This window comes from Blautia sp. MB18-30 (assembly GCF_023669475.1).
Classification (GTDB): Bacteria; Bacillota; Clostridia; order Lachnospirales; family Lachnospiraceae; genus Blautia_A; species Blautia_A fusiformis.
Genome location: NZ_JAMOYY010000003.1, coordinates 1 through 115,343 on the forward strand (window position 1 = coordinate 1; position 115,343 = coordinate 115,343).

Consider the following 115,343-nt stretch of genomic DNA (forward strand, 5'->3'; position numbering starts at 1 on the left):
CTATCTCTCGTTTTTACTGCTTTTGGTTTGTTTAAACCGTTCTTTAAATGTAAAGAAATTTTCGAGAATCGTATGTGTTTCACTGTTTAGTTATCAAGGTTTGTTGTGTCTGTCTCTCAGACAGCTCGTTTATTTTATCTCATCTCTTTTTGTTTGTCAAGCACTTTTTTAAGTTTTTTTCAAACATTTTTGAGTTAAGATCTTGTTGTCGTTTCGTTGACGACTTGGATACTTTATCATATCTTCTGTCTTTTGTCAACTGTGAATTTCATTTTTCTGAAATTCTTTTTAATTGTTTGTTTTTTGAAAACAATTATTTGCGACAGCTCAGTTATAATACCACTGGGAGTTATGCTTGTCAACCATAAATTTCAATTTTTTTAGATTTTCCTGGAAGTTTATTTTTATAGGACAATTTCTTTTCTGCTATCATTCATCTATTATGCTATTATCTTCCTGTTTATTATTTTATATGTGTTGTTTTTTAATAAGACTCTTCGCTGTATGGCGCTACGCCGGTCGCATTTTCAATGCGGGAATATGCAGGGGGAAGGCCATGTACACGGCGGTCATCTGAACCGTGCCATCATCAGCGCTACTGCCGAGATCCAGATCCAGGTGATCGACGGAGAGATCGGCCGTGAGTTCAGTCAGGAGATCGGTCTGAATCTGTTTAAATTCTGATTTTGCCAGAGGGATTCCGGACACAGTCTACTGCTTTACAGTTTAAAAATTTCATCACACATAAAAAGGGTGAAACTACACAGCATAATGCTGTCAGCTCACCCTTTTCTTTAGCTTCAACATTGCCCTCTCCCACAATATCTGCAATGCTGTCACTGCTGTCTCCAAACCCTTCCGCACTCTCTGTCACGGTTCCGGCTTCCGCCAGCGGCATTTCCTCCTGTGCATAGGCCGTCACGGTTCCCGCTGACAGAGATGTGACTGTCACGGACGCCGCAAGCAACCAGGCCATGATGGTACTCGTCTTTTTTCTCATACCTGTTCCTCCCTTTTCCTCTAATTCACTTTACAGTTTTCTGTAAAGCTGATATCACTGTGAATTTGCCTGATATTTTCTGTTCTGTCAACAAAGTGGATTTTAACAAAATCTGGTCAAACAGCTATTCGCAATTGAAGCAGAGGACTTCCCTGATTCACCGACATTTACATTGACAAATTCCCCTGTTATGATATACTTTGATGATAAAACTATTTTATACTAAAATTATTTAACGAAAGCAAATGAATGTGAGGATCTGATCATTATGAAGAATTTTAAAATCGGTGATAAACTTACGAGATTTCCCCTGATCCAGGGTGGAATGGGCGTTGGTATCAGCCTTGGCCGTCTGGCAGGCACCGTTGCAAAGGAAGGCGGGATCGGAATCATTTCCACCGCTCAGATCGGCTACCGGGAAAAGGATTTCGACCGGAATACCGAAGAAGCCAACCAGCGGGCTATCCTGTCCGAGATGAAAAAAGCACGCAGGATTTCTCCTGACGGTATCATCGGCTACAACATCATGGTTGCACTGAAGGAGTACGCATCTCATGTAAAAGCCGCTGTCCATGCCGGCGCTGACCTGATCATCTCCGGTGCAGGACTTCCTACAGAGCTCCCTGCTCTTGTCAGCGGAAGCAAAACAAAGATTGCCCCCATCGTCTCAACGGACAAATCTGCAAAGGTTATCCTGAAATACTGGGAAAGAAAGTACAAGCGCACTGCAGACCTTGTGGTGATCGAAGGTCCCCAGGCAGGCGGTCATCTGGGCTTCCACAAGGAAGAGCTGGATTCCTATACACCGGAAGCCTACGACAATGAGATCCGAAAGATCGTCCAGACTGTAAAAAGCTATGCCGCAAAATTCGGCACGGAAATCCCTGTAGTAGCTGCCGGCGGCATCGCCACGCACGAGGATGTAAAGCATGTCCTTGATCTTGGTGTGGACGGCGTTCAGGTCGCCACCCGTTTTATCCCAACGGAAGAATGTGACGCAGACATCCGGCTGAAAGAATCCCTGATCCACGCCGCAAAGGACGACATTGCCATTGTAAAAAGTCCGGTAGGTATGCCGGGACGTGCCATTATGAATCCCTTCATGCAGCACGTCATGGCCGGAGAAAAGATCCCGCACAGTCCCTGCCACCGCTGCCTTGCCAAATGTTCCCCCGGCGAGATCCCTTACTGCATTACAGACAAGCTGATCGCCGCCGTAAAGGGCGACGTGGAAAACGGCCTGCTGTTCTGCGGAGCAAAGGCCTATATGGCAGATAAGATCGAAACCGTGCACGATGTGATCGCTGATCTGTTTGACACAGAATCGGAGTGCATCCGGCTGTCATAAAGATAAACCTGCGCCGCTAGGCGCACCTAAACAAAAAGCCCCTGCTTTCATTGCTTTTCGCAGTGAAAACAGGGACTTTTAGTTTTTCTACCGGTTATCGATCTTTTCCGGGTACATGTCATGCTCTGTCAGACGTTTCCAGGCAATCTCCTCCCATCTGGTTCCGGCTTTTCCGTAATTGCAGTATGGATCAATGGAAATGCCGCCTCTCGGCGTAAATTTTCCCCAGACCTCAATGTATTTCGGATCCATGAGACGGATCAGATCCTTCATAATGATGTTCACGCAATCCTCATGAAAATCTCCGTGATTGCGGAAGCTGAAAAGATACAGCTTCAGAGATTTGCTCTCCACCATTTTTTCACCGGGTACGTAGGATATCGTGATCGTCGCGAAATCCGGCTGTCCGGTAATGGGACAAAGGCTTGTAAATTCCGGGCAGTTAAATTTTACAAAGTAATCGTTGTCCGGGTGCTTGTTCAAAAATGTTTCCAGTACCTCCGGAGCATAATTGTCCGGATATTTTACTTTCTGATTTCCGAGAAGGGTGATCCCTTCTTTTTCCAGGTTTTCTCTGCTCATATTTTTTTCCTTTCTATGGTCAAACGGATATTTATGATCCGATCTATCTGTCAAGTGCCGGATCCTTCACTCCATTGAGCCGGAATGCCTCTGCTCTGTCAATACAGGTTCCACACACACCACAGGGCTTTTCGCCGCCTTCGTAACAGCTCCAGGTCAGTTCATAAGGAACATTCAGCTCCAGGCCGGTTTTTACGACCTCTGCCTTTGTGTAGCTGACAAAAGGCGCCTCAACCTTCAGCTGGCCGCCGCTTCCCTGATAGATCGCCTCGTTGATCGCATTGTGAAACGCACTGCTGCAGTCCGGATATGCATTTCCGGCTGCATCATCCGCATGTGCTCCGTAATAGATCACACTGCAGTTTTTTGACAGCGCAATACTTGCTGCCGAGGAAAGAAATAATCCGTTCCGGAACGGCACATAGGTTGAAACCGGTGAGCCATCGGTTTCCTTCAGCTGCTCTGCATAGCTTTCGTGCGGGATCTCTCTGTCTGAATGCTTCAGCAGCGAGCAGTCACTGTACCGGAAGATCGGCTCCAGATCCAGATAAAGATGCTCCACTCCGTAATATTCTGCTGTTTTTCTGGCAGCCTCAATTTCTTTTGTGTGCTTCTGTCCGTAAGCTACTGTTAATGCAATTACATTCTCTTTTCCATATTTGTTTACGGCAAGCCCCAGGCAGGTGGTGGAATCCACACCGCCGCTTGCAAGTACAAGTGCTTTCATAGCGTTCTCCTTTTCTGCGGTATTTCTTGTTATATTGTGATATGTTTTCCTGTCATACTCCCCGTTTCTGCGGGTCCCAGATCACCTTATGAAGCTGGATCTGAAGCTTTACATCGTTGAGCTTTTTTTCCATAAGGAAATCCACGATCTCCACCGGCTGGATCCTGCCGAATACAGGGCTGAAATAAACTGCCGTTTTTCCGATCAGCCTGTATTTTTCCAGGATTTCCAGGGCTTTTTCCATATCTCTGCGGCTGCTGACCACGAATTTCAGCGTATCCTCACTGCCCAGAAGCTCCAGATTGGAAAGGAGCGTCTCTTTTTCCATGCCGCTGTCCGGTGTTTTGTAATCCATGGTAAAGGACGGACGTTTTTTTAATATATGATAAGGCTTCAGATCCACACTTCCATTGGTCTCAATCTCCACCCGCTGCGATGGATCCTCCAGGATTGCCTCGATCAGCTCCTCCATTCCTTTCCGTAAAAGTGGTTCCCCACCTGTAAGTGTCACATTTTTTACACCTGTCTCACGGATCCAGGAAAGAATCTCTTCTTTTGTCAGCCTTTCACTCTCACATCCCGGCTCATTTGCCCAGCTGGTATCACAATAGCTGCACTGAAGATTGCAGCCCTTAAACCGGACAAAAGCGGCAAGCTCTCCTGCCCGTCTGCCCTCTCCGTTGATGCTGACAAATTTCTCTACAACCTGATAGGTACTCATAGCCATACCGCCTCCGTTTCTTCTTCCGTTTCCCGGTAAGCTGCACAGTTATTTGGTGTTTCGTAAACAACAGCTCTTTTTACAGGATAGCCCTTTTCTTCCATTTTCCTGAAAAAATACTCTGAAAAATTCTCTGCTGTAGGGCGAAAGGGAACCTTCACCAGATGAAAGCCTTCCTCATCCAGTGCTTCCAGCGTTTTCGGACGTAATGTATTTTCTTCATAGATCAGCGTGTGATCCATGGAATCTGCCAGCTCCCGAAGATCCTTTTTCAGATCTCCGAAGTCTACCAGCATCCCTCGCCCCTGACCGTTTTTCTCCAGCTTCCGGCTTTCGATCTCAATCTCCACATGCCAGCGATGACCATGGATGTTGGAACATTTGCCGGTGTAACCGGACAGAAAGTGTGCCGAATCGAAATCTGCTTCTGTTTTTAACTGATACATAAATTTTTCCTCCTTCTGGATCTGTCACACCACCCGAATATTTCCATAAATAAAAAAACCGGGATTCCCGGCCTTGATCCAGTTAAAGTAAAAAAAGGGCAGACCCGCCACGAGTCTGCCCTGATTCTCACATCTTCTTCAGCCCTGGTTTTATTTATAGACAGGATGGTACAAACGAACTGTCTTATATTAATTTGTATGGTATTTCCGGAGATACTGCATCAAACGATAAATCGGACCAGATCATCCGCGTTCGCTGCTCACTCATGAGCGCAGTCGCTCCGCAACGATCTATGGGAACTTTCAGCTCCGGAATTACGGTAAATTTTCTGCAGAATTATCTTCTTCCGCAGCACTTCTTATATTTCTTACCGCTTCCGCACGGACACGGATCGTTGGGATAGATTTTTCTTGCAGATGCCGGCTGCATCGGCATTGCTGTCGGCACAAAGCTGTTCGGCATTGCAGTGTGCGGCTTGCCTGTGGCAAACGGCCATACTGCTCCTGAGATCTCATTCGGTGTGTAACCGCGGAATTCCAGCATTCTTGTGTTATTGTTTGCCTCCATGATCAGCTTTGTAAATTTCTCAAGCTGCTCATCGTTAAACTGGATCCCCTTCTGGTTCAGGTTTTCCATGATTGCTGACATTCTGCCATCCATGGAGCATTCTTTGTAAATAAAGAACAGTACCTGATCCTTCACTGCATCGGAAACCTTTATCTCATCCAGCAGGAATCTGCCCAGTCTCTGGTAAGAAGCAGATTTTGTTGGATACCCGTTTTCGGAATAATCCAGGATCTCATCTACAGACGGAATATAGAATTTCCGTCCACCCTGACGTCTCTCGATATCCTTGTAGATGTTATTGACCAGTGCGGATTTCAGGATCAGCTGATCCTCCGCAAGCTCACAGATACAGGCCTTCTCCGGAATGGTATGATACAGCTCGATGAATCTGTCATATCCGATGTCAAAGCCTTTTCTCTGCTTAAACATCTCATATACGGTCTTTGCCGGTGCAGATACATACAGATAGCTTACCATAATGAGGCAATCCTTCAGCCAGTTTACCTGGCTGCGAAGTGTCTGGAACTCCGGTGTATTGATCTGATTATAAACAGCTGCAACCTCTGCCGGAACTTCTGCGTAATCATCACTGTAGGAAACAAGGTAGCCCATATCGTTCAGCCATTCTAATGTATTCCACTCATCCTCTGCAACATGGAAGCATTTTCTCTGAATAGCCGCCTCAAAAGCCAGTACCTCCTGATCGTCTGCTACGAGGAAGCTTGCTTTCATAACCTCCGGTTTAAGAACCTCTGCGGCAACCTTTGCGGCGATCTCTTCCTGATTCATTCCCTTGCAGTGAAGTCCAAGCTCACCTGCAATGCTGAGAAGGTCTTCTTTACGATAGGACATGAGGAAATCTTTTACTGTAGGATTTCTTCTGCTGCCTGTGGCTGCCTCATCTGCTTTTGCAGCTCTGGCTGCTGCCTCTACTGCCGCTACTGTTGCAGCAATGTCTTCCGATGCTTTGGCTGTTTCCGCCTCAGTTTCAACTGCTGCAGTGCATCCCAGCTCTGGTGCCTCTGTCCAGTACGGATCATCCTCACCCTTTACTTCTTTTACAATAGAAGGAGCTTCTGCTGTTCCCTCGTCTTTCTTCTCAATATCAACTCTGTATTCCGGAACTTCCTTATCCGCACCATACTGACGGAAGGTAAACCATTTCTCGGAATCCATAAGCTCTGCAGTCTCTGTCTCGCCTGCATTTAATAATGTGAAATTATTCTTCGCTTCTCCGTCACCATTCTCACGGATCTGTACTTTTTTCTGAAAAAATTCAATCTCATATAGGCTGCCTGCCGGATACTGAACCAGTTTTTCAAGCATGGCTGCCATCTTTGCAAATGTAACGTCAGCCGCAACAGTACAACGTCTCCATACCGGCGGTTTCGTTCCTTTTCTTGTGATTTTTAACTGATAAAACATTCCTGTGTTCCTCTCCTGTAAATATATGCCGGATCAGGAGATACGAATAACTCCTGATCCGGCGTAAGCAACTTCCCCTATGTTATACAAAAATAGAGAAATTGTCAATATTTGAGAGGCTTCTACAACACAATATCATATTTCTCAACCTGGATCACAGCATTTCCGTCACTGTGAAACAGGATCTCATCTGCTTCCACTGGTGTTGGGATCACGGTAGTCGCAGTTTTGCTTCCATCATTGATAAAAAGCTCTATGGAGCTTCGATCCAGGATAAAACGCAGCTTCAGATTTTGTCTGTCATCTGTGATCTGGAGCTTTCTTGTACATACAACATCACGCTGCACCCCGCTCCAGGTTCTGTCGATTTCCAGTATCTGTCTTTTTCGATCATAGGTAAAGACCGTTGTATATTCTTCATTGCGTGCAAGCTCGATCCGGAACTCATTGTACCCATCCAATGCTTCCTGATTTGGATTTCCGGAGTTCCTGCTTCCATCCATGATGCCATCTGCGTTCTGCAGTTCCACAGTCAGATCGATCATTCGGCCACGGACGCCTTCAAGGCTTAAGCTCTCACCCACTTTTACATTCTCATAACAGCAACGGTTTTTCCGATAATTCTCAATTTCTCGGACCGGCTTCTGCCAGATCTTTCCGTCACGATATTCCAGCTCTCTCGGAAGAGTCATCATTCCCTGCCATCTCTGCTTTTCCTTGATCACACAGCTATCCCAGGATTTCATCCAGGCGATCATCACTCTTCTTCCATCTGGAAGAAGGGTTGTCTGCGGCGCATAAAAATCAAGTCCGTAGTCCAGACTTACCGGTGCGTCTTTTTCAAATGTATGTTTTTCGCTGTCATAATCTCCCGTAAAATATAGGGAATTATGTCCATTATGAAACTCATACCCTTTTGCCCGCATATGCTGCGGAGAACAGATCAGCACATGTTTATCCCCGAGCGGAAAGAAATCGGGGCATTCCCACATAACACCGATTTCTCCTGTGGAGTTCTCCGCAAGAATTGTTTCAAATTTCCATTCTTTCAGATCTTTACTGGAAAACAGAACTACCTGTCCAGGAATTTCTTCGCTGCGGCATCCTACGAGCATATGGTATGTTCCGTTATCTTCCCATACCTTCGGATCACGGAAATCAACTCTGCTGCATTTCTCCGGAAGCATATCCCCGGTGACTACCGGATTTTTCTCTGCCTTTACATAATCTTTTCCGTCACCCCAGGCAATGCACTGATTCTGCCGGACTTCTTCTTTTCCATCAGGCAGCTTTTCTGTTGTAACTCCTGTGTAGATCAAAGCCTGTTTTCCATCCGCTTCAATAGCACTTCCGGAAAAGCATCCCTCTCGATCATATTCCTGATCCGGTGCAAGCGCTGCAGGAAGCTGCTCCCATCTGATCATATCCTCCGTCACACTGTGACCCCAGTGCATAGGGCCCCAGTCACGGCTGTAAGGATGATACTGGTAAAAAAGATGTACCTTTCCTTTAAAAACAGAAAATCCATTGGGATCATTGATCCAGCCAACCGGTGCAGATACATGAAAGGCCGGTTTCTCTTCCTGCGGGATATTTTTTGCTTCCTCTATTTCATAAAGACGTGCTTTTTCAAGTTTTTCACTCATACTCTGCTCTCTCTTTCTTTTTTATGTTTCTGACCGGTATCTTTTTCTGTTTTTATTTCTCTGTCTCACTAAGAGACTTCTGATACTGGTCAAAATATTTCTGTTTGATTGCCAGATAATCAGACAGTCCATACTGCTCCATCTTTTTCAGATAGGAATCCCATTCTTTATCGATGCCGCCATTCAGGATCCAGTCTGCTTTTTTCTGTTCCGCATACTTCTTGATATCTGTGTCGTACTGAGATACCTTATTGGTATCATCAATACTCATAAATACATTCGGATACACATATTTACTGTTCATATCCTTAAGATATGTTTCATGCATATTGTCGAGACGCCATTTTGCATCTGCCGGCTCTGTTACATATACATCGTAATACTCGTTAAGTATTGCCAACGGTCCGTTTACAGACTGTGCTTCACGAACCTCTACCGGAGATGCATCTCCCAGATCCATATGTTTCAGCATCTGACCACCTTCTGCATTCTCGGACATCTCAAAGATATTAAATGAATCTTTTTCCCCGTAAGTACCCCAGTTATTCTGCGGAGACTGGATCGGTGCATACATCTGATCGATCCATGCTGCTGCCAGTGCCGTATTTCGACAGCTTGTAGTCAGAACGCAGCGTCCTCTGTCAAAGCCGCTGGTTTCACTGTTATTCTGTCTTGTGATATTTACAAGACCATCCGGACCGGCCAGCGCCGGGAGCATTACATAATCTTCATTGTTATCAATATTTGCAATATCCCAGGTGAAACACAGACCATATCTGTGGTTCTTACCTTTTGCAACATAAGTTGACCATTCCTGGGTAAAAGCCTCCGGATCCACCAGCTTTTCTTCTACCAGCTGATGAAGCCACTGAATACCTTCTTTATAGCCTTCCTGTACAGTTGTATAAATAACGGTTCCATCATCTTTTACTGCAAAATGATCACCGGTGTCACCATATCCTTCTCCGAATCCGTTGATGAGAATTGCAGGATCCTGATCACCATTATTGATGATAAAGGACATCGGGATCACACCGCCCTCAATATCAAATTCTTGTTCCAGTTTATCTGCATTGTCGCGGAAAGCGATCAGAACCTGTTCCAGTTCCTCAGTTGTAGTCGGAACGTCCAGCTTCAGATAATCCAGCCATTTTTTATTAATGTAGGGAATATCTCCAATTGCCTGAATGGCTTCTTTCCCCGCACCAAGCTGCTCGATCCATGGGAAAGAATAAATATGTCCGTCCGGTGCTGTACACATTGTTCTGTATTCCGGGTATTTTTCAAATACAGCCTTAAGATTCGGCATGTATTTATCAATGAGATTTTCTACCGGAATAATGATTCCCTGTTTGGCATAACGAAGAAGATCATAATCACTCATCCCTGCGTTAAAAAGTCCATCCGGAAGATTTCCGAACTGTGCCAGCGCCAGATTTTTTTTGTCATTAAACTGATCCGATACAAAACAGGTCCAGTCAATGTGGACATTGGTCTGCTTTTCCAGTCTTTTAAAAATCGTTCTTTCATTAGGTTCCTGTGTAGATGTTGCAGGTGCACTGGTAATAAAAGACAGCTCTGCTTTTTCTTTCAGAGGAAAGGACACATCTTCCACCGGGATATCCGGATCTGTTTCTGCTTTCATGTGTTCTTTTCCGTTTCCACATCCGGCACTGCATACCATTATAATTGCAGAAAGCCCGATTGCCAATAATGCCTTCATTCTTTTTTTCATCATTATCAACCTCCTGTCATCAGCCTTTTACAGAACCAACCATAATGCCCTGGTCAAAATATTTCTGGAAGAATGGATACATGATCAGAAGCGGTAAACTTGATACAATGATCGTAGCATATTTCAGAAGTTCCGCTACCTTTGCCATCTGTGCAGTACTCTGGATATCTGCGATCATTCCGGGCTGCGGTGTATTCTGTACAAGGATGGAACGAAGTACCAGCTGCAATGGCTGCAGTTTCGCATCATTCAAATAAATCATAGCGTCAAAATAACTGTTCCACATTCCTACAAAGGACCACAGCGCAAGCACTGCGATGATCGGTTTGCATACCGGCATCATAATCTTGAAAAAATGCTCGATTTCCGTGGCACCGTCAATGGCAGATGCCTCTCTGAGTTCCTTGGGGATAGACTGATAATAGGTTCTGGCAAGGATCATGTTCCAGACATTAAACGCACCCGGAAGCAGGATTGCCCAGATTGTATTTACCAGATGCAGCTGATTGATCAGGATAAAAGTCGGGATCATTCCTCCACCGAAAAACATGGTAATGAGAAAAATAACATTGAAGAAATTTCTTCCCACAAATTCTTTCTTGGACATTGGATATGCTGCCAGCAGAGTTACCAGAACTGAAATAATGGTAAACACCAGGGAATAAAAAAATGAGTTTGCAAAGCCTCTCCAGATCATATTATTTTCAAGAACTCTGCGGTACGCATCGATCGTCCACTTCCGCACATCAAAGCTGATCCCCTGGCTGTTCAGCACATTCGGATCCATAAAGGATGCGATCACAACATATAAAAGCGGAACCAGAATGGAAAGTACAAATGCACCCAGAAGTACGTATCCGATTCCTAAAATGGCTTTGTCAGATGCCGAATATTTCTTTTTCTTTGCTTTTGCCATAACAGCACCTCCTATAATCCCTCTCCGTCATTCAGTTTCTTGACTACCCAGTTTACAAAGATCAAAAGAATTACATTGATCACTGAATTAAACAGCCCCACTGCTGTAGAATATCCATAGTCTCCATTCAGAAGACCGATTCTGTATACATAAGTAGAAAGAATCTCAGATGCAGGAAGGTTCATATCTGTCTGCAGTGCATATGCTTTTTCAAAACCAATGCTCATAATATTTCCGGCCTGAAGGATAAACTGGATCACAATGATGTTTTTAATAGCCGGAAGCTGTACATACCAGATCTGCTGCAGGATATTTGCACCATCCACCACTGCTGCCTCTTCCAGATCCTTACTTGCATTGGCAAGTGCTGCAGTATACATAATGGATGCCCATCCGGCTGTCTGCCAGATTCCGCTGGCTATGTAAATGGTACGAAATGCTGCCGGCATAGTCATCCAGTTGGCATCGGAACCGATCAGTTTATTCAGCGGACCTACCGGTGAAAGAAACATACGAACCATACCGCAGAGTACGATAACGGAAATAAAATTCGGCGCATAGATCAGAAGCTGAATTTTTTTCCTGATCCCGGCTCTCCGGATCTGATTCAGAAGAAGTGCCAGGATGATCGGAATCGGAAATCCCCACAGTAGTCCGTAAATACTCAGTTTCAGAGTGTTCACAAGATAATTCATAAAATCCGGTGATGCCAGAAATCTCCGGAAGTATTCCAGTCCTACCCATTTGCTTCCAAATATACCATCAATGACATTGTAGTCCTCAAAAGCGATCAGTACGCCACCCATGGGCACGTATTTGAAGATGATCGTCAGAAGAAGTGCAGGCAGCAGAAAAAACACATACAGCTGCCAGTTCTTTTTCACATACTGAAGCTTTTCTGCAGCAGTTCTTTTTCCTGCCGGAACAGCTTTCGCAGAACCTTTTTTCATTCTCTTTTCCTCCCTTTTTTGTTCTTTCGTTCTTGTTTAGTAACCGGTAAAGTAACCGGTTACTTTATAATTTGATACTACTATATGACATAGCTTCTGTCAACCTTTTTTGTTAATTTATTCAAGAAAAGTTACCGGTAACTTAACTGGTTATTTTTTTATTGCTATTTAACGTCTGTATTGTTATACTTAATTACATCAATCCAATTATCTTGTACGGTCTGCAGATTTCTCTTATATGATCACATCTGCATTCCGTATCATAACTTTCTGCTGTTAAAAGGAGACTATTTTTTTATGGCTAAAAAACAGGTAACATTTGCCGATATTGCAGAATACACTGGTTTTTCCAAGACTACGATCTCCAGATATTTCAATCATCCGGATTCTCTAACCCTGGAAAATCAGGAAAAGATCGCAAAAGCCCTTGATGAGCTCGGCTACAGAAAAAACAAGCTTGCCAGGGTCCTTGCCAATGGAAAAAGCGAATTTGTAGGGATCATTGTCCCGAACCTTTATCTTCATTATTATTCCGAAATGCTGACACAACTTCTTCGAAGTTACTCCGATTATCATTACAAATTTCTGGTTTTTGTCAGTGATGGCGGCCCGGAGAAAGAAATGCAGTATCTGGACGAGCTGATGGCTTATAAGATTGAAGGACTTATTGTTCTCAGCCATACTCTTTCCTCTGAAAAACTGGCTTCCTATAATATTCCTGTGATCGCCATTGAACGTGAAGCAGAACATATATGCAGCGTTACAACAGACAATTACATGGGCAGCATGCAGGCTACTTCTCTGCTGATACGTAATCAGTGTGATGTACTGATCCACATCAATGTCCATGTACCTGAGAATATTCCGGCTTACGACCGTATCCGTGCCTTTGAGGAAACATGCCGGGAATATCATGTTCCTTATGAACTGAACCTTAATGTTTCCGGTGATTCCTATCAGGAGCTTTTTGAACAGATGCGTGTGATCTTTCAGGATATTGACAGTAAATATTCCGGTCAGAAAAAAGGCATATTTTTATCCAATGATACTTACGCAAATATATTTCTCAATCTGATCTTCCAGAAATACAACTGTCTGCCGGATGAATATCAGATCATCGGATTCGATAATTCACCCATTGCTGCGGAGTCCATCATCCCGATCACTACTATTGGACAGCAGATTGATGTGATCGCACAGACTACCATGGAACTACTTGTGGAACAGATGAACGAAATGAAGAAAAGAAAACCGGCACCGCTTCAAAAACCGATCCACAAAAAGATCACTCCGGTTCTGATACGACGACAGACAACCGGAGACTGAAAATACTTACAACATTTTTCCATATTCCATAACAACCCGTATATTCATGTACCGGAGACTTCATGCTATAATTCTGTGGAAAAATGTCAGATAACCATTACCGCCGGGAAATATTTGACAGTTTTCCCGACATCTATAAATATCTATTCAGGGAGGAAATCATGAAAAAAGATCAGGAAATTTTTCAGGAACGTTTAAACCATCATCACGACGAGCTTCGATGGCTGTACACAGAGCTTTATCACAATGACGATATGTTTGCAGAGCTCTGCGACCAGATGTACCAGTATTTTACAGCACGCCGCCGCGCGCTCAAAAACCGCGACCTGGAAAGAGAAAAAAATCCGGACTGGTTCCGCCAGAAGGATATGCTTGGCATGATGCTCTATATTGACAATTTTGCCGGCAACATCAAGGGAGTTTCTGCCAAGCTTCCATATCTTAAGGAATGCAACGTGAACTGCCTGCATCTGATGCCGTTTCTGGACACTCCGAAGGGCCGTTCCGACGGTGGTTACGCAGTAGCCGACTTCCGCAAAGTCCGCCCGGACCTTGGTACTATGAAGGACCTGGCTGCCCTTGCAGATAAATGCCACAAAAACGGAATGAACCTGTGTATGGATTTTGTTATGAACCACACTTCCGAGGATCATGAGTGGGCCAAAAAAGCACGCCAGGGTGACGGCGAATATATGAGCCGTTACTTCTTCTACAACAACCGTGAGATCCCGGACGAGTACGAAAAGACCGTACCACAGGTATTCCCAACCACTGCTCCGGGGAACTTTACCTGGCTTCCGGATATCGGTCACTATGTCATGACTACCTTTTATCCGTACCAGTGGGATCTGAACTACGGCAATCCCCGTGTTTTCAATGAGATGATGTACAACTTCCTCTTCCTTGCAAACCAAGGAATGGACGTGATCCGTATCGATGCGGTTCCGTATATCTGGAAGGAACTGGGAACTCCCTGCCGTAACCTGAAGCAGGTGCATACGATCGTTCGTATGATGCGTATGATCGCCGAGATTGTCTGCCCAAGTGTCGTACTTCTGGGTGAGGTCGTTATGGAGCCGGAGAAGGTTGTTCCCTATTTCGGAACCGTAGAGAAGCCGGAATGCCATATGCTTTACAATGTAACAACCATGGCTACAACCTGGAACAGCATTGCCACTCGTGATATCCGCCTTCTGAAAAAACAGATGGATATTGTAAACAGTCTTCCGAAGCAGTACACCTTCCTGAATTATCTCCGCTGCCATGACGATATCGGCTGGGGACTTGATTTCGCCACCCTGAAGGAATGGGGCATGGATGAGCCATCCCATAAGCGTTACCTGAATGATTTCTTTACAGGAAAGCATCCGGGAAGCGACAGCCGCGGAGAGCTCTATAATGATGACCCGGTAACTCAGGATGCCCGCTTCTGCGGAACTACTGCTTCCATGTGCGGGATCGAGGCTGCTCTTTTTGAAAAAGATGACGAGAAGCTGAAAAGGGGTATCCGCGAGGATCTGATGCTTCACGCATATATGCTTACCCAGTCCGGAATCCCGATGCTTTACAGCTCCGATGAAATCGGACGTCTCAATGATTATTCCTATAAAGAGGATCCGGATAAGGCTGCAGATTCCCGCTATATCCACCGTGGTGCTTTCCAGTGGGAGCTTGCCGAAAAAAGAAACTCCAAATCCTCCGTTGAGGGACAGATCTTCCAGACTCTTAGCCGCATGGAGCAGATCCGCAGCCAGGAATCTGTTTTTGATAAGGACTGTGACGTGTATACATACGATGTTCATGATGACAGCATCCTCTGCATCCTCCGCCAGAAAGGAAACGAACGTTTCATCGGAATCTTCAATTTCAGTGACAGCGAAAAAACTGCCTGGATGCAGGAGGAAGGAACCTTCCGTGATCTGATCACTGACCAGACACTGGAGCTTAAGGACGTGGAGCTTCCGGCTTATGGATTTATGTGGTGTAAGAGGATATAATGATCCTGTGGCAGTTTCCAGGATCATGAGATCACTGACTTACCTTTAATTTGTTATTCATGTAAATAAAAAAGGCGTGGCCTTACGGATCGATATATTTCTTTCATTAACAACTCAGTAAATGAACGAGCATATCAATCCGGATCCACGTCTTTTTATTATGTTATATCTTTATTTTTTATAAGCTGTTCTGACATCCAGAAATTACTTGCAGAGCTCCTCTGCCATTGCATCAATCTCTGCCACATTCTCATCGCTGAGAGAAGACATGATCTTTACATTGTTCTCAAGCCATGTGATATTTTTGCTCTTCTCGAACATTCCTTTCATGACTTTGGCTGCAGTCGGTGCCCAGCTTCCGTTCTCAATAAGGCCGATGGTGCGGTTCTGATAATTACGCTCTGTCAGGTTCTCGATGAATGTACGCATAAACGGGAATGCTTCTCCATTGTATGTAATGCTGGCCAGTACCAGCTTGCCGTAGCGGAAAGCGTCCTCCACTGCCTCTGCCATGTCTTCTCTTGCAAGATCGCAGACAACAACCTTCGGGCAGCCTTTTTCCTCCAGCTTCTGTGCAAGAAGCTCTGCTGCTTTCTTTGTATGTCCGTATACAGATGTGTAGGCGATCATTACGCCTTCGCTCTCTACTTTATAAGAAGACCAGATATCATATTTCTCCAGATAATGTCCAAGATTTTCGGTAAGAATCGGTCCGTGGAGCGGGCAGATGGTCTGGATATCAAGAGTTGCTGCTGCCTTGAGAAGCTTCTGTACCTGCGGACCGTATTTTCCGACGATTCCGATATAGTAGCGACGTGCTTCGCAGTCCCAGTCCTCTTCTACATCAAGAGCTCCGAATTTGCCAAAGCCGTCTGCGGAAAACAGAACTTTGTCTGTGCTGTCATATGTAACCATAACCTCCGGCCAGTGAACCATCGGTGCAAATACAAAGGTAAGGACGTGTTTTCCAAGTGTCAGGGTGTCACCGTTGGCTACAATATGTTTCTTTCCTTCCAGATCCATTCCACGGAAGAAATTCTCCATCATGGTAAAGGTCTTTGTGTTGGCAACAACAGTTGTATCCGGGTATGCTTTCATGAAATTCTCAATATTTGCTGCATGGTCCGGCTCCATATGCTGGACTACAAGATAATCCGGTTTCGCACCATCCAGAACCTCTGCAACTTTTCCCAGCCACTCTTCTGTGAAGCCGGCATCTACAGTGTCCATAACTGCGATCTTCTCATCTTTGATCACATAGGAGTTGTAGGACATTCCGTTTGGCACTACATACTGTCCCTCAAACAGGTCTACCTGATGATCGTTTACTCCTACATAATAAATATCATTTCCGATTTTCATTGTATTGAGTTCCTCCTTAGTCTGCTGTATTTTATATTTCCAATATTTCTGAAAATACTTTCTTATTGCTCTCATTTATTATATCATTGTTCGTACTGAAATCAATGTAGAATCTATAAATAAAAACAAACCTCTGCGCCTGGTAAAAGAGCTATTTTCCCCTCTTTACAAACCTATTCCAACATAGTATTGTATACCTTGGATGAAGGAATTTTTTATAATTTTTATGAGGTAAACTATGTGTGAAAATGAAAAAAAGAAAACGTCTTCCATTGAGATGACCTCCGGCTCTCTCTGGAAAAATATCCTCCTCTTTAGCCTTCCCCTGATGGGGTCCCAGGTGTTGGAGGTTCTTTTTAATTTAAGTGATGTTGCGGTTGTGGGGCGATTTGCAGATTACATGGCACTTGGAGCTGTGGGTTCCACAACTCTGCTGGTCACTTTATTTACCGGAATCCTGATCGGCATGGGCGCCGGAGTCAATGTTCGTGTAGCACACGAGCTTGGTGCCGAAAACAGAAAAGGTACCGAAGAAACGATTCATACATCTCTTCTTCTCTGTGCCATCGCAGGACTTCTGGTCTGTGTCGTCTGTCTTCTGTTTTCCGGACAGATGCTGTCCATGATGAATACGAAACCGGAGCTGATGGACCAGGCTGTTTTATATATGAAGATTTATGCTCTGGGTATGCCGGCCATGGCTGTATACAATTTCGGTAACGGCGTATTAAGTGCCCGCGGCGATACGAAGCGACCGCTGATCTATCTTTCCATTGCCGGAGTGATCAACGTTCTTCTGAACCTGTTTTTCGTTATCGTCTGTCATATGGCCGCCGCAGGTGTGGCAACTGCCAGCGCGATCGCACTGTATATCTCCGCAGCGCTGGTAATGATCCACCTCCTTCGGAGAAAAGACGAATGCAGGGTATCCCTGCGTAAGCTCCGTCTTCACCCGAAGGCCTGTAAAGCAGTACTGCTTCTTGGTATTCCCACAGGTCTGCAGAACGGAATTTTTGCCATTGCAAATCTGTTCGTACAGACCGGTGTCAACTCCTTCGATGCAGTCACGGTTTCCGGAAATGCCGCTGCCGCAAATGCAGACTCTCTGATCTACAACGTCATGTTTGCTTTCTATACTGCATGCGCAAGCTTCATCGGTCAGAACTGGGGTGCCGGAAATAAAAAACGTATGCTGAAGACTTATGGGATCAGCCTTACCTATGCCTTCATCGCAGGTGCGATCCTTGGTGGACTGCTTCTTGTTTTCGGTCCGCAGTTTCTGTCACTGTTTGCCACAGAACCGGCAGTCATCGATGCCGGCATGGAGAGAATCCGGATCATGGGCTTCAGCTATGCCTTCAGCTGTTTTATGGATTGCAGTATCGCCGCTTCCCGTGGCATCGGAAAAAGTATCCCACCAACCATCATCATCATTCTGGGATCCTGTGTATTCCGTGTCATCTGGTTCTATACGGTGTTCGCACACTTCCAAACCATTTCCTCACTTTATCTCCTGTATATTTTCTCATGGGGAATTACAGGCTTTGCGGAGGTTCTGTTCTTTGCTGTAAGCTTCCGGAAAATTCGGACCTGATACTTCAAATATATAGCGCCAGACGAAGCATTGATCTGGCGCTTTTTATATCTTTCTCGCGTTTTATGTACATTTGTCTTTACAAGGCGGACATAATTGTATATAATTATCCTGTTGTGCTTTTACGCAATGCAGTAATACCGGCTTAGAACGATCCGCCCTTTACACTGGATCGTTGCTTTGCGGCTCAGCATTTTTTAGCACACTCACACAATAGGAAAGAGGAAACTAGTTATGAAAAAACTGATTCAAAAATGGAACAGCATCAACCTGATCAAGCGCATCATCTGTGGTCTGATCGTTGGTATCATTCTCGGACTTGCGATCCCTCAGGCATCTGTGATCTCCATTCTCGGTGATCTGTTCGTCGGTGCTCTTCGTGGAATTGCTCCGCTTCTGGTGTTCTTCCTGGTAATGAGCTCTCTGTGCCACATGGGAAAAGGCCAGAAAACAAACATGAAATTCGTTGTTGTACTTTATCTTCTGGGAAATATACTCTCAGCACTGGCAGCTGTGATCTCCAGCCGCCTGTTCCCGATCATGCTGACTTTTTCCGAAAGTACAAATACTTCCGACGTCACTCCGCCAAGCGGTGTTGCAGAGGTCCTCAAAAACCTTCTGATGAACATTGTTTCCAACCCGGTTGACGCACTTGTCAACGCCAACTATATCGGTATCCTTGCATGGGCCATCATCTTCGGTATCGCACTGAAGGCCGCAAGTGAAACTACCAAGACTGTCATCGAAAACATTTCCGATGCAACCTCCACAGCCGTAAAATGGATCATCAGCCTTGCTCCATTTGGTATCATGGGCCTGATCTTCACAACCATCTCCGAGCAGGGACTTAGTGTACTGTTAAGCTATGGCCGTCTGATCTGTGTACTGGTGGGAACCATGCTCTTTGTCGCACTGGTGATCAACCCGATCATTACTTTCATCTGCACACGCCAGAATCCATATCCGCTGGTTCTGCGCTGCCTGAAGGACAGTGGTATCACAGCATTCTTCACAAGAAGCTCTGCCGCCAACATTCCGGTAAACATGGAGCTGTGCAAGGATCTCGGACTTGATGAGGATACCTACTCCATCTCCATCCCTCTTGGTGCGACCATCAACATGGGTGGTGCAGCGATCACCATTTCCATCATGGCTCTGGCAGCTGCACATACACTCGGTATCAGCGTAGACTTCCCGACCGCTCTGATCCTCTGCATCCTGGCTGCTGCAAGTGCGGCTGGTGCTTCCGGAGTTGCCGGCGGTTCTCTTCTTCTGATCCCGATGGCCTGCAGCCTTTTCGGAATCCCCAATGATGTTGCCATGCAGGTAGTTGGTGTCGGTTTCATCGTAGGCGTGATCCAGGATTCCTGTGAGACAGCACTGAACTCTTCCACAGACGTACTTTACACAGCATGTGCCTGCAGGATCAGAAAGAATAAATGATCACACTTATAAACCGTCAGTCGGATATTCCTGATCCGCATTTGAGTCAGGCAGATATTTGTAATTGAAACAGGGGACTCCCTTGATTCGGTTAAAAAGAGCAGATCTTCCGTATTTGGAAAATCTGCTCCTTTTTTGGCTTAGAGCGTGTTTGAAAAAGGCTTTCTGCAAGATGTGCGTCACAATTTGTGGGAGATTTTGTCCGGATGAGGGCGCCGTAGCGGGCTACGGCAACTGAATTCGGGTAAAATATACCGCAAAGTGGGGCGTGCAGATTACGGGAATGATTTTTCAAACACGCTCTAACCTTCAGTTCCTGCAATATCTGCCCCATATAAAATTATCCGTAATCGGTAAATGAAACATCCTCTACATTCGAAAAAGCTTCCAGTTCTCTCCCATCTGCACAGCCAGATATACAAGCTCAAAGATCACAGCTACAGATCCAAGCTTAAAAAGCAGGGAATCCACAAAGCCTCCTGCCTTACAGAAATCCAGCGCAATGCCTCCCGGCAGCGGATATAGGATCCGTACCCGTTTCCGGTTAAAGCAGTCCAGCACCAGATGTGATGCGAATCCAACCACAAAATAAAGGACCAGCTTCACGGACACCATGGATATGGCTGCACTTAAAATGGCCATAGCCATGATCGAATGCATAAATGACCGGTGCGGCTGATTTTTTCCAAAGGCGCAGACTGCAATAAAAATAATAACTCCCATGGCAACCGGCGCCATAGACTGGTTATTGCGGATCTTTTCCCAGATGGAAAAATTATAAAAATAATTCAATGCGATCTCTGCTGCCACAAGCAGTACCGCGATCAGTGTGATCCGGTCCGCATCCTTATGGGATTTGGAGGTTCCTACATCAATGTCGCTGATCAATGCTCCAAGCATTCCTGTTCCTGCCGCAAGTACCAGACCGGAAAACGTAGAGGGCTGTGTAACTGCCAGCACTGTTCCGAGTCCGACTGCCGCGTGTGTTTTTCCTGTCATAATTCTCCCCTTATTGTAAAAAATCTTCCGTTATTCAGGATTATCCACTGCTACAGATCAGACACTCTCTTCTGATCTTCTGCATATATAAATGTATCACTTTATCATTTACCGCAGATCTGAAAATACAATAAGGCAGCTGTCAGCCTTACCTTTTACTGACAGCTGCCTCCACGAAACAGCATTATATCACATAAAAAATCACAATTCTATCTAAAATCTTTCTACTTTCTTTCACGTCCCGTTTAAATGGAATATGTCTCTTGGATCTCTCTTTTAATCAGACCAGTTCATACGTCCGTAGCGAAGTGCAATATCATGGATTTCTTTCTGAAGCTTCACAGTCAGCTCCCTTTTGCGGATCCTCCACTTCCAGTTCTTTCCTACTGTGGAAGGCTGGTTCATTCTGCAGCTGTTATCCAGGCCCATATAATCCTGCATAGGGATCACACAGAGCTTTGCACTGCTTCTCATAACCAGGCTGATAAAGCATTTATGCAGCTCTTTATCCGGTGTATAGTTATCACAGAGATAATCCCTGGCAAGCTTACGCTCTTTTGCCATAATGCTCTTCCACCATCCGGCGATGGTCTCATTATCATGGGTTCCTGTGTATGCCACACTGTTCTCCGGATAGTTGTGTGGAAGATAATCATTGGCACAGCCGGAATCTCTGGAATCAAACGCAAACTCCAGGACCTTCATTCCCGGGAATCCACTGTCATGGACAAGCTGACGCACAGAATCTGTCACATAGCCAAGATCCTCCGCAATGACCTGCTTCCAGCCAAGGGCCTGCTCCACTTTACGGAACAGATCGATCCCGGGACCTTTTTCCCAGTGACCGCCAATGGCATTTTCTGCACCGTACGGAATGGAAAAATACTCGTCAAAGCCACGGAAATGATCGATCCTTACCACGTCATAAAGGCGGAATACGTAGCTCAGTCTGGAGATCCACCACTGATATCCTGTATTTCTGTGGTAATCCCAGCGGTACAGTGGATTTCCCCAAAGCTGTCCTGTTGCGGAAAAACCGTCCGGCGGGCATCCGGCTACAGCCACCGGCACATTCTCCTCATCCAGCTGGAAAAGCTCCGGATGAGCCCAGGTATCTGCACTGTCCATAGCTACATAGATCGGGATATCTCCGATGATTTGAATGCCTTTTTCGTTGGCATATTTTTTCAGTTTCATCCACTGCTCATAGAATTTGAACTGCATATACTGCTGGAATTCAATATCAAAATATAATTCTCTGCGATAGTAGTCCATGGCATTTGCCCAGCGAAGGCGGATATCCTCTGCCCATTTTGTCCACTCAACACCGCCGAACTGATCCTTTACTGCCATAAAAAGTGCATAGTCGGAAAGCCACCAGCTGTTTTCTGCAACAAATTTCTGATAATCCGGATTCTCGCTGGTGTTGCTGTTTTCGTAAGCTTTGCGGAGAAGCTTATAACGGCCTTTGTAGATTTTTTCATAGTCTACGCTGTCTGCTCTTCTTCCCCAGCTGACCTTATCACAGTCCTCCTTTGTAAGGACGCCTTCCTCCACCAGTGCCTTCAGGCTGATAAAATACGGATTTCCCGCAAAAGTGGAGAAGGACTGGTACGGAGAATCTCCGTAACTGGTAGGTCCCAGCGGAAGAATCTGCCAGTAGCTCTGTCCCGCTTCCTTCAGCCAGTCCACAAAATCATAGGCACTCTTTGAAAAACATCCGATGCCGTACTCTGACGGCAGGCTTGTGATCGGCATCAGAATGCCGGCTGCTCTTTTATCCATATCTTTTCTCTCCTTATGTTGAGCCCTGCATCTCAGAGCATCTTATCTATTATCCTCTCACGGATGCATATTCATATAATCTACGCAACCGTTTGCGTAAATTATACGTCCATTTTGCATGAAGTGCAATGCGTTTTTGTCTTTTCTACCTTTCTTACAATTTTTACATCCTGATTTTGTGCAGTTTTTCATTATGTCAAACAGAATCTGTCTGCATCTCACTACCTGATTTTCTGTGCATCTGTTTTTACGCAATTTCATGCAATTTTCCGTGCAATATGTTTGACAGTATCCTTGTTATGAACTACAATATCTCTATCAGACTGAGATAAAAAAGCCGGATCAGAGGCATACTTCCGCTTTGATCCGGCATATCCGTGAGGAGGCAAATTTATGGCAGTAACCATCAAAGATGTGGCAGCTCTGGCCGGGGTGTCCCCGTCCACCGTTTCCAGAACCTGCAAAAATAATCCATCTATCAGTAAAGAAACCAAGGAACGTGTACGCAGAGCCATGGCGGAGCTTGGCTATGAGCCGAATTTCCAGGCCAGCAACCTGGCAGCACAGATTTCCCGCTCCATCGGTATCATCCTGCCTCCATCCCCAAAGGAGACATACGAGAATTCCTTTTACCTTGAGACGATCCGGGGGATCAGCCACTACTGTAACGCACATCAGTATATCAGCACCATTGTTACCGGTCAGAATGAAGAAGAGATCCTTAACGCAGTACGTTCCATGTCCAGAAGCGGTAAGGTTGACGGATTTATTGTTCTTTATTCCCGTGTGAATGATTCTGTTATTGATTTTCTTTTCAGTGAAGGACTTCTCTATATCCTGATCGGAAAACCGGCACAATACACCAATCATACAATCTATATCGATAATGACAACCTTCTGGCCGGACAGGAGGCAACGGAGTATCTTTATGCTCTGGGCCACCGGAAGATCGCTTATCTGGGTGTAGATAATTCCCTGGTCTTTTCCGCAGACCGCAAAACCGGCTATATGACTGCGCTGATCAGCCACGGATTAACCGTACAGCCCGAATACTGTATAGAGGTTCCTGCCGCTTCCCAGAATGAGTTTCAGGAGCTTCGAAAGCTGCTTTTAAGTGAGGAGCGCCCTACAGCTGTGCTTGTCAGTGATGATATTCTGGCACTTTCCCTGGAGCGGATCTGTATAGAAGCAGATATCTCCATACCGGAGGATCTGTCCATTCTTTCCTTTAACAACTCACTTTTTGCCAGACTGACTTCGCCTCAGCTGACCTCCATTGATATTAACTCCGGGCAGCTTGGAATGGAAGCAGCCACGCAGATGATCAGTCATATCGAAAATCCGAGCCTTCCGGCCACAAAGATCATTGTACCTCACCAGCTGATCGAAAGGAACAGCTGCCGGAGGATCTGATCTGCTTTCAAACAAAAAACAGGTATCTTCTCTGCTGACTGTGTATTGACCACCACTTATCGATCTGACATTGGTGGTCGATCTACCGCCCGGCAAAAAGATATCTGTTTTTCATTTTTTATAATACTTTTTATAATGCTTTCTCATAACACCAGTACATATGTCCCCAGAGTTCACACTCTCCCACGTTCTCAAAATTCAGCTTATCATAAGAACGGAGTGCTTTTACATTGTCCTTCGCAACAAGAAGATGTACAGCTTTATAGCCCCGCTTCTTCAGCTCTTCCATCACACCCTTAAGAAGTTTCCCGGCAATCCCCTGATTCTGGAATTCCTGACATACTCCCACCCGGGAGACCTCCGCTGACGGCACCATGGTTTCTGACCAGCATGTGAGACATTCCACATTTGGATCATCATCAATGGAGATCACACCTGCGATATTTCCCGCATCGTCCCGCATACAGAACAGCGCATCTCTGGAAAGATCAAATTCCACTTCTTTTTCTGAAGGATACTCCTCTGTCCACACACAATAGGGCGTCCCCAGCAATGAACGGTACAGCTTCAGAACTGTATCTGCTTCTTCTCTTTTTACACGCTCGAAATTCATTTTATATCCTTTCTCCTGAAAATACATTCTTTTTCCGCCCGGATCTCGCCAGTATCAGGATCACAGCAAATGTAATGATCTCTGAACTCAGGAAGGACACACGCCATTGATCCCAAATAATCCGGAAATAGCTTTTTCCCAGGACCGTCAAATCTGCAATCTGCACCATGTCTTTTCCTGATTCTGGTTTTCATCCCATTTATCATTTATTCTAACTCAAAAAAGCTTCCCTTTTTGTTACTGATAATAACATCTTCCGCTACACCCCGCCGGAAACACTGTCCGTTTTAATGTATACTGAAATTCCCTCTCATTTTCTGCAGCGTCCAGAATTTCCAACGCTTTTCGCAAATTCCGGATATCTTTTTCCATGTGATCCACATAGTTTCCCCGGCCAACCAGCTTCAGATGCGTGATCCCTGCCTGCTTCAGCTGATACAGTGCACACAGTCCACAGCCTGTCTCACCACAAAGATATCCGGATTCATCATATGCTTTCAGATCCGGTTCCTGATCCCACGCCTGCTCCTGAAGAGCCATTATTTTTTCCGGAACAGCATCACCATTCCGTACAGTTCCAAGCCAATAGGACACCCTGCAAAGATATCCCATCTCATCACAGTGAAGAGAATTACAGAATGCTCCCGTAAACTGGCACATTTCATTCAGCACAAAGGCCTCGAACTGCATTCCCGCCTCCGGTCGGATCCCAGCCTGTTTTTCCACTTCTCTCTGAGATGCAATAACAGACTGCATATCCCGGAACGTGTTTTTCCGATGAAAGATCAATCTCTTCAGAGGAAAGCGCCGGAACATCTTCAGCATTTCACTGTTCACTTCCCCCGTCTCTCCGCTGAGATGGATCTCACAGGAAATCCCCCTGTTTTTCAGATAAACAAGAAGCGCCGGATCTGCAATGATATAGCTTCGAAATCCAATTCCCATGCACTTTTCTATGATATCTCCGATCTCCGGATACTGTTCCGGAAGATAATACAGGGAATTGAAGGTGAGATGCACCGGCTTTTTATATTTTTTTACCATCCGGGAAAGAATTTCCAGCTCACTGTATGCTCCAAGCTGAACATTACAACAGAGAACCTCCCTGCGATTTAACGGCATTACTGTGCCATATTTTTCCGCCCAGGAAAATGGTACATAGCCACAGAAAAATTCATCTGCTCCTGCCTGCACAAAACGTTCATATTCATCTATGGAGCCTAACCCGGCTGTTATTTTCATACTGTTATCCATGTCCTGTTCCTTTTTCTGCAATGTATTCTTGTCAAACAGATATTCGTGCTCCACCTTCACAGCCTGCTCATCACCTGTCATATATTAACAACAATGCGATCCGGCTTTGTGCCTTTTATATTTTTCCACATTTCAGGTATCTCCGGAAATGTTTTATCCACACCGAACAGGGAATTATACCTCCCTGCCATGTGTAAATGTTCCGGATAAAGAAGTGTGTATTTTTCACAAAATTTCGGACAGTGCTCCGCAAGCTGCTGTGTACCACGATCCCCAGTGGTGCACAAAGCATACAATGGACAATACTGCGAAGTGTTTGTCTGATAAAAAGGCAGATGCAGACTGTTTTTTCCCGGGGGAAGCTCCTGTGGATATCCACAGGACTCCCACTCGTATCTGTGGATATGAAATTCTTCAGCCAGAAAATCCCGATAAAACCCCGCATTCAGGCTGTTTTGCTGAAATAATAAGGTATCACCGGATTTATATTTCATTCGCGGATCCTTTTTTCGTTTATTAAGCAATGTGCCCAGAACAGGATGCAGGCGGGATGTTTTTCCACAGAGCATTTCCACCATGGCCCAGTCATTGACTACGATTTCCACATTCACCCCATGAATACAGCACCAGTTATCCACCTTTTCCAGAAGCTTTCCCACAGACAAAAGCATAAATTCCCGGATATAAGAAAATACCAGTGTGATCTCCGATCCCTCCGAATACACTTTATCCATGATAGAAAAAAGCTGCTCTTCTATCGGAAACAAATTATGGCAGAACTGATTTCCAATATAAAATCTGTCCGGTATCCGGCCTGCAAAATAACTGTGAGTGAGATAATTCTTCTGCCAGTAAGACGCCAGAAAAGCCTGCAGCGGCTGGCACAGATATTCTTCATACAGGGAAGTGCAGTTTAATTCCAGGGCAAACTCTGCATTATCCAAAAGCCTTAATTCTTCTGCACCCATTGTATCCTGTGGATTTCCGGAAGCCTTTTCATTTTCTCTAAAAAACCACCGCTTCTTCTGTTCCTCCAGACTCCTGCAATGCATCTCATCCAGCTCCGCAGGATAACCGGTCAGTGATTTCGCCAGCTCTCCATCGTCTCCATCCAGCTTCAGACGGATATATCTGTTGTACTCTCCGGCCAGACGCCGAACCTCCTGTACATAATCCTTCTGTTCCACTCTCACAGAATATTCCCTGTAAAAATATTTTCCGGTTTTCTTTTCAACTGGCTGTTGATCCTGCAGGCATTGCTCCTCTGCTGCACTCATCCCAAACCTCCGGATCTCCACTCTCCTGTACCCGGCTTTTTTCATATCATAAAAACAGATCAGAAACTGCTCCGGTTCCGGGCATTCCTCTGCCAGCCGAAATCGAAATCCATCTTCACCCAGCTCTGTGATCCGGATTTCTTTGCTGTCCATAAAACCGGATAGTAATCCAAATGGTATCATAGAGATCCTCATCAGGAAAGCTTCCTCCCTTCAGGCAAAAAAAGGAGATGCCATATGCTCCCATACAGCACCTCCCACTGTTCCTTCTTATTTCACTTCTACTAATTCAATTCTGAAATTCAGCTCTTTACCTGCCATCTCATGATTAGCATCGAAAGTAATGGTTTTTTCATCTTTTGCGTTAACTTTAACCGGGAACGGCTGACCATACTGATTGGAGAGGTATACCTGCTGTCCTACAGTAAGATCCTCAGCACCCGGAAGCTGTTCGATCTCAAGTGTAAAAATCGCATCCGGATTCGGCATACCGTAAGCTTCCTCAGGCATCAGATGAACATCTACCACCTGGCCAACCTCCATGTTTGCAACTGCCGCATCAAAGCCTTTAATCATCTGTCCTGCTCCGCAGATGAATTCCAGTGGCTCGCCACGGTCATAGGAAGAATCAAACTGTGTTCCGTCATTAAAGGTTCCTCTGTAATGTGTACGGCAGGTTTTTCCGACATTAGGACCTGTGATAGATGGCTGGGAACCGCATCCGCCGCCACAGCCTCCGCAGGAATGTCCGTCTTCATGACCGCCGCAGGAGTGTCCATCCTCATGGCTTCCGCAGGAATGTCCATCTTCATGATGGTGATGATCACAATTCACACCTGTGGATACCAGCTCGCCCTTCAGATAAGCATCCACAGCCGCATCTACGTCACCCTGTGCTCCGGAACATAACTCAACACCAGCCTCAGCAAGTGCTGCCTGAGCGCCGCCGCCGATTCCGCCACAGATCAGAACGCTGATCCCCTGATCTGCAAGAAGTCCGGCAAGTGCACCATGTCCGGTGCCATTGGAGCTGATCACTTCACTGGAAATAACCTTGTTATCCTCCACCTCATATACCTTGAAAAACTCCGTTTTTCCAAAGTGCTGAAAAATGTTTCCATTATCGTATGTTGCTGCAATTTTCATTTGTAAAACCCTCCATTAGTCAGATATGTATTATATTAGTATATCGTGCAGGCAGGATAAAAGCAAGGTTTAACTTCGCTCACAAAAAACACCTCGCGGGACATTGCCAGTGAACAGTAACCTCTTGCTGTCATTCAATGAATCCAGTATAATAGAAGAATCTGTAAAAATAAACGATTTTTTAAATAAGAAGGTTTGAACTAAAATGAAATCATACGAAGAATTACTTTCAGATATTGAAGAAGACATGGAGCTCATGGGTTCCTCACACATTGTTTATTCCATGGAAGAGGACGACATTGTTACCGATTATGATTATCTTCCATCCGATTCCTGTACGATCTCCATTACCTTAAAGGAGCTTCAGGAAAAGCTTCAGCTGCAGATGCTCTATACAAAAGTTTCCGCTCATACAGCCGGAGCAGATAAAAATGCCCCGAAATTAGCTGTTGTTTTTCCGGGCATCGGATACACTGCTGACAAGCCGCTTCTGTACTATACCAGCCGCCTTGCCAGCAAACACGGCTACAAAATCCGCACGGTATCCTATGGCACCCTCCCGGAAAATGTCAAAGGAGATCCTGAAAAAATGAAACAGGCCTTTGACCTTGCCCTGGAACAAACAGAACGCTCCTTAGGCAGCATCGACTGGAATTCCTATGGCAGCATTCTGTTTATTTCCAAAAGCATTGGTACAGTCATCTCCTCTGCCTATGCTTCCCGACACGATCTGACTGTAAAAAGCATCCTGTTCACGCCTCTTGCAGAGACCTTTTCCTTCCCACTTGCCGGAAGCATCGCCTTCCACGGCACCGCAGATCCCTGGGCCGAAACCGATTCCATCCGGAAACTGGCAGCGCAGAAAGATGCACCTCTCTTTCTCACCCAAAACGCCAACCATTCTCTGGAAACCGGTGATGTACTGACGGATATCTTTATTCTAAAAACTACAATGGAGCGGGTCCAGCGTTTTATTTAACGCCGGCCCGCTTATTTTTCCCCACCCACTAAAAACTGAGGTGTCAGCTTATTCAGCTCACGATCCATGGAAGTTCTGGAAATATCACTGATGTCCTTCAGGGCAAACACTTTAGAAAAGCCGATCTCCATCATGTGATCCAGATCCCATGCCGGGCGCTTTTTATCACTCATAAACAGCTTACTGCTGAGCTCTTTCCCTGTTTCCGCATCTTCATGAGCATGGATACCTCTTCCGTATTTTTCCCACATGGCAGCATCATGTGCCTCGTAAATCTTTTTCTTTTCTTCATCATAAAGATGCAGATACCAGCAGGCGTCCGATACCAAAAGGCGTCCGCCTTTTTTCAGTACACGCAGCCACTCCTTGTAAGCCTTCTGTGGATCATCCAGCGTCCATGTGATATTTCTGCAGATAATCATATCAAATGTCTCATCCGGGAAATTCAGATTGTGGCAGTCCATAGTCATCAGATCTGCGGATAAACCTGCTGCCTTTACATTTTCCTTTGCTTCATGGATCATATTTTCAGTAATATCGATCCCGGTCACATGATGTCCTTCTTTTCCCAGCATAATTTCAAAAAATCCCGGCCCGCAGCCTACATCCAGTACTTCCAGATGTTCTTTTTCCGGCGCATACTCCAGAATCAGATTTTTCCAGTTTTCTGCTGTTTCACTTTTCAATTCTGCCTTGATCCCTTCGCTGTAAATGCCAGCTTCTCCTTCCCAGTACTCTTTGATCTTATCATTTTGCATGTCACTTCTCCTTCTTTGTGGCTACTACAATAAATTTTTTTCCCTGATATCCGTATTTCCAGAAATCCATCGTCCATGGTCTGTTTAGCCAGCGGTTCTCTCTGATCTGAATCCTGGCAAAGCGTACCTTTTTTAATATCTGAAAGTCCGCTTCCGGACGCTTCTGCGATGTAAATGGCAGCTTTTCATAAATTCCGCTGTTTTCCTTCACGTCAGATCCATATGTTTTTCTTTCTGTAACATAAATAAGAAAATCAGCAATTTTCATATGGATCTTATTTTTTAATGTGGGTTCGACGGTCCGATAGTCCCCATCAAAATAAATGATCCTTCCACCTGGTTTTAATACAGCCTTCCAGCGTCTGAAAGCTTTTTCCGGATCATATAATGTCCACACCGCATCTCTGGAAAGTATCACATCATAGCTTTGTTCCTGTTCCAATGGCAAAGTTACACCATCTTCCTCACAGATTTCCACCTGCTGATGATACTGTCGCATATTCCTTCTGGCTTTTTCTACCATTCCTGATGAACCATCGATCGCTTTTACATCATGTCCCAGACGCGCTGCTATGATGCTCATAAAACCCGGGCCGCAGCCCACTTCTAAAATACGAAGGGGCTCAGGTCCAAGAAGTCTTTTCAATTCTTTTGTCCAGTAAGATACCGTTCTTTTGTTACTCAATTGTTTTTGGATCATATCATCATAATCACCGGAATCTTCTGTCCATTTATTCTCGATCTTTTCAAACATTTTTTTACTCCACTACATCCAGTGTTGCCCAGTTAATGCCTTCATAGGCAGTCGGTGCAAGCTCTACATTGGTCAGTCTGGTATTGTTATAGATATAATCACGGTTCGGATAATACAGCGGTACTGTTACTGCCTGATCATTGATACGTGTGAGGATCTTATCGTATAATTCCGTCCGCTTTTCTTCATCCTGTGTCTTTAATACTTCTCCGAGATCTTTGTTCAGCTCCTCATCGTACCAGTTTACTGCCTTTGCTCCATCTTCCGCATAGAACATTGATTTCAGGAATCCATGAGGCATCCAGGAATCTTCATAGCTGCGGTAAATGCACAGATCGTAATCTCTGGTGTTCCAGATCTCATCATAGTAAGCTGCGGATTCTTTTTCTACCAGTTCAATACCTACACCGACCTTCTCATATTCAGATTTCAGGAATTCACAAAGAGATTTCCATGAAGCATATTCTTCAGTCTGGAATACCAGTCTGAGGCTCAGTGGTTCTCCGTCTTTTTCTACAATACCATCTCCATCTGTATCCTCATATCCTGCTTCCTTTAACAGTTCCTTTGCTTTATCCGGATCATATGGATAGCCCTTGCTGTTTTCTTCTGTTACATAAGGAACTGTCGGAGACATAAGTCCGGTTGCAGGATTGCCGTAACCATCCAGCAGATCATTTACAATGCTTTCTTTATTTGTTGCATAATTCAGTGCCTGACGTACGTTTACATCCTGAAGCGCCGGTGTATCATAATTTTCGATCAGATAGTAAGAAAGTGTGGAAACCTGCTGTTCTGTCGATAAATTTTTATCTGCCTGGATAATACTGAAGCTTTCGGATGGAATATCCTGAAGATTCAGATCTGCCTCTCCACTCTGAAGTGCCATCACTCTGGCATCACCGTCTACCACCTGTTTCAGAACTACTTTATCAATATTTGGTTTCTCACCGTAATAATTAGGATTTGGTACCAGGACAACCTCCTGACCGCTTTCATAACTGTCGATCATCCACATTCCGGTACCCACTTCCTGACAAAATTCTCCATCTTCATCCAGTGCACTTTCACAGGTAAAACGGAACGGTCTTGGATAGCTGAATTCGATCAGCAGAGTATAACATGGTTCTGCGAACTTAAATTCTACAGTATAATCATCTACCTTTGTAACATTTTCCAGTTTGGCTGAAAAGTTACCGATCACATCCTGTTCCACCCATCTGTTATAATTCCACATCACATTGTCTGCATTAAACTCTGTGCCGTCCGAGAATTTCACATCTTTTCTTAAATGGAACGTATAGGTTGTGCCATCTTCGCTGATATCCCAGGATTCTGCCAATGCCGGTTTGATTTCTCCATTTTCTCCGTAACGTACCAGAGGATCATAGATCATTTCATAAAGACGAAAGTCCGGACCACTTTTTATAGGGTCACAAAGTTCAGGAGTCAGATCAATGGATGTCATTGCCGTAACTACTTTTTCCTCTTTTGCCTGTACATTGACACCTGTCAGTAAAGTTGCCGCCACCATGCTCAATGCTATCAATTTTGCTACACGTCTTTTCTTCATTTCTTCCTCTCCTTTGTTTGTTTTATATTTTACAGCATATGACATGCCGCAAAATGTCCTGTTTCAATTTCTGTCAATTCCGGTATATGCTCTCTGCATATATTTGTACATCTTCTGCACCGGTTCTGATATGGGCAGCCCTGTTCCGGAATGGTATCTGAAAATATTTTCTTTTCCTGCGATCCGATTCTTCGCATTTTCGGTTCTTTTACCGGAATAGAATCAAACAGATCTTTTGTATAAGGATGTACGGCAGTCTCCTTTAAGCTGTCCGTATGATCAATAAACTCGACCACGCGTCCCTGATACATAATAGCCACCTCTTTGCAGAGATATGGAACGTTGGACAGATCGTGAGTGATCAGTAAATAGGTCATCTCATATTTTTCCTGCAGCTCATTTAACAGATGCAGGATCTGCTTTCGTATGGAATAATCCAGACTGGATACCGGTTCATCACAGATCACAAGTTCCGGTCTTAATACCAATGCTCTCGCAATATTAGCTCTCTGACACTGACCTCCTGAAATCTGTCCAACATAACGGTTGCGGATATCCGGATCAAGCCCCGTCTGGATCAAAGCCTCCTTTACTCGCTCTTCATACTCACCCTCTTGCAGTTTTTCATGTAATTTCAAAATTTCCAGAATATTTTCTCCAATGGTATAACCGGGATCAAATACCCCGCTGCTGCTTTGAAAGACCATCTGAAGATTCTTGCGATATGGACGAAACTGCTTTTCAGACAAATCCTGCATTTCCTGTCCCTGAAACCAGAATTTTCCATCTGTAGGTTTCTCCAGGCCGGCGATCAGCTTTCCGAATGTAGTTTTACCACTTCCACTTTCACCGATCAGGGCCATGGATGATCCTGCATGGATTTCCAGACTTACATCATCCACTGCCTTCACAATTTTTTTCTTGCCATAATATTTTTTTAAATGTTCTGTCTTTAGTAACGTACTCATACTTTTCCCCTATAAAACTGCATCCAACAGTTTTTTTGTATATGAATGCTGCGGATGATAAAAGATCTCTTCAACCGTTCCGTTTTCCACTATTTCGCCGTCTTTCATGATCGAAACATCATCTGCGATCTCTGCCACCACACCCAGATCATGCGTAATAAATAACACGCCCAGATTTTCTTTCCTGGATAGCTGATAGATTTCTTCCAGGATCTGCTTCTGTACGGTTACATCCAAGGCTGTCGTCGGCTCATCTGCGATCAGATAATCCGGTTTCATGGACATGGCAATGGCGATCATAACACGTTGGCACATACCACCAGACAATTCGTAAGGTTTTTTCTTCATCAGTTCTTCCGGATCACGCAGATTCATCATCCGCAGACTTTCCAACGCTGCTTCCCTTGCCTGTTTTTTGCTCATTCTGCGATGTTTTCTCAGTCCTTCCAGAAGCAGTTGTTCAACTGTAAAGAGCGGATCGAGAGCAGCGGTCGGATCCTGAAAGATCATTCCGATCCTGTCTCCGTATAACTGTCGTTTTTCTTTTCCTGATAACTTCAGAAGACTCTTTTCGTTCAGTGTCACATCTCCGGATATCACCTTTCCATTTCCTGCAAGCAGATTCATGATCGTCAGAGAGGTAACTGACTTGCCGCTTCCGCTTTCTCCCACCAGAGCATGGATCCTTCCGCGTTTTACTTCCAGGCTGACATCTTTTACTGCATGAACCATTCCGTGAGAAGTCTGAAACTCCACATGTAGTCTTTTTACCTTTAGAACATCATTTTTGGGCTGTTCCATTCTGTATTCCCTCCCCCAGATAATTAAATGCCAGAACAATGATCATGATCAGTATGCCCGGATAAAACATCAGTCTTGGATAAGTCTGAATATAACTTCTACTGTCACTGAGCATGATCCCCCATTCCGGTGTCGGTGCCTGCACACCAAGGCCGATAAAGGAAAAACCGGCAATTGACAGAATGATCGAACCGATTTCCATTGTTGCCAGTGCGATTACAGATGGCAGGATATTTCTCAATACATGCCTAAATATGATCCTTGCGTGGCCGCAGCCGCCGGCTTTTAGTGCGGTCATATAATTTTTATTTTTTTCCTGAAGTGTCAATGCTCGGGCAAGCCTTGCATATTCTGCCCAGGATACGACCGATAAGGACAGGATCAGATGAGCGCCGCTGGCTCCTACGGTTCCTGCAATGGCAAGTGCCACAATAAAGACCGGCATAGCCATAAATACATCAATGATCCTCATAATTATGGAATCGATTTTTCCACCTACATATCCGGCAAACAGTCCGATCGGCACCCCGACACATACGGTGATCAGAAGCACCGTAAAGCTATAGCTCAGTGAATACCGGCTGCCCCAGAGAAGTCTTGATAAAATACATCGTCCCAGCTGATCAGTACCTAAAGGATATGCCGCCGACGGATTCTTTAATTTTATCGAAACATCCACAAGCAGTGGATCATGCGGCGCCAGTACAGGTGCAAAAATAGCTGCCAATGCAAAAATTATGACCACCATCAATCCTATTTTTGTTTTCGGTGACCGGAATACCTGTTTCCAGTACAGATTCTGGATCATGCTTTTTTCTGTTTTCTGCTTTCTTCTGCTTCCCATTCTATGATCTCTCCTTTACTTTAACTGGATTCGCCGGTCAATCGCAGAATAGGCGATATCCACAAGAAAATTTAATACTACAATGCCAACAGCCAGAATAAAGATAAAACATTGCAGCACCGGAGTGTCTTTTGAGATCACGGATTTCAATGCCAGATTTCCGATTCCCTGAATTGAAAAAATACTTTCTATCACAGCTGAGCCACAGAAAAAACCGATCACAATTGATACCAGACGTGTAAGCACAGGAATCAGGATATTTTTCAGACCATGACGCAAAATTACATTTACAGATGACAATCCCTTAGCTCTGCTGGCACGTATGTAATCCTGCTTCAGCACCTGTATCATATTGGTACGGATCAATCTCGTCATAATTCCAAAGAAACTGATATCCATGGCAAATGCCGCAAGAATCGGGATGCCTCCGGCATCTCCTCCGATCACGGAAATCACTTTTAGCTTTACTCCAAATATATAGAGCAGCATCAGACCGATCCAGAAAGACGGCATAGATACACTGAGGGACGACAAAATGCGAATGACTTTATCCAGAACTCTGTTTTCATAAATTGCCGACAAAATTCCAAGAGGGACTGATACGATCATCAACAATAAAAACGAAGTAACTGCCAGTTTAAATGTCTGTGGAAAATATCTTTTTAATTCCTCAAAAGCCGGTTTTCTGGTAGAATATGATTTTCCAAAATCGCCATGAAGTGCCTGATCCAGCCATTTCCCGTATTGTACCAGCACCGGCTGATCCAGTCCTTCCTCATGCCGTACTTCTTCTACCTGCTCCGGTGACGGATGCTCATATTTTTTCTCCGCCAGCACTCTGGCAGCATCACCTGCCGATATAAAACTCAGCATAAAAATAATAAATGTAACCGCCAGCACTACCGGAATCATAAATATAAAACGCTTTGCAATTACTTTTCCCATCTTCATCTCTCCTCATTTTTTATCTGTTTATTGTTTTTAAAATAAAAAAAGCTGATATGATCCAGCATCATATCAGCACAAAAAACAAACCTCCACCTCAGGCAGAGCTTATTCCTTCTGTATCCCATCCGAATCAGAATTCTTCTGTCAAAAAGGCAAGTCTCCTGACTCCAGTTCTTCCTACTTACCATCTTCCCGGATCTCTCCAGTGATATTTTGGTTTTCGTCCCTGTCACAGTAGCGGTGGCTGTTCTGGCATTTCACCAGATTCCTTATTAAGTACTTTGTACACCCTTCTGACTATTCAATTTTCATAGTTGCAATGAATAAGTATTATAATATCATACTTTTCTTTTTATATAAATAGTTTTTTGTCAAATATAAAATATCTGAACATTTCATAGTGAAACCCGTATATTTTCTGCCTGTATTATTATAGATCCCTTAAGTAAATAACATTATGTATGAACGGTGACTTCTTTATATTTCCGTATAATGATCATATAACTTACGAATAATAAAACAGCTGCACTGCTCCATGCACAGATCTCTGCATAGTATATTCCATCTTCACCGATCAGTTTTGGCAGCAGCAGCGCAACACTGACACGCATTATAAATTCTGCAATGCCGCTGGCAAGCGGAATCAAAGTATTACCCAGGCCCTGGATAGCGGAACGATACACATACAGCAGATACAGCACCCACAAAAAGACAGCCATGATAAACAAATACTTATATGCTATATCCAATACCTGTCGGGTCTGATCCGGTTCACCGGATACAAACAGGGACAGTACATTACGTCCAAACAGTACCATCATGCCGGAAATGAAAGCCGAAGTGAGCACTGCCATATAAGTGCCGCTGCGCACGCCTTTTCGAATCCTCTGGTATTTTTTTGCACCAAGATTCTGGCCTACATAGGTTGTAATAGCATATCCATATGAAACGGCAGCCATCTCCAAAACCCCATACAGCTTGTTCGATGCCGTAAATCCCGCCACAAACAGAAAACCAAATCCATTGATCACATACTGTACCACAAGTCCTCCCACGGAGATGATCACATTCTGTATCGCAAGAGGAACCGCCAGTTCCAAAAGCCGCAGGCTCATAGAGGGCTGCCTGTAAAAGTCCTTCTTTTCCAGGCGGATATCCGGGATTTTACGTAATACGATCAAACAGTACAAGGCTGAAAATCCCTGTGCGATAACGGTCGCCACTGCTGCTCCGGCTATACCCCAGCCAAAAACCGCCACAAACAACAGATCCAGTCCCACATTGATCACTGCCGCCACTGTCATTGCGATCAACGGTGATCTGCTGTTTCCAAGTGCCCGAAGGATCGCTGCAAATATATTATAAGCAGCTATGATCGGGATTCCTGCAAAGATCAGCCGCAAATATAGCATTGTCAGATCAATGACATTATCCGGTGTCTGTAAAAATAAAAGAACATGATAAACTGTACCTTCACTTACTGCGAGTACGACCACAGACAGTAATGCTGTCATGATATAGCTTTTCGCTACTGCACATTTCAGATTTTCCTTTTCCCTTGCTCCATAATACTGAGATACAAGAATAGAAAAACCCTGTGTGATACCTGTCATGATCCCCAACACCAGCCATACCAGCCAATCTCCGGCACCTACTGCCGCCAGTGCTTCAACTCCTACCACTTGTCCGACGATCATGGTGTCTGCCATTGTATAAAACTGCTGAAAAATATTTCCAAGCATCATTGGTATGGCAAAAGTTATGATCAGTTTTCCGGGAGATCCGGCAGTCATATCTTTTTCATTAGTTCCCATAAGAATCTCCTTTTCTTTTCATCCTTGTCCGCTATTTTACAAGGGACTCTTACGAAACACAAGCCTATTTTTTCACAAAGTTTTTCTCATATTTTTGGTAGCTATTACATCTTTATAATCATTATTTTTAATGGATCATTTTTGCCACGCCTATCTTAAAACTCTTTCTTCTTCATGGCGCTCATACTATACTTATACGAAGCAAACCATATAAGCAGACTTAGCACAATGAGGGCAATCCCGATTTCAAAATCCCCGATTCCCCCTATCATATGCAGAATACTTTCTTTTAATCCCAAGTTAGTCTTCACAAAAGATCTAATTGTATAACAAATCGCAAAAATAATTAAAATTGCAATTGGCAGCACAATTCGCCCTTTCTCTCCTTCGAACCTTATCCTGATCGCGATCATAATTCCCGCAATTGCCTGAAACACAAAAAATGTGATCAACTCCATTGCCAGCATTTCCAGATCAAACACCTCTTCAGGATTTATGAGTACCATAATTCCTGCACAGATCATTCCAATGCACCATCCACATGCTGTCATGATAAAGGAAAAAATATATTTTTCTCTGACATATATTTTTTTATTTACAGGTAAAGAAAATAAATATGTGTAACCATGGCCATTTTCATCATAACTGATCGTATTACCTGAATATATCGCCAGAACAGATGGGATATACATTGCAATGAAAGCAGCTGCCGTTTTTCCTGTAAGTATAAAAAACAATGCTACAAACACTAACACCAAAAAAAGATTACCACCCTGTCGAAAAAACAATCGAAAATCCTTTTCCAAAAGCCCTCTGATTCCTTTCATCATCTTTCGCCCCCTGTCAACATCAGGATCACCTGATCGAGTGATCCGCTCTCTACTACGATTTCCGGATAATTTTCTATATAATACTGCTTCTCGTTCGTCAGACAGGCAACTCCAAAAAACTCTTTTTTCTCTTTCAAAAGATACCTTTTATCCACTGCCTGATATTGTTCCTCACTGACCTTCAACACTGCATATTTTTCAAGAATCGTATCCATCGCTTCATGAAGTATGATCTTTCCTTTATGTATCACATAAATGTCATCACACAGATGTTCTAAGTCCGAAGAAATATGTGAACTGATCAGGATACTTCTCTCCGGCTCTTCTTCCATATACTCTCTTAAAATATCCAGCATCCTTTCTCTCGCTCCGACATCAAGCCCTGCTGTCGGCTCATCCAGCATCAGGAATTCTGCCTGATGTGTCAATGCAATGATCAGATTCAGCTTTGCTTTCATTCCTGTTGAGTACTCTTTTATAAATTTATCCAACGGAATCTGATATTCTTCACACATCTGATGAAATTTTTCTGCTTCAAACTTTGGATACAATTTGGCAAGGACTGCCTCAACATCTTTCCCTTTCAAGTATCCACTGAATCCGGTTTCTGCCAGGACAACTCCCAGCTCTTCTTTCTCTTTTTCACTTAACTCTTCCGGTATTTTTCCCAGGATCTTTATCTCACCGGCATCATAAGAAATGAGTCCGAGCACTGCCTTGAACAAAGTACTCTTACCGGCTCCGTTCTCTCCAACCAGACCGGTGATTCTTCCTTTTTCTACATTTAACGAACAGTCTAACTGAAATTCACCGTAGCTTTTCTTTACTCCTTTGATCTCCAACATAATCATTCATCCTCCATGATGAGTTCAAACAACGAACGGATCTCTTCCTCCTTCATTCCGCAGCGCCTTCCCTTCTGAATTGCTGCTTCCAGATCCGCCTCAACCTCTTTCCTGCGCTCTTCTTCCATCAGCTGTGTATTCGAAGCCGCTACATACGTTCCTTTCCCATGAACTGTGACTGTCATGCCCTCTGCTTCCAGATTGTCATATGCTTTCTTCACAGTAAGTGCACTGATCTTCAGTTCCTTTGCCATTGTTCTCACGGACGGCAATATATCATTTTCTTTTAACTCTCCGGAGATGATCTGCGCCTTGATCTGCTCCATGATCTGCTCATAAATTGGTACCATCGATGTATTATTGATTATAATCTTCATATGTTCCCTCCTGTTGTAAACAGTATATAACAGTGTAATACTGTTGTCAACTGTTATATACTGTTTTGCAGTAGTTGACTGCCGGGATATATTTTTTAGCACGAAAAAAGCACCTCTCGGTTTTCTGATTATTAACTCTGAGAAGTGCTCTTGTTTTATATCTAATTTTAGTACAGCTTTGCACCTGCCGGGATTCTGTCATCTACCATCAGAAGGTTCAGTCCTTCATGACCATCTTCCTCAGGTACTGCTGAGATCAGCATACCCTCGGAATCGATTCCCATCATGAAGAAATTCATTCTGATCAAATACTCTTATTTTATTTCTTTTTAACTCATTCAATGTTAAAAGTATAGTTTTTGTTTCTGTCTTCATTATCCTGCTGCTGAAGATAAAACATTGCCTTTTGAGTTTCAATCTCCGCTTTCAGTTCTTCTTTTGTCGGCAGGTATAATTTGTACTTGGAAGCAAATAATTGTTCATTGCCATGCATAACAGAATAACGGGCAATATCATCATCTGTATCGGAACAAAGAACAATACCGATTGTTGGGTTATCGCCCTCACTACGTTTCAATTCATCATACATACGGATATACATATCCATCTGTCCTACATCTTGATGTGTTATCTTTTCTGTTTTCAGGTCGATGAGGACAAAGCATTTCAGTATGTAATTGTAAAACACAAGGTCGATATAATAGTCCTGTTTCTCCGTATGGATATGCTGCTGCCTTGCCACAAAAGCATATCCCTTTCCAAGCTCCATCAAAAATTTCTGCAAATTGGAAAGAATACTTTTCTCAAGGTCACTCTCTGTAAAATCTGTATTCTGCGAAAAGCCTAAAAACTCCGCAACTACCGGATTCTTGATAAACTCCAACTTATCATTCTGATACGGTGCAGTCAGTTCCTTCATTTCACTTTCTACAAGCTCTTTTTTCTGAGTTTTGAGCATACGGTAATAATACTGAGAAGAAATATTCCTCTGCAAAGTACGGACACTCCAAGTCTGTTTTGCGGCTTCTTTCTCATACCAGTCGCGAGCTGCCTTCTCTTTAACCTGTAATAATGTTGCATAATGCGACCAAGACAGTAACCCAACAGATTTTCCAGACGATGTCTGGAAAATTTCAGGATAGGTCTTATAGAAAGAATAAAAGCTATATAGATTCGACTTTGTATAACCTTTTCCATATTCAGCCGATAATTCTTTTGCTAACTTTTTTATAATTTCAGCTCCATATTTTGCCCTATCCTCGCCCTGCAATTCTTCACTTGCGATTCTATAACCAAGAAGCCAATTTCTCTGTATAAGCGTTGTATTGACCGCCCGATATGCTGCTTTTTGTGAGGACTCGATAATCCCACACATATCTTTTAAAATGTCATCGGTTTTAACAAAATTATCCATAAAATTATTTTGACCGATTTTTTCCAATTTATTCTCCATAGCCATTGCTCCTTTGGATTTCATTTTCAAATTATTCGCTTTCCTGCATATCCTCATCAGCTTTTGCAATCATCTGTCTGTACTGTTCCTTCACACTTTCCGGTGCAAGTATCTGTACCTTGCCATTAAAGCCAAACACCCAACCGAAAAAGGTGGGACTAGCTGATACTTCGGTCTGTACTCTGAAAGACGTCATATCATACGCAAGGGTTGTCACATCCTCTCCGAAGCGGTCAACCATTGTTTTCATCAGACTGTTATCACACCGTAAATCCACAAGAACTTTCTCGCCTGAGAACATAAAGAACACTTCCTTTGTGTAATTCTCAATATCAAAATCATCAGGCATAGGAATAATGTCTTTATCCAATATCTCCGGCTTGGAAGCAATACGGTCTACCCTGAAATTGATAACCTTGCTTTTCTTCTCTGAATATCCGAGAACATAATAATAGTCCCCACACCAGAGAAGTTTATACGGACTGAGCTTATACACTTCGCCCTTGTTCTTCAGAACCTTTTTCTTTAATCCGGTATAATCATAATACTGGAAAGAAATCTGCTTACCTGCATTGATGGCATCATTTATAGCGTCGATGATATAATATATCTGCTCATTATCCGGCTTAATTCGATTGACCACATAGTTATTACGTTTCAGCTTTGCCACCTGTCCCGGACTGGTCATCGTATGTATCTTCTCAATCAGGGTTTCGCTTTTCTTCTTTGTAATGAACTTCGATGACTCTACTGCATCTATCAGCAGTTTCAGTTCCGGCAATTCAAACTTACGACTGGCTACAAAGTATTTGCTCTGAGTAGAATGGATAGTAACAATGTCCATCCCAAACTCCTGAAGTGCTGCAATGTCTTTTGTGACTGTAGTTCTATGTGCAGATATTCCGTACTCATCATTCAATATATTGATTAACTGTGTTGTGGAAAGAGGATTTTCTTCATCGGTTCTTTCCAGTAAAATCTTTTGTAAATATAAAATCCTTGGCTTTGTTTCCATAATTTTTATATACCTATCGCTCCATCAATAGTATCTGTCTACTTTTTCTTTTTAATCTTAGGTGCTGGCAATTCATCGTACATTGCATTAAATAGTCCTGTTAAAAATTTCTTATTATCCACATCTTCTACAAGCAGCATTTCCCTTGCCCCATCATACGGCAATTCATAAGTAGCTGTCGGCATATATGAAATTGCTGATTTTATCGGTTTTACAAGTAATCTGTCATCATAAATTCCGCCGACAATTTTACCACGATAATAAATAATATATTCGCCCATCATCGCACGGTAAGTAATCTCGTCCAATTCTGCCAACTGCTCTAATACAAATTCCAAATATTCTTTACTTGATGCCATTAGTTGTCCTCTGACCTAATTTCATTTTACTCAATTTATGCTTTCTTTATCGGGTGTCTTATTACCGTTTTGCATTTCTCCGGTGCAACTTTTCTTGGGTCTGATAAATAAATTTCGTGATGGCGTCGCTCATCAGTAAAATCATTTACATAACCGTTTTCTTCAAGATATTTATCCATCATTGCCACAGTTGCAGGTTCATCATCAAAAGCTCCTATATGCATTATCTGTACGCACAAACCTTCGTCAATACTCAAGAACTCTGCACCAGAGCAATCCATCTTTTTCTTTTTTGAAGCAGTTTCCACCGCCCAATCAAAATCTTTCTTTGTAATAAAATCAGGCAGACGAATAACAGAAATCCAGTTGAAAGCTGATTTATCAGTATAATCTATACTTTCAACATTGTCCTGCCACCAAAAGCCCTCAAGCGGCGGTACAACATATTCAAAAAATCCTTCTATTTTGTAATCCGTCTTATAGCTCATCTTGAGAGTATATGCAACAGCATACAAAACACCAATAGCAGTTTTATATTCTCCGCCTTCTTCATTAGGATTTCCTTTACCTCTTACCGCTATATAATTTGCCTTTGGAATTGTCACAATCTGCGGCTTATTCTTCGGCATATAGAACTCTTTATATTCTTTCTTAAAATCGAATGCCATTCGTCATTTCCTCCATAATCAGTTTATATGCTTCTTAAACTTGAATAAATCTATATGTCGATACTTGTCTGTTGAACTGCTAAAGTTGGTTCTAAAACATTTGATTTCATGAGCGTACTTCCTGCATACATTAAATAATGGACACCACTTGCAACTGCCATTTCCTCTGCTGCCGCTTTTTTGGCAAGTACAACTTCATCATCTATCTTATTATCTCCTTTTACCTCTATCAGTTGATATGAACCATCTTCCATAAGAGCGAGAAAATCAGGATAGTACTTTCTCAATCGCTTTGACTCAGGGTCATAATATTGCACTGACAAATCACCTTGATTGGAAGTAAACATACCTGTAAAATAAATTTCCTTAACCTTATTACTTGAAATATACTGTAAAAAGCATTCTTTCTCTGGTTTAGAGTCGAAACAATATGTATCTGCATGGAAACTCTTTGCTTCTTCCTTTGGTGTGAAATTATTATGTCCTTTGGTAATTACAAGCTCATCATTGGCTGAAAACTCATAGTATCCTGAATCTTTTGGTTCCCTAAGAAGAACCATATCAACATCTTCACTTTTCTGTGTACTCTTAACCTCATAAAGTGTATGAAAAATTTCAGGTATTATCACATCTTCCAAAATCTCATTATGACGATTAACTGCTGCAACAATATTACCTGAACCGTCCACGGACTCACGCAATATCTTAGCAATCGTAAGGCAAGAAATATTCATATACCGTGAAATTTCTGCCGTCAAAGAAAATTCGCTAAATCGCTCTTGCTCTTTCATAGAGTCAATATTCGTTTCCTTTTCAGATAATCCTAATCGCAAACTTCCTTTTTCATACATCTTAGCTTCATATTTTGACTCGTCCAATTCTGCCAAATGGAAATCAATAGGTACAGAATATTCCTTTTCGATGAGAGAATATTCGTGCCACAACCTTTTCATCTTAATACTTCTTGGCGGCGGTAAAACACGAACCTTATACACTTTTTTATTTGTATTTGGGGATTTACCAAAATCTGAAATCTCCATATTATAATTTTTGCGAAGTTCATCATCGAGCGTGTCGTAATTCTCTTTTGACAAGAAAATTGTAGCTTTTAACTGTTCCTTTGTAAGCTGTCTCAAGCAACGCATTGTAGCCTGTAAAACAAATACTTTTGATTTTGGACTTCTAAATAAAGCAATTCCAAGCAGTGAACGACAATTCCAACCTTCTCGCCCCTTTTCGACAAGGATAATAAATTGCTTTTTACTTCCCTCAGTACCAATAACATCAAGGTTGTTAAAATTCTTAATATCCTCATCTTTTGTGACAGAAGGGTCGCCTGTATTTACCAAAACAGTCGAAAGCGATATACCAAGTTCACTTAATACTTTTTCAACAGCAGGACGTACCACATCTGTTGCTTCTTTAACATTTGCTGCAAAAATAGCAAGCTTCGGTAATAATCCTTCATAAGTTTTACCACCATAGCGTTCCCAGAATTTAGTAATCGAAGTACGCAGAAACACCTCACTTTTAACATTTTCAAACCCAATCGGGTCTGCATCTTTCAAATATCCGTGAGCGATAGACTCATTCAACCCATAGGCATATACCACCTCCGGTAACACCTGTTTCTTAACATACGGTGTACCCGTGTAGTTATAGCAAGCAACAATAGAGGTACTTGCCGCAAGCATATTGATTGTATTACGAAGAGTTGTCTTATTTGCTCCACCAGAGCGAAGTTCTTTCTCCAAATCAGCTCCAAACAAATGATGTGCTTCATCGACATACACACCAAGCTGTGGCAGACGACAAAGTTTCTTAAAACGTTGATTATCAATCAGTGAAGCATCGTCCCACACATCAGAATCGTCATCATCATTTCCATAAATATCTGCAAGCAAAGAACCTGAGCCAAAAAGAATATCTGCCGGGGTATCTGCTTTGCGTTTTTTCTTTACAATGATTTTTTGATTATTAGAAATAACTATATTAAAGTCTGAGTCATCAATCGTATGAAGTGTTATACCTGTTCCTTCGAGAAAATGAAACTTTATATTTTGGTCTAATACACGAGCATACTCCGGCGGTACAACTTTTGTTTTATCAAAAGTCATAATTTCTCGAAGAGATTCCAAGACTGTCTTGTCTGGTGCAAACACCAATGCATTATGGCAAAATCTTTTATCCTTTGGGTATTTCTTTGCAAGTAGAAACTCATAGAAAATGCAAGTAGCCATAAGAATAGTCTTTCCAAGTCCCATAGTTAAAGCATAAATATAGTTAGGATAATCTTCCTTATACTTCTTCATCTGTTTGAACACAATTTCATTCTGCTCATCACCTATGTCCAAAAGAGTCCCCTGACCGCCTTTGTGAATAGTATAATACGATGCATCTGAAAATCTATTTTCTCTTTTTCTCCATTCATCAAACATTTGATACATATGAGCGTTGTCCATAAATTCCTTGATAAAAACATACATCTCCAAGGCTTCAAACTGTGGTTCTCGCAGGAACGCATCACTATTTTCGTTGCTATCATTATATGCAAGGAATTTTTTGGTTAAGTCATTGTATCTTGAACGTATTTTGCCTCTATTTTGGCTGTAATATTCCCATAGCTGTTCATAGAAAGCAAAATCCTGAACAAACGCTTTTGTATTTTTTGCCATAGGTTATTCAACCTCCATTTCCAATGACTCCGCTAACAGGTCTGTAATCTTAACTCGAATAGTTCCTGCATCTTCAGGAATATCATAAATACCTCTTACAATTTTTTTCTTGTCCGGCACATCGGTTACCGCTGGTTGCATAACCACTCCATCATAATTCCAATCAATCATTATTGATTCAACCAATTGTCGCCAATCTTCAACATATTCTTTTTGCAAAGAAAGTTTTTGCATGAGATTCATCGGATAAAATGACCTAATAACCAGTTTATTTCCCTCTTTGACAATCTCTGCCTCCGCTTCTCGTTTTAACTGTAAGTCTTTCTTATCTCTAAGAATATCTACAATTTCAATATTTAACTTGTATTCAGAAAGTTCTTGTTCCAAAGATGCCTTCAAATCTGGTTCATGTCCCATACAAACAATGGTTATCTTTTCTACGGGTTGCATTGGATTTTCTGCTTTTCTCTTTTCATATGTTTTGTATGGTAGATTTGCTTTCAATTCTTCCAAATCTGCCTTAGTTGCAATGCGATTTACCGGCATAATCTTAACCATTCGACCATCAAGTTCTCCGTCCCATACGTCACTCTGAGGAAACGGTTGTATCTCAAGAGCCTGAATAATCAAATCTCTTGCTTCAATTGGATTTCTAAAAAAGTCATAATTATTGACATTATAAACTTCAAAACCAGTGTACTTTTCTGCATTCATAATTTGCTGTTCTTCTTTTCCGGATTCCAAATCAATGACATCAGGTTTTATAATCTCTTGCATAGGCTCAGCTAATTTATCTTGTAATTGCAATAATCTTTTTGTTGTTACTTGCACTGCTCCTAGATTTATATCTGCACCAATAAATTTTCTGCCAAGTTTCATTGCTACAGCCTGAGTTGTACCACTTCCCATAAAGCAATCAAATACAATATCGCCAATATTACTAGATGCTCTTATTATACGTTCTATTAACTTTTCTGGTTTCTGTGTGGGATAACCTACCGGTTCAACTTTATCCGCTGGTTGTAACATTGGTATTCTCCACATATCATCTATTCTTTTTTCATATGACATCTTATACATTACATTGCCATTTTCATCTCTAGCATTTATTGCTTTCCCATCTACAAATTTCCTTACCAGCTGTTTTATTGGCTTCTCTCTTCTCTCATATTGAGTATTAAACACATAATTAGGCGTTTTGGAATAAACCAAAATTTTATCTGTAGTTCTGGGGAAACATGATGACTTGGGTGCCATTTTGTTATAATAATACCATGTTATTTCATTTATAAAATTGTCAGCTCCAAACAGCTCGTCCATTATACATTTTATATAATGTCCTTTGTGCCAATCACAATGTATATAAAGTACTCCTGTATCGCTTAACAACTCCTTCATAATAACTATTCTTTCATACATAAACTGAAGATATTCATCATTTGTCCAAATATCGCCATATTGTTTCTCTTCAAATGTTGAAATATCATTTGTGGCTTTTTTCCCTTTTAATTCCACTTTCATTTTATAATCGACACGACTATCAAAGGGTGGGTCAATGTATATCAACTGTACTTTACCACGATACTCTTTCAGCAAATGGCTCATAACCTGTAAGTTATCTCCCCAAAATATCTTATTTATCCAGCCATTGGTTTCCTCGCCATATCTTTCACGAAGTTGAGCAGGATAATACTGTGTAGATTCATAAGGACGCTTTCCCGTCCATCTAAGTTCCGGGTATCCCTTAATCGTCGGGCGTTTAGCAAATTCAAAAGTCATTTGTCCTTCCATTTTTTAAAATCCTCCATTATTCTTTGCTACCTTTTTTATTTCTGCGGCTCTAATCGGTATAAGTTGTCCTTCCATATACAAATCCCGCCCCAGTAAACTATGAAGTAGAATATATTTATCAGTTTCCAGCAAATTAGGATTTTCCCCCAGCAAAGCATTCACTCTTTCAATCATCATTGGTTCTGTAAGCTGTGCTAAAGTGGATTCAACATCAAGCTCTCCTGCATTACGAAGTTTCGTAAGACTGCTTAACAGCCCAATCCAATGATAAAGAAGTTTTCGCTTTTCTGCATCTACTTCTTCCTTTGTCATAGTTTCAGAGAATATCGACTGATTCTCAACTACCTTATATTCTGTCTCACATTTTATCTGGTCTATCTTAAGCTCTTTAGAAAATAAAACATCTTTTGCACCATTCCAAAGTGGGACTATATGCTTATGCCAAACATTAGGAATTACTTCATAGAAGAAAACATCGCCTACTCGGTCAATGGCATATTTAGAATATTCTACCATCTTATCTCGAACTAAATCTTTTATAGAAGAAGCATAACTTTCCTGCATCTCACTATCAGCCACATAATGCTTTAATTCCTTAAGTACCCTATGTGGTTTTCGATTCATCAATCGTCCATATTCATCTATAAAAGCCTCATTGTTTTTGTATTTTATGAAAAGTTCATCTGTTGGAATAATATATATAATATTACCTTTCGGAACTCTATGTTCTGCCATATACTCTACCTCTCGTTACTTATTACAGTAATATCGAAAATCGCAGTTCTTACAAGTTTTCGCATCATCGCAACGATGTTTAAAATCCTTCCTCAGGATTTTATGTACAGTGTCATCAAAAGCTGCAACTGTTCCTTCAATAGCAGTCCTTGTATAAGGATATGTTATCATCGGATTACCATTTTCTTCTCCTGTATAGTAGAGATGCATTTTGCTTACCTTCTGTCCGGTTCTCTGTTCAATAAGATAAGCATAGATTTGTAATTGTCTACGATAATGTTCTAATCTTTCTCGCATCTTAACCATATCTGGCTTTCGCTCAGATTTGAAATCAACTATTTCAACTGTACCATCAACGCCTTTGACAAGGTCAATCTTACCATCTATGATATAGTCCTCTTTAACAAGACTGACATCTACCTCAGCCTGCTGAACAGATGCCCATTTGCCGTCCATTCTCTCTGCATACCGTTCTACTTGACTGAGTGCTGCATTACGCTGTGGCTCAGCTAAATAAGTATGCTCCGACTTAACAAGCGAGTTATAATTTGACTCAAACCAAGTAGCAATATTATCGTTAGTGATTTTATCGACTTCTCCTCTGATAGCAGCTCTATGAATATCTTCAATGGTTTCATGAACCAAAGTACCGAACATCATAGCGTTCTGTCGAACAGGCATAAATTCAAGTTCCTTATAGAACTTATACTGTAAAGCACAAGTTTCATAAACTGTAATGTGAGAAGTAAACGAAAAGGAATTTTTCAAATTTACCTTCTTTACAGATTGAAAAGAAAATTCGCTTAAATCAAATTCGTCACTATTCACACTCTGAATTTCATCATAAATATCTCTAAAGTATTGGCTTGGAGTACGTTTATTTTCATCGCAGGTAAGTACGAGCAAATTCTGTGCCCTTGAAAAAGCCGTATAGTATAATCTCCAAAAATCAAAATACTTTGTTTGGTCATAAGGTTCAAATGCCGGTCTATGGAAATATTTTTCCTCGACTTCTGTCATAAGGTCTTTATATGTTTTTCTCGGTACATTACTTAAAGAATCCACCAATACAATTGGGAACTCCATTCCTTTAGATTGATGTATTGTAAGGAATGACACACAACCACTCGGTGCATACTCCGCCTCGTCCTCATACTCAGATATTCCACCGTCATAAAGTAGTTTTAAATAAAGATTAAAAAGTAGTTCTGTGTTTCTATCAATATATGAACCATTAAATACATCAACTCTATGCAGATACTCAAACTTACCGATTATCTGTGTAAGTAAAGCAAGATTTCTTGTAGGTCGAATATCAACAACACCTACACTCATATCTGTATCAAGAATATCGCTAAAAGGTCTAAACATAAACAACTTATAAAGCAATCCTGAATAAGCATAATCCGTCGTTCCAGTCAACCCTGCGTGTACTTTGCCGTGTTTTCTAATAAACTGTAATAGTTCTTTATTATCCGCCCTAGTAACATATTCATTAGCAGCAACAATGCATTCCCTATAATATCGGTAATGTTCTACCTGCAAAAAATCAAATTCTTGTTTTTCAAGTTTCATTACATATTTAGGAAACATAAGCATTAAACACCCCAATGCCAGTTTTATCTCATCACGTTTGAAAAACATATCTGAACGAGGAGAATAGACATTTATTCCATTTCTCTCCAAAAAATTTGCAAGTGCTGTTACTCGCTGATGCTTAACCGAGCTGAATAAAAAAGCCAGTTGGTTGTAATCCGTAAGCTTTCCTGATTCTTTTAACTCCTTAATAAAACCAAGTATTTTCTCATGCCACTCATCTTCATCATCTTTGCTAAATAATTTTACTACCGCAGGACTTTGTATATCGGACTTTACGTGTGGCTCAATTTTCTTTTGATAGCGATATATATCCCAAGAAAATTTGAATTTATGCCCCGATGTAGTTGATATCCATTCGTTATAAAAATCCACAATATCACTATTAGAACGATAATTTACTACCAGCGGAATAATCTTACATCCCTCATTTTCAAATTTGTGCGGAAATTCAAGTATATTACGGATAGTTGCACCCCTAAAACGATACAAACCTTGGTCATCATCTCCTACAACGCATATATTATGATGTTTAGCTCCAAGCAAAAACACTATCTGTTCCTGTATGTAGTTTGTATCCTGATATTCATCTATCATAAGATATTGAAGTTTATCTTGTAATTCTTCTAATATCTGTTTATTCTGCATAAGCAATTTGTAACATTCAGTCTGAATTGTTGAGAAATCAATCAAATTTCCTTCCTCAAGCATTTCTTGATAAACAGACAGCACTCTTCCAAGTGTTCTTATCCCAGGATTATCATCTGACTGCAATGCTTCAATATCAACCATTTCTTCAGACAAATGGTTGATATATGTGCAAATCTCATCAGACCGTTTCCAAGAACCTCCCTTTGAAAGAAGCTCATCAATTCCCTCTATATTCTTGAATTTATGAAAATTTCTAAACACAAGATACTTTTGGTCGAAAGTATCAAGTAAACGATAATTTCGTTTAAGTCTTGTAAACTCTAAATTCTCTTTTATAATCCTCAAACATAAAGAGTGAAATGTACCAATATACATTTCATTTACATTGACAGAAACATTCCTTTCTGCTAACTCATTTGTAATACGGGTTATAAGTTCTTTAGCTGCCTTTTCCGTAAAAGTAGCCATCATTATTTGTTCAGGTTTTATGCCACATTCTTGAATAAGATAAACCGCCCTCTTAACAAGTGTAAATGTTTTACCTGTACCGGGTCCTGCTGTGATAAGCACAAGACCGTCTGTAGCACTTATTGCTTCTTTTTGAGCTTCGTTTGCATTTCCATAATTAAACATATAAACAGCTCCTATTCCGTCCCAGTAAAATCCACTTTTCTTTATTCATCTAAAATAACTTCGCATATATCTCCGATGTCACAATGAAACACCTGACATATTTTCATCAGCACTTCAAGAGATACTGGCTCATTCTTATTTATCTTTGTTGCAGTATATGATGAAATATCCGCTGCCCGCATTAAATCTTGTCTTTTCATCTGATTATCAATCATAAGTTTTTGAAGTTTGTTATAACATATTCTCATCTGTAACACCCCTTCATCTTACAATTTTCTTTGTTACAGTTAATTATCTAACATTATATATTAAATTTTCAGGCATTTCAAGATTTCAGGCAGAAATGTAACTTTTCAGGCACTAAGGTGTCACTTTTTACTAACACCTAATACTACGTTTTGAGGATAAGAAAAAAGAGATGCCGAAGCACCTCAATTATACATTCTATTATTAACATTCAATGCAATCATCGCTATGACCTTTTCAATCGGCGGCTCTTTTCCGTCCGGTGCAACTGCTTTCCAAAAAGCTATTGCTTCCGGTTCAGCTCTTTTCATTGCTTCCCGAATGGCAAACTGCAATAGCTACAATCAACATTATCACACCGATAATCCTTGATATATTCTTTTTCATGTAATGCCATCCTTGTCAAGCTTGAATTTTCTACTCTTATCAATAACCCCAAGTCATCAGATTCCATTCTCCGCCTTCACTCCGTGCAAGCCACCATGACCAAGTGTATTCTTCGTTAGCCTCCCATGTACCGCCACCTTTTTTCAGCGAACAGAAACTGCTTTCAAATGCAATACATTGCGTAAAGGCTTCTTTATTATCATCCGTTCTTAAATCGTTCATCCATTCAATGTTATCTGCATTGTTGCATTCTTCATCTGTCATATAAGAAAGTCTATGCAATTCACAACCTTCAAACAAAGCGAACTGCTTTTTTATAATCTCAATGGCAGAGTCTATTTCTTCTTTTGAATAAATGGAAGATGCTCCATAATCAATTTCTACTTTTGATGTATCACCGTTCTTTCCGCATCCGGCAAAGAGAAGAACCAGCACAATGCAAAGCGTTACGGTTATAATCTTTTTCATAGTGAATACCTCTAACTTCCGATTTGCATTTCCATTCATTTTTAAAAATGGGCAACTCCGATTGGAATTGCCCACTCATTGCACTAATTATGCGATTTTTTCTTGCTTGCACCGATTTCTGCATCAATTGATATAAGTTTGATGCAAATCGCTGTTTTTTTAGTTTTTTATCAAATGAAGTACGTCCCGTCTATTCGGTAAAACGGTACATCTTTACATCATCTTAATACAGCTTTGCACCTGCCGGAATGTGGTCATCAACCATCAGAAGATGGAGCTTTTCTTCTCCTTCTTCTTCGTGAATAGCACTGAGGAGCATACCGCAAGAGTCAATGCCCATCATAGCTCTCGGTGGAAGATTTGTGATAGCGATAAGAGTTTTTCCAACCAGTTCTTCAGGCTCATAAAAGCTATGAATACCGCTTAAAATGGTTCTGTCTGTGCCTGTTCCGTCATCAAGCGTAAACTGTAACAGTTTCTTTGACTTCGGTACTGCAACACACTCTTTAACCTTTACTGCACGAAAATCTGACTTGCTGAATGTGTCAAAATCAACTGCTTCCTCAAACAAAGGCTCAATCTTTACCTTAGAAAAATCAATCTTTTCAGGCTCAGCTTTCACTTCTGCAGCTGCCGGAGCTGCTTCGGAAGTCTTGGAAGCTTTCTTATCAGCGTCCAGGGACTTCATTGTCGGGACCCTTTTTGTGGTTCTTTCATACTCGACCAAGCTGGTGTTAATACTATTAAATTCTCCATATTCCAATTATCCCCCATACTTCATATTTTTGCTCTACTTTGAGTCACTTTGCGGGCAAATGATGTAAAATATGATGTAAATGATGTAGGGCGATAGTAGTATATGCAAGAGCATATTCATATACAAGAAATTATAACTTCTCTTATTTACAATGTCAATCCACATCAAAGTAACGCTGCCTTATCTTTTCCTGCTTCAGAACAAGAAAAAAGAACACACAACACTCTGTATGTTCTCTTTCTGTATGTGAAGTCCAATATTATCCTTTGAAGTAGCTATCCAATCCTTTGAACTCTGCCGCTTTCATTTCTTTTGTAACATCAGCATAGATGTTCAGTGTAGTTGAAATATCTGAATGTCCGAGTGCGTCTTGAATGACCTTTATATTTACTCCAGCTTCACACATTCTTGTTGTAAATGTATGTCTAAGCGAGTGGCAGCTAAAATGAGGAAGTAACACATCAGGTTCATCACTGTGCAAAAACTGCTCATCATTGCAATCACGGATGATTCTTCGGATTGCTTTGTTGAGTGTGGCTTGGTGCTGTGCCTGACCAAAACGATTGATGAAAATAAAATCTGTATATCCGTCAATCGTGACCTCGCAATGAAGTCCTAAATCTTCCTGCTTCTGTTTCTCCTGTTCAAATGCTTCTCTCACAAAACCGAGCATTGGAACCTGCCTCATACTCGCCGGAGTCTTCGTTGTATTTACATTGAAATAACAGCCGCTTTTACTTCCCTCAGTTCTGTGGTCATAATATACAAGAGTATGATTAACATCAATCATTCCACTTTCCATATCAATATCACACCATCTCAATCCAGTTACTTCCCCCACACGAAGTCCAGTTCCTATCATTACTGCAAAGACCGGATACCAGTGTTCATATACAGGGTGGGTTTTCAGGAAATTCAGAAATAGCTCCTGCTCCGGTTTCGTCAACGCTCTACGCTTTTCCGACTGAAAACAATGTGCTTTTTTCAATTCTCTCAACACATTATCTGACGGGTTATTTCTGATAAAGTCATCATCGACAGCAATCTGTAAAACCTGATGAAGAACCGTATGTATATTATCAATCGTTGAAGGCTTCAAATTTCTTTCATCAACAAGATAATTATAGTATTTCTTAATATCTGATTTCTTCAGCGTTGATATTCTTTTACTTCCAATCACTGGTCGCACAAAGGTATTGTACATATATTTGTAATTCTCAAAGGTATTATTCTTCAGCCCTCTTTTCATATTTGCCCAAAGGTCAAATAATTCATCAATGGTTGTGTATCGTGCTTCGGTCTTAATACCATCACATTTATCTTTCTGAATACGCTTTTCTTTTTCTCTCAGGTCATCTAAAGTTCTTGCGTAAACAAATCTTCTTTTCATCTGGCTGTCCTGCCAGCTAAATTGATAAGTACCGTCTTTTCTCTGAACCTCTCCGGTTTTCAGAACAACCCTTGATTTATCTTTTCTTTTTGTCGCCATTGTGTCCTCCTAAATTCTAAACTGCTTATCTATATATTTGTCCAGTCGTTCCCTCACAATATGAATTTTATTGCCTATCCATATTGCAAAGGGACAACCTGCTTGATTAGACAACTCACGCAACTTCGTTCTTCCTATACCGGAATATGCTGCGGCTTCTTCAATTGTCAGCCACTTTCTTTCCCATATCGGTTCTTCAGCATTGCTTATGAGTTTTTCCTGATATGTTCTTACTTCGGCAAGTAAGCGTTCATCATCATTCAAGGAAAGTAAGTTTTTCAATGTATTCATCAAAAATCCTCCTCTTAATCATTCGACGATTTCCTATATGAAGAACAAATGGGCATTCTTCTTGGCTTGTTAGTTTTCTCAGTCTTTCTCTGCCTATGCCAGAATATTCAACTGCTTCATCAATCGTCAAATTAGACTTATGCCATATCGGCACATCATATTTTTTTCGGATAATCTTTTCTGTATCTGCCATTACGGAAGCACCTCCTTGTTTTTTTCTGCCCTTATGATAATTAAAAAATGGCGATGAGCCTATTATGCGAACCGACCCATCGCACATTTTACAAATCAGCTATATCGAATACGCATTATCAAGATATTCGTCCAGTTTTCTTCTTTTAATCAGTCGCTTACTTCCATTCCAAAGAACAAAAGGGCAAAACTCCGAGTCGGACATTTCTCTTAATTTTCTTGAGCCAATACCACAATAAGCTGCGGCTTCTTCTACTGTAAGATTGGACTTCTTCCAGATAGGAATAATGATTTTATTTTCTGTCATTGCTTCCCCTCTTTTCTTTCTTTGATGAATATCTGTCGGTAACAACATAATCCCAACCATCTCCATCACACTTATCACATCTGTCTTTTCGCTTTGCAAATGGGTCAAGTCGCCTTACAATATAGTCCGGATTGTGGATGTAATCATTCAGGCACTTCGGGCATAGACAACGAATATTTTCTTTCCCCTCCGGCTTGTAAACCCAAAGTCCAAAAGTCTTTTTCAAAGTTGCGTTTATCTGCCTGAAAAGTTTATCGTCATCTACCGTACCTATGTATTCACGCAAATCCTCTCTATTGACTGTCCGTATCTGCTCCAGAAGAACCATTGACGGTTTTTTCAGTCCAAACTCCTCGCCAAGAATAATGTGCGATGGCAAATATCTTTTCTTGATTACACTTGTAACCGCTGCAACAATAATCGTTGGAGCATTCTGGTTATAATCGTCTGCCTGAACGACAAGCACCGGACGCTCTCCGCTTTGTACTGAACCACTGTTATCTCCAAAGTCATAGTAGAATAAATCCCCACGACAAATCATTTTTTCTTTCATATACATAACCTCACAAGAATCAAATTTTTAAAGTGTCATTCGTATCCGGAATGAAATAACCCCTTCACTCATTTGGACAAAGGGTGCTGAAATGCACACCCAAAATCAGAGATTTTCATAAAATTTGATAAAGTTTTTCTTTGCCGCTGCAATAGACTTATCTACGGAGCTGTAATATACGCCCTCCTGCTTTGCAATCACTCTGGAACTCAGACCGCAGCACACATTCTTCATAAGACGTTCCCTTTGAAGTGGCTGCAACATTGAAAGTGCTATCCTTGCTTTCCTGATTTCACACTGACGCAATTCTTCTCTTTCCAGTTCAAGCCTTTCTTTCTCTGCTCTTTCAAACGGGTCATCAAACATAATGGCAAGTTCTTTATGGAACTGTGAGGACATTTCATCGTCATATCCATAGCAGTCAAGTGTGCGACTGCTTCTCTTTGCATACTTGTCCTCATTTCGGTTTGCATCGTCAATTACCTCTCCCTGTGCAATGGAAAGATGAACAAACGGAGAATATCTTTCTATAACAAGGGGATACTTCTCCCAAAGCTCTTTTACAGACAATTCCGTAATAATCGCCCATTTTTCATCTCCGGTATAACCGTTATATTCGTATTTAAGATTTATCAGTTTACAATCCTTTGCAAATAATTCTTCTTGTTCTGTTAATGTAAGTTTGTTTGTCATTTCCGTAATCTCCTTTGAATTTTGAAAAATTGATAAGTTTCAAAATTCGGAGATTACGGGTACTCAGCTATCTGGCACTGCCAAACGGTATAAAACATAAAAGTCCTTTCCCAAGTAAGGGAAAAGACCTAATACTGCACGAAGCATAATCGAGTAAAACAGCAACAAAAAAGCACCGTCGAATCTGGACAGCAAAGAATACTTCTATTCTTCACTTATCCGGCTTCGTACGGTGCTTGGTAGTTTAGCAAATAAATTGCTTATCTCCGCTTACTCGATTAGAAATCGTTTCAATATTTACTTGTAATCTTCATCGCCTGCAATTCCTGCCATATCCGTTCCTACGGATTCTTCGGAAGTAAGCGAGATTTAAGATGTGGACATTCTTGCATTTCTGACACTTCACACTCAAATGTCCGGTTGCATCTGAAAAAACTCTCTGTATCCTGAACCCACAAGTCGGGCAGAGAATATCACGCTCTTTCAGGCTTTCTGCTTCTACTCTTGACAGAAGCAATCTCTTTTGTATTTCAGGTGCTACCTGAGTCTGTAACCTCATTGTGAAACACCTCCCAGATTTAACTCATTGGAAATGTACTCAAGGATATTGTGATACTCAAATAGTCCCATATCTCTCAATCTGATAACCAAGGCTGTATAAGATACTCCGATATAAGCTGCCATTCTGCGAATAACTGCTTTATCCTTTGAAGTAATGGTATTATCGCCATAAACTTTTATCGGATTTGACTGATTATATTTCGCCAAGGCATTTTCAATAATTCTTCTCGGCATAAGAAGCGAAGCTCCCATTGTATCTGCCTGCCACTCAACAGACGCAAACATCTGAGCCAGTTCCTCTTTGGAATAACTACGCTCACTGTCATACTCTGCATGAAAGCGTCCTTCACTCGGCATTGCATACATCTTACTCAAGATATGATGTGACGCTTCGTGTGCCATTGTAAACCTGCGACGTCCCTGCTCCTTTTCAGCAAGAAGAAATTTATCAAGTACGATGGTATCTTTCGGGAAAACAAAGGGAATAATTTTTCCGTCCTGATGTACCAGCAGTGGTGTTGCTCCATCTGCCAGAAAACCAATCCTGCCTGCATCATCTTCTGCGAAAGAAGCGTATTCAATTCGTAACATAAGAAATTCTGTAATGAAATGTTCTATGTCGATGGATTGAATCACTCGATTGCTAAACTTATTAGCATAAGCTGTTATCAAGCCTTCGCTGATTTCTTCCAACTCGGCTCTTGACATATAAATACTCAAGTTGTGTCCACCTCCGACTCCACCTTGTCCGGCGGTGCAACTCCTCCGGCAAAGTTCTGTTGTATTTCCGCACTATCCAAATTGATTAGATAGCGAATTCCTTCAAGTGTTCTCATTCGTCTGTCCTCTGTTATAGTTCTTTGATGATGTGACAAGCCACACCCTGAATGCAGCACTCATCTACAATGATGTCTTTCATCTTCTTATTTTCCGGATGGAGAATGATTTTCTTATTCTCATCATCTCGGAAGTAGCGTTTCAATGTATTCTGATTATCCACAAGGGCAACTACTATATCGCCCTCGTTGGCTTCTACCTGCTTTTTGACAACCACAAGGTCGCCGTCATCTATCCCTGCATCAATCATAGACTGACCGCTTGCTCTTAATATGAAGAAATCTCCTTTGCCGAAAATAGCAGTAGGAAGTGATACATATTCTTCAATATTTTCTTCCTCATACTGAGGACTACCACAAGGAATAGAACCTACAATCGGTGTCTGTGTCTGTTCGCCACTGTACTTACGGGTCACATTGGTACTAATCTCCTGCCCGTCGTACTCAATCATATTCTTCTCAGCCATCTCTACCAAGTATTTATATGCTGTACCTCTGGCAATGCCAACAGCTTCCGCAATCTTTGTAGTCGATGGGGATTGTCTGTTTTGCAGGTAATAATCCTCGATATACTTTTTTATCTCACTCATAAGTTCAGGACTCTTGCTTCTCATACCTGCACCTCGCTTTCTTTTCTATCGGAAGCAGTTTGCTTTCGATAGTTTTATTATACCTGATACGAAAATTTTTTCAAGTAGGTTTTTCGCAAAAGAAAAGAGGTGTCGCAAATTGCTAACACCTCAAAATTTCTTTGCTTGCACTGAAATCATTAACTCCAATGGCTTACTATTTTTCTCTATTCTCATCTTTTCTTATACAATACAAGTTCCGGATTCTTACCGTCTTCTTCATAAGTGCAAATAAGAATAAAATCCATATCTGCAACAACGCCGAAACATCTATCGCCGCCGTATTCACATTCAAGCTGATTGCCCAGATATGTCTTTGCCTCATTCAAAAACTTAGCCGCTTGCCCATTCGGAAGCCGGTACTCAAGATTCACATACTTTCCCACAAGGGCATTCAGTTTTTCCACCTTTGGCATTCCGTCAACATTCAATTCGTTAATTTCATTGATTAACTTTTTCTTGAATTCTTCAAACTGACCGTTATCACTAAGCTCATCATATTTCTTCCAGTAATCCAAAGTAGGAAGCAGCTCTTTCATATAAGAACGGGCTTGTTCCTCCGTGAAATTCTCGCTTACCATATTCTTAACACAAACTTCAATCAAATCATCCATATCATTGTAAGTATATGTTCCGTCGGCATAACACCACTTACAATAGTCCTCATTGAAAGAACCATCGTGATTGTGTCCGATAATATCATCATCTTCAAGCGGCATTCCGCAGCATTGACAAATAAGCTTTCTCGGTGAGCCTAAAAGTGTATTTATGGAAACATCGAATACTTTTGACAGCAATTTCAATGTTTCCGTATTCGGAACTGTTTCTCCGTTTTCCCAACGTGAAACTGCCTGACGACTTACAAAAACTTTTTCTGCAAGCTCATCCTGCGACATTCCCTTTTGAGTACGAAGTTCAAGTATGACCTGTTTTGTATCCATTATGCAGTACCTCCCTTACACCTTTATTATAGTCTCACGCATTATCTCAAACAAGCAACTCGCAGTTGCTGTCCTTATTACTCACCTTTTTCGTTCACGGCTAACCAAATTTCACAATGATAGTTTGGGGCGGTTGTATTCACAAACGGATAAACTTCAAACTCCACGCCCTAAGCATATTCATACTTCGAGCTTTGTGGGAAGATTCTGCCGTTTCTTGACATCGTATGCTTTGGAGTGTTACATTTCCTGTTCTTTGTTTCCTTTTTCCTGCATACCCTCATCGGCTTGTGCAATCATCTGTTTGTACTGTTCTTTCACACTTTCCGGTGCAAGTATCTGTACTTTTCCATTAAAGCCAAACACCCAACCGAAAAAGGTAGGGCTGGCTGATACTTCGGTCTGTACCCTGAAAGACGTCATATCATACGCAAGGGTTGTCACATCTTCTCCGAAACGGTCAACCATTGTTTTCATCAGACTGTTATCACACCGTAAATCCACAAGAACTTTCTCGCCTGAGAACATAAAGAAAACTTCCTTTGTGTAATTTTCAATATCAAAATCATCAGGCATAGGAATAATGTCCTTATCCAATATCTCAGGTTTTGAAGCAATACGGTCTACTCTGAAATTGATAACCTTACTTTTCTTCTCAGAATATCCGAGAACATAATAATAGTCCCCACACCAGAGAAGTTTATACGGACTGAGCTTATACACTTCGCCCTTGTTCTTCAGAACCTTTTTCTTTAATCCAGTATAATCATAATACTGAAAAGAAATCTGCTTGCCTGCATTGATGGCGTCGTTTATAGCGTCAATAATGTAATATATCTGCTCATTATCCGGCTTAATGCGATTGACCACATAGTTATTACGCTTCAGCTTTGCCACCTGCCCCGGACTGGTCATCGTATGTATCTTCTCAATCAGAGTTTCGCTTTTCTTCTTTGTAATGAACTTCGATGACTCCACTGCATCTATCAGCAGTTTCAGTTCCGGCAATTCAAACTTACGGCTGGCTACAAAATATTTGCTCTGAGTAGAATGGATAGTAACAATATCCATTCCAAACTCCTGAAGTGCAGCAATATCTTTTGTGACCGTCGTTCTATGTGCAGATATTCCGTATTCATCATTCAATATATTGATTAGCTGCGTCGTCGAAAGCGGATGTTCCTCGTCCGTTCGTTCCTCTAATATTTTCTTTAAGTATAATATTCTCGGCTTTGTTTCCATTGTTTGCCCTTTCCAAGCTATTACTCATATAGTCCTTTGAACATTTCTCCCTGTATCACGCTGATTTGTTCAGTCGGAATTACTGTTTCATCCTGCATAATCAGTTTGCGTTCAAATTCATCAATCTTTTTCACTATGCCGGAATGCGTGAGATATGCTCCTCCGGATTTTTTATTATCAGGCACGAAATAAGTTATTGATATTTCCTGTTCTGTGCCGATATTATCTCTAATCATATTTAATTGGTCATTTAATTTCATAATGACTTCATCGCTTAACTCTAACCGTTCATCTGTTAGCCTTGCAGTCTCTTTAATGGCTGCATCGTGTCCTGTAAGTGCCGCAAAAGGTGCAAACTGTGCTGCTCTGTCGTGAAGTGACATACGAGGATGGTTCTTCGATGTCGGATTCGGCAGATTGATTATATCGTCATAGGAATGTTCATCCATCTGTTACAGCACCTCCTTTGCTCGACAAACTTGAATTTATAGTCCTCTCAAAACCAATTTGCTTTTTCTTCTCGAAATACGGGAATATCACTATCTCGATATGGATTGTAATTATGAAGATTGCAACCAAACTCTTTTAATGATTTTATTTTGTTATCCTGTGTCCATACAATTAAAGATATTCCGTCAAATTCTTCAACATTTCCATTATTCATTTTGCTTTTAAAATACCACTCCACGATTGTTTGATTGCCTTGATGAAAAAATTGCTTAATCTCCCAGACAAGAACACTTCCGCGTGTATTCCATTCGTCAAACCAGTGCTTTACCGTTTTGCGGTTTTCATATTTAGGACTCCAACTCTCAGTATATACAACATCATCTGTAAAAATATTGTCAATTCCTAAATCTGCTTTCTTAATCCACATATCAAACCATAATCGGATAATTTTTTCTCTCTCGTTCATAAAGTACCTCCATAACTTCCGATTTTCTCAATTCTCCAAACTTGAATTGACCGAGCTGATAGTTACCGTTTTCTAACACTCCATTCATCATCTTGAGCTTTTCTTTCAGCATAGTAACCGCAAGGCATATCCTTTAGAATACCAACAGAATTATCTAAGTCGAATACTGATTTTAAGGATACTAACTTTGCTTCGTCTGTTTCATGTGCTTTTCCACATAGAAATTGCCACATTCCATCATCTTCATCATGTGATACATACAAAATAGGTTCTCCATTCTCTAATATGTGGCAACAGGTTATTGTAGCTGTATTTGGTGCATCATAAAATGGGAATTTCATATTTAACACTCCTTTCAAACTTGAATTTTATAACTTATCAATCCCAATATAATATTATCATATGGTCTATCTTCTTGCGGTCAGTCAGCTCTATAATATGAGGATTATTCTCTTCCTGAGCTATAATCCATACTTTATAGTTTCCACATTCATCACTATCTCCAACAAAAGAAATATTACTTGGTTCAGCAACACCACTTTTTTCAATATATCTCTCTATTTGGGAAATAGGTAAAACTGTGTCAATCCAAAGAGCATCGGCGTATGTTGATTTTTCTCCTTTACTATTTGTGATTTCATAGCCATAAGTAGATACATAAATTACACTATCTGAGTCAGCAGACTTAATCTGTGCTACAAAGTTTTGTAAAGGATTAATATCTTCTTCGTCTAAACAAAAACTATTATAATCCTTACTTTTTTTATCAAAGTAATTATCAAATCCCATCAGAACATCAGCATTCAAATCAAATTTTCTTGAATTAAAAACTATTTCTAATATGCCCATATTTTATTCCTCAAATTTCAGTTTATTTAAGCCTTATGACCGCCGATTTGCTCGTTTCGGTCTTTGGCGGTTGCACCTTCTTCAAGGTTCATTCCCTTCAACACAGCATTCTTGCCAAACTTCTTTTTGATACTCAGCATTGCTTCTTGCATACGCCTTTCCCGTTCTAATTTTTCTTCTTCCTCCGCCTGCTTCTTCCTCTGTGCTTCGTAATCGGTAAAGAGGTCGAGTTGCTGGTATTCATCTTCCTGCTTGACGGATTTTTCATCAACAAGTTTATTCGCTGTGATTGTTATTCTGCGTACAAGCAAATGCTCGTCAACTATCCTGTCATACAAGTCCATCACGGCGTTGGTAATCAATCGAGTAGAGGAAGTCTTTTTCTCAAGATTCGCTGTTCCGTGTGCGTGCTTTGGAACTTTGCGTCCATATCGGTCAATCGTAACCTCGCCTTTGTATTGATATTTTAGGTTCGGATTACTTAAATTCTCAATATCATAGCCGATTGTCAACACAAGCTGGTCAGTTACAAGTCCTTTATCCACCAAATCAAGCACCATTTGGTCGGTCATTTCTTTTACAATCAACTTTGCCTTTTCGTAATCATACGGGCAGTGAAGTACCTGTCCTGAACATACACTATTGGTTTCCGGCTTATAGGCTTTGACCTGCTCCATCGTACAAGGTTCATATCCCCAAGCATGGTCAATTAGCAATTCCGCATTGATTCCAAACAGCTTGTAGAGCAGTTCTTCGTTATACAGTTCATTCGACTTTCCGATGGAACACCTTGCAATATCTCCCATAGTAAAAAGTCCATGTTCTTCCAGTTTCTTTGCATAGCCTTTACCAACTCTCCAGAAATCTGTAAGCGGTCTATGATTCCATAGCTGTCTGCGGTAAGACATTTCATCCAATTCGGCAATTCGCACACCGTCCTTGTCCGGCTCAATATGCTTTGCCACGATATCCATTGCAATCTTACACAAGTACATATTCGTGCCGATTCCGGCTGTTGCCGTAATTCCTGTTGTTTTCAAAACATCCTGTATCATCGTCATGGCAAGTTCCCTTGCAGTCATCTGATAGGTATTCAGATAATTGGTTGCATCTATGAATACTTCATCAATCGAGTACGGGAAAATATCTTCCGGAGCAATGTATTTCAAGTAAACACTGTAAATCTTGGTACTATATTCCAGATAGTATGCCATACGAGGTGGTGCAACGATATAATCAATCTCCAATGCCGGATTCGCATTTAATTCTGTACTGTCATCAGACGAACCAGTAAATGTACGATTTAGTGCTTTCCACCTTCGGGTATTATTAGCTTCTTTTACCTTTTGCACGACTTCAAACAAGCGTGGTCTGCCGGGTATCCCATAACTTTTTAATGACGGAGATACCGCAAGGCAGATGGTTTTCTCTGTCCTGCTCTTATCTGCAACCACAAGATTTGTTGTCAATGGGTCACGATTTCGTTCTTTACACTCCACAGAAGCATAGAATGATTTAAGGTCGATTGCGATATAGGTCTTTTGCTTTGCCATCATTCTATGCCCCCTTTTAAAAATCCTTTGAGTAAATTATGCTATCGTTAGTGTCAATCCTCGGTATAAAAACCATCCAATACATATGTTGTGACTGGTGTTATATACAATTCATATTTAATAACCAGTCTGATTAAATCATTTCCGTCAATCAGTGTTATCGGCGTACCTTCTCTCGCAGCCTCTCTTGCCTTATTGGTAAATCGGCTATTAGTAATAAATACTCCATAATCGGCTTGATATTTGTTCATCGCCCCAAGAAATTGATTGATATCCGGCTCACTCACTGGATTTGAATTAAATCTTTTACACTGAATAACCACTCTGGTTGTTCTAAAATCATCGGCATCTACGTGATATCCATAACCATCAATGCCACCATCATTTGACACCTGAACGCCTTTGTTGGTAAACTCCACTCCCATCTTTGTAAGAAGTGCTCGTGAAAATTGTTCAAACTTTGCTGGAGACATATTAGCGATTGCACTCTGAAGTTTTACCTTGAAATCATCTAACAATTCGTCATCTGTGGATTCATTCTCCTCGTCTTCAACCTCCAGTGTTTCTACTGGCTTGTTTTTCGATTTGTTCTTAGTCGAATGTTCCTCCCAATAGCTTCGAGCCTTATCCCTTACTTCTGTCTTAACATCAAAATCTGTTAAATCTACATTTGCTCCATCTTGAGTAAGTGTAATCTTTGGATTGAATTTCACATAAGATATGAGTCCGACATAACTAAGCTCTTTAATAGCAAAATTAAACTTAAAATCAAATTTTTTGTACTGATTTCCTGTTTTATTAGATGTATATAGTTTCTGTTCAAATTCAGCAATATGCTCATCTAACTCACTAATTCTGTCTCTAATTTCAGAACGCTCTAACTGTCCACCTGCTTCCTGAAGGACTTGAAGGATTGGTTTAATAAGGTATGATACTTGTTCTTCTGTATTTAAATCGTCATAAAACATATTTACATTTACACCTCTCATTTACTGTGCATACTTCTTGAAATTCTCTGCCTGCTCAAGAACTTCCTTGTAAACATCATCAATGGTTACTGGCGGATAGCCGAACTCATCAAGCAGCAATATCAAATCCACTTGCAAGTTTGCCTTAATATCATCACGGGCAGACCAATCGGTATAGCGTGACTTATCATCAACAATCAACTTTATCCTCTTGGATAGTTCAATCATTTTATCGTCCGGATATTCAAACTCAAACTTCTTGGAAACTGCTTTCAAAATATCATAGAAAGCTTTTTCTTCATAATCTATACCCATATTCTTGAAGGAGTTCTTTTCTGTTTTCAGTTCAGACAACAACTGTGCAAGCTGCTCCGCAACATCATCAAGGACTTCGTTGGCATACGCTTCATCACGACGACGGTTATTATACTCATCAACAACTTTCTTGAGTCTGTCTGCAAATTCCACACCCATAATCTTATTGACTTTCTTAAACTCGTCAATCGCCTGAGAAAGAAGTCTTTGAAGTATCTTGATTTTCGTATTCGGCAACTGAATAGCATTTATCTTATCCATATACTCATCGCTGAAAATGTCCACCGATATATGCTTTCCGGTTTCAAATAATTCCTCAATGCCATCAGACTGAATTGCACCCTCAAGCATTTTGCGGACACGAGCGTTCATCTGCTCAATATCCGGTGCGTCGCCCTTTGTCAACTTAAACAGAATAGAACGGACTGCACAATAAAAATGGATATAATCCTTATCTTCATCAGAGAATTTCTCACTTGAACTACAAAGGTTAAATGCCTGTTTCATTCTCTTGACTGCTGCCATAAATCTTCTTTCCAGTTCTTCAGACAACTGCACATACTCAACCGCACGGTTCAGGCAGGCAAGCTGTTCGGTAGGCGAACCGTTAAAGAAATCACTGCTGTTAAAGTTATGGAACATTTGACCAAGAACTTCTAACTGGTCTTTTACAATCGTGATAGACTGCTCAACACCTTCAAATTCTTCGCTCTCAAAATTCGTATATTTCTTGAGGGCGGTATTCATATTTTTCTTAATACCTATATAATCAACAATCAAGCCTTTATCCTTGCCCTCGCATACACGATTTACACGGGAAATCGTCTGAATAAGGGTATGCTGCTGAATAGGCTTATCAATATAAATCGTATCAAGTTCCGGCACATCAAAACCAGTCAGCCACATATCTACAACAATGGCAATCTTAAAGTTTGATTTCGGGTTCTTGAACTGACGGTCAAATTCTTTCCTATCCTCTTTTGTGCCAAGCATATCAAAGAGGTCTTTTTCATCATCTTTATTACGAGTCATAACCAACTTGATTTTTTCCATTGGCTTCAACTCTTTTTTATCTTTTTCGCTCAGAACAACACCGTCATCACAAATTTTCTTTTCTGTCCATTCCGGTCTGAGTTCCTTTACTATCTTATAGAAATCGTATGCTATGTTTCGGTTGGAACATACAAACATTGCTTTGCCTGCTACGGTTGCACCTTCTGCCACACGGGTTTCATAATGTTTGATAAAGTCCTCCGCAACAGCACGAAGTCTGTCAGGGTCGCCAATAATAACTTCCATTTTGGCAACTGCTTTCTGACTTTCTTCTACTTGATGTTCATTTGCTCCCTCAAGTTCACACTGAGCATAGTATTCTTCAATCTGTCTTACCTTGTCCTGATTGAGCATAACCTTAGCTGCACGACCATCGTAAACAAGATTAACTGTAATACCGTCCTTAACAGCTTCCGTCATTGTATATGCGTCTACAACACCACCAAAAACTTCGATTGTTCCATCAACCGGAGTTCCGGTAAATCCTACATAAGTTGCATTTGGCAAAGAATCGTGCAGATACTTGGCAAATCCATAGGTTTTCTGAACACCGGACTCTGTAATCTTAACCTTTTGGTCGAGATTGATTTGGCTTCTGTGTGCTTCATCAGAAATACAAATAACATTTGTTCTGTCCGTAAGAAGTTGCAAATCCTCTGTAAATTTCTGAATGGTAGTCAGATAAACACCGCCACTTTCTCGTCCCTGCAGCTCCTCACGAAGTTTCTCACGGGACTCAATGCTTACAACGGTTTCATCTCCGATATATTTCTTTGAACCGACAAACTGCTTGGAAAGCTGGTCGTCAAGGTCTGTTCTGTCTGTAATAATGAGAATAGTCGGGGAAGAAAAGTATTTGCTTTTCATCAACATACGGGTAAGGAACAGCATTGTATAACTCTTGCCACACCCTGTCGCTCCGAAGTATGTACCACCTTTACCATCTCCTTCAGGGCGAAGATGAGCCTTGATATTCTCATACAATTTATTTGCCGCAAAGAACTGTGGATAGCGGCACACTATCTTCAAATCTTTATCTGTGTTATCCGGAAAATAAATAAAATCTTTGATAACTTCAAGCAAACGGTCTTTTCGGAAAAGTCCCTTTATCATTGTTACAAGAGAATTGATACCGTCCAGTTCTTTATCGTCTGAATTTATCTTCCTCCACGCATAGAAGAAATCATACGGGCTGAAGAAAGAACCGTATTTATTATTTGCTCCGTCACTGATAACAACAAACGCATTATATTTGAAAATCTCCGGAATATCTCTACGGTAACGGATTGTAAGCTGCTTATATGCGTCCATTATGGTTGTATTTTCTTGTACCGCACTCTTAAATTCAAGAACAACGACAGGAATACCATTTACAAACACAATGCCATCAGGAATACGCAACTGATTATTTACGCCTTCAATTTCAAACTGATTAACCGCTTTGAAAATATTGTTTTCGGGAGTGTCGAAATCAATAAGTTCAATATAAAGGTCTTTCTGCGTTCTATCCTCACGGTTAAGAATAAAGCCATCGCAGAGCAACTTAAATACAGCCTTATTTGCTTCATAAATCGTACCGGAAATATTACGCAGCATTAGAATGACACTATCCACCTCACTCGGTGTGATACCGTCTTTCGCATAGCGATTATAGAGGTATTGCTTCAGGTCGTCCGTAAGCAGAACCTCTGTCCTTTCTCTGTGTATCTGGTCGCCACTGACATAGGTGTATCCCTCGTCTTTGAACAACTCCATTATTGACATTTCCAATGCGTGTTCATTAAAATTTGCCATTGCGTTCACTCCTTTTATACGCTCTGTGTTTTATAAAATATCAGCAAAATATCTGTTCTTCTTTTTGGTAAATACAACTTGTGACGGGAATAAATTCTCTCCCATATTTGCCATTCCAACAGCCATCAATGCCCAATCGCTCAATTCTTCCGGCAAACGATAACAAATTGGATTGCCATCATTTGAAATCGTAATCAACGGAATACCTGATTTATCCATTCCGACAGATAAAACCATTTCCATTTGACTGCCTTCAGCAATTTGAAGAATAGGTTGCTTCGTAATATCAAAATAAACTTTCGCTCCACGACGGTTTAGAAAATACTCCTCATCACCTTTATCAATAAGGTCTATCGGTAATTTACTTCGCCTGCGGTTAAAATAATCAGATAACTGCTGACAAACATATCCATTAAAATATTCGCCCTGCATTTCAAGTTCTTCATTGACAAGCTGTTCTGCATTTTCAAAATGAGCCATATAACCAAGTAGTCCTATAAAACATACCAAATCATCGGAATAAATTCCTGCATACGACTTATACCAAGCATTATCCCATTTGCAAATTATCTTATATAATTTTTTGTATAGGTTCAGTTGAGCTTCATTAAGCTGAAACCATTTTGTGCTTAACAGTTTCTTCTCCGTTCCCTCTGCAATGGAATGATAGTGCAATTCATCACACAAGGCTTTTAACAGCTTTGAAATGATACCCGCCATCATATCCGCCATACGCAAGCCACAACTATCTTTTGAATTTTCCTCTGTTACATTAGACAGCCCCATTTCACACGCAGCCTGTATTGTTCTACTGGCTTCGTTCTGCTCTCCCTCTTTATCTAAAATTAAAGCATAATTCTTAATCTGTTCTTCCCGTAAGTATTTCGCAAAACCACTAAATGGCATACGATAATCCCATTGCAGTTCCGGAATAGCCGAAATGTCGTCCAAAATATACAGTATATTTTCAAAGGCTTCATTCTCCTGTTCTTTCAGACTCATATTTGAACGGTTACATTCAATTCGTTCTCTAAAAAATCTTTTCAATTCCTCTACAAATTCTTCCGGATTATCATAAATACTTTTGATAACATTCTGCGGACGATATGCAACAAGAGCCTTTGTAATAGAATACTTAACTGCATCTGCATCTATAATGAAGTTGTTCTGATAACCTATAAAAAGTTGCAAAACCAAATATTCTATCTTACTTGCAACAGAAAAATACAACTTGGTACTTTCATCAAAAATGGATAAGAAGTCCATTATAAACTGTGTGTTGGTTTTATCAAGCGAAGCAAATCCACATTCAAACTTCTTTTGCTTCAAGGTTGTGCTTTTTAATTCTCCGTTTCTATCTTTACGGTCAGCATATTTATTTTCAAATTCCTCATATTTTTTGAAAACTTCTTTTTCCTTTTCTTTCGACCAACCAACTACAACCGTAACAAAATTATCGTAATAATTTGGAGCAGTTACGGTATTATAGTTGATTTTTCTACTGTGTTCTGACTCATCGTAATAAAATTTATATGTATCCATAACTGTTCCATCTCCTTTCGGTTAAATGATAATTTAACGGCTTAGATTGCTAATTGTGATAAAAGCATTCTCTGTAATACTAAAAGATGGTCAATCTCCTTTGCGTTTTGAGAAATTAGTTGGGAAATAGCGTATCCCTTCTCTCCAAACTTCTCTAAAGTCGATGTATCAGGAACGACAATCTGAAAGTTATTAAGTAAGTCTTTTCCGACGTTAGGGAATGTAGAGCCAGTAGCAGCAGAAAGGATTTCCTGCAAGCTATTATCAATGATTGCCTTAATGAACCAGTTCAAATTAGTATCGGATATATGACGAATTGCGGCTAATCCTCTGCCAATTACATAGCGTTGGTTTGCCCAATTCATTCTTCCGGTTGTTGAACCACGAACGCAGAATAAAATATCTCCATTGTCACAGTATTTTTTCCCGTTTGTTGTCCATTGAGCAGGGGTAGGCGAATAAAAACCAAACTCGGTTGGTCCATTTAATAATGGTTCTCCTATTCCATCGTTGTTACAGTCATCTCCTTCAGGTGACTGCCCCATTACCACGGTAGCTATTTTGGAAAAAGGAGCTATCTGCCAGCCGGATGGTAGTTCAGAACCTTTATCAAAAGAAAAGTATTCCTTATACAGAGTTCCCAAAGTGGCTTCTAAATTATCATTTATCTTCTGTTTCAAAGCTATTCTATCGGTTATTGTCTTATAGGCTTTCACAATTTTTCTCTGCTTTTCAATATCTGGCACTGGAAGCTCTACCTTACACATTTCCTCCCAATCCATTACTTCACGTACACTGCCGTGCGATTTAAAACGAGCATATCTATCAAATTCAGGGCGGCTAAACCACAACATTAAATATTCCGGTAAAAGTTTCTCTGTATCTATTACCTCAAATACTGTATAAACATTACTTACAAGCCCTTCTTCATAATCCTCAAGCAATGCAATAGCGATTTTATCTCCTCTACGAGAGGTATCTGGTATATATGTGAATTGTCCCTTTTTAACTACCTTGTATTTTGTAAAATCTGTCCCAACAGTGTTTGCAATAGACTGAATAAACTGCTTTTGTACAGAAACACCTAAGAGATTTTCTTTTTTTCCTTCCTTGTTGCGAATATCTACCTGTCGTATATACTCCCCAAGAAATCTGTATCCTTCTTTCATTCTTACCACCTTAACCAATGTATTTTCTATGAGCAATTTTCACATTACTCTGCTTAACCATTGCATATTGCAATGTCGTATCTATTCTTCTATGCCCTAAAAGCTGCTGAAGCTGCTCTATTGGCATTCCTTTGTCTATTGCCATTGTCGCAAGCGTTCGCCTGAATTTATGAGGGTGTACCTTATTTAGTCCCAATCGTTTTCCAAGCTGTCGTAATCTCACTTCAATACCTCCGATATTCATTCGATTATACGGAGATTGTAATGATACAAAAAGTGCCGGATTATCGTCCTTTCGGCTGTTTAAGTAATTCTGCAAGTGTATTTTTGTTCTTGCATCAAAATATACTATTCGTTCCTTATCGCCTTTGCCGAAAACAACGCATTCTCTTTCGTTAAAGTCTATATCCTCACGATTTAGTAACACCATTTCCCCAACACGCATACCCGTTGAAGCAAGCATATCAATCATTGCCAAGTCCCTGAGTTCCGTGCAATTATCCCTCATCAATTCAAGGGCTTCATCTGAGTAAGTTTCTTTAATGTTCGTTCCGGTCTTAACCTTATGTATTCGCCTGACCGGACTTTTCAAAATATAATCCTCGTCCTCAAGCCAAGAGAAAAAACTGGAAAGTATTCGTCTTATATTATCTATCGTAACTTTACTTGATTTTTTCTTAGCTTGATACTCTGTCAAATAACAACGAATATCATCAGTTACAATGTATTTGATACCTTTTCCTATGCTATCAAGCATTGATTGTATCGTTGCATTATAGTATTTCAAGGTTTTTTCAGAACAGCCCTCAATACGCTTTGCCGATAGGAAAGACTCTACTAAATTCTGTTCTGAAAGTTCCTTATCCTTTTCTGTCTTTGTTACCTCATAATCAAAAAGTGTATGCTGCAACACCTCTTGCAATCTTTCTGTCTGTGCGTTATTCAGATAAGGTAACATTCCTTGAATAACATCAGTGATTAGGTTCTGTTTCATAGTCAATTCTCCTTTTCTTTTTTAAGAGAACGACTACCAGTGGCAGTCCCTTGTTTTAACTCCCGCCACTGATGGGAGTTCTATTGTAAATGATAATTTAGAAGCGACCGCTCAAGCATATTTTGACAGCCTGTTTTTTGATGAGTCAGAACCTAATTGCACTTTGGCTGATATTGCCCTTGTCAATCCTGTTCGACCTCTTGCTAAAGGTGTCGAAGCTCGTTATTTTGAAATGGCAACGCTTCCAACAAATGGCTGTATTCCAACAGGCGATTTTATTAAGCCTTATAATGGTGGAGTTCGTTTTATTAACGGCGATACACTTATTGCACGAATTACTCCTTGTCTTGAAAATGGTAAAGCTGCATACATAAATATTCTTGAAGATAATGAGGTTGCATTTGGTTCAACTGAATATATCGTTTTTGCATCTAAGGGCAATATGCCATCAAGCTTCTATTATTTTCTAATCAGAAATGCAAAATTTGTCACTTTCGCATTGCAATTTATGAATGGCTCAAGTGGACGCCAACGAGTTTCAGGAGAGGAATTAGCTTCATTTCCACTTTGCCGCCCATCTTGTGAAAATCTTGAAGCATTTGATAAGGTAGCCTCACTTGTTCTTGAGCAAATGAAAGATAACACCTATGAAATTCAGAAGCTGAAGCAACTACAAGAGGTCATAGCAGCAACCATTTCAAGCTGCTAAATTATCATTTATCTTCTGCTTTAAAGCAATTCTCTCCGTAATTGCCTTATAACTGTTCACTATTTCAAGCTGGTTTTCAATAGGCGGAATAGGCAATTCTAGTCTGCATATATCATCCCAAGTAATCCCACCACGAACGCTCCCGTCAGTATGTAACCAACAAATTCGGTCAAACTCCGGTCTGCGAAACCACATCATCAGATAATCTTCTTTCAAAATGCTGTTATCTATTACCTCAAACATAAAATATGCCGGAGAAACAATAGCAGGTTTTTCTTCATCATACAATGCAACCGGAAGTCGTTCATCACGACCAACATGCATTGGATTACACGCAAACTTTCCTTTTGTTATCAGTTTATATTTACTCAAATCCGTACCAATGACATTTGCAACCGACGGCATAAAGAACTTGTCTATGTTAATTCCCAAAACTCTGTCTGTTATGCTTTCTCTGTTCCGAGTATCAATCAGTCGGATATGGTTTCCTAAAATATCATAATTCGATTTCATATCCCAACTCCTTAAATACAGCAAGCAAATCTGATTTGGATTTTTCCTCTTGAACAAGAAGTTCTTTGAGTTCTCCCTGCAATGACTTCATTTTTGTATCAAAGTCGATGTTCTCATCACGGTTGACAAACTCAATATATCTGCTTGGTACAAGAGTAAATCCTTTTTCTTTTACTTCTTCAAAAGAAGCAGAATAGCAAAACTCCGGCACATTCTCATAAGTTTCCTCATAGCCTTCCTGCTGCCAGTTATGATATACACTTGTAACTTTGGCTCTATCTTCCTCTGTCAATTCAATGTACTTCTTCTCATAAGGACTGCCCATCTGTCGTAAATCCATAAAGAGTATTTCATCTTCTCGGTCACGATAGCGTTTGAGCTTTCCGTTCTGCTCCACAACACGAGCCTTTTTATTCTTATTGAGTACCCAAAGGGTAACGCTGATGTCAGTGGTGTAGAAAAGGTTTCTTGGAAGAATAATAATCGCTTCTACCAAGTGATTTTCTATAAGCTGCTGCCTGATTTTCAGCTCTGTACCATCATCAGATAATGCACCATTGGCAAGCAGGAAACCTGCCACACCGTTTCGTGAAAGTTTAGAAACAATATTCAGTATCCAACCATAGTTTGCGTTGCTTGTTGGTGGAACTTCATATCCATTCCAACGAGGGTCGTCTACAAGCTCATTCTCGGCTCTCCACTGCTTCTGATTGAAAGGTGGGTTTGCCATAATGAAATCTGCTTTAAGGTCTTTGTGTTGGTCGTTGGTAAATGTATTGGCTGCCATCTCTCCAAGATTTGCAGAAATACCACGGATAGCTAAGTTCATTTTTGCCAGTTTGAAAGTGGTATTTGTGTATTCCTGACCGTAAATAGACACTTTCTTTTTATTACCGCTATGTGCTTCTACGAACTTGATGGACTGCACAAACATGCCGCCCGAACCGCAACAAGGGTCATAAAGTATTCCATCGTAAGGCTCAAGCATTTCGGCAATCAGATTTACAATACACTTTGGTGTGTAGAACTCTCCTTTACCTTTTCCTTCTGCAAGAGCAAACTTACTAAGGAAATACTCATATACACGACCTATAATGTCGTTCTCTTTATCATCTGTATTGATACGATTGATTTCATCAAGCAAAGAAGCCAACTTTGCCGTATCAATATGTAAGCGGGAGTAATAGTTATCCGGCAAAGCACCTTTCAGTGCCGGGTTGTTCTTTTCAATCGTATAAAGTGCTGTATCTATCTTCAGGGCAATATCGTCCTGCTTTGCATTTTCAATAATGTACTTCCAACGGCTTTCTTCAGGAAGATAGAATACATTTTCCTGAGTATAAAACGGTTTCATATCCGCATACTTTTCGCCGTGTGTAGCAATAATCTTATTACGGCATTCCTCAAACTTGTCACTGGCAAATTTAAGGAAGAATAAACTCAGAACAACGTGCTTATACTCCGCAGGCTCAACAGAACCTCTCAGTTTATCAGCACTTTTCCAAAGTGCTTCTTCCATTGATATTTCTTTCTTTGGTTTAGCAGCCCTTGCCATCTATAATTACCTCCGTGTTTTAATCTTCATCTAAAATAACTTCGCATATATCTCCGATGTCGCAGTGAAACACCTGACATATCCTCATCAGTACTTCAAGAGATACCGGCTCATTCTTATTTATCTTCGTTGCAGCGTATGATGTAATTTCGGCTGCACGCATTAAATCCTGTCTTTTCATTTGATTGTCAATCATAAGTTTTTGAAGTTTGTTATAGCATATCTTCATCAGTAACACCTCTTCATCTTATAATTCTTCTTCGTTACAGTTAGTCATTTAACATTATATATTAAATTTTCAGGCATTTCAAGATTTCAGGCAGAAATGTAACCTTTCAGACACTAAGGTGTCACTTTTTGCAAACACCTAATGCAACTCTTCTAAAGAATAATAAAAATGAGATGCCGAAGCACCTCAATTATACATTCTATTATTAACATTCAATGCAATCATTGCTATGACCTTTTCTATCGGCGGCTCTTTTCCGTCCGGTGCAACTGCTTTCCAAAAAGCTATTGCTTCCGGTTCAGCACTTTTCATTGCTTCCCGAATGGCAAACTGCATTTCCTCTTTTACTGCTTTTTCGGTTGTTCCATTTTCTTTTGCTATTTGTCTGAAAATGTCGTTCACTTCTACTTCCTCCTATGTCTATTAGTATGTGTCTATCACTGACAGTTGTTGTTATAGCATATTCTCTCTGTCGAAGTCCCGAAAAATTTGTCGATAGCAGAAATTTTTTATACTGAAAAAAAGAAAGCTCGTCGATTAGGACGAACTTCTGTGTTTTATGGAAGTATTTGCTTTGACTGCTTCACAAGTGTATCTATGACTTCATAAATTCTGTTTCTATCTTCAGGAACAAGTTTTTCAAGCTTCTCATTCAGCATTGAGTTCTTGACTGTATATCCCGTTTCCAGAACATCTGTAAGAACCATATCCGATGATACACCTAAAGCATTTACTATCTTTATGAAAGTTTCGAGTGACGGAATTTTCTCTCCACGCTCAACCATACCAATATAATTTGTTGTCAAATCTGTTTTCTCAGCCAAATCTTCTTGGCGTAATTTCCTTGCAAGTCGGAACTTTCTTATATTCTTGCCGATTGTATCGAGCTTCATCACATCACCTCCCTTAGTGTGTTTCAATAACTAATAGTATAGGTTAAGTCGATTTCAAATCACACGCACCCAAAGGAAGTCAAACCAACTATTAGTGATGATTCCCAACTATTTTTATGTTATACTATAAAAGTAGTAATTCACGATTGTTAATGGCGAAAGACAAATCACAACCCAAGAGCCAAGTTAAACAATCTCCATAGAATAAACTTAGGGGTAAAAGGAATGGACGAACAAAAGATAATATTCAGTAATCGGTTTGAAAAAGAGAAATTTGAGGATTACAAAACAGATTTGGGAACTGACAGCTCAGTCACTCCCGACTTTACGGAAGCTGATGATTTTTTTAAATTTATACAGAAGAACCGCAGAAGTGTTCCAAGTAAAGAGCGAATTGCTGACAAGGATAAATTTATCAAAACCGTTTACGAACTATCCAATAGCTTTGAAATTGACGCTGACCTGATAGAATTTGCCGAGGGATATATCGCCAACATCTATGTAGATTATGCCTGCTACACTGGATATATCAAGAAGCTGTTAGCAATTCTTTTTATCCTTGCCGATGATATTTCCTTTTTAGACGGCAGCAAAGAAAATGCCGATATGCTTTTCAGCTTCACTTATCACACACACCATATTTTCCTGAATAACAGAGAAACAACTGATTTCTCATAATGTACCCGATGGCTACTCAACTGAGCAGCCATCTTTTCAATTTTCCAGACACCGTCTGGAATTTTTAATATGCCGGAATACCGTATCCATAGATATTACTGCTTCCGACTGCGTACTGTCTTTGCTTGCAGGCATCGCCTGAGTTACCCTCTACAGTATAAACAGTGCCATTCTCACACTTCTCTACGATACCAACGTGGTCTGTTGTACCGTCGCCTTCCCAATCAAAGAAGATAATATCTCCTACCTTTGGTTCATAAGTGCGGTCTTGCCATTTTCCATTTGACTTAAACCAGTTTGCACCATCCACGCAACCTGCAAATTTCGGAACAAGTCCGCTTTCAATATACCCGCATTGGTCAGCACACCAAGATACGAAGCAGGCACACCATTCCACTCGACTGTTAAAGCCGTACCAACTCCAGTAAGGTTGTCCGCCCTGATTGCCTAGCTGTGTCAAGGCAACCTCAACAATCGCCTGATTACCTCCGGCAGTAAAGGCTCGCCCATACGGATAGTATCTCAGAACGTGAGCCGGATATTGGGTATCTCCATAACTGTCCCAACCAAGCCTTTGTGCCTGCTGAGTGGAAAACTCCACTGCATTGGCATAAGAATAACCGCCATACTTTGTTTTTGCCCAAGAAATATACCCATTACCGAAGTTGTAGCCTTGCAAGGCAAGTTTGATATGCTCCATATCTATCGGACTTTCCACTTCTGCCGAAGTAAGAGCCGCTTTCAATTCCTGAACTCCACACTGGATAGAATATTCAGGGTCTTTAATTCCATTAGGTTCGTGCGGATACCTTGTATTGAAACTTCCCTCTGCTGCCTGCATAGGGTCAAGTCCTCTGCCACCGCTTTCCTGCATCATAACCGCCTTGATAAGTTCCACATACTCAGGAATGCCGTACTCTTTGGCATACTTCTGTATGATGGGTTCATAGGCTTCTACCTCTGCACTTACCGGAGTATAGGAATTACTGTCACTTCCTCCTCCAAACATTGCTACGGCAGCACCAAACAGCACGACAATCATAATAATCAGAACCGCTATCCAACCGCCTGCGGCGATTGCTGCTACAAGTGCTTTTGTCCCTGCAATAATCGCTTTGACTGTCGCAACAGTAGCTTTCGCTGTGGCTTTAACGGTATCTGCTGTGGCTTTCGCCGCTTTCTTTGCCGTCTGAGCCGCTTTCTGTGTTGCTTTGGCTGTTGTTTTTGCTGTTTTCTGTGCTATAATGGCAGCTTCTTTGGTGGTCTTAATAGAAGTCTTTGCCGTTTGTTCTGCGGTCTTGACCGACCTTTGAACAGTATTGGTTGCACCTTTCGATACGGTCTTGACTGTCGTATTTCCTGCCGACCTTGCAGACTGTTTAATTGTTTTCTCCGTACGCTCCAGAGTTCGGATGCTCTGTTTTCCGACAGGATTGACCGATTGTTTCTGAAGCTGTTTCTCTGCACGCTTGGTCTTGAAATTCTCAATTCCCGTTTTGGCTTTCTGATAATTCTGCCTTGTTTCACGCACACCCCATCTGCCGACTTTATCCGCACGGTATGCAGTTTCGTGAACAGCCCTATCCGTTGCCGCTTCGATTTTATCGGAAGCATATTCCTCTGCGGAATTTTCCGAAGCATTGGTGGAATGTTCTGCCTTATCTTTCGTCATCACATAGGCTTTCTTCATTCGCTCCGTGGCAACTGCTGCCTTATTTATGGTCTTGATTGTACCTTTGCTTGTATCTCTTGTTTTTATATCAGCCATCGGTTTCCTCCTTTCTCGAAAAATAATAGAGAGTGGGGTTTAATCCACTCTCTTAGCGACAACAACAAGCCTGCCATTGTTTCTTGAATATTCACAAGTAGAGAGAGAAATAAGCTTGTCGCCATACTCTGCCGATACTCCGGTATCATACAAAGAAAGTTCCTTGCACTTAGCAACATACGCATCAAACTCTGCCGCATTTTCTGCGTCCGTAAACTCATAATACTTAAAGCTATCGGAGCTGTCTGTATAAACGACCGTCTTAAAGACTGCAATCACTTCATACTGGTGTCTGTCCGTCAGTGTATCAAAGGTAATCGTCTTATGACCTTCCCAAAAGCTCTTGTTTCTGTACTTCATCAGTCCCGTAAACATCGAGCCGTCATTCATATGGTGTCCGTATATAATGATGTTGTCTGAAGGTTTCTGCACATCACAATTTTCCTGCACATATGGACAGCCATAAGCGGAATAGGTCTTATCAAACTTGTGCTTCAGGTAGAAGTTCGGCTCATTTACAGACTGCACGACCGGATAGTTGATATTGGTATCCTCAACCTTTATCCAACCCACCATATCCTCATTCTGCCGATAAAGTTCAAAATATTCCGCAAGATAGTCCTTATCTTCCGAAAACGTCACGCCCTCATTTTCCTTTGGCGGCTCGTCCTCCACAATCTCCGCAAGGTTATCATAGACTTCATTCTGCTTGGCAGAGTCAATGTGATTACGGATAATAAAGAAGGTGCTTACAGACAACACTACCGTAAACACCATTGCAATAATAATATAGATTTTTCTGCTCATTTTCTCTTACCTTTCCATATCGTTTCTCTTAGGTGGAGTCAAATCTCTGCAATACTCCGGATACCTCAACTTGATACCCTCCATAAAATACGGAGCATATCCGCAACAGAACAGTTCCTCCGGTGTATAGAGATTTTCCCTGCCTTCTTCCGTAAATCCATTCCAAAGATTAAAGGCAAGGTGGCAAACCTTGACTGTGCCACTTGTCTGCCAACCGCCGTGCATACCTTCTGGTATGATGCAATCCCTCTTAAAATCAAACATCTTTCCGATGTTCATTCTTGTTTCTTCTGAAATACCCATCACATAGAAAAATGCTCTGTGATAGCAGTCGTTGACTTTGCACTTATCCAGATTTTCCAATACAAAATCTCTGTGTGCAGCATTGCGAAATTGAATCTTAGACATTGTAAATCCCTCCTTATGCTTCGCCCGGTTTGGTTGTCATCAGTTTATAAAGTTTCGTGTTCTTAGGGAATTTGTTTGCAAACGGTACAAGCGAACTTCCCACCTTGATAAGTCCGTGTCCTGCTTCCACATTCGTGATATAGGACATCTGGAGGTCAGAAATATTCAGAAGTTTTGCAAGCTCAAGCCTGTCTGTGGAAGCCTGATTCAGCATAATGATGAACTCTGAGTTTGCAAGCATGGTTCTCGCTGTGTGGCTCTGCAAAAGGTCATCGACATTCTGAGTGATTCCACTTGCGTATGCACCGTATTTTCTCACACGCTTCCACAAGGTAAAGAGGAAGTTTGCAGAGTATTCGTGCTGGAACAGAAGATAAATCTCATCAATGAAGATAAAGGTGTTCTTACCCTTTGCACGGTTCTGTGTGATACGGTTCAGGATAGAGTCAAGGACAACAAGCATACCAATCGGCATAAGCTGTTTACCCAAATCAAGAATGTCATAGCAGATAAGGCGATTATTGGTATCCACATTCGTCTGCTTTGCAAAGGTATTCAGAGAACCGTGTGTGAAAAGTTCAATGGCAAGTGCCAGTTCCTTTGCTTCCGGTTCGTCCTGCTGCAAAAGTTCTGCCCTGAAATCCTGCAAGGTCGGTATATGTCCCTGATAGTCATTCTGCTGATAACTGCGATACACGCTTGCCGTGCAACGGTCAATGATAGACTTCTGCTTCGCTCCGAGATTTGTTCCTCCGATAAGCTGTTCACAAAGGGACATAATAAACTCGGATTTCAAAATGACAGGGTTTGCACCGTCGCCGTAATCCTTATTCATATCCATTGCATTGATGTGATTGTCGGAAGTAGCAGAAATATTGATTACCTCTCCGCCCATTGCATTGACAAGCTGTGAATACTCTCGCTCAGGGTCGATGATGATAATATCTGCGTCTGAAGAAAGCACCTGATTGATGATTTCTCCCTTTGCCGCAAATGACTTACCGCCACCAGATACACCGAGAATAAAGGAGTTACCATTCAAAAGCTGCTTACGGTCTGCGATAATCATATTTTTGCTGATAACATTCTGACCGTAATAGATACCGTTCTCGTGGAAAATATCCTGCACCCTGAATGGGATAAATACCGAAAGGCTCTCTGTTGTAAGTGTTCTGAACGCATCAATCTTTCTTGTTCCAAACGGCATTACCGTATTGAGTCCATCTACCTGCTGAAATCTCAGTGTTGCAAACTGGCAAAGATGTTTTCTTGCTGTGGTAAGCAACGCTTCCGTATCATTCTCAAGCTGTTCCTTACTGTCTGCCGTAATAACCATTGTGATAACAGCGAACATCATTCTCTGGTCACGGGTCGTAAGGTCATCGAGGAACTCTTTCATTTCTTTCTTCTGCTGCTCCATATCATACGGAACAGTTGCAGAGAAGTTGTTATTGGCATTCTGCCTACGCTGCCAGTTTGTGATATTGGTTTCCACACCAAGCAGACGGTTCTCTGCTTCCTTTACTGCTTCATCAGTTGGAACGGGAACAATATCAATGGACATCATCAGATTTCTGTTCATATCCGTAAGTTCCGCTACCATACTGTCTTTGATATAGGACGCATATTCACGAAGAAAAAGGACTCTTCCATAACGGTTTCCCATCTTGAAATAGTCCTTTTCAAATTCCATTGTGTCGGGGCAGATATAATCCTTAAAATCGTGTCCCTTTTTTCTTGTTTCCTTAATATCAAAGTGGAAAGAGCTTTCTTCTCCCACACGATAGAAGTCGTGGAAAATACGAAGTCTTTCGTCTGTTTCCAGTTCCACACACTTACTTCCAAGCCTGCCGAAGTGAGCAATCAAATCTGCACCGACACGGGCAAAATAAGTTCTTGCGTCCTCCACACTCTTTTTGTTGATGGAAATGGTAATATACTTATCCTGAACAATGGAGTTTGCACCCGTTGCCTTATCAAGAAGCATTTTATTGTATTCCTCTCGATATTCGTCCAGATTATCTCCGGTTGTCGGAATAAGAATTGTCTGCTCAAAATCCAGTCTGTTGAGCCGACGATTATTGATTGTGATTTTTGTCGTTGCACCACTGTCAAGAGAGTTCAGAAGTTCGGAATATTCAAGGAACATCGCTTCCTTATCCTCACGGCTCGCCACTGCATAGTTAATATCCGTAAAGCGGTAGGTCTTTGAATATTTATCCTTTCCCACTTTGAAAATGCCATCATCAAAGATAGCTGCCACGGGAATCACGTCCTGCACCCCTTTCGGTACAACAAATTTTTCTTTATCCTGCTTAAACAAATTTGTAAGAGTCTTAATCATTTGACTTCAATACCTCCTTCTGCTTCTGTTCAATGCTTGGCTTCATCAGTTCGTAATAAACATTGGTGGAGTGAAATACCAGCTTCTTCGGCATTAAAAACTCCGATTTTATCCACGCATAGATTGCTTTCTCTGCGGTCATACCGTTGTACTTCACAAAGCCAAGTGCCGCAAACGGAGCAGCACCCAAAATGCACACCCACGATACGGTTTCCGTGCCAACATACGGTCTGAGCAAGAAATACAGTCCTACCGCAACGCCACAAGCGAGAACAGAAAAAATGAACTGTCTGAGCGACAGCCCAAAAAACATTGACTCTGTATAATTTCTGATTTCTCGGTTAATTTTTACTTCCATATCTGTTTCCTTTCCTGCGGTTTCGGTCTTTCTCCCTCACGCATTTATCATTCAGGCAAAAGACTTTGCCTTTTCGTTTACCGCCATAGTAAACGCATTTCTTACAATCTCTTTGGTTCATCTCAAAATCTCTCCTTAAAGTCCCATCATCTCTCGGATAATACGGTCAGACATTTTTACTGCACCGACAAGAACAAGCATATTAAATACCAATTCCCCGATATATGCCCACACCTGCGTAACTGCTGCTGCGTCAGGATTCACTACTGGCGGCGATGATGCAAATACAGAGAAAATAATACAAGCAAGTACAATAACTGCTCCCTCAAGCAGAACGGCACAATAGCTCTTGATAAAACTCTTGCCGACATTCTGTGTCGGTTCTCCTGCAAATGTGGAAAGCGGTATCGGTGCAAGTGCTGTGTACATATACAACTTGAAAAATCTTCCGTACACCGTCATTATCAGAATAAACGACAGCACCGTGATAAATAATCCTCCGATAAGCGTTACCGCCCACAAGGGAATACTCTCGAAAAATCCGCAATCCTCTATGGTCGTTACCATTTCTGCGGGCAAAGTCGTCTGTTCCGGAGTTCCAAATCCGGCAGCATTCATAATGGTTGAAATCGTACCCTGCACGATATTAAACAATGCAAGCATAAGTTCCATTCCGTATGTGATAACACCTTTCGCCAACGCAAAACGGACAAAGAGTTTCAAAGCGTGTTCCGGCTTTTTCACATCTGTAAAACTTCCGCAGGTCTTTACCATACCTATCACGAAAAACAACACAAGTAAGGCAAGCCCGATAGCCTGAACTGCACCGTTGATGTCAACGATAACCTTCCAGATATTCCCGCCCTTAAAGTTCTGCGGTGTAGTTGTGATGAGCGTCCATATTTCCGACAGTTTTTCATTCCAAGTTTCAAGGGCATTTTCAAGATTTTGAACTACCCAGTTATCACTCATTCAAAGCACCTCCTTACAATTAAGGGGTGTACCTTAACTTGGCACACCCCTCGATAACTGTGTAACTCTTATCTTAGCCTGTGATAAGAGTAAGGATTTCTTTGGCGAAAGTAATAATGACACCACCCGCAAGAGTCAGGAAGCCATTGGCTCTCTGAGAAGGGTCGTGAGATTTGAGTGAAAGACCGACCTGCACGATACCAAAGCCGAGCAAAATCATACCGATGGCACGGATAAGTCCGAAGATAAAGTCAGACAGATTGTTGACTACGGTAAGCGGGTCATTCGCTGCAAATGCAGTCGTTGTCATTCCAAGTGCCAACGCACCGACAATGACCATTGTGCAGTAAGCACGGAAGCCTTTCTTAACCTTTCCGGTCATAGGCAGTTTCTTTGTTTCCTGAGTATCAGTTGCTTTTTTCTTAAAAATAGTCATAGTTGAATACCTCCAAAATTTAATTTGTTTGATTGTTTATGAACAGAGCTTCCATCTCCTCATCGGAAAGAAGTTCCCAGTTCGTTTCTTCCATTTCCTTTTCAGGAAGTGTTGCAGGGTCAATGTCCCAAATGGCAATCGAAGCAATATCTTTTGTAACTTCTCCGTGCTTATAAGGACTTGCCTTTCCGTCTGTGGTAAGTGCCACATTCGGGTGTTTCATAATGTCATATTTAAAATCCATAATGGGTCTTTCCCCACGAATAAATAAAATAGCGTACTGATTATCGAGCATACGCACCTCATCAGGGGTAAGTAACTCTCTCCCGCTAATCTGATAGTTGGTGGAATAATTACCGCTTCTTCCGGTACTCTTTCCGAACGTGTTGGTATCAATGGTTTCCTTACCCAACAGCTCCGACACATATTTATGGGTTGACTGCTCATTTCCACCGAGGTAAAGAAATTCATCATGAGGTAAGGTTCAGCTCATCCTTTGCAGGACTTGCGTCCCCTCCCTCCCAAACCGCACGTACACCTCTCGATGTATACGGCTTTCCGCTTATTATATTTACGGTATTAAGAATGAATCAGTTTATGACATTCAGGGCATACCACAAGAGTTTTCCGTCTCCTTTTGCGCATAAGGAGTACCCACTCCGCATTGCCCTTTAAGTCTTTTAGTTTCTTTACTTGATGGATTTCCAGATTTCTGCAATCCTTTCCACAAAGTTCACAGGTATGGCGTTCCACTCTCTGTTTCAGAGTGTTGGTTTTAGCGTATTTTGAGAACTGCGGAAGTTCGCTCACATTGTCAAACTTCGTAGCTGATTCTTTTCGCTTAAACCCGTCTCTGTAAAAGGTCGTGATTTTCCTTCCTGCTCTGGTATCGTATGCGATTGTAAACAGACCTCCAACACAATATCTGCGCTTGATTTCGTGAACATTTGTTTTATACTTACAGGCAAATGTCTTGTACATACTGTACTTCATAAGATTGGCAAATCTGCCTATCTTGAAGGAATCATTTGCTATGGCATAATAGTTGTAAAGTCCACGAACTTCCGCATTATATCTTGCCAGAATCTCTATATCGCTTTGATTTACCAGTTTTCCTCTGTGTAGGGCTACAAATCTTTCTTTTCCGTTTTCGTTAATCTTGATTTTGATTGCATGATATTCCAGTAACTTTCCCACCCATTTTTCTCTGGGTACAAGTAATTTCACCACTCCTGCATTGCTTCTGATTTTGTATCCTCCTGCGGATTTCTTTAAATCCTGACTTCTGGATACCGTAATGTCATAGCCTAAAAATCTGGCTCTGTCTCCTGTATGCGTAACTTTGGTTTTGGTTTCGGACATTTCCAAATCCAGTTCTTCCCTGAGAAATCTGCCGACGTCAGCTTTCATCTGTTCTGCGTCCGCTTTGCTCCCAATTACTCCAATGATGAAATCATCAGCGTATCGGGTGTACTGAATCCGTTTATACGTCTCATCCAAAGGTTCGGTCGGAGTTAGCTGTCGTGTTTGCTTTTCAAGCATTTTCAAATGTTTATTGCGTTCCCAGCGTTCTTCTGGAGATAAATCCGCCCACTTCTTTTTGCCCATACATCTATAATAGGATGCCTTTTTGACAACTTTCTTGTAGTCGGAGTTCATTTGTTTCTTCTTTCCTCGGTTATATTTCTGTGCATATTCCTCCATAAATTTATCTAATTCGTGAAGGTACACATTTGCAAGCACTGGACTGACACCTGAACCCTGCGGTACTCCGCTGTATGTCCGATTGTACGTCCATTGCTCCATATAGCCTGCTTTTAGAAATTTCCAGATGAGTTGTAGAAACATTTCATCATCAATACGTTTTCTCAGCAATCTGATGATTGTGTGGTGATTAAAACTGTCGAAGCAGGCGTGTATATCGCCCTCAACAAACCAGTTCGTTCCCGTAAAGGTTTTCTGTATCTGGTATAATGCTGTCTGACAGCTTTTGTTTGGTCTGAACCCATGAGATGTTTTCTTAAACACAGGCTCATAAATGCTTTCTAAAATCATCTTCACTACTTCCTGCACCAGTTTGTCATTGCCCGACTGGATTCCCAACGGACGCTTTTTATTACTGTTTTTCTTAGCAATATATTCCCTGCGTGCAGGTTTTGGCAGGTAACTTTTATCTCGCATGGATTCAATAATCCTTTGGATTCTTTCGTCACTCATGCCATCAATAGTAGTTCCATCTGCACCGGCAGTCATACTGCCTGTGTTTGCATATATGTTTTTATATGCAAGCCAATAGAACTCTGGATTGTACAGATTCCGATATAATCTTTGAAACCTGTAAGATTCATTCTTTGACTTTTCCGTCAAACTACTTAATACTTGGATTGGATTTCTCAATGCCTCTCGCACCGTCCTTTCATATCGTATTAGTAAATAAGCTGCTCCCCTTCGCCATGTTGTTGACCAGCACATTATAATATGGCATTTTCGGAGAATTAAATTGTGTAGAAATAATGCGGGGATCTTCCATCCCCGAACCCCTGGAATCCTTGTTATAACAGTAATAGAAAAAATTATTACCGTTATAACAAGGCTAAAAATGGGATATTTTAATTTTCCGGATTCTGCAAATTACGGTATCAAATAAAATGCTTCGTAACAGCCATGTGAACGTCATTAACGTCTCAGACTACTATGGGAGCTGTGTGACCATGCCCGTTACCAGGTTTAGGTCATCCCCAGTTAGTATTTATGGAATTAGCGTTTCGTGTTGTCGGCACCGACTTTCGCCATTTACCCGCTGTCTTGCGGTTGTCCTTCCATGAGTATCGCTTGCTTTCATAACTGCGAAATGAAACCAACATGGAATAGCATACGTTTCAATCCTTTTCGTATGCGGAGTGCGGATTCCCCCACTCTGGCTATCGTTCAGGCAGTTTAGCTTTGTACCTCATACACGAATTTTTATTCTTGAATTTTCAGATACACAGGATTAGTACCTTATCATTCAGGCTTTTATCCATTGACAAAAGCGACAACATGCTACACTCCCCTTCGGGTTTCCCCTCTCGGATAAGTTGTAGAATAATAGGCTGTGATTTTTCATCACTTGATACTTTTACCTACTGCTTGCTAAAGGCAGTATTCCATAAATACCACGCCGCCGAATTTATAATGCGCTGGCGACTTCTGGGCGCACGCAGTTACCCACAATGCTCTCCCACTGTTTTTCAAACAAGGCTTTAAGCTGTGCCAAGTTCTGTAAGATGATACTTACCGATACCCCACGGGAACGCATAACCGACAGTATCTTGTCGAAGTCGTCCGGCAGTGAAACATTGGCAAATTCGTCCATCATAAAATGAACAGGCATCGGCAGACAGCCACCGTGGATATGGTCGGCTGCATAAAACAACTGCTGAAAGAGCTGTGTGTAAAGAATGGACACCAAGAAGTTGAAACTGGAGTCGTTATCCGGTATCAGTGCAAACAGTGCCACCTTTTTCTCTCCGAGTGACTGCAAATCCAGTTCATCGGCAGAAGTAAGAGCAGCAAGACTTTCCAAGTTAAACTTTTCAAGCCTTGCTGCAAGGGTTATCTGTATAGATTTTAATGTTTTGGAAGAACCGGAATGATAAGAGTGGTAATACTTCAAAGCAATGTGGTCAGGGTTATCTATCATCAAATCTGAAAACAGATTATCAAGCGGAGAAGGACTTGGGTCGTCCTCGTCCTCAATCGCCCCGGCTCTTAACATTTCCATTACCATTGCAAAATTCTGTTCTTCCGGCGGTGCTTCATAATGCAGATAAAATACAAGTGCAAGCAGAAGCATTGACGCTGCCGTATCCCAAAACGGGTCATTGCTCTGTGAACCTTTCGGAGTGGTACTCTTGAAAAGATTTGTCACGAGCTTCTGCACATCATTATCATTCTGTAAATAAACAAATGGATTGTAACAATGGCTTTTCTCCATTGAAATCAAATCAAGCACACGCACTTCGTAATCTTTTTTCTCAAGAAGATGTCCCGTATCTCGCAGGATTTCCCCTTTCGGGTCTAATATCACATAGCTGTTTCTTGCAGCATTCATAATATTAGGCTTTGCATAAAACCTCGTCTTACCTGCACCGGAGCCACCGCACACAAGCGTATTCAGATTTCGTCTGTGCTTCTTGGCATTAAGTCCAATGCACACATTCTGAGTCATCAGCTTATTTTCTGATAGTGGCTTTTGTCGGTATTTTTTATCAATGGCTCTGACATTGCCCCATTTGGCAGAACCGTGTTCTTCTCGTCTGCGGTAATTCTTTCTTGTTGAGAAATAAATCCCGATACCCATTCCATAGCACAAAAGCAAAATGAGGACAGTTTTCAGGCTGTCCCCACATAATTTTATGGAAAATGGATTATCAAAAAGTGTCGCAAGATTGGCTGCTATTTCCGGCAGTCCTCCGCTTATGGAAGGTGCAATCAGAAGTGACAGCCATATAACCGGAACGATACCGACAATGGATAAAATAATGGCAGTCTGCCTGTCATTATCTCGCTTCATCTGAGCGTTTCCTTTCAATCACTTTGAACTTTTTCAATGGGGCATTTCCGACTTTTACAAGCAGGTCATCTACTGCGTCTGCGGACTTGCCTTCCTCCATCAACTTTGTTTTCTCATCGTTTAAGGAGCGAATGACAACACCGTGTTCATAATCGTCCAAAGCAATGTGGTAGAGTTTTTCTTTTTCCATATCTGCCCTCCGTTATCTCTCATAGTCCTTTGAACGCTCCTGCTTCTTGCGGAACATTTCATCAGAGATATGACTGTGAATTTCTGCCATTGCATTTCGTGTCTTGGAAAGCTCCGCACGGATTTCTTTCGGCTCTTTGGAAGCCAGTCCCTCCGGAATACGGTTAATTGCAAAATTCTGTGTATCTACGCCATACTTCTTGCAAATCATATATCCGATACACACTGCCTGAAAGCCCATATCCCTGCGGCTGTAACTTTCGCTGTTGATGGAAAGCTGTGCGTGTCCGAGTTCCTGAGCGACACACTGAGCAACTGCTACGCTGTCGCCCACATTACGCTTCACATACAAGGTCTGCTTTTCATTATTATAGAAAGCTGCCATATTCGGATACGGAAGTTCATCGGTTGCCGCAACCTCCACCGGAGATACATCAAGCATTGTCGTGATAAGTGCTTTCGGGTCACGGTTTGCTGATACTGCCGGAGCTTTCCTTCCATTTGTCTGCGTAACATCAAATACCTTTTTGACATTGTAAGAAATACCCGGAGAACCATCTGCTCTTGTGTATTCCACTGGTTCAAGAATAGAAATACTCTTTGCCCCTTTGGTAATCTTCACATTGTCCTTACCCCAATCATCAAAATCTTTAAGCTGTGTCGCCTGCGGATACTGACTGTAAATAAGGAGAGCATTTGCTGCGGAATATCTGTCCATTCGACTCTGCGTATCAAGAAAGCTCTTGAACTTTTCAGGGTCATTCACAATCTCACGGGCAGCGTCATCAATCATCTGATAGACTTTTTCTTTTTCTGCTCGCTTCTTTTCCGCATACTCCTCTTTGGATAATCTCGGCTGATTACCGCCAGCCTTTGCGGGTTTAAAATCATTTGTCATAGTGAATTACCTCTCTTTTGTTTTGGGTTTCTTCTTCGGCTGACGGTGTACCGTCTGACCGTTTTTCTGCTGCGGATTCTTGCCGTCTTTCTTAACCTCCGGCTCTTTACGCTCTGCTTCTTTTTGCTGTTTTGCCTGTGCCTTGTAACGGTCAAGTTTCTCTTTGACCGATGGCTTTTCCACTGGCTTTGCAACACCCTTATCAGATTGCGTTTCTACCGGCTCTGAGTTTTGCCTTGACAGAGGGCTTTTGTCTGTTTTGGCGACTGAGGGGTTTGCGTTTGCTCGCTCCTCTTTCTGCATTGGATTTCTGACTGCTTCTTCCATAATGATTTCACTCTTGGATTTGGTCGGCTTTTCTTTCTCAACCGCTTCACGGTCTGCGATAGCCTTCTCTGCTTCACTGACAATCGAAGCCTTATCCACCTTGCCAAGTTCAAATCTTTCAACGATACGCTGAATTTTAGAAGCGTCCTCTGCTCTTGCAATAATATCTACCGGAGCGTTCTCTCCCTTTGTGTTCTTATCTCTGAGGACACAATAAAGAACGCCATAGCGTTTTGCCTGTTCGGTAAACTTCTTCAAATCCTTTTGCGGAATGGAAAAGACTTTCAGCTCCTTGCCTGACTTAATCATATTGGTAAGCCTTGCTTTGCCCTTCGTCTTTTGTTCCTGCTTCAGAACCGATACCAAAAGCAATGCGATATTCTTCGCCGCCGAACCGCTTAATCTTGCAGCAACTTCAAATCCTTCAAGCGAAAGCCTAACGACCTGCTCTGCTGCGTCACCACCGTTGTTCATAGCGTGATTTCTCCTTTCTCTGCTGTTTTTGTTCCTCTGTTTCGATATGCTCAAGGTTTTCTTCCATAACCTTTGACCTCTCCGCAATATCCTCGCAGAGTTTTACTTCCCGTCGGAGTTTTTTCAATTCTCCATTGATAGAAGCGATTTCATCTTTTGCCGCCTGAAGCTGACCATCATCAATATTTGTTCTTATCTTTTTTCGGAGATGTGTTCTTCCGGCAATCAGATTTTTCATCTGCTCCTCTAAGGAAGTCTTATATGAAAAAAGCTGTTCGTCCGTGGAAATATTTTCTCGTCCGAGCAGCCTTACTTCATCAGTAATCTTATCGAGCTTCATCAAATCATCTTTCAAAAGATAATGAAGCCTTACGTTATTCTGTTTCTTATACTTGGGCAGATAACCGAGTCTGTAACAGTAATACAGATACAGCCCATAAAGTCCGCCTTTCTTTTTCAGCTTCTGCCCTCTGGTCTGCATCCGGTACTGTCGTGGTTTATAAGTCGCCCTCTGGAACGGCTCAATCTCTGCCCATCTGTCACGATTTTCTTTGATACGCTCTACAATCCGGTCATTGGTATAATCTGCTCCGAGATTTTTCAGTCGTATCGGCTTATCGTATCCCTTTGGAATGACCGTCCAGTATTTTCGGCTTGGACTCAGGTTATAGGCATATCCCATTTCCTTGAGAGCAAACTGAAATTCTTTCAGGGTCTTGCTGTGGTCGATAGCATAATCAATGGCTTCCTTTGCAACCGAGTAGCGTGTCGGCATACCTGCCTTTTCTTTCATCGTCAGATAATCCGACTGCTTACTGCGGTTCGGATTCGGGTCATAGTAAAGTCCGTACTTCTCACAAATTCTGTCTGCAACTTTTCGGAATTTGAACCACGCTTTTTCCTCTCCCCACAAATGTTTGCCATCGACAAAAGAAATAGAGTTGATGACAAAATGGCAATGCAGGTGCTTTGTGTTCAGGTGTGTTGTCACAACGACCTGAAATCTTTTACCCCACACTTCATTTGCAAATTCCATTCCGATTTTCTGTGCCATCTCAGGAGATATATCTGTTTCCTTGAAACTCAAATATCCGTGATAGGCTTGGATACCGTCTGTCTTTTGGTACTGCTCCTTAACCGTTATGAATTGGTCACGGGCAATCGCCACATTACAGTTGATACCCTCAACATAAAATTCTCGCTCTGTTTTTTCTTCGTCCTTTGCATAAGCAATAACATCAGCAAGAGCCTGATACTGTTCCGGTGAAAACTCCCTTTTGATATTTGCAGAAGTCTTTTCGGGATTGGTTGCATAGTCAATGACCTGACCAAGCCTTTCTGTTACTGACCACAACTTTGTTACTGCCATTTCATTTCGCTCTGATTTGGACGAAGATATGTCCTCTCAATCTCTGACTGGAACTTATTCCACTTTGCAGCTTCATTCTTCAGCATAGGTGCGTCAATGAAACCAAGTGTATTCGCTTTGGCAGCAAGCTGATTGATGTTATTACCGATAGAGGAAAGTTCCCTCATCACATCATAGAAACGGTCATCGGGTTTCTCTTTCGGTTCGTAACCTCTGATAAGTAAACGGATAAGTCCTGCTTCGGAAAGACAAGCCTTCTTTGCCTTTGCTGCCAAGTCCTGTGCTTCCTTGCGGTTAAAGCGTACAATCTTCTGAATGTTTCTCTTTCTCATAATCGATATCTTCCTTTCTCTTTACTCTGCAATCTTTGTTAATCTGGAATAAGCACATCATCGTAACGCCAAGACAACTGCCGAGCAGTGTCCCGGCGGCGATAAGTAATAACTCTCTCAAATCAAGTTCTCCTTTCTCACGGGGTATTAGGGGCAACCCCTAACGAGCCTTTTACCGTTTGGGAAACTGTGTTTATCCAAATGGTCTGCTCGCTAAGAATAAACATCTCCTCCGGGTTGCCCCGTTCTCAGTCTACTATCTCTCATAATCCTTTGATTTCGGCTTAAAAGGTTCAGCCACGATATTGCCGCCCACTTCCTTAGAAAAGCGTTCAGGATACTTGAACTGTTCCTTGTATTTCTTCATCATATCGTCCGGCAAGCTCTGAAAACTCTCACTCTCAGGCGGTGCATAACAGATAAAGAATTTGCCGCAGATAATATCTACCATCTCTTTCTTATCATTGTCCTGCACATAAACTGCACGGTTAAGCGGAAGTCCTCTCATCTTTCCTTCCTCATTACAGATGATTGCAACGTCATCATCATAGGGCATATATTCCTCAATATCCCCGCCGACAACCTCCTGCATTGCTTCCAGACTGTCGTCGATTACAATTTCCTTCGGGTACTTTTCCGGTTCTACCAAGAGAACTTTAATCTTAGAATCATTCATCGTTCTTCATTCCTTTCGTGTGTTTTTTTATTGTAAATTCCCATCCGCATACAAAGAAAATCGTTGAAGTCCTTACCTGCTTTTGGTGGCTCATCAACGATTTCATACTTATCCGGCAGAATAGTTTTTAAGGTCTGTGCTGCCTTTCTGCCCGCTATATCATTGTCAAAATGGATACGGATTTTCCTGACAGATGGGTTACTGTCAAGATGCTTTTCCAGTGCAATCGGCACTTTACTGTCCTCAATTTTCTTTGCCGGAGAATACACCCCGGACAGCGAAACAAAGCTCATTTCTTTCCAATCCTGCCCGTTCAGCTTCGCAAGCGTGGCATAGGATAACAAGTCTATGGCACACTCAAAGAGGTGTACTTCCTCCAAGTTTTCCTTACCAAGCCGAAAAGAATAATCTTTTTTACTGCCACTGCAATCGCCCATAATCCTACGCTTATTCGTGGAACGGTAGGCTGCATATTTTGGTTCTTTCTTCTCGTCATAGCCTACAAACACAACATTGTGATACGGCAGGCTCTCAAAGATAAGGTCATTAGAGATACAGTAATTGATGATTTCAAAATCTATTCCTCTCCCGAAAAGATACTCTGTAATCACTCTGTTGGAAGCACATTTTTCAGGGAGAAGAAGCGGTTTATTTTCCTCTTTTGGCTGTGGCTTTTCATAGACCGGAGCCTGAATCGCTGTGTGTCCGATAATGGTTTCCACCGCTTCAAGGAAGCTGTACCCTTTGACCTTAATCAGATAATCCAAAGCACTCCTGCCACCGATACCTCTCGACCACCATATCCATTTACCGTTTGAAATCTTCAAACTATCGTGGGTTCTGGTGCAATAGGTGTTACCTGAAAACTTAACCAGCTCATACGGTTCATAATTTTTCAGGTAAGTTAATAAGTCCATCTGCTTCGCCTGAATGATTAACTCAGGTGCGATAAATGGCATATCGACCACCGCCTTCCTGTTTATCTCTCATACGATTTCTCCTTTCTGCCGCCGACTGGCTCGCCCTCATCAGGCTCTCCGCCGACAATCTCATTTTCCTTTTTATCCATATTGAGCAGAATATTCAGCTCATCAAGTCGGGCAGTTTTTGCCCTCAATTCTTCCTCCTTTGCAAACGGCTTTTCTATTTCCTGCTTCGCTGTTTCAAACTGCTTTTCCGCATTTTCAAGACTGTTTTTCGTATCAGCAAGTGCTTCCTCAAAGCGTTCTATGCCGTTATCTATTCTCACGATATTACCGTGAGCATCATCGCCAAGCGGTACATCTCTGCTTGTTTCGCCTTTTAATTTCACAACATAATTACGCTGCACCGTATCAAAATACAGTTCCATTTGAAAGCCACGGTACTCACCAAGTGGTATCGCATCGGGACTGTTCATTGACTTGCAGGCATTGATGATTGCCTGACCTGCTTCGGCTTTTTCGGAATAAGAAACACCCGATACCATCATTCCAAGCGGTTGCTCGTCTATCGGTTTCGGGTGTAATTTTGCTGTTTCAACATCTTTTGTAAGTCCCTCTACACGGGATTTTAAGTAAGCAATCTGTTGTGGGTAGAACTTGATGACCTTATCCTCCAGTCCATATTTCTCCGATAAAAAATTGGATTTTAACATCTTTAGCTTCTGTACCTGAATGTCTAAGTCCATCTTTTCTTTGATATACGGATTGCCTGTTGCAAGCATTTTTATCTCCGCATAGGACAGTGCTGTTTCATCAATATCCTCTGCCGACCTGACCGGAGATTTGCTCGTCATAATCTGACTTGCGAACTTCTGCTTACCTTCCACAAGCTGATAGAGGTATGCATCAAAGGTCTGCTCTGTTACATAGCGGTAAATATCTACCTGCGGATTTTCATTGCCCTGACGGACAATTCTACCGGAACGCTGCTCCAAATCTGAAGGTCGCCACGGACAATCCACGTCGTGAAGTGCGATAAGTTTATCCTGCACATTCGTTCCTGCTCCCATCTTCTGAGTAGAGCCGAGAAGCACCCTGACTTCTCCTTTGCGGGTCTTTTGGAACAGTTCTTTTTTCTTCATATCCGTGTCGGCTTCGTGTATGAACTTCACTTCACTTTCAGGAATACCTCTCTCAATCAGCTTTTTCCTAATGTCGTTATAGACGGAAAATGTGCCGTCATTCTTCGGCGTGGAAAGGTCACAAAACACAAGCTGTGCTGATTTCTTGTCGGCATTTTCTTTCCATATCCGATAGATGTTATCGACGCAGGCATTGATTTTACTGCCCTCAAAATCAGGCAGCATATCATTGAGCATACGCTGGTCAAGAGCCAGTTTTCTTCCGTCATTCGTGATTTTCAGCATATTATCTACGCTTGAATCCACACCGCCGCCACGCACCTGCTCGGCTCTCTCTGCAAGGGAAGCAACCATTTCCTTCTGCATTTCCGACGGCTTTACTGCAATGTTATGGTACTTTGCTTCCGGTACTGGCAGGTTCAACATATCTGCTGTTTTAATGTCCGCTATCTCCTTGAACATCGCCATTAGTTCAGGCAAGTTATAGAATTTTGCGAACCTTGTCTTTGCTCTGTATCCCGTTCCTTCCGGTGTAAGTTCCACTGCCGTAATGGTTTCTCCGAAAGTGGAAGCCCAGGCATCAAAGTGCTGCAACCCATTTTTCACAAGCGTGCTGTACTGCAAATATCGCTGTATCGTATAGAGTTCCACCATACTGTTTGAGATAGGTGTACCCGTTGCGAACACGGTTCCTCGCCCTCCGGTAATCTCGTCAAGGTAACGGCACTTCATAAAGAGGTCGGAAGATTTCTGTGCTTCCGTCTGTGCGATACCGCCCACATTACGCATTTTTGTATAAAGATAAAGGTTCTTGTAATAATGGCTTTCATCAACAAAAAGCCTGTCTACACCAAGTTCCTCAAAGGTTACAACATCATCTTTTTTCGTCTGGTCATTGAGTTTATCAAGTTTCTGCTTGATAGATTTCTTTGACTTTTCAAGCTGCTTTATGGAGAAGTTTTCCCCTCGGTTTCGCTTGAGTTCTGCAATTCCTCCAGTTATCTCCTCAAGCTGCTGTTCTAAGATTGCCCTCTGTCTTTCAATGGACATCGGGATTTTCTCAAACTGTGAATGTCCGATGATAACGGCGTCATAATCTCCGGTTGCAATCCTGCCGCAGAACTTTTTACGATTCTTGGTTTCAAAATCCTTCTTTGTTGCGACAAGGATATTCGCCGCCGGATAGAGCTGCAAATACTCAGCCGCCCATTGTTCAGTCAAGTGATTTGGTACAACAAACAGTGACTTGTTACAAAGCCCAAGCCTTTTCGACTCCTGTGCTGCCGCTACCATTTCAAAAGTTTTTCCTGCTCCGACTGCGTGTGCAAGAAGTGTATTTCCTCCGTAAAGGATATGGGCAACCGCATTTTTCTGATGTTCCCTGAGTTCAATTTCAGGGTTCATACCATTGAAGATGATATGACTTCCATCATACTCACGAGGTCTGACACTGTTGAATTTCTCATTGTAGGATTTGCAAAGCCTTTCCCTTCGTTCAGGGTCAGACCATATCCAGTCCTGAAATTCCTGCTTAATCATTTCCTGCTTCGACTGAGCAATCGCTGTTTCCTTTTTATTCAGGACAGCCTTTTTCTTTCCCTCATCATCTTCGATATAATCAAAGATACGCACATCTTTTAAGTTCAGCGTTTCCTCGATAATCTTATAGGCATTGATGCGGGAAGTTCCGTAAGTGTTATATGCCCTTACATTTCCTTTGTCGTAAGATTTGCCCTCAATATTCCACTCACTCGTAAATGGAGAGAAGTGAACTTTGATACTCCACTGTGCATAGCGTGGTGTTTCAAGCAAATGAAAGATAAACTCCTGCACATCGTCCGATGGCAGCCAAGTTGCACCAAGTCGCACGGAAATTTCACTTGCAGTCAGGTCTTTCGGCTGCACCTTTTGAAGTGCTTCTACATTGACCTTATAATCTTCCGGATAGAGTTCTGCCGAGTTCTTTGCAATCCTCAGCTTTTCCCTGACATTACCCGAAAGGTATTCATCAGCCATCAGATACTTCGGTTCGTAAGAATTTCCATACTCATAAAGCGGGTTTAGGAAGATAACACCCTTTAAGTCCTCAAAGATTTCATTCTCCGATTTACCGGAAAGTTCCATCATATAGTCCATATCAATCGTGGCTTTTTCTCCAAGAGATACCGCCAATGCTTCGCTTGCCGTATCAACAGAAGTAACCGGAGTATGCGGCTTAATTGTCCTCTTAGAAAACATATCAGCCTTACGCTCCAGTTCTCCGTCCTCTCCGATTATCTCCAATGCGGAAAGCAAAGAGAATGAACTGTCCTGCGAAAAAGCAGAGGTATTTGCACGGCTGTTAATGAGTCCGTACTTATCTGAAAAGGTATCATAAAGTCTGTTTAATCTCTCCTGCTCCGCTTTGATTTCGCTGTCAGGGTAATCTTCTGTCTGCAATTCAATCAGCGTTCTGACGGAATTTCTAATGGCAATCATACCCTTAATTCGGTTCTCTGCGGTTGCCGACACTTCCACCGGAGTCATACGGGAATTTTCTCGATAGTAGATTTTATCGTCCACCACCGTATAGGAAAAGTTTCGCACTGTTGGGTCTGCCGGAATAGAATTATCTTCCTCCTCCAGTTCTTCCTCGGCTTCATATTCCGTGATTTCTCCGTGAATATTTGCTACCGCTTCATCAAGCTGTGCTGCAAGGTCTGCATTTTCATACGGCACACAAGTGGCTTCCATACCGAAACGCCCCGATACCATTTTCATTTCTCCAAGTATCATTTCGGGGTGCTGCACAAAATAAGAGTTCATCTTAATTCCGTTCTCATCGGTATCAAGATGAACCCAATCCGGCTCAATATCTATCAGTCTGTCACGCTTTTGCAGGATAAGAATATCCGAAACGACTTCCGTTCCTGCATTACCCTTAAAGGTATTATTCGGCAATCGAATTGCTCCAAGAAGCTCTGCTCTCTGTGCAATATACTTTCGTACTGCTAAAGTTTCCTTATCCATTGTGCCTTTGCTCGTTACAAGAGCCATCACACCGCCGGGTCTTAACTTATCAAGGGACTTGGCAAAAAAGTAATCGTGTATCAGGAACTTATGCTTGTCGTACCTTTTATCTAACACCTTAAAATCTCCAAAAGGCACATTGCCAACCACTCCATCAAAGAAGCTGTCCGGCAGATTGGTTTCTTCAAATCCTTGTGCCGCAATGGTTGTTTTCTGATAAAGCTGCTGTGCAATCCCTGCGGAAATCGTATCAAGTTCCACACCGTAAATCTTACTGTCTTGCATTGCGTCCGGTAGCATACCGATGAAATTACCGATACCGCAGGACGGCTCTAACAAGTTGCCTTCCTTAAAACCCATCTGCTCCATTGCCTTATAAATGGCTGTGATAACTTCAGGCGGCGTGTAGAACGCAGTCAACGTGCTTTCTCTTGCCGAAGCATATTCCTCCGGTGTTAACACCGAAGAAAGTTCCAGATACTCCGTTGCCCACGCTGAATTATTTTCATCAAAGGCTTCTGAAAGCCCACCCCAACCAACATACTTTGATAAGATAATCTGTTCTTCAGGAGTGGCAAATCTGTTTTCTTCCTGACATTTTTTAAGAAGCTGTATCGCCATAATATTTCTGCGGAAGCGTTCCTTTTTACCAACCGTTTCAACCTCATTTTCTCTAAGATTAAAGGTGTGACGGTCTGCCATAGGCACATCAGGGTGCAAGTCAAAGCCTTTGACTTTTTTCTTCTGCTCCCAAGCGGGAACTAACGGCTCAGGCTCTTTTTCATTTCTTTCTTCGGCAGGTTCTTCCTTTACAATCAAATGCTCATTCATCGGATTCTCTCGCACTTTTCTGTCAAACTCTGTGCGTGAAAATTCCTTATTGAACAGTGGCATATCATAGTCATAGAGCATTACTCTCTCATCATCAACAGATAAGATTTCGTACTCAGAAGCACCGATATACACCTTATCGCCAAGATGATATTCATACTGCACATCTTGTAGCTGTTCTGCTTCTTCAGGTTCTTTTTCGGTTGGTTCGACCTCTTGCTCCGGTGGTGCATTAGAAAGTATCTCACGATTTCTTTTCGTTTCCTCGATTTTGGCTCTGTGTTCCTCTTGACTTTCAAGCCACTGAGGATAGCGTTCTTTTTCCTTTGGATTTAAGTATCTGTCCATTCGGATAAGTTCCCCGATACGCTTCTCCACCTGCGACCACGAAAGTGTGATATGTGGATTTTCTTTACCGATGCCTTTCGTAATCGTAATACCTTTTCCATCGTGGCTCTCATCGATGCCTGCTCCGATTATTACTGGATAAGAGCCGCCCCAACCGTATTCATTTTTCAAGAAGTCGGCATTTTCTTTTGCAGAAAGGCTTTTTTCAAACTGCTCATAAATACGCATTTTTCCCTCAGAAAATCCGCTTCCATTCGCAAGAACAGCATCGATAATCTCCTGAGAAAAAGTAAAGGCAGAGGTTTTCTTTTCCTCTGCCCGACCGTCTAATATGAATGTCATCTGACCGTCCATTGACGGTAATGGTTTTATGCTGTCACTTAATTCTCCCAGTAATCGCATAGCTTCAAAATGACGGGCAATAACAGCCCAATCATAAAAGCTCTGTGCGGTTCTGCTGTCGTATTTGCCCTCCCACAAATGCAGAACGTTTTCAAAGGTCTTGTACCCTACTGTCCTGCCGTCCTCTAAAGTAAGTTCGGTATAATCATTATTGAAAATACTCTTTATATACTCTGTGCGGTCTTTGTTATCAGGATTATGTTCATAATAATCTTTGATTTCTTCCAAACTTGCCGACAAATGTGGTGTCGTTCTGAGAATTTCATTGATTACTTCATCACGTCCAAAGAACGGAAGGCTTTTATCCTCGTGCGTTCTGTCGTAATACTCTAAGCGAATATCACTTCCGCTTTCACGATTTCCTGTGCCGAGCTGCGAAGGGAGTTCATCAGACGAACCCATTTCATCATATCCTCCGCTTTCATCTGTTCGGTCACTCCCTCTTTCTGTGCCATCTGCCTCAGGATTGTTTTCTCCATCTTGCTGGCTCTCTGTTCCACTTCCGCCAAGTGCTGTGTCAGTTCGCCCCTCGTCAGGAGATTGTAGTAAAGGACTCTGTGATGTTCCTTCAGAAACTCTCTCCTCATCTGAGCGTACCTGCCCAGCGTCACTTCCGGCTGCTGTGGAAGTTTCAGGTTCGGAAGGCTGTAATCGCCCACCATCGTGTAGGTCAGTTCGTTCATCGTCCAAACTCCTTTCGTCATTATTTTCAACCTTATTGTATTCATTTCTGTCCTGACCGACAATTATGCGATTTTGACGGTTGAGTGCAGTAATTGTTTTAGATATTTCCGTCAATCCCATTTCTGCAATATCACTGGTAGCAAATCCAAGTGCATTGAGTGTTTCCTGCGTATTGAAGTTAGTAACATCTCTGAAATCATCAAGTTCAAAATAACCGTCCGTATCAACACCAAGCCTTGACATCATCATATATGCCACACTGTTTGTCACGACATTTTTATAAATGAAAGCCACAATATCCTCTTCCACTTCCTCAAAGGAACTGCCCTCGGTTGCATAGTAAAGGTCTTGCAGATAATCAGGGATATTATCCTCTGCCGCATTTCTTGCTGCTCCCATAATTGCTTCGGCAAGACTGCTCTTATTCTCAATCTCTCCGAAAGTGCTTTCCAATGTTTCAATCACATCAGCTTCGTATTCCTGACGCATATCCCAAATCGGGACTGTTCTTGAATATCTGCTTTTGTGAGTATCTGAAATATCAAAGTAATGTGTCAGTCTTTGCCGTGAACGGTTCTCATCAGCAAAAACAGCAATACCTCTAGCACCTCGGTTGACCCATCTGCCAAAAATTTTGTTCCACTGCTCTATCTCAAGAACCGCTGTTGCATCGGGTCGCTGTGCATATACAAGAAGCTGTTCGTCATAGCGTAACTTATAATTTCGGCAAGCCGAAGCTAAGAATGCCTGCCAGTTCTGAGGATTTGACACAACCGTTTTGCAGGTGCGGTTGTAAAGCTCAGAAATAAGGTCATATTTTCGTGCCATTACTTTTGCACCTCCTTATCGCTGTTTTTCTCTGTTTCTGGTCTTGTTTTTTGACGGTTCGGATTGATTGATAGGTTCAACTTTACTTCCATTAAGCTCCATTTTTTCAGCAAACTCGCATATATGATAGCAGCAATTTCCGACATACAAATGGTAGTCATCAATATACTTGCACACTCTGTCTGCTGTGTGTCCATCACGAAAAGTAATCTTGATTTTTCCACCATCGGGAATATAGAATTTCAAATTGTAATGACTGTCTATAAATCGAATTTGCTTTTCCTGCGGCTCTGCTCTATTCTCCTGTTGCTTCATTTTCCTTACCTCTCATTTTTGTTGCTTCATCAGAACCGCCGCCCAAATACGAAAAGAGTTTACCGGACTTTGTATTCTTCTGAAGCTCCATAATCACACCCATATCAGGAATCGTGATATTCGGGATTTTCAGGATTGCTTCCATATCAAGCTGCTGCAACTTTTTCTCCGTATCACAACCGGAGTCAAAGAGTTTATTCAGCACCTTGACCTTATTCTGAAAAGTTGCTTTGTCTTTCACGAAAATACCTCCTTAGCTAATGTTGATTACAATAGAAATACTGCCGCTCTGTTCTTCTTTCTGCGGATTACGTGAATACTCAGGAAAAAGGGACTGTACTCTCTGCCTTGCCCTGCGTATGGTTTCAAAACAAGGAAGTCCGTACGCTCGGTAATTAAATACAATATCCTCAAGCGGAAGATTTCCGGCAGGTATATATCCGTACCGATTGTAATAATGCAGAATGAGAAGCATATCATCATACCTCGACATCGGGCATTCCTTTAAGATTTCAAGCACTCGGCTCTCCACCGTTTTCTGTTGTTTCATAATGTTCCTCCAAAGAATAAAGGGACAGAGTTTTTTACGCTCTGCCCCAACTGGTTAATATTCGGTTATTTCTTACTTCTTACGGTTTTTAACCTGAAGAAAGATAAAGCCACCGACGATAACGGCGACTAATGCGATAGCGATAATTGTCTTTGCTTCCATTACTCGTTACTCTCCTTTTTCTTCTTTTTGTGTGCAACAACAGACGTTACAGCGATACCGACAGCAGAAAGTCCAGCAAGAACATACCAAAGTTTCATATTGGTATCATCTCCTGTTTTCGGAGTATCTCTTAACTCATTGTGCATTTTTACAACGGCTGTTTCATCAAGTTTAATAGTAACATTCTGGTCGGCAGGTGTGATATATGCGGCAGACGCATTGTTCGCCACTTCTGATACGGTATATTCGCCAATACGAAGTCCCTCAATCACGATTTCGCCATTCTTATCTGTTTCAAATGTCATATCATACCCGTTTGCTCCGGTTACTCTGAACGCAAAACCTTTGACCTTACCGTCTGAAGATGTCTTGACGATTTTCAGTGTTCCACGCATAGCTTCATTGATAAATCCAACTCCAGCCTTATTCTCAACGGAATAAGTTGTTTCGTCTTTCTCAATGAAAACAGAGTATTCTCCCTTATCAAGCAGGAAGCCCTCCGGTGCTTTTGTTTCACGGACAATATATTTTCCGTAAAGCAGCTCTTTCATCTCATAAATTCCGGTTTCGGTTTCTTCAAGATTTCCGATAAGTTCATCGCCATCATCAATCTTTCCATTCTCATTGGTGTCCTTATATACCTCAAAGGTTGCACCCGTAAGCTTGTTATCCGGATATTCAGCGTCCACCTTCGTGAGTCTGATATTGCCGTGAACATACTCATTGACAATCTCAATTTCAACTACCTGCTCGGCTTTGCTGATATTGACCTCATACGCTTTTTCATCAAGAACAAATCCCTTTGGCTGCTCGATTTCTCTTACAATCCATTTGCCATAAGGAACTTTTGCAAAAGAAAAACTACCGTCTTTTGCAGAGGTAGTCGTCATAAGTGCAGTATCCTTTGTAAATTCTGTTTCTTCGGCTTTGAAGATACCGATAACAGCACCCTCAAGTGCTTCTCCATTCTCGTCAATCTTCTTACCTGATACAGAACCATAGATAAGTTCATTCTTGATTTCTTTTCCGTCATTTACTTTGATTTCAACCGTTGCGGTATCCTGACCTGCGTATTCAAACACAACCGGATATTTCGTATCAGAGAGAACATAATGCTCATCGGTTGCAATCTCCTTGACATAGTATTTGCCAAACGGAAGGTCTGACTTCATAACAGCAGTTCCATTTTCATTTACGCTGATAATCTCAATCAGTCCATCAGCCGGAATAACTGTACCGCTTGCAGATACAATATCTTCTGTGGCATAAAGACCAAAGCTGATGTTTTTGATTTCTCCGTTGTCGCCAATACCAAATGTCTTATCCTTTTCAATGACTTTTGCAAGACTTACCTGCACTTTCTGTCTTTCGTTATAGAACGATGTGGAAGTTTCGGTAACAGAGATATTCTGACCTGCGTAAGTAAGCTCAACCGTATGTGTTTCGCCACTGACTACCATTCCGTAAGGTGCAGTAATTTCCTTGACCTCGTATTTTCCGAGATAAAGTTCTTTGCTCTTCACAAATCCATCGGAGCTTGTTGTGATAGTATCTACCACTTCGCCCTTTGAATAGCGGAGTGTACCGTCCGGTGTACTAATATCTTCCGCAGCACGGACTTCATAAACTGCACCCTCAAGTCCTGCCACTTCATAAACAGGCTGATAGATAACATCACTGTCCTCAGAACCACTTACATTGACCCCGCTAAATACTTCTCCGGTCTTTTCAACCGTGATAGTACCTTTCTGTGCCATATTCGGCTTATTGACTTTCACAACAGTTACGCCGCCTTCTTCTGTGGAATTTTCTTCGGTAATATCAAAATATACCGGAGTATCATCAAGTACATATCCGTATGGAGCTTGTACCTCTACGATAGAATATCCCTTGCCGTAATCCAGTTTCTCAGGTGTGACAAGAGAACCATTTGCGTCGGTATAGAACACATCAATCGTGGTCGGTGTCGGATAAGTAAAGGTCATTTTGACCTGATTGCCCTGTGGGTCGTAAATCTTAAATCCTGCTCCTGCATACGGAATACTCTTTCCGCTTTCTGCATCCACCTTGACTACATTGACAAAGCTCTCAAAGTTACGGTTATTGATAAGATAACGGTAGGTCTGTGCGTTCTGTGAAATGAACACATCAAAATCATCCATCATCTCTCTGCCTTCCCAACCGGAAGTCTGGTGTACGGTATAAATACCATACGGCATATCTTTTGTCTGACCGAAGCCATTTTCATCGCAAACGATAGTATCTCTCTCGTCTTTATTGGCTGCGTCATAGCTTCCGGCAGATTTCAAATAAATCTCAAAGGAAGCACCCTTTTCAGGAGTTTCAATCTTTGTTTCTCCATCATCAGTGTGTTTAATGATAGCCACGTTACCTTTGATTACCTGCTCGGTCACATCATTGGAAGTAAGGTTGTGTTCCACCTCATAAAGTTTCGGGTCTGCACCTACTTCATGGATAGTCTTATCAAGCAAATATCCCTCTGACGGTGTAATTTCTCGGATTGTCCAGTCGGTATCACAAACATATTCTTTGGTAGTGAACTGACCGTTTTCATCAGTAACATACTTATCTACAAGCGTTTCTCCCTTATAGATACCGTAAATTGCTCCCGAAAGTTTGGCATTACCCTGTGCTTCGCCTTTCTCAGCGTCGCTCTTTGTTACTGTTACAGTAAACTTCTTCAAAATATTATTGAAGTTTCTTGTGGTTACTTCTTTCCACTTCACTGGTGCAATCTGATTTTTCGGCACAACATAACGGATAGCCGTGTCTACTTCCTCAAGGGTATATGGTTCAGAACCACTGATAAGCACATCTTTGAAAGTTGCCACACCGTTTTTGTCTGTAACTGCATACTGGTCAACAGCAGCACCGGAAAGAGAAGTACCGAAAAGATGGAACTTCATACCTTCAACAAGATTATCTTCTGAGGACTTCACTACCTGAAGGTCGCCACGCTTCAATTTGTTATTAAAATTGACCTTTGCAACCTGTCCTGCTACAACAGTAACTCTATGTGTTTCCTGCGGCTCGTACTTATCGTATGCCTGCTCGGTTACAGTATAGATACCCGGCATAAGGTTATCAATCTGGAACTTACCGCCATTAGCTGTTGTAACCGTCTGATTGATACCGTTTCCGGTAATCGTGAAGTTAATACCGTCAACCTTGCCGTCCTCACTGGTCTTTACAATCTGACAAGAACCATAGCTGACTTTCATCTTCACATAACCGTTGATACTGTCGCTTACTTCCTGAGCATAGCTGACAACATCCTGCACACTGGAATTCTGACCGTGTTTGCCCTCTGACCATACAACCACACCTCTGCGGACTGCATTTTTCTTGGTTGCGGTAATGGTAAATTCCTTACTCGGTGCTGTATCCATAGAAACCGTAAGTTTGTTACCATTCACTGAAAAGCTCACTCCACTGATGCTTGCCTTGAAATTATATTTGGACAGCACATTATTGGAGTCTGTCAGAGTAGTTTTGTACTTACTTCCGTTCCACTCAAGTTCTATTGTCTTTGCCGAACCGGATGATTTATTACAAAAGCTCGGTATGGTCGCATGGTTCTGTACACTCTGCACCATACTGTTGTAATAACTGAAAATCTTATTGCGGAGCGGATGCTTTGCATTGATGACATCTTTCACATTGCTGCAACCACTGGCTGCTACATGATTGAAGTTCGCATCACGCTCTCCGATAACAGTTTCCCAGATAAGAAGCTGTGTGGCATAAGCCTGTGCAATGCCGTTTGCTGCCGCTTCATTCTGTGACCTCCAAGATGTCGAGATTGTCCCACGGTAGCCATACTGTAAAATACGACCAACAAAAAGACGGATTTCATCTCCGGAAATAACCCCATTGGCTGCAAGGTTATTAAAATAATTTTCGTCATACTTATTCATTGTCTGACCGACCTTGAGCGAAATTCCCGGCTCAATACAATAAGCAACATTGCCTGAGTATGAGCCAATAGCCTTAAGATTGGTAAAATTGGAACGTCCGGTATGCCAACCATTTTTCAAGGTCAAATTGCTGTGTCCCCATACCCCATCGTAATTAGCATCGCCATCACGAGGGAAATCGACCATATAAACATCGGCTTTTTCTCCCGAAGCAGCATATGCTGTTGTCGAGCCAATGCCTGCAAAAGTGGTCACACACATAAGGGTCGCCAAGAAAAGCGACGTGACTCTTTTGAATTTTGACTTTATCATTGCGTTTCCTCCTGTAAAAATTGAAAACACACCGTATCTCTACGATGTGCCTTTGTGGATTTTCTCTTACGACAAGATTTACCTGCCGAAAAACAAATGCGGATTTTCGTTAATTTTTCATTTTATCATACACCTCCAGTCCGTTCATACTGTGCGATTCCCCCTTAGAGATAGACATATACTTTGAGATAGTTATATTCAAGTGAGATAGTATATATCATTTTCGGTAGGTAAAAATATAACTAAGGGGTTAGAGTGTGAGAAAGGGGAACTGTAAAACAGGCTATCTGCTGTCACGCTCTGCACGATTACGCAAGAACTTGTTGTAATGCTCCAATGCCTTGCAGACAAAATCCTCCGTCTGACTGACGGGAATGTTTTTCGGGATAAGCTGTCTTACTCTGTCGCCCCTCAACACGATTTTTTCCTTTTGGTTCGGCTTTTCCTCAGACATAACAGCGTGGATTGCTTCTGTTGTAAGGTTGCCCTCGTTGAATAACTTTCGCATACGGATTGTCTGGTCGTGTGACGGGGTAGCGTCATTCAGGTCGATTTCGTCAACCACATCACGCTGGCAATCTTCGTCAAGATAGGAAAGTTCTACGGCAGGACGCATTTTAATACGCCCCTCGTCAACAAATTCAAGCAGCTCGGGAACAAGGTTTGTCAGGCGGACATAACGCTGTATTTGTGTGTTACTGTCCTGACTCTCAGAAGCTAAAATCTCTCTTGATTTACCCACAATAGAATTGTGTCCCACTGGGACTCCATTTTCTTTGCTCGGTCTGCCTGCTTGCCTTTTCATTGCTTCCAAACGCATTTTATAGGCAAAGGCTTTTTCACTTGGCAATATCTCTGACCTCTGAAAATTACTCTCAACCATTAAAATGGTCGCTTCATCTCTGTTCAGGTCTACAATCTCACTTCTCAGGGTTTCAAATCCTGCCAGTTCACAAGCTCGCTTTCGTCTGTGTCCTGAAACAAGTTCATATCTGCCGTCCTCTTTCTGCCTTACCGTTGCCGGAGTAATAACCCCTCTTTCCTTGACACTCTCCACAAGCTGCATCATATCTTCATCGTCCCTGACCTTAAACGGATGGTCTGGGAAATCATCAATCAGCTCTAACGGAATATCTCGGATTTTTGAAAGCTGTTCTTCATCTCTCTGTGCCTGAGTGGTAAATAAATCATCGAGCTTCGTGAGAGTGAAGTCGCTCTTTCTTCCTGCCATCGGCTAACACCTCCTTTGTAAATTCAGCGTATGCCTTAGACACTGTGCTATTTGGCTCATAAGCATAAATGCTTTTGCCTTTAGAAGAAGTTTCAGCGGCTTTTACGGCAATCGGGATTTGTGTTCGATACATTCTTATCTGATTACCAAAGTTTGCCCTGAGTGCTTCCACCGTACTCTTTGCAAGGTTTGTTCGGCTATCCACCAAAGTAAGCAGCATACCGTCTATCTTAATATCCGGATTGATATACTTCTTTACTTTTGAAATGGTCTGCACAAGCTGTGTCATACCCTTTGCAGGCAAATACTGAGCCTGAACCGGAATGATAACACTGTCTGCTGCCGATAAAGCATTGAGAGTAACCATACCAAGTGAAGGCATACAGTCTATAATTACATAATCATATCTGTTTTTCACTTGACTCAGATAGTTCTTGAGTGTAGTTTCTCTGCTCATTGCGTTCATAAGGTTAAATTCCATTGCTGAAAGCTCAAGGTTTGCCGGAACAAGGTCAACACCTTCTTCGTGGTGCAGGATACCAACCATAGGGTCTGTCATCGTTTCATTGATTACATCTGTGAGTTTCGTTGCAAGCGTGATACCCAAGCCGTCTGTATCCTGCCAACCAAGACAAGTCGTTAAATCTCCCTGCGGGTCTGCGTCTATGAGCAATACTTTCTTGCCCTGCATTGCAAGCCCGACTCCGAGATTAACTGTTGTGGTGGTTTTTCCGACTCCGCCTTTCTGGTTACATACGGAAATCGTTTTGCAGTTTGACACTTCTTTTTGCCCTCCTTTCTGAAAATTCATAGCCACCGCATTATGGCTATGTACCTGACCGACTCATTTCCTAATCGGTCATAGCAATATTTGTTCTCAACACCCCTTGCCAAGCAAAATGCTTATGGGAAGTCACTAAGGAACAGACTGCTTATCTGTATCATAGGATTCTAACCTCTGCCGGGTACTCCGCCAGCTCCGTAGAGAAGTATCATTATCATTCTGACTGTCATCGCCATATCAGGGGCAACCTGATACTCATAGCCGGAGTTCTCGCTATTCTGAAATACAGAAATCACGGCGTACCTGCTAAAGTGGCTATCATCAGAAATAAAGTCTTAGTGAATGACTTATTCAATTTTCAAGCGAAAAGGCTTCCGTTTTTGCTATCCGGAATGAACCCCTTCACTCATTTGGACAAAGGGGTATGAAATGCACACCCAAAATCTCCGCTTTTCCAAAAATATTTCAAAAAAATTTTTGGAAATTAAAAAAGCCGCCTGCTCCGGTTAGGAAACAGACGGCAAAACACGTTCTAAATGTATTCAATTTTCAATTTCTTTTTCTTTGCTTCAAGCACTTTGCAGAGGACATCATCTACTGCATCGGTGTATCGTCCCTGAGCTGCTAAATTGTTCTTCAGTTCAATGAGCGATTGTATCACTCGGCTTCGTTCTTCTTCATTTAAGTATAGATGATAGGTTTTCTCTCTCATTGGCTGTCCCTCCATCTTTCAAATGTATTTTTGATTATCTCCACATCTTCCTCTGTATCAGAAGAAATAAATATATGTACGTTCTGAAAAGCTCTTTTTAAGCTGTCGGCATAATCCAGTTCAGTGCCTTTCATCGGCAGTTTAATCAGTCTTATTCCTCGTTGCTCACACATATATGCTTTCATTATTTCTATATTCTCGTCAGCACTTCCTGACTCAATAGCCAACTTTTCTGAAGGTATGTATGTTTCAAGCGGAACTCCAAGCAATCGGTCAGAACCAAGTTCTGCTTTCAAGCCTTTCTTATTAGAATAATAGCTGACAGCCAAAGCAGGAAATAGAGATAAATATTCTTGCTCACAAATTCGGCAGCCTTTATTCAATATCGTCCTTTCATTTATCTTCATACTCCATGAATGACCGTGCCTGCATTTCCACCACGCTCTCTTTGCTGAAGTTCGTGATACCTCTGTCGGCTTCAATTTATTCTGTTCGTAATCCCATTCACTGAGAAGCTGACTGTCCGTTGTCGCCAAATCATTATATCCGGCAAGGACTTCTCTCTCTGCACAAACGGGGCATACCGTACCTTTCACACGGGCATTGACAACGGATTTCCACTCATTACCGCATTTTCTGCACTTCCACCAGACGTTTTTCCTCGACTTTGCATTTACTTCATCAGGTTTCAAAGGCAAGTTCTTCTCCGACCACTCCGAAGCAATTTCAGGGTGTGTTGTCTGCAAATCGTTAAACCCTTTCGAGAATATGTACCCACTGCAATACGGGCATTTACTCCCACCGGAACGGGTAGAAATAAGGGTGTTCCACTCTCTGCCGCAATCCTTACACTTCCACCACGCCTTACGATTGGCAAAGACCGTAACCTGAGTTGGAAGTAACGGATAATTTCTGTCCGACCACTCGGCTGCTATATCCGGCTGAAGTGTTGCAAGGTCATTAAATCCTGCCAACACTTTATTATGGGAACAATATGGGCAATCTGTTTTATTTATTGTCCTGCTCTTAACGGCAGCTTCCCACTCGTGTCCTTTCTCACATCTCCAAATCACTTTCTTATGAGAACCAATAGAAACCTCTGTCGGTTTTATCTTATTCTTTTTCGACCACTGCTTTACCAGTAATGGCTCTAATGTCGCCAAATCGTTAATACCTGCAATCACTCTCGCACCGGAACATATCGGGCATTTTTCTCCATTGGAACGAGCCTTAACGCTTGCCTGCCATTCGTGACCGCAAGTACCTTTCCACCATACTTTTTTATTTGAACCGAAAGTAATGTCATCAGGCGTAAGCGTTAAATTCTTTTCCGACCACTCCGAAACAAGCTCCGGGTGTACTTCTGCTAAACTGTTATTCATAGCCAAACCTCAACCTCCTTGTGCTTAGAGTATATGAAGTTTTGGCTTTATCTTGTAGTTTGCGAATATCCGTATAAATAGAAAAAGCCCTTTGAGAAAAGGATTTCTCCTCTCTCAAAGGGCAAATAGACAAATTGATTATATTATTTACTAACCATCTATTGAAAAATACTGCAATTTTTCAAAAGCATCGTCCATAAATTCAAACTCAAATATATGACAATCATCAAATGACTGTTCGCAATAAGTCACTTTCCCATTATCATAATCGACAATAGGTCTGCCAAGATTTCTCTTTACATCTTCAACAGTAACTTGTCCGTATATTTCTTTAATATCAGGTAGCATAAAATCAATTATTCCGTCCAAATGCTTAAAATAATTATTAGCCAAAGTTTTTACAGTATCCTGAATATCTTCTTCTGGTTCTTCGTCCCAAGCAAAAATCAGTCCCTCATACTCAAAAACATACTGTCCTATATCTTCTCTAAATTCCATTATGCCTTCTCCTTTCAATTATTGAATTTGCTTTTCATTTTAGAAAATGGGCAATCCCGATTGGAATTGCCCACTCATCGTACTAATTATGCGATTTTTTCTTGCTTGCACCGATTTCTGCATCAAATGATGTAAGTTTGATGTAAATCGCTGTTTTTTCAGTTTTTTATCAAATGAAGTACGTCCCGTCTATTTGGTAAAACGGTACATCTTTACATCATCTTAATAAAGCTTTGCACCTGCCGGAATGTGGTCATCTACCATCAAAAGATGAAGCTTTTCTTCGCCTTCTTCTTCATGAATAGCACTGAGGAGCATACCGCAAGAGTCAATGCCCATCATAGCTCTCGGTGGAAGATTTGTGATAGCAATAAGAGTCTTTCCAACCAGTTCTTCCGGCTCATAAAAGCTATGAATACCGCTTAAAATGGTTCTGTCTGTGCCTGTTCCGTCATCAAGCGTAAACTGTAACAGTTTCTTTGACTTCGGTACTGCAACACACTCTTTAACCTTTACTGCACGGAAATCTGACTTGCTGAATGTATCAAAATCAACAAATTCCTCAAATAAAGGCTCTACCTTTACCTTAGAAAAATCAATCTTTTCAGACTCAGTTTTTACATTTTTTTCAGGTGCTTCAGAAGCTGTATTATTTACATCATTTTTCTTATTTACATCACCGAGTGACTTCATTGTCGGGAACAGAAGTACGTCACGAATAGCCTGGCTGTCTGTCAGGAGCATAACGAGACGGTCGATTCCGTATCCGATACCACCTGTTGGCGGCATACCGATCTCCAGTGCATTCAGGAAGTCTTCATCTGTGTGGTTGGCTTCCTCATCACCTGCGTCTGCAAGAGCATCCTGTGCTTTGAAACGCTCTCTCTGATCGATCGGGTCGTTGAGCTCGGAATATGCGTTACACATTTCCCATGTATTGATAAAGAGCTCGAAACGCTCTACCTTGTTCGGATCGGAAGGTTTCTTCTTGGTCAGCGGAGAAATCTCGATCGGATGATCCATGATAAATGTCGGCTGAATCAGCTCTTTCTCACAGTACTCCTCGAAGAAGAGGTTGATGATATCACCCTTCTTATGGCGATCCTCATACTCGATATGATGCTCGTCAGCAAGCTTCTTGGCTGCCTCATCATCTGCTACTTCGTCAAAGTCGATTCCTGCATATTTCTTGATGGCATCGTTCATGGTCAGACGTGCGAAAGGCTTTCCAAGATCGATCTCGATACCATTGTAGGAAATCTTTGTGGAACCGCAGACCTTCTCTGCAAGGTAACGGAACATGGACTCTGTCAGCTCCATCATTCCCTCATAATCAGTATATGCCTGATAAAGCTCCATCAGAGTGAACTCCGGATTGTGACGGGTATCAACACCCTCGTTACGGAATACACGGCCGATCTCGTAAACTCTCTCAAGTCCGCCTACGATCAGTCTCTTAAGATAAAGCTCCAGGGAAATACGAAGCTTAACGTCTTCGTTCAGTGCGTTGTAATGTGTCTCAAATGGTCTTGCAGCTGCACCGCCTGCGTTGGAAACCAGCATTGGTGTCTCAACTTCCATGAAGTCACGTCCTGCAAGGAAGTTACGGATCTCCTTAAGGATCTGGGAACGTTTGATAAATACATTCTTGCTGTCCTGGTTCATGATAAGATCCACATATCTCTGACGATAACGGGTATCTGTATCTGTCAGTCCGTGGAATTTCTCAGGAAGGATCTGTAAGCTCTTGGAAAGAAGAGTCATCTTCTCTGCATGAATGGAGATCTCACCTGTTCTTGTTCTGAAAGCAAATCCCTCCAGACCAAAAATATCGCCAATATCAGATTTCTTGAAATCTGCATAGGAATCGGTTCCAATGGCATCTCTTGCCACATAAACCTGAATGTTACCCTGTAAATCCTGGATATTGCAGAAAGAAGCTTTTCCCATTACACGCTTGAACATCATACGTCCTGCGATTGATACATGGATCGGGCTTGCGTCCATGATGCTTCTTCTTTCTTCATAATCCTTCTTCTGAGCCTCTTTTGCCTGCTCTTCATCAAGACCTGTTACATCAAGCTCCTTGCGATCTTTGAGAAGCTCTGCCTCATGTGCTTCATAGAGATTCTTTACCTCAAGGGAATGATGTGTCTGATCAAATTTTGTGATCTGAAACGGGTCCCTGCCATTTGCCTGAAGGTCTGCCAGTTTGTCACGACGTACCTTAAGCAACTGGTTTACATCCTGCTTCTTCTGCTCTGCCACTTGTTGGCCTCCTTAATCTATCTGTCGTTCAAGCGGATCTGTGCGATCCGCTCCGTTGTCTGCTTTATACGTTTCTCTGGATCTCAAGAACCTTGTATTTCATGATTCCGGACGGCATCTCAACCTCAACGATATCGTTGGTGTGTGCACCGATCAGTGCTTTACCTACCGGAGATTCATTGGAGATCTTTCCCTCAAGGCTGTTAGCCTCTGTGGAACCTACGATCTTCAGCTCCATATCTTCCTCAAATTCATAATCATGAACCTTAACCTTGCAGCCTACGCTGATTCTGTCAAGATCGACTTCGTCCTCTACTACAACCTCAGCGTTCTTGAGGATCTTCTCGATCTCCTCGATACGTGCCTCGATATCTCTCTGCTCATCCTTTGCTGCATCGTACTCTGCGTTCTCAGAAAGGTCTCCCTGCTCTCTGGCCTCTTTGATCTTTCCTGCTACTTCTTTTCTCTTAACAACTTTCAGATCGTGCAGCTCGTCTTCCAGTTTTCTAAGTCCTGCGTATGTGAGTAAGTTCTTCTTTGCTTCTTCCATTTTGCCTTACTTCCTTTCAAAACCGTGCTGTTTTTTCTGAAAAAAATACAGCTTCGGATATTTCTGTTGCTACCATTCCCAAGAGCTCTTTTTTCTAAAAAAGGGCGTAAAAATCTCAGGATATTCACAATTCCTGTATTATACCGAAAAGCCCCAGTATTGTCAAGCATTCCACGTCGAAAAAGGGTCCCTGAAATATGCAAAAAAAGCCGCGCGAAATCTCAGATTTCAACACGGCTTTTCTGTATTATCCTGCCCGGTCTGATTCCTTATCTCTTCTCCGGAAAAAGATCTTTATAACGATTAGTCACCATCTGTGTCTGATACTCAAAATCCTGTTTATGCTGATTGACCAGTGTAGAAAGGATGATCCCGGAAAACCAGCAGATGATAGCTGTCAGGATCACAAACCCGCTGACGATCAGTGTCGGGATCTTTTCCACTGTCCCAACCTCCAGAAAATGTACCAGCACCGGAATAAAGAATACCATTCCCACCACAAACAGCACTGCTGCGATAAGGGAGAAGAACTCCAGCGGCTTGTAATTCTTGAACATTTTCACAATAGTCTTCAGGACCTTAAATCCATCTGCATAAGTATTCAGCTTGGACTCACTTCCCTCCGGCCTGTCACGATATTCAATGACTACATTCTCAACCTGCATGTTCTTATCGATGGCGTGGATCGTCATCTCTGTCTCGATCTCAAAATTCCTGGAAAGTACCGGGAATGTTTTTACAAAGCGGTAACTCATGGCACGGTAACCTGTCATGATATCCTTGATGTTGCTTTTGAAAAGACGGTTAATGGAACCTCTTACGATGCTGTTTCCAAAGTTGTGGAAAGGTCTCTTGTTCTCTGTAAAATATGTAGAAGAAAGGCGGTCACCAACTACCATGTCTGTGCCTTTCTCCAGAACCTTGCTGCACATTTCAGCTGCAAACTCTGCCGGATAAGTATCGTCGCCATCTACCATAAGATAACACTGCGCATCGATATCCCGAAACATACTGCGGATCACGTTTCCTTTTCCCTGCTGATACTCATAACGGACAACTGCCCCTTCTTTTCTGGCGATCTCGTCTGTTCCATCTGTAGAGTTATTATCATATACGTAGATCACAGCTTCCGGAAGTGCTTTTTTCATATCGCGGATAACCTTTGCTACCGTCTTGCTTTCGTTGTAGCAAGGAATTAAAACTGCTATTTTATCTGCCATTATTTTTCTCCTGTAAAACAAAAAAACTTTCTGCGGATTCCCGCTAACTGACTGTAGCACGCGCCCCGTTCCTTGTCAATAGAACGTTTCGTTTTCTCCGACATACTTTTCTCTTTTATCGCTCCAGTACCATGTCTGTAAGCTTTTTCAATTCTTCATAGCTTGAAATATTATTAGATTCTCTCCGGATTCCCGCACTGTGCCGCATACCGGCTGTATACCAGGCTACATGCTTCCGCATTTCGCGGATCCCGATATACTCACCCTTTATCGCGATCTGATCTTCGGCATGGCGCAGGATCATCTCGCAGACTTCCTCTGCGGTTGGTCTGGAAAGCTTTTCCCCGGTGCGGAAATAGTGATTCAGCTCCCGGAAGATCCACGGGTTCCCACGTACTGCACGGCCGATCATCACCGCATCGCAGCCAGTTTCTTTAAACATGGCTTCTGCAGTTTCCGGTGAAACGATATCTCCGTTTCCTATCACCGGAATAGTCACCGCTTCCTTCACCCTGCGGATAGCATCCCAGTCCGCCTGACCGGAATAATACTGCTGTCTGGTCCTTCCATGAACTGCGATGGCTGCTGCACCGGCATCCTCCACCCGTTTTGCGATCTCCACCACATCCACCGGCGTATTTTCATCAAAGCCAATGCGGACCTTCACCGTTACCGGCTT

At 41.8% G+C, this 115,343-nt stretch carries 102 protein-coding genes, 8 pseudogenes and 1 riboswitch (1 of these 111 running past the window's edge); of the genes and pseudogenes, 11 read left to right on the plus strand and 99 right to left on the minus strand.

Going from position 1 to position 115,343, the window contains the following annotated elements; all coding sequences use genetic code 11:
* Window positions 1-522: 522 nt before the first annotated feature.
* Window positions 523-684, plus strand: a pseudogene (locus NCY57_RS01770) (PPC domain-containing DNA-binding protein); the annotation flags it as partial.
* On the opposite strand, the gene NCY57_RS01775 reads toward NCY57_RS01770, so the two are convergent.
* Window positions 674-1,000 carry a hypothetical protein gene (locus tag NCY57_RS01775; RefSeq protein ID WP_250789423.1) on the minus strand — a complete coding sequence of 109 codons (327 nt, stop codon included), beginning with the start codon at window positions 998-1,000 and terminating at the stop codon, window positions 674-676. The pseudogene NCY57_RS01770 and the gene NCY57_RS01775 overlap by 11 nt on opposite strands.
* Before the next feature lie 268 nt (window positions 1,001-1,268).
* Between NCY57_RS01775 and NCY57_RS01780 the strand changes: the two genes are divergently transcribed.
* Window positions 1,269-2,348, plus strand: coding sequence for an NAD(P)H-dependent flavin oxidoreductase (locus tag NCY57_RS01780; protein WP_118170140.1), 1,080 nt, complete (start codon window positions 1,269-1,271; stop codon window positions 2,346-2,348).
* Between the two features lie 87 nt (window positions 2,349-2,435).
* Here NCY57_RS01780 and queF read toward each other — a convergent pair whose 3' ends face one another.
* The 9 genes from queF to NCY57_RS01825 all read right to left on the minus strand — a co-directional run bounded on the left by queF (window position 2,436) and on the right by NCY57_RS01825 (window position 12,064).
* Complete coding sequence (gene queF, locus NCY57_RS01785; protein ID WP_015526640.1) at window positions 2,436-2,930, minus strand: preQ(1) synthase; 495 nt, start codon at window positions 2,928-2,930, stop codon at window positions 2,436-2,438.
* A 43-nt stretch (window positions 2,931-2,973) separates the two neighbouring features.
* Window positions 2,974-3,690 (minus strand): 7-cyano-7-deazaguanine synthase QueC, encoded by a 717-nt coding sequence (gene queC / locus NCY57_RS01790; RefSeq protein ID WP_278278422.1) that lies wholly within the window; start codon window positions 3,688-3,690, stop codon window positions 2,974-2,976.
* 19 nt (window positions 3,691-3,709) lie between these two features.
* On the minus strand, window positions 3,710-4,378 hold the full coding sequence (gene queE, locus NCY57_RS01795; RefSeq protein WP_250789424.1) for a putative 7-carboxy-7-deazaguanine synthase QueE: 669 nt from the start codon (window positions 4,376-4,378) through the stop codon (window positions 3,710-3,712).
* A complete protein-coding gene (gene queD, locus NCY57_RS01800) occupies window positions 4,375-4,824 on the minus strand; it encodes a 6-carboxytetrahydropterin synthase QueD (RefSeq protein ID WP_021976186.1) in 450 nt (149 codons plus the stop codon). The genes queE and queD overlap by 4 nt, the downstream gene beginning before the upstream one ends.
* A gap of 337 nt (window positions 4,825-5,161) precedes the next feature.
* Window positions 5,162-6,817 (minus strand): YecA family protein, encoded by a 1,656-nt coding sequence (locus NCY57_RS01805; RefSeq protein ID WP_250789425.1) that lies wholly within the window; start codon window positions 6,815-6,817, stop codon window positions 5,162-5,164.
* Window positions 6,818-6,939: 122 nt separating this feature from the next.
* Window positions 6,940-8,463 carry a glycoside hydrolase family 32 protein gene (locus NCY57_RS01810; RefSeq protein ID WP_195635309.1) on the minus strand — a complete coding sequence of 508 codons (1,524 nt, stop codon included), beginning with the start codon at window positions 8,461-8,463 and terminating at the stop codon, window positions 6,940-6,942.
* Window positions 8,464-8,515: 52 nt separating this feature from the next.
* Complete coding sequence (locus tag NCY57_RS01815; RefSeq protein WP_442863817.1) at window positions 8,516-10,147, minus strand: ABC transporter substrate-binding protein; 1,632 nt, start codon at window positions 10,145-10,147, stop codon at window positions 8,516-8,518.
* 70 nt (window positions 10,148-10,217) lie between these two features.
* The gene (locus NCY57_RS01820; RefSeq protein WP_015526648.1) at window positions 10,218-11,114 is read right to left on the minus strand and encodes a carbohydrate ABC transporter permease; all 897 of its coding nucleotides are present in this window, start codon (window positions 11,112-11,114) and stop codon (window positions 10,218-10,220) included.
* Window positions 11,115-11,125: 11 nt separating this feature from the next.
* Window positions 11,126-12,064 carry an ABC transporter permease gene (locus NCY57_RS01825; protein WP_173776073.1) on the minus strand — a complete coding sequence of 313 codons (939 nt, stop codon included), beginning with the start codon at window positions 12,062-12,064 and terminating at the stop codon, window positions 11,126-11,128.
* 297 nt (window positions 12,065-12,361) lie between these two features.
* On the opposite strand from NCY57_RS01825, the gene NCY57_RS01830 reads away from it, so the two are divergent.
* Window positions 12,362-13,390 (plus strand): LacI family DNA-binding transcriptional regulator, encoded by a 1,029-nt coding sequence (locus tag NCY57_RS01830; protein WP_015526650.1) that lies wholly within the window; start codon window positions 12,362-12,364, stop codon window positions 13,388-13,390.
* 161 nt (window positions 13,391-13,551) lie between these two features.
* Window positions 13,552-15,387, plus strand: a complete 1,836-nt coding sequence (locus tag NCY57_RS01835; RefSeq protein ID WP_250789426.1) for an amylosucrase — start codon at window positions 13,552-13,554, stop codon at window positions 15,385-15,387.
* A gap of 207 nt (window positions 15,388-15,594) precedes the next feature.
* On the opposite strand, the pseudogene NCY57_RS01840 reads toward NCY57_RS01835, so the two are convergent.
* Window positions 15,595-16,749 (minus strand): annotated as a pseudogene (locus NCY57_RS01840) (FprA family A-type flavoprotein); the annotation flags it as partial.
* 238 nt (window positions 16,750-16,987) lie between these two features.
* Here NCY57_RS01840 and NCY57_RS01845 point away from each other — a divergent pair.
* Together NCY57_RS01845 and sstT are read left to right on the plus strand one after the other, a co-directional pair.
* Window positions 16,988-18,343: an MATE family efflux transporter gene (locus NCY57_RS01845; protein WP_021652900.1), complete on the plus strand. Its 1,356-nt coding sequence runs from the start codon at window positions 16,988-16,990 to the stop codon at window positions 18,341-18,343.
* Window positions 18,344-18,577: 234 nt separating this feature from the next.
* A complete protein-coding gene (gene sstT / locus NCY57_RS01850; RefSeq protein ID WP_173723002.1) occupies window positions 18,578-19,786 on the plus strand; it encodes a serine/threonine transporter SstT in 1,209 nt (402 codons plus the stop codon).
* Between the two features lie 91 nt (window positions 19,787-19,877).
* Here the strand turns inward: sstT and NCY57_RS17000 are convergent.
* Window positions 19,878-20,021, minus strand: a pseudogene (locus tag NCY57_RS17000) (DUF6783 domain-containing protein); the annotation flags it as partial.
* On the opposite strand from NCY57_RS17000, the pseudogene NCY57_RS17005 reads away from it, so the two are divergent.
* Window positions 19,959-20,147 (plus strand): annotated as a pseudogene (locus NCY57_RS17005) (DUF6783 domain-containing protein). The pseudogenes NCY57_RS17000 and NCY57_RS17005 sit on opposite strands and share 63 nt — an antisense overlap.
* A gap of 8 nt (window positions 20,148-20,155) precedes the next feature.
* Here NCY57_RS17005 and NCY57_RS01855 read toward each other — a convergent pair.
* Both NCY57_RS01855 and malQ read right to left on the minus strand, forming a co-directional pair.
* Window positions 20,156-20,785 carry a metal-dependent hydrolase gene (locus tag NCY57_RS01855; protein ID WP_250789427.1) on the minus strand — a complete coding sequence of 210 codons (630 nt, stop codon included), beginning with the start codon at window positions 20,783-20,785 and terminating at the stop codon, window positions 20,156-20,158.
* Between the two features lie 276 nt (window positions 20,786-21,061).
* Window positions 21,062-22,570 (minus strand): 4-alpha-glucanotransferase, encoded by a 1,509-nt coding sequence (gene malQ, locus NCY57_RS01860; RefSeq protein ID WP_250789428.1) that lies wholly within the window; start codon window positions 22,568-22,570, stop codon window positions 21,062-21,064.
* Window positions 22,571-22,963: 393 nt separating this feature from the next.
* On the opposite strand from malQ, the gene NCY57_RS01865 reads away from it, so the two are divergent.
* The gene (locus NCY57_RS01865; protein WP_250789429.1) at window positions 22,964-23,983 is read left to right on the plus strand and encodes a LacI family DNA-binding transcriptional regulator; all 1,020 of its coding nucleotides are present in this window, start codon (window positions 22,964-22,966) and stop codon (window positions 23,981-23,983) included.
* Window positions 23,984-24,113: 130 nt separating this feature from the next.
* On the opposite strand, the gene NCY57_RS01870 is transcribed toward NCY57_RS01865, so the two are convergent.
* The 4 genes from NCY57_RS01870 to NCY57_RS01885 all read right to left on the minus strand — a co-directional run bounded on the left by NCY57_RS01870 (window position 24,114) and on the right by NCY57_RS01885 (window position 28,273).
* Window positions 24,114-24,596 carry a GNAT family N-acetyltransferase gene (locus NCY57_RS01870; protein ID WP_021650238.1) on the minus strand — a complete coding sequence of 161 codons (483 nt, stop codon included), beginning with the start codon at window positions 24,594-24,596 and terminating at the stop codon, window positions 24,114-24,116.
* Between the two features lie 237 nt (window positions 24,597-24,833).
* Window positions 24,834-25,904, minus strand: coding sequence for a U32 family peptidase (locus NCY57_RS01875; protein ID WP_250789430.1), 1,071 nt, complete (start codon window positions 25,902-25,904; stop codon window positions 24,834-24,836).
* A 23-nt stretch (window positions 25,905-25,927) separates the two neighbouring features.
* Window positions 25,928-27,310 (minus strand): hypothetical protein, encoded by a 1,383-nt coding sequence (locus NCY57_RS01880; RefSeq protein WP_173722995.1) that lies wholly within the window; start codon window positions 27,308-27,310, stop codon window positions 25,928-25,930.
* A gap of 87 nt (window positions 27,311-27,397) precedes the next feature.
* Entirely contained in the window at window positions 27,398-28,273 is an 876-nt protein-coding gene (locus tag NCY57_RS01885) for a NifB/NifX family molybdenum-iron cluster-binding protein (protein ID WP_161209855.1), read from the minus strand.
* Between the two features lie 205 nt (window positions 28,274-28,478).
* Between NCY57_RS01885 and NCY57_RS01890 the strand changes: the two genes are divergently transcribed.
* Window positions 28,479-29,252: an alpha/beta hydrolase gene (locus NCY57_RS01890; RefSeq protein ID WP_195274673.1), complete on the plus strand. Its 774-nt coding sequence runs from the start codon at window positions 28,479-28,481 to the stop codon at window positions 29,250-29,252.
* Between the two features lie 11 nt (window positions 29,253-29,263).
* Here NCY57_RS01890 and NCY57_RS01895 read toward each other — a convergent pair whose 3' ends face one another.
* The 44 genes and pseudogenes from NCY57_RS01895 to xerA form a co-directional block, all read right to left on the minus strand.
* Entirely contained in the window at window positions 29,264-30,010 is a 747-nt protein-coding gene (locus NCY57_RS01895) for a class I SAM-dependent methyltransferase (protein WP_021650931.1), read from the minus strand.
* A gap of 1 nt (window position 30,011) precedes the next feature.
* Window positions 30,012-30,764: a class I SAM-dependent methyltransferase gene (locus NCY57_RS01900; protein ID WP_022426108.1), complete on the minus strand. Its 753-nt coding sequence runs from the start codon at window positions 30,762-30,764 to the stop codon at window positions 30,012-30,014.
* A 4-nt stretch (window positions 30,765-30,768) separates the two neighbouring features.
* Window positions 30,769-32,337, minus strand: a complete 1,569-nt coding sequence (locus NCY57_RS01905) for a nickel ABC transporter substrate-binding protein (protein ID WP_227588809.1) — start codon at window positions 32,335-32,337, stop codon at window positions 30,769-30,771.
* A gap of 29 nt (window positions 32,338-32,366) precedes the next feature.
* Window positions 32,367-33,305, minus strand: coding sequence for an oligopeptide/dipeptide ABC transporter ATP-binding protein (locus tag NCY57_RS01910; protein WP_059086421.1), 939 nt, complete (start codon window positions 33,303-33,305; stop codon window positions 32,367-32,369).
* 9 nt (window positions 33,306-33,314) lie between these two features.
* Window positions 33,315-34,106 carry an ABC transporter ATP-binding protein gene (locus NCY57_RS01915; protein WP_021650927.1) on the minus strand — a complete coding sequence of 264 codons (792 nt, stop codon included), beginning with the start codon at window positions 34,104-34,106 and terminating at the stop codon, window positions 33,315-33,317.
* The gene (gene nikC, locus NCY57_RS01920; protein WP_021650926.1) at window positions 34,087-34,950 is read right to left on the minus strand and encodes a nickel transporter permease; all 864 of its coding nucleotides are present in this window, start codon (window positions 34,948-34,950) and stop codon (window positions 34,087-34,089) included. The genes NCY57_RS01915 and nikC overlap by 20 nt, the downstream gene beginning before the upstream one ends.
* A gap of 15 nt (window positions 34,951-34,965) precedes the next feature.
* On the minus strand, window positions 34,966-35,895 hold the full coding sequence (locus NCY57_RS01925) for an ABC transporter permease (RefSeq protein ID WP_015526672.1): 930 nt from the start codon (window positions 35,893-35,895) through the stop codon (window positions 34,966-34,968).
* Between the two features lie 137 nt (window positions 35,896-36,032).
* Window positions 36,033-36,206, minus strand: a riboswitch (cobalamin riboswitch).
* Window positions 36,207-36,353: 147 nt separating this feature from the next.
* Entirely contained in the window at window positions 36,354-37,712 is a 1,359-nt protein-coding gene (locus tag NCY57_RS01930; protein ID WP_195274674.1) for an MATE family efflux transporter, read from the minus strand.
* A 155-nt stretch (window positions 37,713-37,867) separates the two neighbouring features.
* Window positions 37,868-38,542, minus strand: a complete 675-nt coding sequence (locus NCY57_RS01935; protein WP_092071575.1) for an ABC-2 transporter permease — start codon at window positions 38,540-38,542, stop codon at window positions 37,868-37,870.
* Complete coding sequence (locus NCY57_RS01940) at window positions 38,539-39,387, minus strand: ABC transporter ATP-binding protein (protein WP_147603685.1); 849 nt, start codon at window positions 39,385-39,387, stop codon at window positions 38,539-38,541. The genes NCY57_RS01935 and NCY57_RS01940 overlap by 4 nt, the downstream gene beginning before the upstream one ends.
* 2 nt (window positions 39,388-39,389) lie before the next feature.
* A complete protein-coding gene (locus tag NCY57_RS01945; RefSeq protein WP_015526677.1) occupies window positions 39,390-39,764 on the minus strand; it encodes a GntR family transcriptional regulator in 375 nt (124 codons plus the stop codon).
* Between the two features lie 167 nt (window positions 39,765-39,931).
* Window positions 39,932-40,051, minus strand: a pseudogene (locus NCY57_RS01950) (methionine--tRNA ligase subunit beta); the annotation flags it as partial.
* 47 nt (window positions 40,052-40,098) lie between these two features.
* Window positions 40,099-41,217, minus strand: coding sequence for a PDDEXK nuclease domain-containing protein (locus NCY57_RS01955; protein ID WP_110103191.1), 1,119 nt, complete (start codon window positions 41,215-41,217; stop codon window positions 40,099-40,101).
* 31 nt (window positions 41,218-41,248) lie between these two features.
* The gene (locus NCY57_RS01960; RefSeq protein ID WP_015526680.1) at window positions 41,249-42,232 is read right to left on the minus strand and encodes a helix-turn-helix transcriptional regulator; all 984 of its coding nucleotides are present in this window, start codon (window positions 42,230-42,232) and stop codon (window positions 41,249-41,251) included.
* A 38-nt stretch (window positions 42,233-42,270) separates the two neighbouring features.
* Window positions 42,271-42,591 carry a TfoX/Sxy family protein gene (locus NCY57_RS01965; protein ID WP_178688220.1) on the minus strand — a complete coding sequence of 107 codons (321 nt, stop codon included), beginning with the start codon at window positions 42,589-42,591 and terminating at the stop codon, window positions 42,271-42,273.
* A 35-nt stretch (window positions 42,592-42,626) separates the two neighbouring features.
* Window positions 42,627-43,259 carry a GyrI-like domain-containing protein gene (locus NCY57_RS01970; protein WP_118149088.1) on the minus strand — a complete coding sequence of 211 codons (633 nt, stop codon included), beginning with the start codon at window positions 43,257-43,259 and terminating at the stop codon, window positions 42,627-42,629.
* A 50-nt stretch (window positions 43,260-43,309) separates the two neighbouring features.
* Window positions 43,310-45,934, minus strand: a complete 2,625-nt coding sequence (locus NCY57_RS01975; protein WP_173776067.1) for a TnsA endonuclease N-terminal domain-containing protein — start codon at window positions 45,932-45,934, stop codon at window positions 43,310-43,312.
* 3 nt (window positions 45,935-45,937) lie between these two features.
* Complete coding sequence (locus tag NCY57_RS01980) at window positions 45,938-47,725, minus strand: site-specific DNA-methyltransferase (protein WP_173776066.1); 1,788 nt, start codon at window positions 47,723-47,725, stop codon at window positions 45,938-45,940.
* A 3-nt stretch (window positions 47,726-47,728) separates the two neighbouring features.
* Window positions 47,729-48,460 (minus strand): hypothetical protein, encoded by a 732-nt coding sequence (locus NCY57_RS01985; protein ID WP_173739836.1) that lies wholly within the window; start codon window positions 48,458-48,460, stop codon window positions 47,729-47,731.
* 15 nt (window positions 48,461-48,475) lie between these two features.
* On the minus strand, window positions 48,476-51,340 hold the full coding sequence (locus NCY57_RS01990; RefSeq protein ID WP_173739835.1) for an ATP-dependent helicase: 2,865 nt from the start codon (window positions 51,338-51,340) through the stop codon (window positions 48,476-48,478).
* Between the two features lie 41 nt (window positions 51,341-51,381).
* A complete protein-coding gene (locus NCY57_RS01995; RefSeq protein WP_173739834.1) occupies window positions 51,382-51,588 on the minus strand; it encodes a helix-turn-helix domain-containing protein in 207 nt (68 codons plus the stop codon).
* A gap of 183 nt (window positions 51,589-51,771) precedes the next feature.
* On the minus strand, window positions 51,772-51,897 hold the full coding sequence (locus NCY57_RS16765) for a hypothetical protein (RefSeq protein ID WP_274602095.1): 126 nt from the start codon (window positions 51,895-51,897) through the stop codon (window positions 51,772-51,774).
* Between the two features lie 115 nt (window positions 51,898-52,012).
* A complete protein-coding gene (locus NCY57_RS02000) occupies window positions 52,013-52,441 on the minus strand; it encodes a hypothetical protein (protein WP_173739833.1) in 429 nt (142 codons plus the stop codon).
* A gap of 223 nt (window positions 52,442-52,664) precedes the next feature.
* Window positions 52,665-53,135, minus strand: a pseudogene (locus tag NCY57_RS02005) (lysine--tRNA ligase); the annotation flags it as partial.
* A gap of 322 nt (window positions 53,136-53,457) precedes the next feature.
* Window positions 53,458-54,687 carry a tyrosine-type recombinase/integrase gene (locus NCY57_RS02010; protein WP_215689177.1) on the minus strand — a complete coding sequence of 410 codons (1,230 nt, stop codon included), beginning with the start codon at window positions 54,685-54,687 and terminating at the stop codon, window positions 53,458-53,460.
* A 9-nt stretch (window positions 54,688-54,696) separates the two neighbouring features.
* The gene (locus NCY57_RS02015; protein ID WP_023920548.1) at window positions 54,697-54,978 is read right to left on the minus strand and encodes an excisionase; all 282 of its coding nucleotides are present in this window, start codon (window positions 54,976-54,978) and stop codon (window positions 54,697-54,699) included.
* Window positions 54,944-55,171 carry an excisionase gene (locus NCY57_RS02020; RefSeq protein WP_002594705.1) on the minus strand — a complete coding sequence of 76 codons (228 nt, stop codon included), beginning with the start codon at window positions 55,169-55,171 and terminating at the stop codon, window positions 54,944-54,946. Before NCY57_RS02020 ends, NCY57_RS02015 begins: the two co-directional genes overlap by 35 nt.
* 99 nt (window positions 55,172-55,270) lie before the next feature.
* Window positions 55,271-55,477 (minus strand): excisionase, encoded by a 207-nt coding sequence (locus NCY57_RS02025; RefSeq protein ID WP_002594704.1) that lies wholly within the window; start codon window positions 55,475-55,477, stop codon window positions 55,271-55,273.
* Complete coding sequence (locus NCY57_RS02030) at window positions 55,464-56,030, minus strand: type II toxin-antitoxin system PemK/MazF family toxin (protein ID WP_015530049.1); 567 nt, start codon at window positions 56,028-56,030, stop codon at window positions 55,464-55,466. The genes NCY57_RS02025 and NCY57_RS02030 overlap by 14 nt, the downstream gene beginning before the upstream one ends.
* A 105-nt stretch (window positions 56,031-56,135) precedes the next feature.
* Window positions 56,136-56,723 (minus strand): sigma-70 family RNA polymerase sigma factor, encoded by a 588-nt coding sequence (locus tag NCY57_RS02035; RefSeq protein WP_250789431.1) that lies wholly within the window; start codon window positions 56,721-56,723, stop codon window positions 56,136-56,138.
* A gap of 555 nt (window positions 56,724-57,278) precedes the next feature.
* The gene (locus NCY57_RS02040; protein ID WP_008789352.1) at window positions 57,279-58,004 is read right to left on the minus strand and encodes an ImmA/IrrE family metallo-endopeptidase; all 726 of its coding nucleotides are present in this window, start codon (window positions 58,002-58,004) and stop codon (window positions 57,279-57,281) included.
* Window positions 58,005-58,134: 130 nt separating this feature from the next.
* On the minus strand, window positions 58,135-58,710 hold the full coding sequence (gene lexA, locus NCY57_RS02045; protein WP_227402223.1) for a transcriptional repressor LexA: 576 nt from the start codon (window positions 58,708-58,710) through the stop codon (window positions 58,135-58,137).
* A gap of 212 nt (window positions 58,711-58,922) precedes the next feature.
* Complete coding sequence (locus NCY57_RS02050) at window positions 58,923-59,690, minus strand: zinc ribbon domain-containing protein (RefSeq protein WP_055215141.1); 768 nt, start codon at window positions 59,688-59,690, stop codon at window positions 58,923-58,925.
* Between the two features lie 240 nt (window positions 59,691-59,930).
* Window positions 59,931-60,932, minus strand: coding sequence for a helix-turn-helix transcriptional regulator (locus NCY57_RS02055; protein WP_035402043.1), 1,002 nt, complete (start codon window positions 60,930-60,932; stop codon window positions 59,931-59,933).
* A 20-nt stretch (window positions 60,933-60,952) separates the two neighbouring features.
* Entirely contained in the window at window positions 60,953-61,381 is a 429-nt protein-coding gene (locus NCY57_RS02060; protein ID WP_250789432.1) for a hypothetical protein, read from the minus strand.
* A gap of 47 nt (window positions 61,382-61,428) precedes the next feature.
* Entirely contained in the window at window positions 61,429-61,848 is a 420-nt protein-coding gene (locus tag NCY57_RS02065) for a nuclear transport factor 2 family protein (protein WP_003864537.1), read from the minus strand.
* 62 nt (window positions 61,849-61,910) lie between these two features.
* A complete protein-coding gene (locus tag NCY57_RS02070; RefSeq protein WP_005342358.1) occupies window positions 61,911-62,189 on the minus strand; it encodes a hypothetical protein in 279 nt (92 codons plus the stop codon).
* Window positions 62,190-62,226: 37 nt separating this feature from the next.
* Window positions 62,227-62,697 (minus strand): hypothetical protein, encoded by a 471-nt coding sequence (locus tag NCY57_RS02075; protein WP_250789433.1) that lies wholly within the window; start codon window positions 62,695-62,697, stop codon window positions 62,227-62,229.
* Window positions 62,698-62,723: 26 nt separating this feature from the next.
* Complete coding sequence (locus NCY57_RS02080) at window positions 62,724-64,250, minus strand: Y-family DNA polymerase (RefSeq protein ID WP_015530036.1); 1,527 nt, start codon at window positions 64,248-64,250, stop codon at window positions 62,724-62,726.
* 53 nt (window positions 64,251-64,303) lie between these two features.
* A complete protein-coding gene (locus NCY57_RS02085; protein WP_015530035.1) occupies window positions 64,304-65,239 on the minus strand; it encodes an Mrr restriction system protein in 936 nt (311 codons plus the stop codon).
* Window positions 65,240-68,380 (minus strand): type I restriction endonuclease subunit R, encoded by a 3,141-nt coding sequence (locus tag NCY57_RS02090; protein ID WP_250789434.1) that lies wholly within the window; start codon window positions 68,378-68,380, stop codon window positions 65,240-65,242. It abuts the gene before it with no gap.
* 30 nt (window positions 68,381-68,410) lie between these two features.
* A complete protein-coding gene (locus tag NCY57_RS02095; protein ID WP_117819737.1) occupies window positions 68,411-69,922 on the minus strand; it encodes a DUF3800 domain-containing protein in 1,512 nt (503 codons plus the stop codon).
* A 41-nt stretch (window positions 69,923-69,963) separates the two neighbouring features.
* Complete coding sequence (locus NCY57_RS02100) at window positions 69,964-71,091, minus strand: restriction endonuclease subunit S (protein ID WP_250789435.1); 1,128 nt, start codon at window positions 71,089-71,091, stop codon at window positions 69,964-69,966.
* A 10-nt stretch (window positions 71,092-71,101) separates the two neighbouring features.
* Window positions 71,102-72,085: a site-specific tyrosine recombinase/integron integrase gene (gene xerA, locus NCY57_RS02105; protein WP_117819739.1), complete on the minus strand. Its 984-nt coding sequence runs from the start codon at window positions 72,083-72,085 to the stop codon at window positions 71,102-71,104.
* Between the two features lie 163 nt (window positions 72,086-72,248).
* Between xerA and NCY57_RS02110 the strand changes: the two genes are divergently transcribed.
* A complete protein-coding gene (locus NCY57_RS02110; RefSeq protein WP_195993844.1) occupies window positions 72,249-72,794 on the plus strand; it encodes a restriction endonuclease subunit S in 546 nt (181 codons plus the stop codon).
* On the opposite strand, the gene NCY57_RS02115 is transcribed toward NCY57_RS02110, so the two are convergent.
* The 5 genes from NCY57_RS02115 to NCY57_RS02135 form a co-directional block, all read right to left on the minus strand.
* Window positions 72,783-73,307, minus strand: coding sequence for a restriction endonuclease subunit S (locus NCY57_RS02115; RefSeq protein ID WP_250789436.1), 525 nt, complete (start codon window positions 73,305-73,307; stop codon window positions 72,783-72,785). The two genes, NCY57_RS02110 and NCY57_RS02115, sit on opposite strands and share 12 nt — an antisense overlap.
* A complete protein-coding gene (locus NCY57_RS02120) occupies window positions 73,291-74,862 on the minus strand; it encodes a type I restriction-modification system subunit M (RefSeq protein ID WP_015530029.1) in 1,572 nt (523 codons plus the stop codon). Before NCY57_RS02120 ends, NCY57_RS02115 begins: the two co-directional genes overlap by 17 nt.
* Window positions 74,863-74,881: 19 nt before the next feature.
* Entirely contained in the window at window positions 74,882-75,091 is a 210-nt protein-coding gene (locus NCY57_RS02125; RefSeq protein WP_002587820.1) for a helix-turn-helix domain-containing protein, read from the minus strand.
* 186 nt (window positions 75,092-75,277) lie between these two features.
* On the minus strand, window positions 75,278-75,493 hold the full coding sequence (locus NCY57_RS02130; protein WP_002594687.1) for a hypothetical protein: 216 nt from the start codon (window positions 75,491-75,493) through the stop codon (window positions 75,278-75,280).
* A gap of 155 nt (window positions 75,494-75,648) precedes the next feature.
* Window positions 75,649-75,984 (minus strand): helix-turn-helix domain-containing protein, encoded by a 336-nt coding sequence (locus NCY57_RS02135; RefSeq protein ID WP_055215124.1) that lies wholly within the window; start codon window positions 75,982-75,984, stop codon window positions 75,649-75,651.
* A 225-nt stretch (window positions 75,985-76,209) separates the two neighbouring features.
* On the opposite strand from NCY57_RS02135, the gene NCY57_RS02140 reads away from it, so the two are divergent.
* On the plus strand, window positions 76,210-76,662 hold the full coding sequence (locus NCY57_RS02140; RefSeq protein WP_015530028.1) for a hypothetical protein: 453 nt from the start codon (window positions 76,210-76,212) through the stop codon (window positions 76,660-76,662).
* Window positions 76,663-76,726: 64 nt separating this feature from the next.
* On the opposite strand, the gene NCY57_RS02145 is transcribed toward NCY57_RS02140, so the two are convergent.
* The 32 genes and pseudogenes from NCY57_RS02145 to dusB form a co-directional block, all read right to left on the minus strand.
* Entirely contained in the window at window positions 76,727-78,430 is a 1,704-nt protein-coding gene (locus NCY57_RS02145; RefSeq protein ID WP_023920522.1) for a lysozyme family protein, read from the minus strand.
* A gap of 39 nt (window positions 78,431-78,469) precedes the next feature.
* Window positions 78,470-79,237 (minus strand): class B sortase, encoded by a 768-nt coding sequence (gene srtB / locus NCY57_RS02150; RefSeq protein ID WP_117825230.1) that lies wholly within the window; start codon window positions 79,235-79,237, stop codon window positions 78,470-78,472.
* Window positions 79,238-79,243: 6 nt separating this feature from the next.
* A complete protein-coding gene (locus NCY57_RS02155; RefSeq protein WP_002594682.1) occupies window positions 79,244-79,645 on the minus strand; it encodes a DUF6075 family protein in 402 nt (133 codons plus the stop codon).
* 13 nt (window positions 79,646-79,658) lie between these two features.
* The gene (locus NCY57_RS02160) at window positions 79,659-81,989 is read right to left on the minus strand and encodes a VirB4-like conjugal transfer ATPase, CD1110 family (RefSeq protein ID WP_055062744.1); all 2,331 of its coding nucleotides are present in this window, start codon (window positions 81,987-81,989) and stop codon (window positions 79,659-79,661) included.
* Window positions 81,982-82,347, minus strand: coding sequence for a PrgI family protein (locus NCY57_RS02165; protein ID WP_023920514.1), 366 nt, complete (start codon window positions 82,345-82,347; stop codon window positions 81,982-81,984). The genes NCY57_RS02160 and NCY57_RS02165 overlap by 8 nt, the downstream gene beginning before the upstream one ends.
* 135 nt (window positions 82,348-82,482) lie before the next feature.
* Window positions 82,483-83,319 (minus strand): hypothetical protein, encoded by an 837-nt coding sequence (locus NCY57_RS02170; protein ID WP_002594677.1) that lies wholly within the window; start codon window positions 83,317-83,319, stop codon window positions 82,483-82,485.
* 73 nt (window positions 83,320-83,392) lie between these two features.
* Window positions 83,393-83,755, minus strand: coding sequence for a hypothetical protein (locus NCY57_RS02175; protein WP_015530024.1), 363 nt, complete (start codon window positions 83,753-83,755; stop codon window positions 83,393-83,395).
* Window positions 83,756-83,774: 19 nt separating this feature from the next.
* Window positions 83,775-84,227 (minus strand): annotated as a pseudogene (locus NCY57_RS02180) (type IV secretory system conjugative DNA transfer family protein); the annotation flags it as partial.
* Window positions 84,228-84,334: 107 nt separating this feature from the next.
* Complete coding sequence (locus tag NCY57_RS02185; protein WP_055057444.1) at window positions 84,335-86,152, minus strand: reverse transcriptase/maturase family protein; 1,818 nt, start codon at window positions 86,150-86,152, stop codon at window positions 84,335-84,337.
* An 802-nt stretch (window positions 86,153-86,954) separates the two neighbouring features.
* A pseudogene (locus tag NCY57_RS02190) lies at window positions 86,955-88,310 on the minus strand (VirD4-like conjugal transfer protein, CD1115 family); the annotation flags it as partial.
* The gene (locus tag NCY57_RS02195; RefSeq protein WP_008789327.1) at window positions 88,297-88,500 is read right to left on the minus strand and encodes a hypothetical protein; all 204 of its coding nucleotides are present in this window, start codon (window positions 88,498-88,500) and stop codon (window positions 88,297-88,299) included. The gene NCY57_RS02195 and the pseudogene NCY57_RS02190, both read right to left, overlap by 14 nt.
* Before the next feature lie 12 nt (window positions 88,501-88,512).
* Window positions 88,513-89,397: a hypothetical protein gene (locus tag NCY57_RS02200; RefSeq protein ID WP_055062739.1), complete on the minus strand. Its 885-nt coding sequence runs from the start codon at window positions 89,395-89,397 to the stop codon at window positions 88,513-88,515.
* 6 nt (window positions 89,398-89,403) lie between these two features.
* On the minus strand, window positions 89,404-90,198 hold the full coding sequence (locus NCY57_RS02205; RefSeq protein ID WP_118356701.1) for a PcfB family protein: 795 nt from the start codon (window positions 90,196-90,198) through the stop codon (window positions 89,404-89,406).
* On the minus strand, window positions 90,182-91,567 hold the full coding sequence (locus NCY57_RS02210; protein WP_250789437.1) for a relaxase/mobilization nuclease domain-containing protein: 1,386 nt from the start codon (window positions 91,565-91,567) through the stop codon (window positions 90,182-90,184). Before NCY57_RS02210 ends, NCY57_RS02205 begins: the two co-directional genes overlap by 17 nt.
* Window positions 91,558-91,899, minus strand: coding sequence for a plasmid mobilization protein (locus NCY57_RS02215; RefSeq protein ID WP_002594670.1), 342 nt, complete (start codon window positions 91,897-91,899; stop codon window positions 91,558-91,560). Before NCY57_RS02215 ends, NCY57_RS02210 begins: the two co-directional genes overlap by 10 nt.
* Window positions 91,862-92,056, minus strand: coding sequence for a DUF3789 domain-containing protein (locus NCY57_RS17140; RefSeq protein ID WP_442863816.1), 195 nt, complete (start codon window positions 92,054-92,056; stop codon window positions 91,862-91,864). The genes NCY57_RS02215 and NCY57_RS17140 overlap by 38 nt, the downstream gene beginning before the upstream one ends.
* Before the next feature lie 99 nt (window positions 92,057-92,155).
* Entirely contained in the window at window positions 92,156-92,575 is a 420-nt protein-coding gene (locus tag NCY57_RS02220) for a DUF3846 domain-containing protein (RefSeq protein WP_002594669.1), read from the minus strand.
* On the minus strand, window positions 92,572-93,534 hold the full coding sequence (locus NCY57_RS02225; protein WP_250789438.1) for a DUF3991 and toprim domain-containing protein: 963 nt from the start codon (window positions 93,532-93,534) through the stop codon (window positions 92,572-92,574). Before NCY57_RS02225 ends, NCY57_RS02220 begins: the two co-directional genes overlap by 4 nt.
* A 20-nt stretch (window positions 93,535-93,554) precedes the next feature.
* The gene (locus tag NCY57_RS02230; protein ID WP_330638958.1) at window positions 93,555-100,742 is read right to left on the minus strand and encodes an N-6 DNA methylase; all 7,188 of its coding nucleotides are present in this window, start codon (window positions 100,740-100,742) and stop codon (window positions 93,555-93,557) included.
* A gap of 15 nt (window positions 100,743-100,757) precedes the next feature.
* Window positions 100,758-101,057: a hypothetical protein gene (locus NCY57_RS02240; RefSeq protein WP_051335194.1), complete on the minus strand. Its 300-nt coding sequence runs from the start codon at window positions 101,055-101,057 to the stop codon at window positions 100,758-100,760.
* Entirely contained in the window at window positions 101,038-101,298 is a 261-nt protein-coding gene (locus tag NCY57_RS02245) for a hypothetical protein (protein ID WP_023920501.1), read from the minus strand. The genes NCY57_RS02240 and NCY57_RS02245 overlap by 20 nt, the downstream gene beginning before the upstream one ends.
* Window positions 101,299-101,310: 12 nt before the next feature.
* The gene (locus tag NCY57_RS02250) at window positions 101,311-101,607 is read right to left on the minus strand and encodes a hypothetical protein (protein ID WP_055062735.1); all 297 of its coding nucleotides are present in this window, start codon (window positions 101,605-101,607) and stop codon (window positions 101,311-101,313) included.
* Between the two features lie 161 nt (window positions 101,608-101,768).
* Window positions 101,769-106,019: a SpaA isopeptide-forming pilin-related protein gene (locus NCY57_RS02255; protein WP_250789439.1), complete on the minus strand. Its 4,251-nt coding sequence runs from the start codon at window positions 106,017-106,019 to the stop codon at window positions 101,769-101,771.
* Between the two features lie 283 nt (window positions 106,020-106,302).
* Window positions 106,303-107,250: a ParB/RepB/Spo0J family partition protein gene (locus tag NCY57_RS02260; protein WP_055215103.1), complete on the minus strand. Its 948-nt coding sequence runs from the start codon at window positions 107,248-107,250 to the stop codon at window positions 106,303-106,305.
* Window positions 107,207-108,031 carry a ParA family protein gene (locus NCY57_RS02265; protein ID WP_008789315.1) on the minus strand — a complete coding sequence of 275 codons (825 nt, stop codon included), beginning with the start codon at window positions 108,029-108,031 and terminating at the stop codon, window positions 107,207-107,209. The genes NCY57_RS02260 and NCY57_RS02265 overlap by 44 nt, the downstream gene beginning before the upstream one ends.
* A gap of 535 nt (window positions 108,032-108,566) precedes the next feature.
* The gene (locus tag NCY57_RS02270; RefSeq protein ID WP_002594660.1) at window positions 108,567-108,746 is read right to left on the minus strand and encodes a hypothetical protein; all 180 of its coding nucleotides are present in this window, start codon (window positions 108,744-108,746) and stop codon (window positions 108,567-108,569) included.
* Entirely contained in the window at window positions 108,743-110,128 is a 1,386-nt protein-coding gene (locus NCY57_RS02275) for a zinc-ribbon domain-containing protein (protein ID WP_250789447.1), read from the minus strand. Before NCY57_RS02275 ends, NCY57_RS02270 begins: the two co-directional genes overlap by 4 nt.
* Before the next feature lie 150 nt (window positions 110,129-110,278).
* Complete coding sequence (locus NCY57_RS02280) at window positions 110,279-110,626, minus strand: hypothetical protein (protein ID WP_046409015.1); 348 nt, start codon at window positions 110,624-110,626, stop codon at window positions 110,279-110,281.
* Window positions 110,627-110,848: 222 nt separating this feature from the next.
* Entirely contained in the window at window positions 110,849-112,633 is a 1,785-nt protein-coding gene (lysS, locus tag NCY57_RS02285; protein WP_442863818.1) for a lysine--tRNA ligase, read from the minus strand.
* A 325-nt stretch (window positions 112,634-112,958) separates the two neighbouring features.
* Complete coding sequence (gene greA / locus NCY57_RS02290; RefSeq protein ID WP_015526720.1) at window positions 112,959-113,444, minus strand: transcription elongation factor GreA; 486 nt, start codon at window positions 113,442-113,444, stop codon at window positions 112,959-112,961.
* Window positions 113,445-113,713: 269 nt separating this feature from the next.
* The gene (locus tag NCY57_RS02295; protein ID WP_118753300.1) at window positions 113,714-114,664 is read right to left on the minus strand and encodes a glycosyltransferase family 2 protein; all 951 of its coding nucleotides are present in this window, start codon (window positions 114,662-114,664) and stop codon (window positions 113,714-113,716) included.
* Window positions 114,665-114,779: 115 nt separating this feature from the next.
* On the minus strand, window positions 114,780-115,343 hold the 3' portion of the coding sequence (gene dusB, locus NCY57_RS02300; protein ID WP_059086948.1) for a tRNA dihydrouridine synthase DusB. The gene runs 405 nt beyond the window's last position; 564 of the gene's 969 nt are visible here — the last part of the coding sequence; the start codon falls outside the window, past its right edge; the stop codon is at window positions 114,780-114,782.

Bases quoted from the DNA above. Each gene is read 5' to 3' on its own strand.
- NCY57_RS01775 (WP_250789423.1), bottom strand. From the start codon at position 1,000: ATGAGAAAAAAGACGAGTACCATCATGGCCTGGTTGCTTGCGGCGTCC.
- NCY57_RS01780 (WP_118170140.1), top strand. From the start codon at position 1,269: ATGAAGAATTTTAAAATCGGTGATAAACTTACGAGATTTCCCCTGATC.
- queF (WP_015526640.1), bottom strand. From the start codon at position 2,930: ATGAGCAGAGAAAACCTGGAAAAAGAAGGGATCACCCTTCTCGGAAAT.
- queE (WP_250789424.1), bottom strand. From the start codon at position 4,378: ATGAGTACCTATCAGGTTGTAGAGAAATTTGTCAGCATCAACGGAGAG.
- queD (WP_021976186.1), bottom strand. From the start codon at position 4,824: ATGTATCAGTTAAAAACAGAAGCAGATTTCGATTCGGCACACTTTCTG.
- NCY57_RS01805 (WP_250789425.1), bottom strand. From the start codon at position 6,817: ATGTTTTATCAGTTAAAAATCACAAGAAAAGGAACGAAACCGCCGGTA.
- NCY57_RS01810 (WP_195635309.1), bottom strand. From the start codon at position 8,463: ATGAGTGAAAAACTTGAAAAAGCACGTCTTTATGAAATAGAGGAAGCA.
- NCY57_RS01815 (WP_442863817.1), bottom strand. From the start codon at position 10,147: ATGGTATGCAGTGCCGGATGTGGAAACGGAAAAGAACACATGAAAGCA.
- NCY57_RS01820 (WP_015526648.1), bottom strand. From the start codon at position 11,114: ATGGCAAAAGCAAAGAAAAAGAAATATTCGGCATCTGACAAAGCCATT.
- NCY57_RS01825 (WP_173776073.1), bottom strand. From the start codon at position 12,064: ATGAAAAAAGGTTCTGCGAAAGCTGTTCCGGCAGGAAAAAGAACTGCT.
- NCY57_RS01830 (WP_015526650.1), top strand. From the start codon at position 12,362: ATGGCTAAAAAACAGGTAACATTTGCCGATATTGCAGAATACACTGGT.
- NCY57_RS01835 (WP_250789426.1), top strand. From the start codon at position 13,552: ATGAAAAAAGATCAGGAAATTTTTCAGGAACGTTTAAACCATCATCAC.
- NCY57_RS01845 (WP_021652900.1), top strand. From the start codon at position 16,988: ATGTGTGAAAATGAAAAAAAGAAAACGTCTTCCATTGAGATGACCTCC.
- sstT (WP_173723002.1), top strand. From the start codon at position 18,578: ATGAAAAAACTGATTCAAAAATGGAACAGCATCAACCTGATCAAGCGC.
- NCY57_RS01855 (WP_250789427.1), bottom strand. From the start codon at position 20,785: ATGACAGGAAAAACACACGCGGCAGTCGGACTCGGAACAGTGCTGGCA.
- malQ (WP_250789428.1), bottom strand. From the start codon at position 22,570: ATGGATAAAAGAGCAGCCGGCATTCTGATGCCGATCACAAGCCTGCCG.
- NCY57_RS01865 (WP_250789429.1), top strand. From the start codon at position 22,964: ATGGCAGTAACCATCAAAGATGTGGCAGCTCTGGCCGGGGTGTCCCCG.
- NCY57_RS01870 (WP_021650238.1), bottom strand. From the start codon at position 24,596: ATGAATTTCGAGCGTGTAAAAAGAGAAGAAGCAGATACAGTTCTGAAG.
- NCY57_RS01880 (WP_173722995.1), bottom strand. From the start codon at position 27,310: ATGATACCATTTGGATTACTATCCGGTTTTATGGACAGCAAAGAAATC.
- NCY57_RS01885 (WP_161209855.1), bottom strand. From the start codon at position 28,273: ATGAAAATTGCAGCAACATACGATAATGGAAACATTTTTCAGCACTTT.
- NCY57_RS01890 (WP_195274673.1), top strand. From the start codon at position 28,479: ATGAAATCATACGAAGAATTACTTTCAGATATTGAAGAAGACATGGAG.
- NCY57_RS01895 (WP_021650931.1), bottom strand. From the start codon at position 30,010: ATGCAAAATGATAAGATCAAAGAGTACTGGGAAGGAGAAGCTGGCATT.
- NCY57_RS01900 (WP_022426108.1), bottom strand. From the start codon at position 30,764: ATGTTTGAAAAGATCGAGAATAAATGGACAGAAGATTCCGGTGATTAT.
- NCY57_RS01905 (WP_227588809.1), bottom strand. From the start codon at position 32,337: ATGAAGAAAAGACGTGTAGCAAAATTGATAGCATTGAGCATGGTGGCG.
- NCY57_RS01910 (WP_059086421.1), bottom strand. From the start codon at position 33,305: ATGAGTACGTTACTAAAGACAGAACATTTAAAAAAATATTATGGCAAG.
- NCY57_RS01915 (WP_021650927.1), bottom strand. From the start codon at position 34,106: ATGGAACAGCCCAAAAATGATGTTCTAAAGGTAAAAAGACTACATGTG.
- nikC (WP_021650926.1), bottom strand. From the start codon at position 34,950: ATGGGAAGCAGAAGAAAGCAGAAAACAGAAAAAAGCATGATCCAGAAT.
- NCY57_RS01925 (WP_015526672.1), bottom strand. From the start codon at position 35,895: ATGGGAAAAGTAATTGCAAAGCGTTTTATATTTATGATTCCGGTAGTG.
- NCY57_RS01930 (WP_195274674.1), bottom strand. From the start codon at position 37,712: ATGGGAACTAATGAAAAAGATATGACTGCCGGATCTCCCGGAAAACTG.
- NCY57_RS01935 (WP_092071575.1), bottom strand. From the start codon at position 38,542: ATGATGAAAGGAATCAGAGGGCTTTTGGAAAAGGATTTTCGATTGTTT.
- NCY57_RS01940 (WP_147603685.1), bottom strand. From the start codon at position 39,387: ATGTTGGAGATCAAAGGAGTAAAGAAAAGCTACGGTGAATTTCAGTTA.
- NCY57_RS01945 (WP_015526677.1), bottom strand. From the start codon at position 39,764: ATGAAGATTATAATCAATAATACATCGATGGTACCAATTTATGAGCAG.
- NCY57_RS01955 (WP_110103191.1), bottom strand. From the start codon at position 41,217: ATGGAGAATAAATTGGAAAAAATCGGTCAAAATAATTTTATGGATAAT.
- NCY57_RS01960 (WP_015526680.1), bottom strand. From the start codon at position 42,232: ATGGAAACAAAGCCAAGGATTTTATATTTACAAAAGATTTTACTGGAA.
- NCY57_RS01965 (WP_178688220.1), bottom strand. From the start codon at position 42,591: ATGGCATCAAGTAAAGAATATTTGGAATTTGTATTAGAGCAGTTGGCA.
- NCY57_RS01970 (WP_118149088.1), bottom strand. From the start codon at position 43,259: ATGGCATTCGATTTTAAGAAAGAATATAAAGAGTTCTATATGCCGAAG.
- NCY57_RS01975 (WP_173776067.1), bottom strand. From the start codon at position 45,934: ATGGCAAAAAATACAAAAGCGTTTGTTCAGGATTTTGCTTTCTATGAA.
- NCY57_RS01980 (WP_173776066.1), bottom strand. From the start codon at position 47,725: ATGGAAGGACAAATGACTTTTGAATTTGCTAAACGCCCGACGATTAAG.
- NCY57_RS01985 (WP_173739836.1), bottom strand. From the start codon at position 48,460: ATGGCAGAACATAGAGTTCCGAAAGGTAATATTATATATATTATTCCA.
- NCY57_RS01990 (WP_173739835.1), bottom strand. From the start codon at position 51,340: ATGTTTAATTATGGAAATGCAAACGAAGCTCAAAAAGAAGCAATAAGT.
- NCY57_RS01995 (WP_173739834.1), bottom strand. From the start codon at position 51,588: ATGAGAATATGTTATAACAAACTTCAAAAACTTATGATTGATAATCAG.
- NCY57_RS16765 (WP_274602095.1), bottom strand. From the start codon at position 51,897: ATGAAAAGAGCTGAACCGGAAGCAATAGCTTTTTGGAAAGCAGTTGCA.
- NCY57_RS02000 (WP_173739833.1), bottom strand. From the start codon at position 52,441: ATGAAAAAGATTATAACCGTAACGCTTTGCATTGTGCTGGTTCTTCTC.
- NCY57_RS02010 (WP_215689177.1), bottom strand. From the start codon at position 54,687: ATGGCGACAAAAAGAAAAGATAAATCAAGGGTTGTTCTGAAAACCGGA.
- NCY57_RS02015 (WP_023920548.1), bottom strand. From the start codon at position 54,978: ATGAATACATTGAAAAACTTACTTTCCTTGAATGATGATGAACGCTTA.
- NCY57_RS02020 (WP_002594705.1), bottom strand. From the start codon at position 55,171: ATGGCAGATACAGAAAAGATTATCCGAAAAAAATATGATGTGCCGATA.
- NCY57_RS02025 (WP_002594704.1), bottom strand. From the start codon at position 55,477: ATGACAGAAAATAAAATCATTATTCCTATCTGGAAGAAGTCCAATCTT.
- NCY57_RS02030 (WP_015530049.1), bottom strand. From the start codon at position 56,030: ATGAAAGAAAAAATGATTTGTCGTGGGGATTTATTCTACTATGACTTT.
- NCY57_RS02035 (WP_250789431.1), bottom strand. From the start codon at position 56,723: ATGACAAACAAACTTACATTAACAGAACAAGAAGAATTATTTGCAAAG.
- lexA (WP_227402223.1), bottom strand. From the start codon at position 58,710: ATGAGTGAGATAAAAAAGTATATCGAGGATTATTACCTGCAAAACAGA.
- NCY57_RS02050 (WP_055215141.1), bottom strand. From the start codon at position 59,690: ATGGATACAAAACAGGTCATACTTGAACTTCGTACTCAAAAGGGAATG.
- NCY57_RS02055 (WP_035402043.1), bottom strand. From the start codon at position 60,932: ATGGAAACAAAGCCGAGAATATTATACTTAAAGAAAATATTAGAGGAA.
- NCY57_RS02060 (WP_250789432.1), bottom strand. From the start codon at position 61,381: ATGGATGAACATTCCTATGACGATATAATCAATCTGCCGAATCCGACA.
- NCY57_RS02065 (WP_003864537.1), bottom strand. From the start codon at position 61,848: ATGAACGAGAGAGAAAAAATTATCCGATTATGGTTTGATATGTGGATT.
- NCY57_RS02070 (WP_005342358.1), bottom strand. From the start codon at position 62,189: ATGAAATTCCCATTTTATGATGCACCAAATACAGCTACAATAACCTGT.
- NCY57_RS02075 (WP_250789433.1), bottom strand. From the start codon at position 62,697: ATGGGCATATTAGAAATAGTTTTTAATTCAAGAAAATTTGATTTGAAT.
- NCY57_RS02080 (WP_015530036.1), bottom strand. From the start codon at position 64,250: ATGGCAAAGCAAAAGACCTATATCGCAATCGACCTTAAATCATTCTAT.
- NCY57_RS02085 (WP_015530035.1), bottom strand. From the start codon at position 65,239: ATGAGAGGTGTAAATGTAAATATGTTTTATGACGATTTAAATACAGAA.
- NCY57_RS02090 (WP_250789434.1), bottom strand. From the start codon at position 68,380: ATGGCAAATTTTAATGAACACGCATTGGAAATGTCAATAATGGAGTTG.
- NCY57_RS02095 (WP_117819737.1), bottom strand. From the start codon at position 69,922: ATGGATACATATAAATTTTATTACGATGAGTCAGAACACAGTAGAAAA.
- NCY57_RS02100 (WP_250789435.1), bottom strand. From the start codon at position 71,091: ATGAAAGAAGGATACAGATTTCTTGGGGAGTATATACGACAGGTAGAT.
- xerA (WP_117819739.1), bottom strand. From the start codon at position 72,085: ATGAAACAGAACCTAATCACTGATGTTATTCAAGGAATGTTACCTTAT.
- NCY57_RS02115 (WP_250789436.1), bottom strand. From the start codon at position 73,307: ATGAAATCGAATTATGATATTTTAGGAAACCATATCCGACTGATTGAT.
- NCY57_RS02120 (WP_015530029.1), bottom strand. From the start codon at position 74,862: ATGGCAAGGGCTGCTAAACCAAAGAAAGAAATATCAATGGAAGAAGCA.
- NCY57_RS02125 (WP_002587820.1), bottom strand. From the start codon at position 75,091: ATGAAGATATGCTATAACAAACTTCAAAAACTTATGATTGACAATCAA.
- NCY57_RS02135 (WP_055215124.1), bottom strand. From the start codon at position 75,984: ATGAAGCTCGATACAATCGGCAAGAATATAAGAAAGTTCCGACTTGCA.
- NCY57_RS02140 (WP_015530028.1), top strand. From the start codon at position 76,210: ATGGACGAACAAAAGATAATATTCAGTAATCGGTTTGAAAAAGAGAAA.
- NCY57_RS02145 (WP_023920522.1), bottom strand. From the start codon at position 78,430: ATGGCTGATATAAAAACAAGAGATACAAGCAAAGGTACAATCAAGACC.
- srtB (WP_117825230.1), bottom strand. From the start codon at position 79,237: ATGAGCAGAAAAATCTATATTATTATTGCAATGGTGTTTACGGTAGTG.
- NCY57_RS02155 (WP_002594682.1), bottom strand. From the start codon at position 79,645: ATGTCTAAGATTCAATTTCGCAATGCTGCACACAGAGATTTTGTATTG.
- NCY57_RS02160 (WP_055062744.1), bottom strand. From the start codon at position 81,989: ATGATTAAGACTCTTACAAATTTGTTTAAGCAGGATAAAGAAAAATTT.
- NCY57_RS02165 (WP_023920514.1), bottom strand. From the start codon at position 82,347: ATGGAAGTAAAAATTAACCGAGAAATCAGAAATTATACAGAGTCAATG.
- NCY57_RS02170 (WP_002594677.1), bottom strand. From the start codon at position 83,319: ATGAGTGATAACTGGGTAGTTCAAAATCTTGAAAATGCCCTTGAAACT.
- NCY57_RS02175 (WP_015530024.1), bottom strand. From the start codon at position 83,755: ATGACTATTTTTAAGAAAAAAGCAACTGATACTCAGGAAACAAAGAAA.
- NCY57_RS02195 (WP_008789327.1), bottom strand. From the start codon at position 88,500: ATGGAAAAAGAAAAACTCTACCACATTGCTTTGGACGATTATGAACAC.
- NCY57_RS02200 (WP_055062739.1), bottom strand. From the start codon at position 89,397: ATGACAAATGATTTTAAACCCGCAAAGGCTGGCGGTAATCAGCCGAGA.
- NCY57_RS02205 (WP_118356701.1), bottom strand. From the start codon at position 90,198: ATGAACAACGGTGGTGACGCAGCAGAGCAGGTCGTTAGGCTTTCGCTT.
- NCY57_RS02210 (WP_250789437.1), bottom strand. From the start codon at position 91,567: ATGGCAGTAACAAAGTTGTGGTCAGTAACAGAAAGGCTTGGTCAGGTC.
- NCY57_RS02215 (WP_002594670.1), bottom strand. From the start codon at position 91,899: ATGAGAAAGAGAAACATTCAGAAGATTGTACGCTTTAACCGCAAGGAA.
- NCY57_RS02220 (WP_002594669.1), bottom strand. From the start codon at position 92,575: ATGAATGATTCTAAGATTAAAGTTCTCTTGGTAGAACCGGAAAAGTAC.
- NCY57_RS02225 (WP_250789438.1), bottom strand. From the start codon at position 93,534: ATGCCATTTATCGCACCTGAGTTAATCATTCAGGCGAAGCAGATGGAC.
- NCY57_RS02230 (WP_330638958.1), bottom strand. From the start codon at position 100,742: ATGGCACGAAAATATGACCTTATTTCTGAGCTTTACAACCGCACCTGC.
- NCY57_RS02240 (WP_051335194.1), bottom strand. From the start codon at position 101,057: ATGAAGCAACAGGAGAATAGAGCAGAGCCGCAGGAAAAGCAAATTCGA.
- NCY57_RS02250 (WP_055062735.1), bottom strand. From the start codon at position 101,607: ATGAAACAACAGAAAACGGTGGAGAGCCGAGTGCTTGAAATCTTAAAG.
- NCY57_RS02255 (WP_250789439.1), bottom strand. From the start codon at position 106,019: ATGATAAAGTCAAAATTCAAAAGAGTCACGTCGCTTTTCTTGGCGACC.
- NCY57_RS02260 (WP_055215103.1), bottom strand. From the start codon at position 107,250: ATGGCAGGAAGAAAGAGCGACTTCACTCTCACGAAGCTCGATGATTTA.
- NCY57_RS02270 (WP_002594660.1), bottom strand. From the start codon at position 108,746: ATGAGAGAGAAAACCTATCATCTATACTTAAATGAAGAAGAACGAAGC.
- NCY57_RS02275 (WP_250789447.1), bottom strand. From the start codon at position 110,128: ATGAATAACAGTTTAGCAGAAGTACACCCGGAGCTTGTTTCGGAGTGG.
- NCY57_RS02280 (WP_046409015.1), bottom strand. From the start codon at position 110,626: ATGGAATTTAGAGAAGATATAGGACAGTATGTTTTTGAGTATGAGGGA.
- lysS (WP_442863818.1), bottom strand. From the start codon at position 112,633: ATGGACGCAAGCCCGATCCATGTATCAATCGCAGGACGTATGATGTTC.
- greA (WP_015526720.1), bottom strand. From the start codon at position 113,444: ATGGAAGAAGCAAAGAAGAACTTACTCACATACGCAGGACTTAGAAAA.
- NCY57_RS02295 (WP_118753300.1), bottom strand. From the start codon at position 114,664: ATGGCAGATAAAATAGCAGTTTTAATTCCTTGCTACAACGAAAGCAAG.